102 protein-coding genes, 1 pseudogene and 4 riboswitches (2 of these 107 cut by a window edge) are annotated in these 115,343 nt (G+C 66.0%); of the genes and pseudogenes, 38 read left to right on the top strand and 65 right to left on the bottom strand.

Annotated features, from left to right (window positions below; genetic code table 11):
- The 3 genes in view from G6N27_RS04650 to G6N27_RS04640 are tightly spaced (at most 53 nt apart) and all read left to right on the top strand, a layout consistent with a single transcriptional unit that may run on beyond the window.
- Positions 1 to 249, top strand: partial view of a TfoX/Sxy family protein gene (locus tag G6N27_RS04650; RefSeq protein ID WP_163775289.1) — the 3' portion only. The gene continues 84 nt to the left of window position 1, outside the view; the window shows 249 of its 333 coding nt (coding positions 85–333); its start codon lies beyond the left edge, outside the window; the stop codon is at positions 247 to 249.
- Between the two features lie 42 nt (positions 250 to 291).
- Positions 292 to 927, top strand: coding sequence for an HhH-GDP family DNA glycosylase (locus G6N27_RS04645; protein WP_163775288.1), 636 nt, complete (start codon positions 292 to 294; stop codon positions 925 to 927).
- Between the two features lie 53 nt (positions 928 to 980).
- Positions 981 to 2,210, top strand: a complete 1,230-nt coding sequence (locus G6N27_RS04640; protein WP_163775287.1) for an NAD(P)/FAD-dependent oxidoreductase — start codon at positions 981 to 983, stop codon at positions 2,208 to 2,210.
- Here G6N27_RS04640 and G6N27_RS04635 read toward each other — a convergent pair.
- The 3 genes from G6N27_RS04635 to G6N27_RS04625 all read right to left on the bottom strand — a co-directional run bounded on the left by G6N27_RS04635 (position 2,203) and on the right by G6N27_RS04625 (position 8,337).
- Positions 2,203 to 4,296 carry an NAD-dependent epimerase/dehydratase family protein gene (locus G6N27_RS04635; RefSeq protein ID WP_163775286.1) on the bottom strand — a complete coding sequence of 698 codons (2,094 nt, stop codon included), beginning with the start codon at positions 4,294 to 4,296 and terminating at the stop codon, positions 2,203 to 2,205. The genes G6N27_RS04640 and G6N27_RS04635 overlap by 8 nt on opposite strands.
- Positions 4,297 to 4,384: 88 nt before the next feature.
- Positions 4,385 to 5,872, bottom strand: a complete 1,488-nt coding sequence (locus G6N27_RS04630; RefSeq protein WP_163775285.1) for an acetyl-CoA acetyltransferase — start codon at positions 5,870 to 5,872, stop codon at positions 4,385 to 4,387.
- A complete protein-coding gene (locus G6N27_RS04625) occupies positions 5,872 to 8,337 on the bottom strand; it encodes a CaiB/BaiF CoA transferase family protein (RefSeq protein WP_163775284.1) in 2,466 nt (821 codons plus the stop codon). The genes G6N27_RS04630 and G6N27_RS04625 overlap by 1 nt, the downstream gene beginning before the upstream one ends.
- Before the next feature lie 67 nt (positions 8,338 to 8,404).
- Between G6N27_RS04625 and G6N27_RS04620 the strand changes: the two genes are divergently transcribed.
- Positions 8,405 to 9,169 carry a CPBP family intramembrane glutamic endopeptidase gene (locus G6N27_RS04620; RefSeq protein ID WP_163775283.1) on the top strand — a complete coding sequence of 255 codons (765 nt, stop codon included), beginning with the start codon at positions 8,405 to 8,407 and terminating at the stop codon, positions 9,167 to 9,169.
- Positions 9,170 to 9,175: 6 nt separating this feature from the next.
- Here G6N27_RS04620 and G6N27_RS04615 read toward each other — a convergent pair whose 3' ends face one another.
- The 4 genes from G6N27_RS04615 to modA form a co-directional block, all read right to left on the bottom strand.
- On the bottom strand, positions 9,176 to 10,177 hold the full coding sequence (locus G6N27_RS04615; RefSeq protein WP_163781337.1) for a zinc-binding alcohol dehydrogenase family protein: 1,002 nt from the start codon (positions 10,175 to 10,177) through the stop codon (positions 9,176 to 9,178).
- 50 nt (positions 10,178 to 10,227) lie between these two features.
- The gene (locus G6N27_RS04610) at positions 10,228 to 10,536 is read right to left on the bottom strand and encodes a GlsB/YeaQ/YmgE family stress response membrane protein (RefSeq protein WP_163775282.1); all 309 of its coding nucleotides are present in this window, start codon (positions 10,534 to 10,536) and stop codon (positions 10,228 to 10,230) included.
- A 107-nt stretch (positions 10,537 to 10,643) separates the two neighbouring features.
- Positions 10,644 to 11,771, bottom strand: coding sequence for an alanine and proline-rich secreted protein Apa (locus G6N27_RS04605; RefSeq protein WP_163775281.1), 1,128 nt, complete (start codon positions 11,769 to 11,771; stop codon positions 10,644 to 10,646).
- A 201-nt stretch (positions 11,772 to 11,972) separates the two neighbouring features.
- Entirely contained in the window at positions 11,973 to 12,725 is a 753-nt protein-coding gene (modA, locus tag G6N27_RS04600; RefSeq protein ID WP_163781335.1) for a molybdate ABC transporter substrate-binding protein, read from the bottom strand.
- A gap of 278 nt (positions 12,726 to 13,003) precedes the next feature.
- On the opposite strand from modA, the gene G6N27_RS04595 reads away from it, so the two are divergent.
- The 3 genes from G6N27_RS04595 (at position 13,004) to G6N27_RS04585 (ending at position 16,160) form a co-directional block, all read left to right on the top strand.
- A complete protein-coding gene (locus tag G6N27_RS04595; protein ID WP_163781333.1) occupies positions 13,004 to 13,681 on the top strand; it encodes an SDR family oxidoreductase in 678 nt (225 codons plus the stop codon).
- Between the two features lie 57 nt (positions 13,682 to 13,738).
- Positions 13,739 to 14,644, top strand: coding sequence for an LLM class F420-dependent oxidoreductase (locus G6N27_RS04590; protein ID WP_163775280.1), 906 nt, complete (start codon positions 13,739 to 13,741; stop codon positions 14,642 to 14,644).
- Positions 14,645 to 14,774: 130 nt separating this feature from the next.
- The gene (locus G6N27_RS04585; protein WP_163775279.1) at positions 14,775 to 16,160 is read left to right on the top strand and encodes an NAD(P)/FAD-dependent oxidoreductase; all 1,386 of its coding nucleotides are present in this window, start codon (positions 14,775 to 14,777) and stop codon (positions 16,158 to 16,160) included.
- On the opposite strand, the gene G6N27_RS04580 is transcribed toward G6N27_RS04585, so the two are convergent.
- The gene (locus G6N27_RS04580; RefSeq protein WP_163775278.1) at positions 16,157 to 16,555 is read right to left on the bottom strand and encodes a PaaI family thioesterase; all 399 of its coding nucleotides are present in this window, start codon (positions 16,553 to 16,555) and stop codon (positions 16,157 to 16,159) included. The genes G6N27_RS04585 and G6N27_RS04580 overlap by 4 nt on opposite strands.
- Positions 16,556 to 16,712: 157 nt before the next feature.
- On the opposite strand from G6N27_RS04580, the gene G6N27_RS04575 reads away from it, so the two are divergent.
- The gene (locus G6N27_RS04575) at positions 16,713 to 18,092 is read left to right on the top strand and encodes a cytochrome P450 (protein ID WP_163775277.1); all 1,380 of its coding nucleotides are present in this window, start codon (positions 16,713 to 16,715) and stop codon (positions 18,090 to 18,092) included.
- A gap of 16 nt (positions 18,093 to 18,108) precedes the next feature.
- Complete coding sequence (locus tag G6N27_RS04570) at positions 18,109 to 18,921, top strand: phthiotriol/phenolphthiotriol dimycocerosates methyltransferase (protein ID WP_232064859.1); 813 nt, start codon at positions 18,109 to 18,111, stop codon at positions 18,919 to 18,921.
- 110 nt (positions 18,922 to 19,031) lie between these two features.
- Here the strand turns inward: G6N27_RS04570 and G6N27_RS04565 are convergent, their stop codons facing one another.
- Positions 19,032 to 19,817 carry an iron reductase gene (locus tag G6N27_RS04565; protein WP_163775276.1) on the bottom strand — a complete coding sequence of 262 codons (786 nt, stop codon included), beginning with the start codon at positions 19,815 to 19,817 and terminating at the stop codon, positions 19,032 to 19,034.
- 140 nt (positions 19,818 to 19,957) lie between these two features.
- Between G6N27_RS04565 and G6N27_RS04560 the strand changes: the two genes are divergently transcribed.
- The 10 genes from G6N27_RS04560 to G6N27_RS04515 all read left to right on the top strand — a co-directional run bounded on the left by G6N27_RS04560 (position 19,958) and on the right by G6N27_RS04515 (position 34,135).
- Complete coding sequence (locus G6N27_RS04560) at positions 19,958 to 20,377, top strand: BlaI/MecI/CopY family transcriptional regulator (protein ID WP_163775275.1); 420 nt, start codon at positions 19,958 to 19,960, stop codon at positions 20,375 to 20,377.
- Positions 20,378 to 20,391: 14 nt separating this feature from the next.
- The gene (locus tag G6N27_RS04555; RefSeq protein WP_163775274.1) at positions 20,392 to 21,345 is read left to right on the top strand and encodes a M56 family metallopeptidase; all 954 of its coding nucleotides are present in this window, start codon (positions 20,392 to 20,394) and stop codon (positions 21,343 to 21,345) included.
- 117 nt (positions 21,346 to 21,462) lie between these two features.
- Entirely contained in the window at positions 21,463 to 22,920 is a 1,458-nt protein-coding gene (gene gndA, locus G6N27_RS04550; protein ID WP_163775273.1) for an NADP-dependent phosphogluconate dehydrogenase, read from the top strand.
- 27 nt (positions 22,921 to 22,947) lie between these two features.
- A complete protein-coding gene (locus G6N27_RS04545) occupies positions 22,948 to 24,384 on the top strand; it encodes a GuaB1 family IMP dehydrogenase-related protein (protein WP_163775272.1) in 1,437 nt (478 codons plus the stop codon).
- A gap of 226 nt (positions 24,385 to 24,610) precedes the next feature.
- Positions 24,611 to 25,975 carry a hemolysin family protein gene (locus G6N27_RS04540; RefSeq protein ID WP_163775271.1) on the top strand — a complete coding sequence of 455 codons (1,365 nt, stop codon included), beginning with the start codon at positions 24,611 to 24,613 and terminating at the stop codon, positions 25,973 to 25,975.
- Complete coding sequence (locus G6N27_RS04535) at positions 25,975 to 27,027, top strand: hemolysin family protein (protein WP_163775270.1); 1,053 nt, start codon at positions 25,975 to 25,977, stop codon at positions 27,025 to 27,027. Before G6N27_RS04540 ends, G6N27_RS04535 begins: the two co-directional genes overlap by 1 nt.
- A 37-nt stretch (positions 27,028 to 27,064) precedes the next feature.
- Positions 27,065 to 27,919: a 3-methyladenine DNA glycosylase gene (locus G6N27_RS04530; protein ID WP_163781330.1), complete on the top strand. Its 855-nt coding sequence runs from the start codon at positions 27,065 to 27,067 to the stop codon at positions 27,917 to 27,919.
- 59 nt (positions 27,920 to 27,978) lie between these two features.
- Positions 27,979 to 30,159 (top strand): malate synthase G, encoded by a 2,181-nt coding sequence (locus tag G6N27_RS04525; protein WP_163775269.1) that lies wholly within the window; start codon positions 27,979 to 27,981, stop codon positions 30,157 to 30,159.
- A gap of 79 nt (positions 30,160 to 30,238) precedes the next feature.
- Positions 30,239 to 32,353: a VWA domain-containing protein gene (locus G6N27_RS04520; RefSeq protein ID WP_163775268.1), complete on the top strand. Its 2,115-nt coding sequence runs from the start codon at positions 30,239 to 30,241 to the stop codon at positions 32,351 to 32,353.
- A 282-nt stretch (positions 32,354 to 32,635) separates the two neighbouring features.
- Positions 32,636 to 34,135: a hypothetical protein gene (locus tag G6N27_RS04515; RefSeq protein WP_163775267.1), complete on the top strand. Its 1,500-nt coding sequence runs from the start codon at positions 32,636 to 32,638 to the stop codon at positions 34,133 to 34,135.
- A gap of 19 nt (positions 34,136 to 34,154) precedes the next feature.
- Here the strand turns inward: G6N27_RS04515 and gcvP are convergent, their stop codons facing one another.
- The 12 genes from gcvP to G6N27_RS04455 form a co-directional block, all read right to left on the bottom strand.
- The gene (gene gcvP, locus G6N27_RS04510) at positions 34,155 to 36,986 is read right to left on the bottom strand and encodes an aminomethyl-transferring glycine dehydrogenase (RefSeq protein WP_163775266.1); all 2,832 of its coding nucleotides are present in this window, start codon (positions 36,984 to 36,986) and stop codon (positions 34,155 to 34,157) included.
- A gap of 31 nt (positions 36,987 to 37,017) precedes the next feature.
- Positions 37,018 to 37,128, bottom strand: a riboswitch (glycine riboswitch).
- A riboswitch (glycine riboswitch) is annotated at positions 37,129 to 37,226 on the bottom strand.
- A gap of 63 nt (positions 37,227 to 37,289) precedes the next feature.
- The gene (locus G6N27_RS04505; RefSeq protein WP_163775265.1) at positions 37,290 to 37,934 is read right to left on the bottom strand and encodes a MerR family transcriptional regulator; all 645 of its coding nucleotides are present in this window, start codon (positions 37,932 to 37,934) and stop codon (positions 37,290 to 37,292) included.
- A gap of 254 nt (positions 37,935 to 38,188) precedes the next feature.
- Positions 38,189 to 38,683, bottom strand: a complete 495-nt coding sequence (locus tag G6N27_RS04500; RefSeq protein WP_085195536.1) for a bifunctional nuclease family protein — start codon at positions 38,681 to 38,683, stop codon at positions 38,189 to 38,191.
- A gap of 108 nt (positions 38,684 to 38,791) precedes the next feature.
- On the bottom strand, positions 38,792 to 39,544 hold the full coding sequence (gene ftsR, locus G6N27_RS04495; protein ID WP_163775264.1) for a transcriptional regulator FtsR: 753 nt from the start codon (positions 39,542 to 39,544) through the stop codon (positions 38,792 to 38,794).
- Complete coding sequence (gene garA, locus G6N27_RS04490; RefSeq protein WP_163775263.1) at positions 39,544 to 40,017, bottom strand: glycogen accumulation regulator GarA; 474 nt, start codon at positions 40,015 to 40,017, stop codon at positions 39,544 to 39,546. Before garA ends, ftsR begins: the two co-directional genes overlap by 1 nt.
- A gap of 243 nt (positions 40,018 to 40,260) precedes the next feature.
- The gene (gene gcvH, locus G6N27_RS04485) at positions 40,261 to 40,656 is read right to left on the bottom strand and encodes a glycine cleavage system protein GcvH (RefSeq protein WP_163775262.1); all 396 of its coding nucleotides are present in this window, start codon (positions 40,654 to 40,656) and stop codon (positions 40,261 to 40,263) included.
- A 23-nt stretch (positions 40,657 to 40,679) separates the two neighbouring features.
- Positions 40,680 to 41,510 carry a DUF881 domain-containing protein gene (locus G6N27_RS04480; protein WP_163775261.1) on the bottom strand — a complete coding sequence of 277 codons (831 nt, stop codon included), beginning with the start codon at positions 41,508 to 41,510 and terminating at the stop codon, positions 40,680 to 40,682.
- Between the two features lie 15 nt (positions 41,511 to 41,525).
- Positions 41,526 to 41,858, bottom strand: a complete 333-nt coding sequence (locus G6N27_RS04475; protein ID WP_163775260.1) for a small basic family protein — start codon at positions 41,856 to 41,858, stop codon at positions 41,526 to 41,528.
- A gap of 48 nt (positions 41,859 to 41,906) precedes the next feature.
- The gene (locus G6N27_RS04470; protein WP_163775259.1) at positions 41,907 to 42,830 is read right to left on the bottom strand and encodes a DUF881 domain-containing protein; all 924 of its coding nucleotides are present in this window, start codon (positions 42,828 to 42,830) and stop codon (positions 41,907 to 41,909) included.
- Complete coding sequence (locus G6N27_RS04465; RefSeq protein WP_163775258.1) at positions 42,817 to 43,443, bottom strand: CDP-alcohol phosphatidyltransferase family protein; 627 nt, start codon at positions 43,441 to 43,443, stop codon at positions 42,817 to 42,819. The genes G6N27_RS04470 and G6N27_RS04465 overlap by 14 nt, the downstream gene beginning before the upstream one ends.
- A gap of 67 nt (positions 43,444 to 43,510) precedes the next feature.
- Positions 43,511 to 45,847, bottom strand: coding sequence for an accessory Sec system translocase SecA2 (secA2, locus tag G6N27_RS04460; RefSeq protein WP_163775257.1), 2,337 nt, complete (start codon positions 45,845 to 45,847; stop codon positions 43,511 to 43,513).
- 138 nt (positions 45,848 to 45,985) lie between these two features.
- Positions 45,986 to 47,632 (bottom strand): acetolactate synthase, encoded by a 1,647-nt coding sequence (locus tag G6N27_RS04455; protein ID WP_163775256.1) that lies wholly within the window; start codon positions 47,630 to 47,632, stop codon positions 45,986 to 45,988.
- Between the two features lie 93 nt (positions 47,633 to 47,725).
- On the opposite strand from G6N27_RS04455, the gene G6N27_RS04450 reads away from it, so the two are divergent.
- A complete protein-coding gene (locus tag G6N27_RS04450) occupies positions 47,726 to 49,645 on the top strand; it encodes an ABC transporter ATP-binding protein/permease (RefSeq protein ID WP_163775255.1) in 1,920 nt (639 codons plus the stop codon).
- A 61-nt stretch (positions 49,646 to 49,706) separates the two neighbouring features.
- Here G6N27_RS04450 and G6N27_RS04445 read toward each other — a convergent pair whose 3' ends face one another.
- The 3 genes from G6N27_RS04445 to G6N27_RS04435 all read right to left on the bottom strand — a co-directional run bounded on the left by G6N27_RS04445 (position 49,707) and on the right by G6N27_RS04435 (position 52,573).
- Positions 49,707 to 51,200 carry an FAD-binding protein gene (locus G6N27_RS04445; protein WP_163775254.1) on the bottom strand — a complete coding sequence of 498 codons (1,494 nt, stop codon included), beginning with the start codon at positions 51,198 to 51,200 and terminating at the stop codon, positions 49,707 to 49,709.
- A 64-nt stretch (positions 51,201 to 51,264) separates the two neighbouring features.
- Positions 51,265 to 51,765, bottom strand: a complete 501-nt coding sequence (locus G6N27_RS04440; protein ID WP_163775253.1) for a VOC family protein — start codon at positions 51,763 to 51,765, stop codon at positions 51,265 to 51,267.
- Positions 51,766 to 51,856: 91 nt separating this feature from the next.
- On the bottom strand, positions 51,857 to 52,573 hold the full coding sequence (locus G6N27_RS04435) for a TetR/AcrR family transcriptional regulator (RefSeq protein ID WP_163775252.1): 717 nt from the start codon (positions 52,571 to 52,573) through the stop codon (positions 51,857 to 51,859).
- A gap of 111 nt (positions 52,574 to 52,684) precedes the next feature.
- Here G6N27_RS04435 and G6N27_RS04430 point away from each other — a divergent pair, with 111 nt between their 5' ends.
- Complete coding sequence (locus G6N27_RS04430) at positions 52,685 to 53,131, top strand: nitroreductase/quinone reductase family protein (protein ID WP_163775251.1); 447 nt, start codon at positions 52,685 to 52,687, stop codon at positions 53,129 to 53,131.
- Positions 53,132 to 53,134: 3 nt separating this feature from the next.
- On the opposite strand, the gene G6N27_RS04425 is transcribed toward G6N27_RS04430, so the two are convergent.
- The 17 genes from G6N27_RS04425 to G6N27_RS04345 all read right to left on the bottom strand — a co-directional run bounded on the left by G6N27_RS04425 (position 53,135) and on the right by G6N27_RS04345 (position 70,840).
- The gene (locus tag G6N27_RS04425) at positions 53,135 to 53,806 is read right to left on the bottom strand and encodes an Rv1815 family serine proteinase (RefSeq protein WP_163775250.1); all 672 of its coding nucleotides are present in this window, start codon (positions 53,804 to 53,806) and stop codon (positions 53,135 to 53,137) included.
- A 133-nt stretch (positions 53,807 to 53,939) separates the two neighbouring features.
- A complete protein-coding gene (locus G6N27_RS04420; RefSeq protein ID WP_163775249.1) occupies positions 53,940 to 54,518 on the bottom strand; it encodes a LysM peptidoglycan-binding domain-containing protein in 579 nt (192 codons plus the stop codon).
- Between the two features lie 139 nt (positions 54,519 to 54,657).
- Positions 54,658 to 55,605 carry a sterol desaturase family protein gene (locus tag G6N27_RS04415; RefSeq protein ID WP_179963346.1) on the bottom strand — a complete coding sequence of 316 codons (948 nt, stop codon included), beginning with the start codon at positions 55,603 to 55,605 and terminating at the stop codon, positions 54,658 to 54,660.
- A gap of 24 nt (positions 55,606 to 55,629) precedes the next feature.
- Positions 55,630 to 56,364, bottom strand: coding sequence for an MgtC/SapB family protein (locus G6N27_RS04410; protein ID WP_163775248.1), 735 nt, complete (start codon positions 56,362 to 56,364; stop codon positions 55,630 to 55,632).
- Between the two features lie 145 nt (positions 56,365 to 56,509).
- Positions 56,510 to 57,694 carry a PPE family protein gene (locus tag G6N27_RS04405; protein WP_163775247.1) on the bottom strand — a complete coding sequence of 395 codons (1,185 nt, stop codon included), beginning with the start codon at positions 57,692 to 57,694 and terminating at the stop codon, positions 56,510 to 56,512.
- A gap of 15 nt (positions 57,695 to 57,709) precedes the next feature.
- Entirely contained in the window at positions 57,710 to 58,009 is a 300-nt protein-coding gene (locus tag G6N27_RS04400) for a PE family protein (protein WP_163775246.1), read from the bottom strand.
- Between the two features lie 278 nt (positions 58,010 to 58,287).
- A riboswitch (M-box (ykoK) riboswitch) is annotated at positions 58,288 to 58,473 on the bottom strand.
- Positions 58,474 to 58,740: 267 nt separating this feature from the next.
- Entirely contained in the window at positions 58,741 to 60,030 is a 1,290-nt protein-coding gene (locus G6N27_RS04395) for a PPE family protein (protein ID WP_163775245.1), read from the bottom strand.
- Positions 60,031 to 60,041: 11 nt separating this feature from the next.
- Positions 60,042 to 60,170, bottom strand: a complete 129-nt coding sequence (locus G6N27_RS04390; RefSeq protein WP_163775244.1) for a PE family protein — start codon at positions 60,168 to 60,170, stop codon at positions 60,042 to 60,044.
- A gap of 242 nt (positions 60,171 to 60,412) precedes the next feature.
- Positions 60,413 to 60,599, bottom strand: a riboswitch (M-box (ykoK) riboswitch).
- 131 nt (positions 60,600 to 60,730) lie between these two features.
- Positions 60,731 to 62,563, bottom strand: coding sequence for a type VII secretion AAA-ATPase EccA (gene eccA / locus G6N27_RS04385; RefSeq protein ID WP_163775243.1), 1,833 nt, complete (start codon positions 62,561 to 62,563; stop codon positions 60,731 to 60,733).
- A 4-nt stretch (positions 62,564 to 62,567) separates the two neighbouring features.
- Positions 62,568 to 63,740, bottom strand: a complete 1,173-nt coding sequence (gene eccE / locus G6N27_RS04380; protein ID WP_163775242.1) for a type VII secretion protein EccE — start codon at positions 63,738 to 63,740, stop codon at positions 62,568 to 62,570.
- Complete coding sequence (gene mycP / locus G6N27_RS04375; RefSeq protein ID WP_163775241.1) at positions 63,737 to 65,539, bottom strand: type VII secretion-associated serine protease mycosin; 1,803 nt, start codon at positions 65,537 to 65,539, stop codon at positions 63,737 to 63,739. The genes eccE and mycP overlap by 4 nt, the downstream gene beginning before the upstream one ends.
- Positions 65,517 to 67,031 carry a type VII secretion integral membrane protein EccD gene (gene eccD, locus G6N27_RS04370; protein WP_163775240.1) on the bottom strand — a complete coding sequence of 505 codons (1,515 nt, stop codon included), beginning with the start codon at positions 67,029 to 67,031 and terminating at the stop codon, positions 65,517 to 65,519. The genes mycP and eccD overlap by 23 nt, the downstream gene beginning before the upstream one ends.
- Positions 67,032 to 67,207: 176 nt before the next feature.
- Positions 67,208 to 68,119: an ESX secretion-associated protein EspG gene (locus G6N27_RS04365; RefSeq protein ID WP_163775239.1), complete on the bottom strand. Its 912-nt coding sequence runs from the start codon at positions 68,117 to 68,119 to the stop codon at positions 67,208 to 67,210.
- Between the two features lie 81 nt (positions 68,120 to 68,200).
- Positions 68,201 to 68,485 (bottom strand): WXG100 family type VII secretion target, encoded by a 285-nt coding sequence (locus G6N27_RS04360; RefSeq protein WP_163775238.1) that lies wholly within the window; start codon positions 68,483 to 68,485, stop codon positions 68,201 to 68,203.
- Between the two features lie 43 nt (positions 68,486 to 68,528).
- Positions 68,529 to 68,825, bottom strand: coding sequence for a WXG100 family type VII secretion target (locus G6N27_RS04355; RefSeq protein ID WP_163774793.1), 297 nt, complete (start codon positions 68,823 to 68,825; stop codon positions 68,529 to 68,531).
- Positions 68,826 to 68,991: 166 nt separating this feature from the next.
- Positions 68,992 to 69,291: a PE family protein gene (locus G6N27_RS04350; RefSeq protein WP_163775237.1), complete on the bottom strand. Its 300-nt coding sequence runs from the start codon at positions 69,289 to 69,291 to the stop codon at positions 68,992 to 68,994.
- 367 nt (positions 69,292 to 69,658) lie between these two features.
- A complete protein-coding gene (locus G6N27_RS04345; RefSeq protein ID WP_163775236.1) occupies positions 69,659 to 70,840 on the bottom strand; it encodes a cytochrome P450 in 1,182 nt (393 codons plus the stop codon).
- Positions 70,841 to 70,982: 142 nt separating this feature from the next.
- Between G6N27_RS04345 and G6N27_RS04340 the strand changes: the two genes are divergently transcribed.
- Positions 70,983 to 71,177, top strand: coding sequence for a ferredoxin (locus tag G6N27_RS04340; RefSeq protein WP_163775235.1), 195 nt, complete (start codon positions 70,983 to 70,985; stop codon positions 71,175 to 71,177).
- Between the two features lie 26 nt (positions 71,178 to 71,203).
- Here G6N27_RS04340 and G6N27_RS04335 read toward each other — a convergent pair whose 3' ends face one another.
- From G6N27_RS04335 to eccB, 8 genes are all read right to left on the bottom strand, one after another.
- Positions 71,204 to 71,398 (bottom strand): hypothetical protein, encoded by a 195-nt coding sequence (locus G6N27_RS04335; RefSeq protein ID WP_163775234.1) that lies wholly within the window; start codon positions 71,396 to 71,398, stop codon positions 71,204 to 71,206.
- A 375-nt stretch (positions 71,399 to 71,773) separates the two neighbouring features.
- On the bottom strand, positions 71,774 to 73,006 hold the full coding sequence (locus tag G6N27_RS04330; protein WP_163781326.1) for a PPE family protein: 1,233 nt from the start codon (positions 73,004 to 73,006) through the stop codon (positions 71,774 to 71,776).
- Between the two features lie 14 nt (positions 73,007 to 73,020).
- Positions 73,021 to 73,320, bottom strand: coding sequence for a PE family protein (locus G6N27_RS04325; protein WP_163775233.1), 300 nt, complete (start codon positions 73,318 to 73,320; stop codon positions 73,021 to 73,023).
- A 548-nt stretch (positions 73,321 to 73,868) separates the two neighbouring features.
- A complete protein-coding gene (locus G6N27_RS04320; RefSeq protein ID WP_163775232.1) occupies positions 73,869 to 75,119 on the bottom strand; it encodes a PPE family protein in 1,251 nt (416 codons plus the stop codon).
- A 380-nt stretch (positions 75,120 to 75,499) separates the two neighbouring features.
- Positions 75,500 to 76,708, bottom strand: coding sequence for a PPE family protein (locus G6N27_RS04315; protein ID WP_163781324.1), 1,209 nt, complete (start codon positions 76,706 to 76,708; stop codon positions 75,500 to 75,502).
- Between the two features lie 14 nt (positions 76,709 to 76,722).
- Complete coding sequence (locus G6N27_RS04310; protein WP_163775231.1) at positions 76,723 to 77,022, bottom strand: PE family protein; 300 nt, start codon at positions 77,020 to 77,022, stop codon at positions 76,723 to 76,725.
- A 198-nt stretch (positions 77,023 to 77,220) separates the two neighbouring features.
- Positions 77,221 to 81,411 carry a type VII secretion protein EccCa gene (eccCa, locus tag G6N27_RS04305; RefSeq protein ID WP_163775230.1) on the bottom strand — a complete coding sequence of 1,397 codons (4,191 nt, stop codon included), beginning with the start codon at positions 81,409 to 81,411 and terminating at the stop codon, positions 77,221 to 77,223.
- Positions 81,408 to 82,916: a type VII secretion protein EccB gene (gene eccB / locus G6N27_RS04300; protein ID WP_163775229.1), complete on the bottom strand. Its 1,509-nt coding sequence runs from the start codon at positions 82,914 to 82,916 to the stop codon at positions 81,408 to 81,410. The genes eccCa and eccB overlap by 4 nt, the downstream gene beginning before the upstream one ends.
- A gap of 305 nt (positions 82,917 to 83,221) precedes the next feature.
- Between eccB and malQ the strand changes: the two genes are divergently transcribed.
- From malQ to G6N27_RS04285, 3 genes are read left to right on the top strand one after another with little or no spacing between them, the layout of a single operon-like run.
- Entirely contained in the window at positions 83,222 to 85,369 is a 2,148-nt protein-coding gene (gene malQ, locus G6N27_RS04295) for a 4-alpha-glucanotransferase (RefSeq protein ID WP_163775228.1), read from the top strand.
- A gap of 21 nt (positions 85,370 to 85,390) precedes the next feature.
- Positions 85,391 to 86,272 carry an LLM class F420-dependent oxidoreductase gene (locus tag G6N27_RS04290; protein WP_163781321.1) on the top strand — a complete coding sequence of 294 codons (882 nt, stop codon included), beginning with the start codon at positions 85,391 to 85,393 and terminating at the stop codon, positions 86,270 to 86,272.
- A complete protein-coding gene (locus G6N27_RS04285; protein ID WP_163781319.1) occupies positions 86,269 to 86,730 on the top strand; it encodes a nuclear transport factor 2 family protein in 462 nt (153 codons plus the stop codon). Before G6N27_RS04290 ends, G6N27_RS04285 begins: the two co-directional genes overlap by 4 nt.
- Here G6N27_RS04285 and G6N27_RS04280 read toward each other — a convergent pair.
- From G6N27_RS04280 to G6N27_RS04265, 4 genes are all read right to left on the bottom strand, one after another.
- A complete protein-coding gene (locus G6N27_RS04280) occupies positions 86,727 to 87,896 on the bottom strand; it encodes a glycosyltransferase (RefSeq protein ID WP_163775227.1) in 1,170 nt (389 codons plus the stop codon). The two genes, G6N27_RS04285 and G6N27_RS04280, sit on opposite strands and share 4 nt — an antisense overlap.
- A gap of 45 nt (positions 87,897 to 87,941) precedes the next feature.
- Positions 87,942 to 89,246 carry an NAD(P)/FAD-dependent oxidoreductase gene (locus G6N27_RS04275; RefSeq protein WP_163775226.1) on the bottom strand — a complete coding sequence of 435 codons (1,305 nt, stop codon included), beginning with the start codon at positions 89,244 to 89,246 and terminating at the stop codon, positions 87,942 to 87,944.
- Positions 89,247 to 89,314: 68 nt separating this feature from the next.
- Complete coding sequence (locus G6N27_RS04270) at positions 89,315 to 89,743, bottom strand: type II toxin-antitoxin system Rv0910 family toxin (protein ID WP_163775225.1); 429 nt, start codon at positions 89,741 to 89,743, stop codon at positions 89,315 to 89,317.
- Positions 89,744 to 89,838: 95 nt separating this feature from the next.
- Positions 89,839 to 90,402 (bottom strand): hypothetical protein, encoded by a 564-nt coding sequence (locus G6N27_RS04265; RefSeq protein ID WP_163775224.1) that lies wholly within the window; start codon positions 90,400 to 90,402, stop codon positions 89,839 to 89,841.
- A 127-nt stretch (positions 90,403 to 90,529) separates the two neighbouring features.
- On the opposite strand from G6N27_RS04265, the pseudogene G6N27_RS04260 reads away from it, so the two are divergent.
- The 3 genes and pseudogenes from G6N27_RS04260 (at position 90,530) to G6N27_RS04250 (ending at position 94,329) form a co-directional block, all read left to right on the top strand.
- A pseudogene (locus tag G6N27_RS04260) lies at positions 90,530 to 91,544 on the top strand (DNA topoisomerase IB).
- A 171-nt stretch (positions 91,545 to 91,715) separates the two neighbouring features.
- Positions 91,716 to 93,437 (top strand): DUF4407 domain-containing protein, encoded by a 1,722-nt coding sequence (locus G6N27_RS04255; RefSeq protein ID WP_163775223.1) that lies wholly within the window; start codon positions 91,716 to 91,718, stop codon positions 93,435 to 93,437.
- 334 nt (positions 93,438 to 93,771) lie between these two features.
- On the top strand, positions 93,772 to 94,329 hold the full coding sequence (locus tag G6N27_RS04250; protein ID WP_163775222.1) for a peptidoglycan endopeptidase: 558 nt from the start codon (positions 93,772 to 93,774) through the stop codon (positions 94,327 to 94,329).
- A gap of 7 nt (positions 94,330 to 94,336) precedes the next feature.
- Here G6N27_RS04250 and G6N27_RS04245 read toward each other — a convergent pair whose 3' ends face one another.
- Positions 94,337 to 95,584: a sulfotransferase family protein gene (locus G6N27_RS04245; protein WP_163775221.1), complete on the bottom strand. Its 1,248-nt coding sequence runs from the start codon at positions 95,582 to 95,584 to the stop codon at positions 94,337 to 94,339.
- Between the two features lie 28 nt (positions 95,585 to 95,612).
- Between G6N27_RS04245 and G6N27_RS04240 the strand changes: the two genes are divergently transcribed.
- The 4 genes from G6N27_RS04240 (at position 95,613) to G6N27_RS04225 (ending at position 99,357) form a co-directional block, all read left to right on the top strand.
- A complete protein-coding gene (locus G6N27_RS04240) occupies positions 95,613 to 96,194 on the top strand; it encodes a TetR/AcrR family transcriptional regulator (RefSeq protein ID WP_163775220.1) in 582 nt (193 codons plus the stop codon).
- Positions 96,187 to 97,311, top strand: a complete 1,125-nt coding sequence (locus G6N27_RS04235) for a DUF1214 domain-containing protein (protein ID WP_163775219.1) — start codon at positions 96,187 to 96,189, stop codon at positions 97,309 to 97,311. Before G6N27_RS04240 ends, G6N27_RS04235 begins: the two co-directional genes overlap by 8 nt.
- A 92-nt stretch (positions 97,312 to 97,403) precedes the next feature.
- Positions 97,404 to 98,168, top strand: coding sequence for a cutinase family protein (locus G6N27_RS04230; protein WP_163775218.1), 765 nt, complete (start codon positions 97,404 to 97,406; stop codon positions 98,166 to 98,168).
- A 100-nt stretch (positions 98,169 to 98,268) separates the two neighbouring features.
- Positions 98,269 to 99,357 (top strand): NAD(P)H-dependent amine dehydrogenase family protein, encoded by a 1,089-nt coding sequence (locus tag G6N27_RS04225; protein WP_163775217.1) that lies wholly within the window; start codon positions 98,269 to 98,271, stop codon positions 99,355 to 99,357.
- Positions 99,358 to 99,459: 102 nt separating this feature from the next.
- On the opposite strand, the gene mbp1 is transcribed toward G6N27_RS04225, so the two are convergent.
- On the bottom strand, positions 99,460 to 99,696 hold the full coding sequence (mbp1, locus tag G6N27_RS04220) for a microaggregate-binding protein 1 (protein WP_163775216.1): 237 nt from the start codon (positions 99,694 to 99,696) through the stop codon (positions 99,460 to 99,462).
- Between the two features lie 228 nt (positions 99,697 to 99,924).
- Here mbp1 and G6N27_RS04215 point away from each other — a divergent pair, with 228 nt between their 5' ends.
- A complete protein-coding gene (locus G6N27_RS04215) occupies positions 99,925 to 100,497 on the top strand; it encodes a hypothetical protein (protein WP_163775215.1) in 573 nt (190 codons plus the stop codon).
- A 15-nt stretch (positions 100,498 to 100,512) separates the two neighbouring features.
- On the opposite strand, the gene G6N27_RS04210 is transcribed toward G6N27_RS04215, so the two are convergent.
- The 6 genes from G6N27_RS04210 to G6N27_RS04185 all read right to left on the bottom strand — a co-directional run bounded on the left by G6N27_RS04210 (position 100,513) and on the right by G6N27_RS04185 (position 106,923).
- Positions 100,513 to 101,340 (bottom strand): sugar phosphate isomerase/epimerase family protein, encoded by an 828-nt coding sequence (locus G6N27_RS04210; RefSeq protein ID WP_163781317.1) that lies wholly within the window; start codon positions 101,338 to 101,340, stop codon positions 100,513 to 100,515.
- A 15-nt stretch (positions 101,341 to 101,355) separates the two neighbouring features.
- Positions 101,356 to 102,120, bottom strand: a complete 765-nt coding sequence (locus G6N27_RS04205; RefSeq protein ID WP_163775214.1) for an SDR family NAD(P)-dependent oxidoreductase — start codon at positions 102,118 to 102,120, stop codon at positions 101,356 to 101,358.
- Between the two features lie 91 nt (positions 102,121 to 102,211).
- The gene (locus G6N27_RS04200; protein ID WP_163775213.1) at positions 102,212 to 103,480 is read right to left on the bottom strand and encodes an amidohydrolase family protein; all 1,269 of its coding nucleotides are present in this window, start codon (positions 103,478 to 103,480) and stop codon (positions 102,212 to 102,214) included.
- Positions 103,481 to 103,490: 10 nt separating this feature from the next.
- Positions 103,491 to 104,264 carry a class II aldolase/adducin family protein gene (locus G6N27_RS04195; RefSeq protein WP_163775212.1) on the bottom strand — a complete coding sequence of 258 codons (774 nt, stop codon included), beginning with the start codon at positions 104,262 to 104,264 and terminating at the stop codon, positions 103,491 to 103,493.
- Positions 104,251 to 105,867, bottom strand: a complete 1,617-nt coding sequence (locus G6N27_RS04190) for a class I adenylate-forming enzyme family protein (protein ID WP_163775211.1) — start codon at positions 105,865 to 105,867, stop codon at positions 104,251 to 104,253. Before G6N27_RS04190 ends, G6N27_RS04195 begins: the two co-directional genes overlap by 14 nt.
- A 57-nt stretch (positions 105,868 to 105,924) precedes the next feature.
- Positions 105,925 to 106,923 (bottom strand): Gfo/Idh/MocA family protein, encoded by a 999-nt coding sequence (locus G6N27_RS04185; protein ID WP_163775210.1) that lies wholly within the window; start codon positions 106,921 to 106,923, stop codon positions 105,925 to 105,927.
- Between the two features lie 420 nt (positions 106,924 to 107,343).
- On the opposite strand from G6N27_RS04185, the gene G6N27_RS25050 reads away from it, so the two are divergent.
- Complete coding sequence (locus G6N27_RS25050; protein ID WP_170308159.1) at positions 107,344 to 107,508, top strand: hypothetical protein; 165 nt, start codon at positions 107,344 to 107,346, stop codon at positions 107,506 to 107,508.
- 4 nt (positions 107,509 to 107,512) lie between these two features.
- Here G6N27_RS25050 and G6N27_RS04180 read toward each other — a convergent pair whose 3' ends face one another.
- Positions 107,513 to 107,863: a DUF732 domain-containing protein gene (locus G6N27_RS04180; protein WP_163775209.1), complete on the bottom strand. Its 351-nt coding sequence runs from the start codon at positions 107,861 to 107,863 to the stop codon at positions 107,513 to 107,515.
- Between the two features lie 123 nt (positions 107,864 to 107,986).
- Positions 107,987 to 109,459 carry an MFS transporter gene (locus G6N27_RS04175; protein WP_163775208.1) on the bottom strand — a complete coding sequence of 491 codons (1,473 nt, stop codon included), beginning with the start codon at positions 109,457 to 109,459 and terminating at the stop codon, positions 107,987 to 107,989.
- Between the two features lie 118 nt (positions 109,460 to 109,577).
- Here G6N27_RS04175 and G6N27_RS04170 point away from each other — a divergent pair, with 118 nt between their 5' ends.
- The 4 genes from G6N27_RS04170 (at position 109,578) to G6N27_RS04155 (ending at position 113,777) form a co-directional block, all read left to right on the top strand.
- The gene (locus G6N27_RS04170; RefSeq protein WP_163775207.1) at positions 109,578 to 110,012 is read left to right on the top strand and encodes a hypothetical protein; all 435 of its coding nucleotides are present in this window, start codon (positions 109,578 to 109,580) and stop codon (positions 110,010 to 110,012) included.
- 231 nt (positions 110,013 to 110,243) lie between these two features.
- Complete coding sequence (locus G6N27_RS04165) at positions 110,244 to 110,666, top strand: MmpS family transport accessory protein (RefSeq protein WP_163775206.1); 423 nt, start codon at positions 110,244 to 110,246, stop codon at positions 110,664 to 110,666.
- Positions 110,667 to 110,716: 50 nt separating this feature from the next.
- Positions 110,717 to 113,527: an MMPL/RND family transporter gene (locus G6N27_RS04160; RefSeq protein ID WP_232064980.1), complete on the top strand. Its 2,811-nt coding sequence runs from the start codon at positions 110,717 to 110,719 to the stop codon at positions 113,525 to 113,527.
- 28 nt (positions 113,528 to 113,555) lie between these two features.
- Positions 113,556 to 113,777, top strand: coding sequence for a hypothetical protein (locus G6N27_RS04155; protein ID WP_163775204.1), 222 nt, complete (start codon positions 113,556 to 113,558; stop codon positions 113,775 to 113,777).
- A gap of 17 nt (positions 113,778 to 113,794) precedes the next feature.
- Here G6N27_RS04155 and G6N27_RS04150 read toward each other — a convergent pair whose 3' ends face one another.
- Both G6N27_RS04150 and G6N27_RS04145 read right to left on the bottom strand, forming a co-directional pair.
- The gene (locus tag G6N27_RS04150; protein WP_163775203.1) at positions 113,795 to 114,739 is read right to left on the bottom strand and encodes an aldo/keto reductase; all 945 of its coding nucleotides are present in this window, start codon (positions 114,737 to 114,739) and stop codon (positions 113,795 to 113,797) included.
- A protein-coding gene (locus G6N27_RS04145; RefSeq protein WP_163775202.1) for an ABC transporter substrate-binding protein crosses the window boundary here: on the bottom strand, positions 114,736 to 115,343 show its 3' portion. The gene runs 289 nt beyond the window's last position; the window shows 608 of its 897 coding nt (coding positions 290–897); its start codon lies beyond the right edge, outside the window; its stop codon occupies positions 114,736 to 114,738. Before G6N27_RS04145 ends, G6N27_RS04150 begins: the two co-directional genes overlap by 4 nt.

Genomic DNA, 115,343 nt, shown 5'->3' with positions numbered 1-115,343 from the left:
GGGCTGGCCTTCCTGATCAACGGCAATATGTCCGTCGCCGTGAGCGGGCAGGGCGGGCTGATGGTGCGGGTGCCGCCGGGCGACACCGAGAATCTGCTGAGCCGCAGCCACGTCAGCCCGATGGTGATGAGCGGACGCGAGGTTCGCGGGTGGATCCGCGTCGATGCCGGCGGGGTGAAAACCAAACGGCAATTGACCGACTGGGTGACTCGCGGCGCCGACTACGCGCGCAGTCTTCCGCCGAAGTAATCACGACGTTTGCGAAGCCTCGCTGCGGGTACGCCGTGCTCTGTGGATCCCGACAGGCGTCTGGTGCGGCGGTTGCTGACGACCGCCGGCACCACCTACGCCGAAGAAACGGGAATCCGTATCGACGACAAACCGATGCCGCTGTTTCAGCTGCTGGTGCTCTGCATGCTGGCGAGTAAGCCGATCGACGCCGCCACCGCGATGCGTGCTGCCCGTGAATTGTTCAAAGCCGGGCTGCGCACTCCCAAGGCCGTGCTGGCGTCCGATCGACGCAGCATGATCGCTGCGTTCGGCCGCGCCCACTATGTGCGCTACGACGAGAGTTCGGCCACGCGGCTGACGGATATCGCCAAGCATGTGCGAGACGATTACGCCGGTGATCTCCGCGCCATCTCCGAGCGCAGTCATCACGACATCGAAGCCGCGAAGCGGATGCTCAAGCAGTTCAAAGGAATCGGTGACACCGGCGCCGACATTTACCTGCGCGAAGTACAAGACGTGTGGACGTGGGCACGGCCCTTCTTCGACGAGCGCGCCAGGGCCGGCGCCACGGCACTGGGACTGCCCGGCGATGCGGACAAGCTCAGCGCCCTCGCCCCGCGCTCCAATGCGCGACTGGCCGCCGCGCTGGTGCGATCGACTCTCGACGACGACGTACGTCAACGGGTGGCCGGCTAGCCATCTGTGTGGGCTGCACGAGCAAGGTAATCCGACAGGATGGAGCAGTGATCATGGTCGACTCGAAGATATTCGTCATCGTCGGCGGCGGACTGGGCGGAGCCAAGGCTGCCGAAGCGTTGCGCGAGAAAGGGTTTGACGGCAAAGTCGTGCTGTTCGCCGACGAGGAGCACCTACCTTACGAGCGACCGCCATTGTCCAAAGAATTTCTTGCCGGCAAGAAGTCGCTCGGCGATTTCACCGTGCACGACTCACAGTGGTACCGCGACAACAAGATCGACTTGCGGGTCGGCACCGAGGTGCTGTCGATCGACCCGAATGCTCACACCGTCGCAGTCTCAGGCGAGAGCCTGAAGTACGACAAGTTGCTGCTGGCCAGTGGATCGCGTCCGCGGTGGCTGACGATCCCCGGTGCCGACTCCACCGGAGTGCATTACCTCCGGAAATACGACGACGCGTCGAACCTGAATACGGCTCTGCTCGAGGGATCGTCGCTGGCGGTGGTCGGGGCCGGGTGGATCGGCCTGGAGGTTGCGGCTAGTGCTCGCGAGCGCAAGATCGATGTCACCGTGGTCGAGACGGCCAAGGCGCCGTTGATCGGCGCGGTCGGCGAAGAAGTCGGCAACGTGTTCGCCGCGCTGCATCGCGACCATGGTGTGGACCTGCGCCTGGAGACCGAAGTCAAGGAGATCATCACGACCGACGGCAAGGCCACCGGTTTGCGATTGGGCGACGGGTCGACGGTCACCGCCGACCGCGTGCTGGTCGCCGTCGGTGCGCAGCCCAACATCGAACTCGCCGAGGATGCCGGCCTGTCGACCGGTGACGGCGGGGTGCTGGTCGACTCGTCGTTGCGCACCAGCAACCCCGACATCTATGCGGTGGGTGACATCGCCGCGGCCGAGCATCCGTTGTTCGACGAGCGCATCCGCACCGAACACTGGGCCAACGCGCTGAATCAGCCGGCCGTCGCAGTCGCGGGGATGCTCGGCGAAGACGCGAAATACAAAGAGCTGCCGTATTTTTTCACCGACCAGTACGACCTCGGCATGGAGTACGTCGGTTACGCGCCGAACTGCGATCGGGTGGTGTTCCGCGGCGACGTCGAGGGCCGCGAATTCGTGGCCTTCTGGCTGGACGGCGAAAACCGGGTGCTGGCCGGCATGAACGTCAACGTCTGGGATGTGCTCGACGACATCAAGAACCTGATCCGGTCGAAGAACAAGGTGAATCTCAACGCATTGGTCGATACCGAAAAGCCGTTGGGCGACGCCGTCAGTTGACCGTGACGACGGTGGGCGGACGCAGAGTCTGGAACCGTTCGCGTTCGTCGCGACGACGCTTGATCCGCAGTCGCGCATCCGACGGTGGGGTGACCGCCTCGTCGCAGGTGAGGTAGAACACCTCGCCGGCAACGTCGATGAGTTCTGCGTCCTCTAATCGAGAGCCCAACTCTCGCAACGTCGTTCGTAGCTCATGGGTGAATCTGATGGTCGTGTCGTAGGCGAGTTCGCGAGACGCGCGGGTGCTCGCCGCCATCCGCTCGGACAGCTTCGCCTCCGATCCGGCCGGTTTCACCGGCTGCGGCACATCGGTTGCGGCGTGTCCGGCGGCAGCCAGCAGCATCGCTGGATCGTCGCCGAACATCAGGTTCGCCAGCTCGACCTCACCGGGGCCGCGGTGCCCGATCCGGCTGACCGCGGACGTGAACGCGGCGCCGATGGTGCCCGACATGGCGGTGACGCCGTCGAGGTCGCGGTCTAATGCCAACGCGCACAACTGCGCATCGTTATGGATCAGCCCGGCCAGCGACGCGGTCTTGGCTTCGATGGCGTCGCTGTGCAGCAACGCGCCCACTCCGGCGACGCCGATGTGCACGCCGGTGCGCTCCACCGTCGCCGCGGTGACGCCATTGTCGATCAGCCACAGCCCGGTTAGCCGCCAACCCTGATGAATCCTGTCCCGCAGCAACCGAACCCGTACCTGCAATTCGGCGTCGGATTTCGACATCAGTTGCACCGCAGACAGATGTTCGGCCGCGGCCGCCGCGACGTATGCCTGGGTGTCGGCCTTGAGATGGCGTAGCAACGCCAAGGCTCGTTTGGCGACAACGGCTTTGGCGGCCGACCCGAGCACGCGGCCAGCCGACCGCGGGCGGCCGAGCGGCCACAGCGCCTCGACGTGCGAGCCGCCGAGCGATGCCCGTCTGACCTCGTCGGCGTTCCAGCCGGGCAACTGCTCCGCGGCAAGAACGTTCGCCGAAACACCGATGTAGGGCTGGTGACTGAACACGGCGATCGCCCGACTCCCCCATTCGTCGGCCAGCGCATCGCCGGGGCTCATCACCAGACTCATCGCCCTGGTAGCGGCTCGCAGACCGGAGAGCTGGACGTCAAGCGTCATCGGTGTCAGCGGGCCGGGCAGCGCCTCGGCTACCGTCGCCGCACTGAACACCGGGAAGCGCGGGTCGATGCGGTCGTCGAACTCACCCTCCTGCCCGTCGCTTCCAGCAGCCGACAACAGTGCGCCGTCCGACGGCCTGGCTCGCGGCGCAACCTCGACCGGCAGTGGCAGATGACCGGCCAGATCCGCCGCACCCCGGGTATCGACCCGGCGGCCGACCAGGCCGCGGGTGGTGTCGGCGACCGCATCGCTTGCCCGCCAGCCGAATTCAAACTGCCACGACTCCGCCGCCGCTGCATCGTCGAAGTCGGGCGTCAGGTGGTGCCAGCATGGGAGCCGAGCCAATCGGGGTCGCTGATCGGCCGAGCGCAGCAGTCGACGCGCAGCGCCGATATCGACGGTGTCCGGAGCCGCGAGGTCGACCACGCCGCTGCGGTTGGTGGCCACCGCATGCACCAGGAAGCGCAGCAGGTCGTCGAAATGCAGCAGCCGAAGCGGCTGAGCCGGATTCTTGCTCGCCAACAGGCTGCCGACTGTGCGGCAGATCATCCAGTCGAGCTGGCGGCCCATCAGCGGTGCTATCCGCACCACCACGCTGGGCGCCCACCCGGAGGCCACCAGCGTCTCGGCCTGTCCGTAGAGCGTGGGTTGACCGGCTGACTGTGACAGGCAGATCAGCCGGGAGCCGGCGCGGGCCGCCGCATGCGCGACGTGCACCAGACCGTTGATCCCCGCGCTGCCCGGCGCGGCGGCCTCGATCGGGGCAAGGTGCAGGACGACCTCGGACGCGTCGGCCAGTTGCTGCAGCACCGGGTCGACGAGTGAGCCACGAACAAAGTCGACGTCGGGATGCAGGGATTCATGCGGCTCGGCCGCGATGCCGGTGACCGTATGGCCGGCGGCGACCAGCTGCCGGGCCACGGCGCGCCCGAGCAGGCCGGTGACGCCGGTCAGCAGGATCCGCACGCCCGAGCACCTCCACGGCGTCTAGTTGACTAGTTGACAATAATCGCGCGGGCCGGTTCACAGGTAGCTTTCAGCTAACCCGGTTGGGTCACAATAAGGTTGCGGAACCGTCGGCGTGCACGGTCACCTCGGCTTCGCCGATGTCGTCGCGCACCGTGTCCGCGGCTGTCGCCTGGTCGTTGATCAACGCCAAGGTGCGACGGCCGTCGGGCGTGCGCACCGCCAGGAATGTCTTCTCCGGCTGGCCATCCCGGTCGAACGGCGTGGTCCAGGCCTCCACGGTGCCCACGCCTTCCCACTCGACCGCTGCTGTCCGGGTCGGCTCCCGGTCGACCTCGGATTGGGTGTCCTCCCAACGGAATTCCGTCGACGGTGGCTCGGTGCCGTACACGCCGAAGCTGTGCTTGGTCAGATAGCCGCCGTTGGCGGTGATCAGGCCCCGGTGGCCGGGGTTGGCCACCAGCAACTCTGCCATCGTCGCGATCGAGTGCGCGACGTAGTTGCTCCACGGGCCGCCGGCGAACGTCAGGCCGCCCGTGACGGTCAGCGGTCGGGCCGGGTCGTCCACCAGCAGTCCGAGTTCGGCCGCGGCGACCTGGACCGCGGACGGAAAGCATGAGTACAAGTCGACGTGGTCCACGTCGTCGATACCCAGCCCGGCCAACTCCAGTGCCCGCGTGCCGCCGATCCGGATTGCCGGCGAACGGTGCAGTTCGGCACGCTCGCTGATCGCGTAGGTGTCGTGCGAGTCGGTGCCGGCGTACGGGTACACCCAGCGTTCGGCGGGGATCTTCAGCCGGGTCGCGGCCTCCACCGACGTGAGGATCAACGCGGCGGACTGGTCGACCATGTTGTTGGAGTTCATCAGCTTGGTGTAGGGCCAGCTGACCATCCGGTTCGTCGGGCCCTGCTGCCAAATGTCTTCGGCAGCAACCGGTTTACGGATCCAAGCATGCGGGTTGGCGACTGCGACCTCGTTGAACCGCGCCCACAATTCGCCGATGCGCTTGCGGTGGTCGTCGCTGGACTCCCCCGTGCTGATCCGCAATGCCTGCTCGAACATCGGGTAGATGAACGACGGGCGGTCCAGGCCGATGCGGTCTTCGGCGGCCCCGGCCATCGGCACGTTCTCGTCGCTGCCTTCGGGCAGCGGAACCGACTCGTCCTGCTCGGTGTAGCCGAGCCGTCGGCCGCTGGCGCGCAATTGCATTCTGGTTCGCCACATTTCGGCGCCGGCAACCAGAACGACGTCCGCGCGTCCATGTTGAATGTCCGCACAGGCCCGGTTGACCAGCGTCTGCGGCACATTGCCTCCGATGCCGCTGTACCGGGTCGCCGGATTGTCAGCGCCGATGCGCTGCCCGAGTAGCAGGCCGGGATCGCGGTAGCGCGCCGAGAGCAGGTTGACCACCCGGACGGAGTCGACGGCTTCGAGGACGCGTGCATCGGCGGCCGCGCGGGCGGCCTCGGCCATCAGATCGACCGGTTCCGGGTTGTCGTCCTGCCCGTTCGCCTCCTGGCGGTAATTGATCTGGCCGTAGCCGACCAGCACCGGCGTTCTCGGGTTGGGGGGCATCAAGAAAACCTTCCGCGGTTGGGCGCCAGGCGAATGCTAGGGGCGGTGTCGGTGGATGCGAAGAGCACGCCGTCGGCGATCAGTTGCTCGGTCTCGTCGCTGGTCATGCCGAGAATCTTGTGACAGATCTCGCGGGTGTCCTGTCCGGGCAGCGGCGCCGGCCGTTGCGGCGCGGGCGGAATGTGGCGAAACGGCGCCGGGCCGGTTTCGGCCGGCAGTGGGTGGTCGAACAGTGGATGGCGCATGTCGGCGTACAGCTTTCGCTCGCGTATCTGCGGGTCTTCCAGAACGTCGGGTGGCCGATTCATCTGACCCGCGGGCACGCCCACCGACTGCAGGGCTCCGGCCACCTGGACCGGCGTCCGTACCGACGTCCACGCCGAGACCTGCGCCAGCATGTCGGCCCGGTTGGCCCGTCGCGCCTCGCCGGTCGCAAACCGTGCCTCGTCGGCCAGTGCGGGCAACCCGAACACCGCTGTGGCGCAGCGCCATTCGTCGTCGGTGCGGATCGAGATCGCGCACCACTCGTCGTCGCCGGCGCATGGCACGACGGCGTGAATGCTGATGTCGTCCCGTAGTTCGGGATGACCGTCGGCGCGCACGGTGTCGACGACATACCGGGCATCGAGTTGATTGACGACGGCCTCGGCCTGCGAAACCTGCACGCGGGCGGCGCTGCCGGTCCGGTCGCGGTGGATCAACGCCGCCAATGCGCCGATCGCGGTGATCCGGCCGACGACGTGGTCGGGAAAGACCGTGGTCGCGTCGTAGAACCGGTGCCGCGAACCGTCATTCGATTGGTCCGGTGGGGACTGCTCGGACTGCTCGTCCGTCCAGAGCATGCTGACGCCCGCGGTGGCGCGCACCAGCGGTCCGTAGCCCAGCCGGTTGCTCCACGGCCCGCTGTCGCCGAACGCGCTGCTTTCCGCGAGGACGATCCGGGGATTGAGCTGCCGCAACGTGTCATATGGAAAGCCAAGAGCAGCAAGCGTTCCCGGTTTGAAGTTGGCGAACACCGCGTCGGCGTCGGCGACCAGCCGGCTGAACACCCGCTTGCCCGCGTCGCTGCGCAGATCCAGGCCGAGCGCGAGGTTGTTGCGATGTGTCCAGGCGAACGATTCGCTCATCGCGTCGCCGACCCTGGCCTGCCGAAGTCCGTCGGGGTAGGCGGCGCTTTCGACTTTGATCACCTCGGCGCCGAAGTCGCCGAACAGGCGACTGAGTTCGCCGCCGGCGACGATCACGCCGAGGTCGACGATGCGCAGCCCGTCGAATGGACGCCGACCGGATGTGCCGGCGGCGTTGAGGTTGGCCGGCTCCGCCAGCCACCGCGCCGCGTGGTCACCGGCGGCCGGGGCGGCCGCTCGGAAGCCGACGTGCCGACCGTCGACTGCGTAGTAGCCCGTCGGCACGCGGCTGTGCACCCCGGGCACGATCTCGACGTCGGCGACGGCGCCGACCGCTTCGAAATGCTCGGAGGCCAGGATCTGCGTCGGAGCCAGTACGGCCGAGATCGGTACACCGTGCGCCTGACCGGCCGAGACCAACGCCTGCATGGTCTGGTCGGCGAACAACCGCTCGATCAGCACACCGATTTTGGGCCAGGCGGCGAAACGAGCGGCGATCACGTCGTACTTCGGGTCTCCGAACTCGTCGGGCTCCCCCAGCCAGCGCCGCAGCCCGTGCCACTGGCGCGGCGACATCACGCAGAGCCGGACGTAGCCGTCCCGGCAGGGATAGATCGGGTAGGCGTCCTGGTTTCTGGGCCGCCCGCGCCACCGATTGGGGTGACGGACACCCGCGGCGGCCTGCCCGTGTGCACCGAACGCGGGGTCGAGCGCCATCACGACCGCCTCGAATCGAGAGAAGTCGATATAATCGCCTGTGCCACAACGCAATCGGTGGTAGTAAGCGACCAGCGCGGTCCAGGCGGCCTGTACGGCGGCGGTAGCCGAGGCGATGCCGTCCGGTGGCGAGACCGGCGTCCCGGCGGTCGGGCCCGATCGTGACAGCGCTCCCGACAACGCGTAGAGCACCGGATCGGTTGCCCGCCAGGTTGACCGCGGCCCGGTTCTGCCGAAGTCGGTGACCGACAGTGCGACCAGTCGCGGGAACCGGTCGGCCAAGTCTTCACACGAGGTTCCGTAGGCCGCGGCCTGACCGGGAATACCGCTGTCGACGACGATGTCGGCGTCACCGGCGAGCCCGATCAACCGTTCCCGGTCGGCCGGGTCTGCAGGGTCGAGGACCGTGCTGCGCTTGTTCGCGTTGTGCAAGGCGAACCGGAGGCTGAGGCCGCGCAGCGTCGGGGCCGTGGTGCGCGACGGGCTGCCTCCCGGCGGTTCGACCTTCAGCACGTCGGCGCCGAGATCGGCAAGCAGCCGGGTCACCGCGTCGCCGTCGTCGCTGGACAAATCGAGAACCCGCAGCGACGTCAGAAGCCCGTGGGCGGCGTCGTCAGGCATCAGGTCAGCGTAGTTGGCAGGTGTCAACTCCGGACGCCTGCCTCGACGCCGCCGGTAGCCTGGAGAGATGTCTGGCTATGAGAGCGCCGCGGCGGAACCGCACCCGGTCGTCGCGCAGCTCTCGGCGCTGCACCAATTCCGGGTCCGCGTCGAGGTCGCGGTGGTCGTCGTGGTGCTGGCGTGGGCGAATCTGATCGCGCACTTCACCACCCCGTGGGCCGCCGTCGTGACGATCCCCGCCGCGGCGATCGGCCTGGTCGCGTGGCTGCGATTTACCGGTCTGGGTTGGGTCGAACTCGGCCTTGGCCGCGAGCACTGGAAATCCGGCGCCGCCTACGCGGTCGGCGCGGTGGGGCTGGTGGTCGCGGTGGTCGCGGTGGGTGCTCTGCTGCCGCTGACCCGGCCGATGTTCATGAACAGCCACTACGCGTCGATCTCCGGTGCGCTGCTGGCCTCGATGATCATCATTCCGCTGCAGACCGTCATACCCGAGGAGTTGGCGTTTCGCGGCGTGCTGCACGGCACATTGAACCGGGCGTGGGGATTTCGGGGCGTCGCCATCGCCGGTTCGCTGCTGTTCGGGCTGTGGCACATCGCGACGTCGCTGGGCTTGACGAGCAGCAATGTGGGCTTCACCCGACTGTTCGGAGGCGGCGTCTTCGGCATGCTGGCCGGGGTCACCCTGGCGGTGCTCGCGACCGCGGCGGCCGGGTTCGTGTTCAGCTGGCTACGTCGACGCAGCGGCAGCCTGCTCGCGCCGATCGCGCTGCACTGGTCGCTCAACGGCGTCGGCGCCGTGGCGGCGGCTCTGGTCTGGCACCTGTCGGGCTGATCGGCGTCAGGGCAGCAGGACCGCCGCGCCGGCGATGCGGCCGGCGCTGAGATCTGACAAGGCCCGATCGGCTTGGCTGAGCGGATATTCCGGCGTGGTCACCGAGACGTGGTGCTCGGCAACGAAGTCGAGGAAAGCGCGAGCGTCGGCGCGGTTGTTGGACGTCACCGAGCGGACCTGACGCTCCTGGAAGAGATGGCGCTGATAGTTCAGGACGGGAATGTCGCTCAGGTGAATCCCGGCGATCGCCAGCGTGCCGCCACGGTCCAGAGCCTCCAGCGCCGGCAGCACCAGATCGCCGACGGGTGCGAACAGGATCGCGGCATCGAGCGGCACCGGCGGCGGATCAGCGGCACCTTGCGCCGAGGCCGCTCCCAACCCGAGCGCCAACTCCCTGGCGTCGGCGCCACGCGTCATCACGTGCACCTCGGCGCCCTGGGCCAGCGCGACCTGGGCGGTGATGTGCGCGCTACCGCCGAACCCGTACAGACCCAGCCGGCCGCCGGGCGGAAGCGCGGCGCGCACCAGCGAGCGGTAACCGATGATGCCCGCACACAGCAACGGCGCCAACTCGGTGTCGCTGTAGCCGTCCGGCAGACGATGCGCGAACGCCGCTGGCACGGTGGCGAATTCGGCATACCCGCCGTCGGCGTCCCACCCGGTGTAGCGGGATTTCGGGCACAAATTCTCGTCGCCACGCCGGCAGTAGGTGCACTCCCCGCAGGTATGCCGCAGCCATGCGATCCCAACCCGGTCGCCGACGCTGAACGCATCGCCGGCGTCGGCGCCGACCTCGACAACCTCTCCGACCACCTCGTGTCCGGGCGTCACACGGTCCCGGTGTACCGGAAGGTCGCCCTCGGTGACGTGCAGATCGGTGCGGCAGACGCCGCACGCGCGCACTGCGACCAACAGCTCCGACGGCCCCGGCCTCGGCACCTGGGCGCTGACGTGCTCCAGCGGGTCGCTGCTCATCGGACCGGGCCGGCGCACGCGCCATGCGTTCATGGTCTTGGGTATCGCCACCGGCTCATCCAGACAGCTGCGGCCGCAACCGGTTAGCGGTGGCCGACGCCGCGTACCAACCGAACGATGAAGAGCAGGATCACGGCCCCGAGGAACGCAGTGAAGAAGGTGAACCAGTGGCGACCACTTGCCACGTCGAAGCCGAGCTTGGTGAGCAAGAATCCGCCGAGGAAGCCGCCGATGACGCCGACGACGATGTCCAGCAGAATGCCCGAGCCGGTGCCTTCAACGACTTTGCTGGCGAGCCAGCCGGCAATGCCGCCGATGATGATGTAGCCGATCCAACCGACTGCCGTCGGCGTAGCTATCGCGAGGTATTCGGTCGCTGCCATGAGATTCATCGGGACCTCCTTGGTTAGCCGGCTAAGCCCGCTGCTGAATTGTCAACCCGGTATACCCACTTCGCGTAATTACCCATGCGTCTAATTCGGGATGTCCGGCCGCGCCGTTAGGTCGAGACCGGCCCCTGCGTCGGCGCGGAACCGTTTCCGCCGGCTGGCTGTCCGGGCGGCGGTGGCGGCGGAGCAGGCGATGGGGGTGCGCCTGGAGCAGGCGCAGCCGGGCCGGGTGCACCCGGCGCCGGTGCCGGTGCCGGTGCTGGTGCGCCCGGTGCTGGAGCTGGCGCGCCTGGTGCCGGTGCGCCCGGTGGCGGTGCTGGCGCTGGTGCGCCTGGTGGCGGTGCGGGGGCCGGTGCACCCGGGGCAGGCGCCGGAGCTCCCGGCGCCAGCAGCGGAAGGACGGACTCGGCCAGCGTCTTCGCGCCTGCCTTGTCCACCGGGTCGTTCCCGGTGCCCAGCCACACCACGAACCAGCGCTGGTTCGCTGCCGCCGGCGGCACGTTCGGGCCCGACGGACCGACGACTCCGGCCCAGATCTGGCCGCTCGGTTTGGTGGCGTCGCTGAACTTCACCTCGTAGAACGACGCACCCCCGGACATGCCGTTGGCGTTGAGGGCCGTGGTCTCCTGGTTGATCCGGGTGCCCGGGTAGGGCATGAAGAATTCGCCCATGTCTGATGCCAGTCGCGTAGCGGCCTTGGTGCTGTCGGCTTCGGCGCTGGCGTACAGCTTCTGGTCCAGCTTGCCGAGCACGACGCGGGTGTCGTTGGCCACCGGCGGTGGCTGGCCCGGGCTGGGCGCCCCGGTGATCTTGCTGAGCAGCGCCGAACCGTAGTCGAGGTGGGTGGCGTCGGATTCCACCCATCCGCCGGGCACGACGTAGCTGAACCCTCCGACGGGGTTGTCGACCCGTCCGGGCTGGGGCGCGGCCGGGTCGGTCGCGGGCGGGGCCGGCGCATTGGGGTCGGCTCCTGGTGGCGCTGCGACCGGGTTGGCGGCCGGAGGTGCGGCGGCGGGACCTGACGGGCCGGGTGCGGCGTCGGGGGTTGCAGGGGCGGCAGGACCGGGTGCGACAGGAGCGGGTGCGACCGGACCGCCGGGCGGCGGGGGTGGCGGCGCAGGATCGGCGCCTGCTGTGGCCGGCACGGCGAGCGCGAAGGCGCCGACGCAGCCGATCGCGGCGATGGCGCCCAGCCAGCGGTTTCTGGGCCGTTGTGAGTTTCGGTCCACCTGGTCCATGAGCAAAAAACCTACCGTGTTACAGCCGTGACGCAAGGGTGGTTTGCTGACAAAGTGATTACTTTGCCGTCCGGGTCAGTGCACTCGCTACCGGCATCGGCGCAGTTCACCGGGTCGACGACCGCGAGTCGGCGGGCGCAATGCCGAGACGGCATCGTGACCGTCGCCGGGCGCGTCTGGAGTGCAGCCGCGAAACGGTCCTCACGGATTGGCGAATCCGGCCTGGCTGAGCACCTTCTCTCCGGTCGGACCGGTGACCAGGTCGACGAACTTCTGCGCGAGCGCCGGCTGGGACGCGTGCTTGAGGATCGCGATCGGATAGACCGTCACCGCACTCGTCGACTCCGGGAAGTTGACCGTATCGACGGCCTCGCCGGCCTTGCGAGCATCGCTGAGGTAGACCAGACCGGCATCGGCCTCGCCGCCGGTGACCTTCGTCAACACCGCAGACACCGTCGACTCCTCACTTGCCGGGTTGAGCTGCACCCCGCTGTGGTCCTCAATCAGCTGGGTCGCAACGCCGCACGGCACCGGTGATTGACACACCGCGACGCGCAGACCCGGTTTCGCGAGATCGGCGAACGAATGGATCTGCTTGGGATCACCCGGTGCGGTGACAATCACCAGCGTGTTGGTGGCGAAATTGACCGGATCGCTTCCTGTCAGACCAGCCTTGACCACGGTGTCCATCTGCGCGCTGTCCGCCGAGGCAAAGACGTCGGCGGTGGCGCCCTGGGTTAGCTTGTTCGCCAGCTGCGACGACGTCGCGAAGTTGAAATCCACTGCGGCGCCGGGGTTGTCGGTTTGGAACTTCCCGGCCAGCAGCGTGAAGGCCGCCTTCAGCGGAACCGCGGCGAATACCATGACCGACGCGGTCGGCGAATGGCTCGGGGTTTGCGGCGACGGTGCCTTGTGGGCGCAACCGCCCACGCTGGTCACCATCGTCAGCGACATCAACCCGACCGCTGCCCGTCTCCATGCTGACCCCGGTCGAGACGTCACGGTGTCCAGAGTTGTCCAAACGGTGACCACGCCGTGCCGGATTCGGAGTTTCATCTCTAGCTACTGTCCAGTAACATGGCAAAAGGTTAAGGCCATACACGCCCTGAAATCCCAGGGGCCGGCGTTGCGGTATGTCACCATCGAAGCATCGGATGATCGTTGCTCGAGACGGAAGCCGCGGTGCGAGCAAACGGCCGGAACCTGGATTCAGCGTTGAATACGAGGAGGTCATAGCGGTGGAGGTACTGATCACCGGAGGCGACACCGAATTGGGTCGCGCCGTTGCTGAGGAGTTTCACAACGACGGCCACTCGATCACCCTGGTCGGCGCGCGCCGCGACGATCTCGAAGTGGCCGCCAAGGAAATCGATGCGGACGCCATTGTCTGCGACACCACCGACCCTGCCGGTCTTGCGCAGGTCCGCCACCTATTCCCGCACCACCTCGACACCATCGTCAACATTCCGGCGCCCCGCTGGGACTCGGGTGATCCGCGCGCGTACTCGCTGTCGGATCTGGCTGCTGCGTACCGTAACTCGCTCGACGACACTCTGCTGTCGGCGGTGCTGGCGGTCGAAACGGTCGGCGACCACTTGCGCTCGGGCGGATCGATCATCAGCGTCGTGCCCGAGAACCCCCGCCCGGGAAGCGCTGAGGCCGCCGTCAAGGCCGCGCTCGCGAACTGGGTCGCCGGCCAGGCGAAGGCCTACGGCACCCGCGGCATCACCATCAACGCGATTGCCACCGGGCGCAGTGCGCAGCCAGGGTATGAGGGCCTTTCCAACACTCCGCCGTCGGTAGCGGACGAGGTCGCCAGGATGGCGCTGTTCCTGACCAGTTCCGCTGCCCGCCACATCACCGGCCAGATGCTGCACGTCAGCCACGGGGCGCTGACGCAGTTCGCATAACGCGTAAGTCGCTTCGGCTGGGTCCGCGGCTGCCATCGGGTCACTAGGGTTGATCTCGTGACCATCCGCCTTGGCTTTCAGATACCCAACTTCTCCTACGGCACCGGCGTCGAGCAGCTTTTCCCGACTGTCATCGCGCAGGCTCGCGAAGCCGAATCTGCGGGTTTCGACTCGGTTTTCGTGATGGACCACTTCTACCAACTGCCGATGCTGGGCTCCCCCGATCAACCGATGATCGAGGCCTACACCGCTCTCGGCGCACTGGCGACGGCGACCGAGCGAGTTCAGCTGGGCACCTTGGTGACCGGCAACACCTATCGCAATCCGACCCTGCTGGCCAAGGCGATCACCACGCTGGACGTCGTGAGTGCCGGCCGGGCGATCCTGGGCATCGGAGCCGGCTGGTTCGAACTCGAGCACCAACAACTCGGCTTCGAGTTCGGCACCTTCACCGAGCGATTCGAACGGCTGGAAGAAGCGCTGCAGATCCTCGACCCGATGATCAAGGGCGAACGATCGACGTTTTCCGGCAAGTGGTACACCACCGAGTCGGCGCTCGCCGAACCGCGCTTTCGCGATCGCATCCCGGTCATGATCGGTGGCGGCGGCGAAAAGAAGACCTTTGCCATCGCGGCGCGTTACGCCGACCACCTCAACATCATCGCCGGCTTGGACGAGCTGCCAGGCAAGCTCGACGCTCTCGCCAAGCGCTGCGACGAGATCGGACGCGATCGCTCCACGCTGGAGACCAGCGTGCTGTTGACCGTGATGCTCGACGAGAACGCCGATCCGGCAAAGAAGAGCGGGCGAATGGTCGCAGGGGGCGCCAAGCACATTGCCGAACAGGTGCAGGCCAGGGTGTTCGATGCGGGAATCGACGGCGTCATCATCAACATGCCGGCCTATACGCCCGGCGTCATCGCCGCGGTCGGTGACGCGCTGCGGCCGTTCGTCGGTCTCTGATCGGCTCGGCGAGACGCATCACATTCGATACTTCGAATGTGGGCGATCACACGCCCGTAACGTCAATAATTGCAGGTCCGGGCGGGTACGGTAGAAGAGAACCCAGTCGCCGCTGAGGAGCCACAAACCCATGAACGCCCAATCCGACAACACTGCACCCGTCCGCAAGCATCGGGTCGTGGTGATTGGATCCGGGTTCGGCGGGCTGAACGCGGTCAAGAAACTCAAGCGGGCCGACGTCGACATCAAGTTGATCGCCCGCACCACCCACCACCTGTTCCAGCCGCTGCTCTATCAGGTGGCCACCGGGATCATCTCCGAGGGCGAGATCGCCCCGACCACCCGCGTCATCCTGCGCAGGCAGCGCAACGTTCAGGTGCTGCTCGGTGACGTCACGCATATCGATCTAGCGCGAAGCGTCGTGGTGTCGGATCTGCTCGGCCATACCTACGACACCCCCTTCGACAGCTTGATCGTTGCGGCGGGCGCCGGCCAGTCTTACTTCGGCAACGACCAATTCGCCGAATTCGCGCCCGGCATGAAGTCCATCGACGACGCGCTGGAACTGCGCGGCCGCATTCTTAGTGCGTTCGAAGCCGCCGAACGCTCCAACGATCCGGAGCGTCGCAAAAAGTTGCTGACGTTCACCGTCGTCGGCGCCGGGCCTACCGGCGTCGAAATGGCGGGCCAGATCGCCGAACTCGCCGACTACACGTTGAAAGGCGCGTTCCGGCACATCGACTCGACCAGGGCACGGGTGATCCTGCTGGACGCCGCTCCGGCGGTACTGCCGCCATTCGGCGACAAGCTCGGCAAGAGGGCGGCAGCGCGGCTGGAGAAGATGGGCGTCGAAATCCAACTCGACGCGATGGTGACCGATGTCGATCGTGACGGCATCACGGTCAAGGACCCTGACGGCAGCATCCGTCGGATCGAATCGGCCTGCAAGGTGTGGTCGGCGGGAGTCTCCGCCAGCCCATTGGGTCGCGATCTGGCCCGGCAATCTGGCGTGGAACTCGACCGAGCGGGACGGGTGAAGGTGTTGCCCGACCTGTCGGTGCCGGGCTATCCCAACGTGTTCGTCGTCGGTGACATGGCTGCCGTCGACGGCGTGCCCGGGGTCGCGCAGGGAGCCATCCAGGGCGCCAAATATGTTGCCGGCACGATCAAAGCGGAACTCGCCGGCGCAAAACCGGCAGACCGCGAACCGTTCCAGTACTTCGACAAAGGTTCGATGGCCACGGTCTCGCGGTTTTCCGCGGTGGCCAAGATCGGGCCGTTGGAATTCAGCGGCTTCATCGCCTGGTTGGCGTGGCTGGTGCTGCACCTGGTCTATCTCGTCGGGTTCAAAACCAAAGTGAGCACGCTGCTGTCATGGATCGTGACCTTCCTCAGCACGCGGCGTGGACAGCTGACGATCACCGAACAGCAGGCCTTCGCCCGGACGCGCCTGGAACAGCTCGCGGTACTTGCCGCCGAGGCTCACGAAGGCGAGACGGCGAAAGCCGCGAGTTAGGCAGGATCCGCTTCGAGGTTCTGCAGGCGCACCTGGCCGCGAGCGACCAACCGCTCGTCGGAGTCGGTGATGGTGACCAGCCACAGCTGCTGACGTCGCCCGCGGTGTACCGGTGTGGCCACGCCATACACCGTGCCGGTGCTGATCGCACGCAGGAAATCGGTGTTGTTGTTGACGCCGACAACCGAGCCGCCGCCGTTGACGCTCAGCCACGTGTAGGCGGCGACGCTGGCCATGCTCTCGACCATCGCGCAGTACACCCCGCCGTGCACGATGCCCATCGGCTGCAACAACTTTGGTTGGACGTCGATATGAGCCAGAGTTCGGTCCGGAGTGATCTCGGTGAACGTCAGGCCCAGTTGCTCATCGAATGGCGCATCGGGCATCAGCTGCATAGCCTCAGTATCTACACTGCCCGGGAGACTGCAGTTATGTCCGGTACCCCGACGACATGTCCGAGGTAACGGACTTTCATGCGGCCCATATCGGCTACCGCTAGGGTGAGTCCGGGGCAGCGGAAACCTCTGGGTGCCGAGACGTGGAAGGGACGACATGGCGACGGCGACAACGGAGCCTGTTTGTCTGCCGCCGGGTCCCAGGACCCCCAAGGTTCTGCAGACCATCAAGTTCCTGGTGCAGAACCACGCGATGTTCGCGAATTTGGGCCGTCGGTACGGCAGCGACGTGGTCAGAGTCAACCTGCCCCGCAATAACCATGCGGTGGTGATCAGCGACCCGGTCTTGGCGAAGGATCTGTTCACCACCGGCACCGATCTGCTGGAGCGCCCGCCGTCGGGCGCCGGTTCAATCGGCGAGGCGTTCGGTCCCGGCTCGACATTCAGCCTTGCCGGCGACCAGCACCGCGAGCGCCGCAAACTGCTCGCACCGCCGTTCCACGGCAAGCGGATGCGCAGCTACGAAAGCATCATCGAAGAAGAGGCGATCCGCGAGATCGCGACGTGGCCCGAGGGTAAAGAGTTCGAAACGCTCGAGCCGATGCTGCGGATAACTGTCGGCGCGATCCTGCGGGCAGTGTTCGGTGCCGAGGGCCCGAAATTGGACGAGCTTCGCGAGACGGTGCCCGCGATGGTCACGCTGGGCTCGCTTCTGGTGGTGTGCCCGCCGATCATGCGGCGTGACCTCGGGCCGTGGAGTCCGTGGGGGCGGTACATGAAGAAGCGGCGCCGCTTCGACGCCGTCATCGCCGAGCTGATCGCAGAGGCTCGGGCCGACCCGGCGCTCGATGAGCGCAAAGATGTGCTTGCGCTGCTGTTGCAGGCGCGCTACGACGACGGCGAGCCGATTTCGGACCAGCACATCACCGACGAGCTGCTGACCTTGCTGGGCTCCGGCCACGAGACCACCGCGTCGTCGCTCGCCTGGGCATTCGAGCGGCTGCGCCGCCACCCGGGCGTGCTCTCCCGACTGACCGACGAGGTCGACGCCGGGGGATCTGAGTACCGGCAGGCCGTCATCTGGGAGGTGCAGCGCACCCGGCCGGTTCTGGACGGCACGACGCGGCGTACAAAGACGCGAATCCGGTTGGGCGACTGGGTTCTTCCCGAAGGAACCAACATCATCGTCAGCATCAAACTGGCCCACGACTCCGAAGCGGACTTCCCGGACGCGGCAGTGTTCAACCCGGACCGCTACATGGGCACCAGCGCGAAGCCGACCGCGTGGATTCCGTTCGGCGGCGGCGTGAACCGCTGCGTCGGCGCGGCGTTCGCCAACATGGAGTCCGACATCGTGCTGCGCACTGTGTTGCGCGAATTCCGTTTCGTGCCAACCGATGAGCCTGGCGAGCGCGCGTACTGGCGCGGCGTGGCGACGGTGCCCGGCAAGGGCGCACGCGCGGTGGTCTACCGGCGCGCGAACCGCGCATCAAGCAATTCCGACGCTGCGGCGCTGGCCGATTCCGGTCGGGCGTAGGGCATACTGGCCGCTTGTGACGAGCACCCTGAGGCAGTACGTCAAGCCCATCGGTAGTTATTCATGGTTCAAGAAGGCCATGAACAAATATTGGTATCCCTACGTCACCCGCAAGTGGGACGAGGACGACGTCGTCTTCCTCAACTGGGGTTACGAAGAAGACCCGCCGATGGCGCTGCCGCTTGACCCTGCCGACGAGAAAAACCGGTATTGCATCCAGCTCTATCACCGCACCGCGACGCAGGTGGATCTGAGCGGCAAGAAGGTGCTGGAACCGAGCTGCGGTCACGGCGGCGGCGGTGCGTACATCATGAAGACGCTGCACCCCGCGTCCTACACCGGGCTCGACTTCAATCCGGACGGTGTCAAATTCGCGAAAAAGCGACACAACATCCCGGGGCTGGATTTCGTACACGGCGACGCCGAAGCCCTGCCTTTTCCGGACGAGTCGTTCGACGCGGTCCTCAATGTCGAAGCGTCACATGCCTACCCGCATTTCGACCGTTTCCTCTCCGAAATGGTGCGGGTGCTGCGGCCGGGCGGACACTTCCTCTACGTCGACTTCCGCGGCTTCCTCGAATACGACGCCTGGGACGCCGCACTCGCCGGTCTGCCGTTGCGGATGGTGTCCAAGCGGGAGATCAACGCCGACGTGCTCCGCGGGCTGGACAACAACTCACACAAGTACCTCGACCTGGTCGGCCGCCGGGTGCCAAAGTTCTTGCAGCCCTTCGCTCGTCTGTTCGCCGGCGCACCGGGGACGTTGATGTACAAGGAGTTGCAGCGCGGAAGGCTGTCCTATCGGATGTACAACTTCGTCAAGGACTGACCCGAGGGACAACCCCATAGCCAGAAACAGGCGAGCCCCGTGCGTAATGCACGGGGCTCGCCGTATCGAGAAGACCGGGGGTCACTGCAGCCCTCAGGACGCCGTCGCGGTCATGTGTCGCTCGATGCCAACAGAATAGGCAAGGCTGCCCTAATATCGCAAGAGGTTGCCCGCCTGCGCGCGCGAGCGACCGACCGGCCCCGAACCGGTAGCCCGAAGCCGACCAGCGCGTCCAGCACCGCCTGACCGCGACGCATCGCCAACAATTCGTCGGCGCCGCCCAGTTGTGGCACCTGAGTCGCCGTCGCCACCACCATCGCGCCGACGATCTGCCACATCGCCGCGATCGACATCGCCCCGCCGCTGACGTCGTGCAGCTTGGCAAACAGCGCTTCCAGCGTGCGATGGCAGCGGTGGGCCACCCAGGTGGCCAGCGCGGCCTCGCTCGGCAGGCACACCGATCCGTCGCCGACGGGATCGTCGGGCAGTACCCGCACCGTTGGGTCGACGACCGCGGCCCAGTCGATGACACCGTCTGAGTCCACGTGTACCCAGAGGTTCTCCAGGCCGGTGTCCCATGCTCGTGCCTCGAGCACGAGCAGCGCGACCACCCGGCCGATCACGGTGTGCACCAGCGTTGCCACCAATTGCCTTGCGGCGCTTCGTCGGTCCATGTCGACCGTCGCGGCGTCGAACATCGCCTGCAACCGATCGGTCCGGACGGCCGATTCCAGCGGCCACCACCGGCGGATCGAGACGTCGCCCACCACCGCGACGCCGTAGACCCGGGGGCATTGCGGATACAGCTCGCGAAGCCGCCGACTCGACTCGTGCAGTGGCAGCACACGCTCGATGGACATCGCCGCGATCAGCGGATCGTCGATAAGGGTCGTCACAGGCACCTCCTTTTGTGAGGTTAGCCTAACCATATTGCCGGTCAAGTGCTGTGAGGGCGTTCACACCCAACGGGCAGCGGATACGACAGACGGTAGTAATCGCGAGTACGCTGGCGGCATTGCACAGGAGATGATCAAGCATGGCTAAGTTGACGCGCCTAGGGGACCTCGAGCGTGCGGTAATGGATCACTTGTGGTCCACTCCTCACCCGCAAACCGTGCGCCAGGTGCACGAAGCGCTGTCCGAGCACCGCGACCTGGCCTACACGACGGTGATGACCGTACTGCAGCGACTGGCCAAGAAGAACTTGGTGTCGCAAATCCGCGACGATCGCGCGCATCGCTATGCGCCGGTGCACGGACGCGACGAACTCGTCGCCGGGCTGATGGTCGACGCGCTGGATCAGGCGTCCGATTCCGGAAGCAGGCAGGCCGCGCTGGTGCACTTCGTCGAGCGAGTCGGCGCCGACGAGGCTGAGGCGCTGCGACGTGCGCTCGACGAGTTGGAATGTAGTCAGCGCAGCAGCGCGCCGCCTGGTGGCGCGCGGTCCGAGGGCTGAGAGAGACTAGGACCATGTCCGGGCTGGCCTTCACCATTCTCGCGGTGATGCTGGTCGGCCCGGTACCGGCACTGCTGGCGCGGGCGGCCTGGCCGCTGCGCGCACCCCGGGCCGCGATGGTGTTGTGGCAGGCGATCGCCGTGGCTGCGGTGTTGTCGGCGTTCAGCGCCGGCATCGCGATCGCCAGCCGACTGTTCGTCCCCGGTGCCGACGGGCGACCGACCGCCAGCCCCGCCGCAGAGATCGGCCGGCTCGGCTGGCCGCTGTGGATCCTGGACGTCGCGGTGTTGGCGCTGACGTTGCTCATCGGCGCCCGTCTGGCGGTCGCCGTGATCCGGGTGGCGGTCGCGACGCGCCGGCGACGCGCCCACCACCGCATGCTGGTCGACCTGCTGGGACTGTCGGCCGATGCGGTTTCGGTGCGAGCATGCGCCCGCGGCCGCAACCTTCGCGTGCTTGAGGTGGCGCAGCCGCTGGCCTACTGCCTGCCCGGCGTCCGTGGCCGGGTGGTGGTCAGCGAGGGCACGCTGGAATCGCTGACCGACGCCGAGGTCTCGGCGATCCTGAGCCACGAGCGCGCCCACCTGCGGGCCCGTCACGATCTGGTCCTGGAAGCGTTCACCGCCGCTCACGCGGCATTTCCCCGATTCGTCCGCAGCGCAAGCGCTTTGGACGCCGTGCAGCTACTGGCCGAGCTGTTGGCCGATGATGCCGCGGTCCGGGTGGCCGGCCGCGCTCCCCTGGCCCGGGCCCTGGTGACGTGCGCGTCGGGCCAGGCGCCGCTGGGTGCACTGGCCGCCGGCGGCGCGCACACGCTGCTGCGGGTACGCCGGCTGTCAGGCGGCGGCAACAGCTGGATGGTGTCGACGGCGGCCTACCTCGCCGCGGCGGCGGTGCTGGTGGTGCCCACCCTGGCGCTGGCGATTCCCTGGCTCACCGAACTGCACCGGTTGTTCACCGCCGTCTAACCCGGCAAACCGGCAGCCGCAGCGCTTTGGCGATACTTTGCAGATAGCCCGATCCCGCTGTGCCACAGTGTTCGGGGCAAGGCCGGCATAACAGTGACGCACGCGAGAGGCGAAGAGATGAGCTCGTCGGAATCGAAGACTGGCACCGCGCAGATCGGCGTCACGGGTTTGGCGGTGATGGGCTCGAACCTCGCTCGCAATTTCGCCCATCACGGCTACACGGTGGCATTGCACAACCGTTCCATCGCCAAGACCGATGCGCTGCTCAAAGAGCATGGCGGCGAAGGCAATTTCGTCAGGTCGGAGACCATCGCGGAATTCCTGGATGCGCTGGAGAAGCCGCGCCGGGTGATCATCATGGTCAAGGCCGGTGACCCCACCGACGCTGTCATCAACGAACTCGCCGACGCGATGGAGGACGGCGACATCATCATCGACGGCGGCAACGCGCTCTACACCGACACCATCCGCCGCGAAAAGGCGATGCGCGAGCGTGGACTGCACTTCGTCGGGGCCGGCATCTCCGGCGGCGAAGAGGGCGCGCTGAATGGACCGTCGATCATGCCGGGCGGACCGGCCGAGTCCTACAAGTCGCTCGGCCCCCTGCTGGAGGAGATCTCGGCACACGTCGACGGTGTCCCCTGCTGCACGCACATCGGTCCTGACGGCGCCGGACACTTCGTCAAAATGGTGCACAACGGCATCGAATACTCCGACATGCAGCTCATCGGTGAGGCCTACCAGCTGCTGCGTGACGGGCTCGGCAAGAGCGCACCCGAGATCGCCGACGTCTTCGCCGAATGGAACCGGGGCGACCTGGACAGCTTCCTGATCGAGATCACCGCGGAGGTGCTGCGCCAGACCGACGCCAAGACCGGCAAGCCGCTCGTAGACGTCATCGTCGACGAGGCCGAACAGAAGGGCACCGGCCGCTGGACGGTGAAGTCCGCGCTGGACCTCGGGATCCCGGTCACCGGTATCGCCGAGGCGGTGTTCGCCCGCGCGCTGTCGGGGTCGGTGGCCCAGCGCAAGGCGACCACCGGACTGGCATCCGGCCATCTAGGCGAGAAGCCAAGCGATGCAGAGCAATTCGTCGACGACGTCAGTAAGGCCCTGTACGCGTCGAAGATCATTGCCTACGCGCAGGGCTTCAACCAGATCCAGGCGGGCAGCGCCGAATACGACTGGGGCATCACGCCGGGCGACATGGCGACCATCTGGCGTGGCGGCTGCATCATCCGGGCCAAGTTCCTCAACCGGATCAAGGAAGCGTTCGACGAGAACCCCGACCTGCCCACGTTGATCGCCGCGCCGTATTTCCGCAGCGCCATCGAGTCAGCCGTCGACAGTTGGCGTCGCGTCGTGGTGACGGCCACCCAATTGGGTATCCCGATCCCGGGCTTCGCGTCGGCGCTGTCGTATTACGACGCGCTGCGCACCGAGCGATTGCCTGCCGCGCTCACCCAGGGGCTGCGGGACTTTTTCGGTGCACATACCTATGGACGGATCGATGAGGACGCAAGCAAGAAGTTCCACACACTGTGGGGTGGCGACCGTTCCGAGGTGCCGGCATAGCCGCAACCGCGCGAGGGGCGTGAAGCAATGAAGTTTCTGAACGGACACCGTCCCGCCTACGACCTGACGTACGACGACGTCTTCATCGTGCCGAACCGCTCCGATGTGGCGTCTCGTTTCGACGTCGACCTGTCCGCTGCGGACGGCTCGGGCACCACCATCCCGGTGGTGGTGGCCAACATGACCGCCGTCGCGGGCCGGCGCATGGCCGAGACGGTGGGCCGCCGGGGCGGGATAGTCGTTCTGCCGCAAGACCTTCCGATCACCGCGGTGCAGCAGACGGTGGACTTCGTCAAGAGCCGCGACCTGGTGGTCGACACCCCGGTCGTGCTGGCGCCCGACGATGCGGTGTCCGACGCCCTGGCGTTGATCTCCAAGCGCGCGCACGGGGCCGCCGTGGTCACCTTCGAGGGCCGGCCGATCGGCCTGGTGACCGAGTCGTGCTGCGAGGGCGTGGATCGGTTCGCGCGGGTGCGCGACGTCGCGATCACCGATTTCGTCAACGCCCCGGTCGGCACCGAACCGCGGAAAGTCTTCGATCTGCTCGAGCACTCCCCCGTCGACCTCGCGGTGCTCACCGGCGCCGACGGGATGCTGGCCGGTGTGCTGACCCGCACCGGCGCGATCCGCGCCGGGATCTACACGCCGGCGGTCGACGCGCAGGGCCGCCTGCGCATCGCCGCCGCGGTCGGCATCAACGGCGACGTGGTGGCCAAGGCGCAGGCGCTGGTCGAAGTCGGTGTCGACCTCGTCGTCGTGGACACCGCGCACGGACACCAGGTCAAGGCGCTGGAGGCGATCAAGGCGATCGCGTCGCTGGACATCGGTGTGCCACTGGTCGCGGGCAACGTGGTGTCGGCCGACGGCACCCGCGACCTGATCAGCGCCGGGGCGTCGATCGTCAAGGTCGGCGTCGGCCCGGGGGCGATGTGCACCACCCGCATGATGACTGGAGTCGGTCGGCCACAGTTCTCGGCTGTGCTCGAATGTGCTTCGGCGGCAGCGCAACTCGGTGCACACGTCTGGGCCGACGGCGGAGTGCGTCATCCGCGTGACGTTGCACTGGCGCTGGCGGCCGGCGCGTCCAACGTCATGATCGGTTCGTGGTTCGCCGGCACCTACGAGTCGCCCGGCGACCTGATGCGTGACCGCGACAATCGGCCGTACAAGGAGAGTTACGGCATGGCGTCCAAGCGTGCGGTGGTGGCCCGCGCCGTCGCCGACAGCGCCTTCGAGCGCGCCCGCAAAGCATTGTTCGAAGAAGGCATCTCGACGTCGCAGATGGGGTTGGACCCCGCTCGCGGGGGCGTCGAGGACCTGCTCGACCACATCACCTCGGGTGTGCGCAGCACCTGCACGTACGTCGGTGCGTCGACGCTGGCCGACCTGCATGAGCGGGTGGTGGTCGGCGTGCAGTCCGCCGCGGGCTTCGCCGAAGGCCATCCGCTGCCCTTCGGGTGGTAATCGGGCGTGTCGTCGCCGCGACGAGCACTCCGACGGGTGGCGGCTTCGCTACCATGAAAGGTCACGTCAGCAGTGAATACGTCGAGGGAAGGGATTTCGTGCCGCAGGCACCCGCGCCATCCGGCGTGTGTGACGCCGACTCCGAGGAGCCTCCTTCTCGCGGAGTGATCGCGATCGCGGGCGAAGCCCGGGTGAAGCGGGTCACGACCGTTGGACGGTGGCCTCGATGAACCTCCTCATCACCCTGCTCAGCCTGTTGGCCATCGTCGTGCTGACCCTGGGCAATGCACTGTTCACCGCAGCCGAATTCTCCCTGACCACGCTCGAACGCAGCACCGTCGACGCCAACGCCCGCGTCGGGCGCCGGCGTGACCGCTTCGTCCGCCGCGCGCACCACGACCTGTCATTCCAGCTGTCCGGGGCGCAATTGGGCATCTCGATCACCGCGCTGATCACCGGATACCTCACCGAACCGCTGGTCGCCGAACTACCGCACCCGGCATTGGATGCGCTCGGCGTGCCCAACCGGGTCGCCGACGTCGTCATCACGGTCCTGACCCTGCTGGTGGTCACCTCGGTGTCGATGATCTTCGGTGAGCTGGTCCCCAAGAACCTTGCCGTGGCCCGGCCGCTGAAAACCGCGCGCGCCGTCGCCGGCGCGCAGCTGCTGTTCTCCTGGCTGATGACGTATCCGATCCGGCTGACCAACGGTGTGGCCAACTGGATTCTGCGCAAGCTCGGCGTCGAGCCCACTCAGGAACTGCGATCGGCCCGCTCGTCCCAGGAGCTGGCGTCGCTGGTGCGTAGCTCCGCCCGCAGCGGCGCGCTGGACCAGTCCACCGCGGCATTGCTGGACCGCTCGTTGCAATTCGGCGAGCTGACCGCCGAGGAGCTGATGACTCCCCGAGCGAAAATCGTTGCGCTGCAAGTGGACAACACGGTGGCGGATCTGGTCGAAGCTGCCGCCGAGAGCGGTTTCTCGAGGTTTCCGGTGATCGACGGCGACCTCGACGAAACGGTCGGCATGGTGCACGTCAAGCAGGTCTTCGGGGTGCCGGCCGCCGATCGTCAACGCACGCTGGTGACCGCCATCGCGCGCCCGGTGGCGAAGGTGCCTTCGACGTTGGACGGCGACGCGCTGATGGGAGAGATTCGCGCCAGCGCCCTGCAGACCGCGATGGTTGTCGACGAGTACGGCGGCACCGCGGGCATGGTGACCACCGAGGATCTGATCGAAGAGATCGTCGGCGACGTCCGCGACGAGCACGACAATGCCAGTCAGGACGTGGTGGCGGTCGGCAACGGTTGGCGGGTGTCTGGCTTGCTGCGCATCGACGAGATCGCCGACGCGACGGGCTATCACGCTCCGGAGGGTGAATACGAGACGATCAGCGGGCTGGTCCTCCAACAACTAGGCCGGATTCCGGTCAACGGCGACGAGGTGCAACTGGCGGGCTACGAATCCGACGGCGTTCCGCACGGCTCGTCGTGGCGGGCCAAGGTGATCCGGATGGACGGGCGCCGCATCGACTTGCTGGAGCTGACCCAGCTGGCCGGCCACGTCGATTCTTCGGCAATACGAGGCCACTGATGAGCGACCTGCTCGGCATTCTGGCGACCTTCCTGCTGGTCGGCGCAAACGCGCTGTTCGTCGCCGCGGAATTCTCCCTGATCTCCGCGCGGCGGGACCGTCTCGAAGCCCTGGCAGAGCAGGGCAGGTCGGGCGCGGTCACGGTGATCAGGGCCGGCGAGCAGCTGCCGCTGATGTTCGCCGGCGCCCAGCTGGGTGTCACGGTGTCGTCGATCCTGCTCGGTCGAATCGGCGAGCCGGCCGTAGCCGACCTGCTGCGCCGTCCGTTCGACCTGCTCGATCAGTCCCCGGCGCTGTTGCACACCACATCGTTTGCGCTTGCGCTCGCGATTGTGGTGGTCCTGCACCTGCTGCTGGGCGAGATCGTCCCGAAGAACATCGCGATGGCCGGCCCGGAGAAGGCGGCGATGCTGCTGATGCCGCCGTATCTGATCTATGTGCGAGCGGTCCGGCCCGTCATCGCGTTCTTCAACCGGTGCAGCAACGCCACCCTGCGAGCGCTTCGGGTGCGCCCCCGCGACGAGCTCGACATCACGGTTTCCACGGTCGAGCTCAGCGAGATGATCGCCGAGTCGGTGTCGGAGGGTCTGCTGGATCCCGAGGAGCACACCAGGCTCACCCGGGCGCTGCAGATCCGCAACCGGAAAGTCGCCGACCTGGCGATACCCGCCGCCGCGATCCGTACCGTCCCGGTGGCCGCCGCGGGCTGCGGGCCGACGATCGGTGCGATCGAAAAGGCAGTGGCCGCAACCGGTTACTCCCGATTTCTGGTGGTCGACGTCGACCACCGATTCCTCGGCTATCTGCACATCAAGGATGTGCTGGCGTTGAGCGACGACCCGAACGCGGTGGTCGACGTCAGCAGGATCCGGCCACTGCTGCGTGTCGCCGAGTCGCTGAGTGTGCCCGAGGCGCTGTCGCGGATGCGACGGAGCAACAGTCACCTCGCGCTGGTCAACGGCCACGACGGCACCGCGGCGGCGATGATCGCGCTGGACGATCTGGTGCGGGACCTTGTCGGGGCGGTGCGTGAGGGGTCGCCGCGTGTCTGACAATCCAGCGACCCTCCTGCTGGATGCCGATCAGTGGATGGCCCGCGCAGACGAGCACGCCGAGCGGGTCGAGGCGTTCGTCACTCCGCACATCCAGTGGGCCCGGGTCGGCGCGTCACATCCGGTGTGGGACTTCCTGTTCAGCTATTACAGCCTGCGCCCGAGACAGCTGCGCTGCTGGCACCCGGGTTACGGCGTACGGCTCGCCGGCGCCGAGGCGCTTCGCCGCTACCGCGACCGGCGCGGCTACGTCAGCGACGCCGCCGGGGTCACGGTCAGCGCAGACCATCTGCGGACCCGGCTGGACACCGTCGCGTTCGTGGCTGATCTGCTGCGCGCCACCGCGCAGCGGCCGCCCCAGCTGAACTGCTTCGGGTTGCACGAGTGGGCGATGGTCTATCGCAGCGACGCCGTCCGCCACGATCGTGTTCCGTTGCGCCTGGGCGCGGCAGGGACCGACACTGTGGTGGAGGCCGAGGTCGCGGGGCCGCTGCGGTGCAGCCACTTCGACGCGTACCGCTTTTTCACCGCCGACGCCTTGCCGCGAAACACCGGATCGCCCAGCCGCGAGACGCAACAGGATTGGGAGCAGCCCGGGTGCTTGCACGCGAACATGGACCTGTACAAATGGTCCTACAAGTTGAGCCCGCTGATCGAATCCGAGTTGCTGCTGGACTGCTTGGATTTGGCCGCGGCGGCGCGTGAAATAGACATGCGAGCAAGCCCGTACGACCTGAGGGAGTACGGGTATACCCCGATCGCCGTCGAGGACGCCGCGGGCCGCGCCGAGTATGTGCGTTGCCAAAAAGCCATCGCGGCACGCGCTGCGCCGCTGCGGGCGGCGTTGCTGGACCGGTGTGACCTGCTGGTGCAGGCTGCCGGTTGCCGGTAGTTGGGTTGCTGGCCGGTAGGCTGGGAACGATTTATCAAGGCTTGATGCGGAGGAAAATGATGACGGATCGCGTGTCGGTTGGGAACCTGCGCGTCGCCAAGGTGCTGCATGACTTCATCAACACCGAGGCGTTGCCCGGCACCGACATCGACCCGGACAGCTTCTGGGCGGGCGTCGACAAGGTCGTCACGGACCTGCAGCCGAAAAACCAGGAGCTGCTGGAACGCCGCGACCAGCTGCAGGCACAGATCGACAAGTGGCACCGGCAGCACATCATCGAGCCGATCGACCCCGAGGCGTACCGCGCGTTCCTCACCGAAATCGGTTATCTGCAGCCCGAACCCGCCGACTTCACCATCACCACCGCCGGAGTCGACGACGAAATCACCACGACGGCCGGCCCGCAGTTGGTGGTCCCGGTGCTCAACGCCCGGTTCGCACTGAACGCCGCCAACGCTCGCTGGGGTTCGCTGTACGACGCGCTGTACGGGACCGACGTGATCCCGGAAGACGACGGCGCCGAGAAAGGCACCGGCTACAACAAGGTGCGCGGCGACAAGGTCATCGCGTACGCGCGCAAATTCCTCGACGAGGCGGTTCCGCTGGCATCCGGCTCATGGGCCGACGCCACCGGGCTCAGCGTCGACGACGGCCACCTGCAGATCGCGACCGCTGAGGACTCAGTCGGCTTGGCCGACCCCGACAAGTTCGTCGGCTACACCGGCGAGCTCGGCTCCCCCGACTGGTCGGTGCTGCTGGTCAACCACGGCCTGCACATCGAGATCCTGATCGACCCCGAATCGCCGATCGGCAAGACCGACAAGGCCGGCATCAAGGACGTCGTCCTGGAATCGGCCATCACCACGATCATGGATTTCGAGGACTCCGTCGCCGCCGTCGACGCTGATGACAAGGTGCTCGGCTACCGCAACTGGCTCGGCTTGAACAAGGGCGACCTGTCCGAGGAGGTCGACAAGGGCGGCAAGACCATCCACCGGGTGCTCAACCAGGACCGCACCTACAAGACGCCTGATGACGGCGAGTTGACCCTGCCGGGCCGCAGCCTGTTGTTCGTCCGCAACGTCGGCCATCTGATGACCAACGACGCGATTGTCGACGCCGAGGGGCATGAGGTGTTCGAGGGCATCCTCGACGCGCTGTTCACCGGCGTGACCGCGATCCACGGACTCAAGACCGGCGACCACAACGGGCCGCTGACCAACAGCCGCACCGGATCCATCTACATCGTCAAGCCGAAGATGCACGGACCCGACGAGGTGGCCTACACGTGTGAACTGTTCAGCCGCGTCGAGGACGTCCTGGGCCTGCCGCAGGGCACCTTGAAGGTCGGCATCATGGACGAGGAACGCCGCACCACGCTCAACCTGAAAGCGTGCATCAAAGCCGCCGCGGACCGGGTGGTGTTCATCAACACCGGCTTCCTGGACCGCACCGGCGACGAGATCCACACGTCGATGGAAGCCGGCCCGATGATCCGCAAGGGTGCGATGAAGAGCACCGCCTGGATCAAGGCCTACGAGGACAACAACGTGGACACCGGCCTGGCCGCCGGTTTCAAGGGCAAGGCGCAGATCGGCAAGGGCATGTGGGCCATGACCGAGCTGATGGCCGACATGATGGAGCAGAAGATCGGCCAGCCCAAGGCCGGCGCCACCACCGCGTGGGTGCCCTCGCCGACGGCAGCGACGCTGCACGCCATGCACTACCACTATGTCGATGTGGGCGCCGTCCAGGACGAACTCGAAGGCAAGAAGCGCGCCACCGTCGAGGAGTTGCTGACCGTCCCGTTGGCCAAGGAGCTGGCGTGGGCCCCGGAGGAGATTCGCGAAGAGGTCGACAACAACTGCCAGTCCATCCTGGGTTATGTGGTGCGCTGGATCGATGCCGGCGTCGGTTGCTCGAAGGTGCCGGACATCCACAACGTCGCGCTGATGGAAGACCGTGCCACACTGCGGATTTCCAGCCAATTGTTGGCCAACTGGCTCCGGCATGGCGTCATCACCGAAGAGGATGTGCGGGCTAGCCTGGAACGGATGGCTCCGCTGGTGGACGAGCAGAACGCCGGAGACTCCGGCTACCTGCCGATGGCTCCCAATTTCGACGACAGCATCGCGTTCCTGGCCGCCCAGGATCTGATCCTCAAGGGCGCCGAGCAGCCCAGCGGTTACACCGAGCCGATCCTGCATCGGCGTCGACGGGAATTCAAAGCGCGCCCATGACTGATGACCGTTCGGGGAGCCACGACCGTCCCCATGAATAGAGGCTGCAGGTACCTCCGGCGCGCAGGAGAGGACCGCCATGGGTAGGCACAGGGCTCCCGATGACGACGACGAGCCGTCGGACGAGTATCCCGAGTCTCAGCCGGAGGATTTCGGCGATGACGTCGGCCGTCCCGAGCCCGAGGACTTTCAGGCCGATCTTCCCCCGTACACCGGTGCTGCCTCCGGGCCGCCGCGGTACACGCCGCCCACGCCGGACGACTTCCCGGAAACACCTGGGTTTTTCGATTTCGGCGAGCCCAACGACGACAGCACAAGTGTCTTCGCGCGGCCGCAGTTGCCCGAGCCGGAGCCACCGCACGACGAACTCGAGACGCCCGACGACTTTCCGGGCTTCCCGCGACGCGATCCGGAGCCGCGGGTAGCGAGCGGACCGCCGACCGGCGGCCACCGAACCGTCCGCGAACGGCTCGGCGGCCACCGCAACGACGGCGGTCGGCGCGGCGTCAGCATCGGGGTGATCGCCGCTCTGATCGCGGTCGTCGTCGTGGTCGGCGTCGTCATCCTGTGGCGCTTCTTCGGCGACGCGCTGTCGGACCGCTCGAACAGCGCCGCCCGGTGTGTCGGCGAGAAGCAGCCGGTGGCCGTCATCGCCGACCCCTCGATCGCCGACCACGTGCAGCATTTCGCGGAGCGCTTCAACGCCATCGCCGCACCGGTCGGTGACCACTGCGTGGCGGTCAGCGTGAAATCCGCCGGCTCCGACGCCGTCGTCGACGGTTTCATCGGGAACTGGCCCGCCGAACTGGGTCAGCGGCCGGCACTGTGGATCCCGGGCAGCTCGGTATCCGCTGCCCGGCTCACCGCCGCGGCAGGCAAGGAAACCGTCACCGACAGCCGGTCGTTGGTCACCTCGCCGGTGGTGCTGGCGGTACGCCCCGAACTGCAACGCGCCCTCGGTGACCAGAAGTGGGCGACGCTGCCCGAGCTGCAGACCAAGCCCGACTCGTTGGCCGGCCTGAAGCTCCCGACGTGGGGGTCGCTGAGGCTGGCGCTGCCGCTCAGCGGCAACAGTGACGCCGCATTCCTGGCCGGCGAGGCGGTGGCGGCGGCGTCGGTGCCGCCCGGCGCGCCGCCGAGCGACGGTAGCGGCGCCGTGCGCTCGCTGATCGGCGGTCAGCCGAAGCTGGCCGACAACACGCTGAGCGCGGCGATGGATGCACTAATGCGGCCAGGCGATCAGGCGACCGCTCCGGTGCACGCGGTGATCACCACCGAGCAGCAGGTGTTCGCCCGGGGTCAGTCGTTGCCCGACGCCGGCAGCGCGCTCAGCGCCTGGCTGCCGCCGGGGCCGGCCGCGGTCGCCGACTATCCGACCGTGCTGATGAGCGGGTCCTGGCTCTCGCAGGAGCAGGTGACCGGGGCCAGCGAGTTCGCCCGGTTCATGCACAAGTCCGACCAGCTGTCCGAGCTGGCCAAGGCCGGCTTCCGCGCTGAGGGCACCAAGCCGCCCAGCAGCGACGTCACCAAGTTCGCGGCGCTCCCGTCGACGCTGTCGGTGGGCGACGACGCGATGCGTGCGACGCTGGCCAACAACGTGTCCGCCCCGGCAGGCGCTCCGGCGGCGATCATCATGCTGGAGCAGTCGATGATCACCGATGAGGGCGGAAAGACCCGGCTCGGTAACGTGGTCGACGCGCTGAACAGCCGGATCAAGGCGCTGCCACCCAACGCCGTGATCGGGTTGTGGACCTTCGACGGCAAGGAAGGCCGCAGCGAAGTGTCGGCCGGTCCAATCGGGGATCCCGTCGACGGCCAGCCGCGCTCCGAGGCGTTGACAGCGGCGCTGGAAAAACAACATGCCTCGTCAGGCGGCGCGGTGTCGTTCACCACGCTGCGCTTGATCTACCAGAATGCGCTGGCCAATTTCCACGCCGGGCAGACGAATTCCGTGCTGGTCATCACGGCCGGCCCGCATACCGATCAGAGTCTGGGCGGCGAGGGCCTGCAGGACTTCATCAAGCAGAGCGTCGATCCGGCCAAGCCGGTCGCGGTCAACGTCATCGACTTCGGGTCGGACTCCGACCGATCGACCTGGGAGGCCGTCGCGAAGCTGTCGGGTGGCAGCTACCAGAATCTTGCGTCCTCGGCGTCGCCTGAGTTGGCGACCGCGATAACCAACTTCTTGAGCTGACCTCGCGCCTCCGGCTCGGCAGACTCCAAGTCCGATTCTCCGGACTTTCTTAGGTTTTCCGACACCGGATTGCCCGCTCAGCGAGTTTGTGAATCGATTCACATAAGAGATTCGTCCAATTTCTCAGATGAAACTCAGGTAGGTTTAGCGGGCACTCGTGATGTGACATGCATCACTGCGCGGTGTTCACAAAGGAGACGATCCGCCATGCAAAACGCCCTTCGCCCCTACGCCACAGCCGGTGTCGCCCTCGTCGGCGCAAGCATGATTGCGGTGACCCCCATGGCTGTGGCACCGCTTCCCAGCGTCCAGACGCGGCCGGTCCAACTCGTGGACGCCTGGTCGACCTTGCTGACCGACACGACGGCGAATCTGACGAACATCGTCGGGCACGCCGACCCGACAGCGATCTCGGGCGTCTTCAGCGCGCTGCTGAGCAACCCGCTGGGCGTGATCGATGCGTTGACCAACCTCACGCCGACCGTCACCGGAGAACTGCCCGCGGGTATCACGGTGGAGCTGCCGCCCGGACTCGAGCTCGGAATCGCAAACCTGGGCGCCTGGGGCACCACGCTCAACGCGATCAGTGATGTTGTCGGGCAGCTGCAGAGCGACCCGTCTGGCGCGCTGAACACTCTGATCGAGGCACCGGCCACCATCTTGAACGGTTACCTCAACGGTGAAGACAACATCAGCCTGTTGAACGGCATCATCGACATCACCGGCTTCAACGGCATTCTGGCGCCGATGCAAGACGTCGGCATCAACCTCAACCTGACCAGCCTGATCGACGCGCTAGGCCTGGGAAACCTGAGCCTGACCAACCTCGATCTCAGCAACCTGCTGACTCAGCTGGGGCTGGGCAACCTCGACATCGGTGGTTTGTTCAGCGCATTGGGTTTGAGTAACGAGGGCCTCGGCACTCTGCTGGGCAACCCGACTCTGAGCTCGCTGCTCAGCGACCTCGGCTTGGGCAACCTGGGCCTGGGTAGCTTCAGCCTCACCGATATCTTGAGCAGCCTGGGTCTGGACTCCAGCCTCAACAACTTGAGTCTGGACTCCGTGCTGAGCGCATTCGGCATCGACCCGACCATCAACCTCGGTTTGAGCACCCTGCTGTCCGATCTCGGCTTCGGCAGCTTTGTCAACGAGGATCTCGGCACATTGCTGGCGTCACTGCCGAGCAGTCTGCTCAACGGCGTGGTCAGCAGCCTCAACACCGTGCTGGGTAGTGTGCTCAACCCGCTCCTCAGTAACCCACTCATCGGAGCCGAACTTTCCGCACTCCTGACCACGCTCGGCATCAATTTCAACGACCTGCTCAGCGTCAGCAGCCTCGAAACAGCATTGAACGGGATCACCGTCGGTGATTTGCTGGGCGGTCAGAGCATCGACGCGACCGTCAGCTCCCTGTTGGGAGACCTGGGTGTTTCCGTGCCGACCAGCGGCTTGACCATCGGTGGGATCCTCACCGACCTAGGCGTCAACCCCTCGACGGCCGACCTGACCCTGGGTGGCCTGCTGAACGATCTCGGCGTCGGCACCTCCGACATCACCAGCCTGCTCAACACGGTGGACCTGGGAACCCTGCTCAACGACCTCGGCATCTCCGACACGGCATTGAACTTGAGCAACCTGGGCGATCTCTCGAACCTGACCCTGGATGGCCTGCTCGGGGATCTGGGGCTGGGCAACCTGGGCACCATCAGCATCGACGGCTTCGGTGGACTGATCACCGAACTGGTCGACGTCATCCCGCAGCAGATCCTGGCGGCGCTTTAGTCGGCCTGCAGGGCGCCGGTCAGGCGAAGGACTCCACCGGCGGGCACGAGCACACCAGGTTGCGGTCACCGTAGGCGCCGTCGATGCGGCGCACCGGCGGCCACACCTTGGGCCGGAAGCCCTTCCCGAGTGGGTAGGCGGCGACTTCGCGGGTGTACGGGTGCTCCCACTTGTCGACCACCAGGCACTCGGCGGTGTGCGGCGCGCCGCGCAGCGGATTGTCGTCCACCGCCCACTCGCCGGCGCTGACCTTGTCGATCTCGCCTCGGATGGCGATCATCGCGTCGCAGAACGCGTCGACCTCGGCCAGGCTCTCGCTCTCGGTGGGCTCGACCATCAGCGTCCCCGCAACCGGGAAGCTCATCGTCGGTGCGTGGAAACCGTAGTCCGCCAGGCGTTTTGCGACATCGTCGACGGTCACACCGGTCGACTTGGTGATCGGCCGCAGGTCCAGGATGCATTCGTGGGCGACCATGCCGTTCTCGCCGGTGTAGAGCACCGGGTAGTACTCGTCGAGCCGGCGGGCGATGTAGTTGGCCGAGGCGATCGCCGTCAGAGAGGCGGCCCGCAGACCCGAGGCGCCCATCATCCTGATGTAGGCCCAGCTGATCGGCAGGATGGATGCCGACCCGTAGGGCGCCGACGACACCGGCCGACCGGACGGCAGTTCGGGCGCATAGGGGTGGCCGGGCAGGAACGGCGCCAGATGCGAGCGCGCCGCCACTGGCCCGACGCCGGGACCGCCGCCGCCGTGTGGGATGCAGAACGTCTTGTGCAGGTTCAGGTGGCTGACGTCGCCGCCGAACTTACCTGGTCGGGCCAGCCCGACCAGCGCGTTCAGGTTGGCGCCGTCGATGTAGACCTGGCCGCCGGCATCGTGCACGGCCGCGCAGATGTCGGCGATGTCGTGCTCGTAGACGCCGTGCGTCGACGGATAGGTGACCATCAGCGTCGAGAGTGCCTCGGCGTGCTCACCGATCTTGGCGCGCAGGTCGTCGAGGTCCACGTCGCCGTTGGCCCGGCATGCCACCACGACCACCCGCATCTTGGCCAGCGCGGCGGATGCCGCGTTGGTGCCGTGCGCGCTGGACGGGATCAGGCAGACGTCGCGCTGCGGTTCGCCTCGGCTGGTGTGGAAGGCGCGGATGGCAAGCAGACCCGCGTACTCGCCCTGCGATCCGGCGTTGGGTTGCAGCGACACCGCGTCGTAGCCGGTCATCTGCACCAGCCAGGTTTCCAGATCGGCGATCAATCGCCGCAGACCCTCGCTGTCAGACGCAGGTGCGAACGGGTGCTGTCGGGCGAACTCCGGCCAGGTGATCGACTCCATCTCGGCTGCGGCGTTCAGCTTCATCGTGCACGAGCCGAGCGGAATCATGCTGCGGTCCAACGCAAGATCCTTGTCGGCCAGCGCGCGCAGGTAGCGCATCATCGACGTCTCGGTCCGGTAGTTGACGAACGCCGGGTGGGTCAGAAACCGGGACGAGCGCGTCGCGATGTCGGCGGAAGCGGCGTCACCGGACGTCACACCGAACGCGTCGAGCACCGCAGCGACGTGCGTGTCCGTCGTCACCTCGTCGCAGGTCACCGAGACATGGTCGGCGTCGACCCGCCACAGGTTGATGTTGTGGGCCTTGGCCGCGGCGACCACCTCGTCGGCGCGGCCCGGCACCCGGGCCAGGACGGTGTCAAAGTACTTGTCGTGCACCAGCGCATCGCCGAGCGCGGCGGCGATGGCCTCGGCGTGACCGTGTACGCGCCGGGCGATGCCGATCAGCCCGTCGGCGCCGTGGTAGCTCGCGTACATCGCCGCCATCACCGACAGCAGCACCTGGGCGGTGCAGATGTTGCTGGTCGCCTTGTCGCGGCGGATGTGCTGTTCGCGGGTCTGCAGCGCCAGCCGGTAGGCCGGTGACCCGTCTGCGTCGACGGAGACACCGACCAGTCGGCCGGGCAACTGGCGGGCGTGTTGCGTATGCACCACCAGGTATCCGGCATGCGGGCCGCCGAATCCCATTGGCACACCGAATCTTTGAGTATTCCCGAAGGCCACGTCGGCGCCGATCTCGCCCGGCGGCGTGATCAACGTCAGACCCAGCAGGTCAGCGCCGATCGCGACCAGCGCGCCGCGGTCGTGGGCCTCGGCCACCAGCGGCGACCAGTCGGTGACCCGGCCGCTGGCACCGGGTAGCTGGGCGATCACACCGAAGAAGTCGCCGTCGGGCAGTCCGTCACGCAGGTCGGCGGTGACGATCTCGATGCCCAGCGGCTCGGCGCGGGTGGCGAGCACCGCAGCGGTCTGGGCGAAGACGTCCACGTCGACGGCCAGCTTGTGGGCATTACCTTTCACGGCGCGGTGCATCAGCGTCATCGCCTCGGCGGCGGCGGTGCCCTCGTCGAGCATCGATGCGTTCGCCACCTCGAGGCCGGTCAGGTCGGCGACCATGGTCTGGAAGTTCAGCAGCGCCTCCAGTCGGCCCTGGCTGATTTCCGGCTGATACGGCGTGTAGGCGGTGTACCAGGCCGGGTTCTCCAAGATGTTGCGGAGCAGCACCGGCGGTGTGTACGTGTCGTAGTAACCCTGGCCGATCATCGACACCGCGACGGTGTTCTCGTCGGCCAGCGCCCGCAGTTCAGCGAGTGCTTCGGCTTCGCTGGCCGCCGGTGGCAGCTCATCCAGACCGGGCGCGGACCCCGAATCGGTCAACCCGTCGAGGATTCCGGCGGGTAGAGCGCGGCGGGCCAACTCGTCCAGGGAATCGACGCCGATGACGTCGAGCATCGTTGCGATGGCGTCGCTGTCCGGGCCGATGTGCCGGTCGGCGAAAAGCGGATTGGTGTGGTCGGACACTGGCGAACTCCTGACAGAGGCAAGGAACAGGTCCTCCCCCTCTGTCGTCTACCCGAACCGGGCGCCTGAGAGATTCGACATCCGCATGTCTTTCCCCATGGGCGGGTGACCCGAGTCGGGCCACCGCTTTCCAGAGGCATCGGGGTCCGGCGCGGTCCGGGTGCCTGAGAGGTTGACGGAGAGGTATTGCTCCTTCGGCGTCCGTGGCTGGCCGCCACGAAACTCTCCCGCGCTAGAACGATGCGGTGTCGAGTTTACCCACTTGCCGCTGCCAGCGGGGCCGGCGGCGCAGAAGTTCTCCGGTCAGCCGATTTTGCGGTCGCGGTGCTTGCGCCGGGACGCCAGCTCGTCCTCCGGCGCCGCGATCGACTCGCCGCCGTCGGCCCGCTCGCCCGGAAAGTCGGCGATAGCGCCGGTCAGCTCACGCATCGCGCCGGACACCGCGATACCGAACACGCCCTGGCCGCCCTGCAGCAGGTCGACGACCTCTTCGGCGGACGTGCACTCGTACACCGTGGTCCCGTCGGAGAACAGCGTGATGTTGGCCAGATCCTGTACGCCGCGCTGGCGCAGATGATCGACGGCAACGCGGATGTTGTGCAACGAGATTCCGGTGTCGAGCAGTCGCTTGACGATCTTGAGGACGAGGATGTCTTTGAACGAGTACAGCCGCTGGCTGCCCGAGCCTGCCGCGCTGCGGATCGACGGCACGACCAGCGACGTGCGTGCCCAGTAGTCCAGCTGGCGGTAGGTGATGCCGGCGATTTGGCACGCGCTCGGCCCGCGGTAACCGACCAGTTCGTCAGGCACGGAGTCGTCCGGGAACAAACCGCCTTGCACAGGTTCGCTCGCTGCGTGGATGGCCTGATCGGCGTGGGTTGCTGCACTGTCGTCGAGCGCGGTTACCGACTCGAGATCCAGTTGATCCTCACGTGGTTGATCTCCCACGGTGCTTCCTCTCGCCGATCGCGCTCGTGACGGGCTGCCGGTTTTCCGCGTTTGCTCAATCGAGTGCTTGTGAGCATACGCTTTTCGACACGTTGTGGTGTTTCTCAAACGAACTAGAACTAATCAGTCGAAATCAAAGTATGGCGGTAGCGGCGGTGACTCAACGCTATCCAACGGGCGTGTCGAGGTCGAACTCCCAGATGAGACGTATCCGTGATGTTTGCGGCACGGCGCTGATCACGGTGTTACCGGCGTCAGGTTGCCTTGAAATCGTCGGGTGAGACGCTGTCCAGAAACTCTTTGAATTTCTCGACTTCGTCCTCGCGTACGGCGGTGGAAGGCTCTTCATCGCTCTCGTCGGGGATCAGCAGTCCAGCCTCGGCGAGCACCGCTTCCTCGACGTAAATGGGCACGCCCACCCGCAACGCGATGGCCACCGAGTCCGACGGCCGCGCCGAGACAGTGATATTGCGGTCGAAAATCAGGTCGGCGTAGAAGGTGCCTTCCTGCAGATCGACGATCCGCACCTCTTTGAGCGAATGACCAAGTGCGGCAATCAAATCCCGAATCAGGTCGTGCGTCAACGGCCGCGGCGGCTCGACTCCCTGCTGCTCGAGGGCGATCGCTGCGGCTTCGGACTGGCCGATCCAGATCGGCAGATACCGGTCACCGTTGGCCTCACGCAGCAACAGCACCGGCTGGTTCTGCGGCTGCTCGACGCGAATGCCGACGACGCGAACTTCACCCATCTGTGTCTGCCCTCCGCACCTGCTGCCATATCCAAATCACCGCCTGCTCCGACGCCGCGGCGCAAAGGTCAAGCCGCCGAACACAAGCTGTTTCCGAAGTCTAGTCCTTCAGCGATGCAGAACGTCGCGCACGGCGGACTTGATCAGCGAGGTGTGCAGCGTGATGGCGAGTGCGGCGACCTCGCGTGCGAGGTCGTCGGCGCGGTCGCGGGCACCGGTCTTCCCGGCCTTGCCGGCGTTGACGAGGGGCGCTGCGATCTGCGCGATCAGGTCGGATTGCCGGTCGGCGGCCGAGCGGAATGCGCGCAGGTGACGCGGTTCGACGCCGTAGTCGGCGAGCGCTCGCGCGCATTGCAGGATCGCGGGCGCGTGTTCGTCGAAAAAGCCGCCCGGTCCGGTGGTGATCACGCCGGCCTTGAGCAGCGCCGTCAGCAGCTCGCCGTCGACCCCCGAGCGCTGCAGCAGGTCTTCTCGACTCAGCCGGACGCGGGTTGAGGACACCGCCCCCGGGTCCACAGTCGGCTCCGACAGATCGCTGTTGCCGACCGACACCAATCGCGTTACGGCGTAAGGAGATCCGGCCAGTGGCAGCTCGCCGTCAGGCTGGGCGTCGAGCTGCGCCTTGATCACCTTGAGCGGCAGATACTGGTCGCGCTGGGCGGTCAGGATGAACCGCAGGCGCGCGCAGTCGTAGGCGGTGAACCGGCGATAGCCCGACGCCGCACGCTGCGGCGTGACGAGACCCTCGGCCTCCAAGAATCGGATCTTGGAGATCGTCACATCCGGGAAGTCCGGCCGTAGCAGGTCGAGGACCGCTCCGATAGACATCCCGCTCAGTGCGGGGGTCTCGGGCGCGGTCACTAGCTTCCGGGCCCTCCGTTATCGTCACCGACCTTGGGTCCGGTCAGGAACACCAGGCGGAATTTGCCGATCTGCACCTCGTCGCCGTTCGCCAGCACCGCAGAATCGACCGGCTCGCGGTTGACGTAGGTGCCGTTGAGGCTGCCGACATCGACGACGTGGAACTCGTCGTTGTCCAAGCGGAATTCGGCGTGCCGGCGGCTGACGGTGACGTCGTCGAGGAAGATGTCGCTGTCGGGGTGGCGACCGGCCGACGTGGTCGGCTGGTCGAGCAGGAAGCGAGAACCGGCGTTGGGTCCCCGTTTGACGACCAGCAACGCCGAACCGACCGGCAGCCCTTCGACTCCGGACACCGAGGTCTCGGCGCCCGTCTGTGCGGGAGCGTCCAGCTCATTGAGGAAGTCGGCGCGGAAGACCGATGTCGTTTCCACGGTGACTTCATCAGAGGTCTGGTCGTTGTCCTTGTCCGTCACCCGCTGCTCCTCACTGGCCGCTGCTGCGTCGTCTGGTTGGGTCTACTCGACCGGCTTCCCACCCGCTGCGACCGTCGATGTGACGACCGTACCGCGCACGGGGGCCCAATGTGCCGTCCCCCGCCGGATCGGCCGCGACATCTGATCGGGCCGGTGTTACGCCGAGCGGAGCCGATTGCCCGGCTCGCCCCCTCGCCGCGTCGCGACGCGAATCCTCGCCGAGCGAAGGAACCATAACAAGGGTCATTCGGCCAGCGTGCCGCGGTAGGTCTCCGCGTCCAGCAACTCGTCGAACGCTTTTTGCAGTGCGTCACCCTCGACCTCGAGGTCGATCAGCCAGCCACCGCCGTAGGGGTCGGAGTTGACCAGCTCCGGGCTGGAATCCAGATCGTCGTTCACAGCAACGACTTTCGCCGATACCGGTGCGTACAAGTCCGACACCGACTTGGTCGACTCCACCTCGCCGAACGCCTCGCCCGCGGTCAGGTCATCACCCACGTCAGGCAGGCGGACGAACACCACATCGCCGAGGGCCGCCTGGGCGAAGTCCGTGATCCCGACCCGGACGGTGGCGTCGCCGGTTCGCCGAATCCACTCGTGCTCGGCGGTGTAGTGCAAATCGGGTGGGGTTTCGCTCACGGTCTTCCTGTTCTGCTCGGTGTTTATTTGACGGGCTGAGCGTATTGGCGCGGTTTTGGTTGTCGCAAGGCGGTGATGTCGACCTTGTCTGCTTGCTGCACACTCATGGTGCCGCCGACGCGTTTGACGCTGTCGACCGCGCCGCCGGGGATGTTCATCGCCGCTGCCAACGTCGGTGGATCGCCAATGGCCACAATCGAATACGGCGGCATCAGGGTTTTACCGTCGACGGTCAACGAACCAGGGGTGCCCACGATCCAGGTGTCGACCCCGGCGCGCACCGCCTGGTGCACGTCGCTGATCTGGATCGCCTCGGCTCCGGCGGCTCTCAACTCGTCCAGCACGTCGAGCATCGCCTGCGGTGCCACGCCCGGCCCCGGGTCGGTGATGTGCACCGTGACACCGGGCCCAGTGGCGCCGACCGTCCCGATCAGGATCGACAGAGCAGCGAGCCGGGACTGGGCGTTCTGGATCGCCGCCTGGTCGCTGCTGCCCGAGGCCTGTAGGGCGTTCAACGACCGCTGCAGTTCGGCGACTTCGGTGTTCAGCGTGGCTTCGCGTTGGCGCAGCGAGTCCAGCAGCACGAGTAGATCGGCGGGACGGGCGGTATCCAGCGAGTCACCGGTGCTGGTCTGGCGGACCTGGGTTGCGATGGCGACGCCGAGCAGCAGGCACAGCATCACCGCCAGGGTGACGAAGACGGTGCGGCCGCGGCGCGGGGCCCCGAGGAATCCGCGGGGCTGTAATTCGCCGATCGCGGGTTGAGGCTGGTGCGGCGCCAGTTCGTGCCGGCCGTGCTGGGCCGTCTCGTGGGCGTCGTCGGGCTGTGCGGGGGTGTCGTCGGTGTCGCTCATGTCGGCGTCATCCCGTCACGCCCCGAACAGCCGGCGCCGCAGCGCTGCCGCGTTACCGAAGATGCGGATGCCGAGGACGACGATGATCGCGGTCGACAGCTGGGTGCCAACACCCAACTGGTCACCCACGTAGACCACCAGCGCCGCGACGAGAACGTTGAACACGAACGACACGACGAAGACCTTCGGGTCGAAAATGCGCTCGAGGTAAGCCCGTAACCCGCCGAACACCGCGTCGAGCGCCGCGACCACCGCGATCGGCAGGTAAGGCTGGACGACCTCCGGCACGCTGGGGTGAAACACCAGTCCCAGCACGATACCGACGACCAGCGCTGCGATACCGATCATCGGTTTTCCGCTCCCATCATGTCGACTCGCCGCATGTGCATGTCTGTACTAAGGCCCAATCTGCTTGGCGAACTTGACATCTCGGACCGTGCCCGCCGGAATCGTGAGCTGGTCTCCGGCACTCACCCTGACGCCGACACCGTACGACGCCTCCAACAGCCGCAGCCGGCGCAGGCCGGGACTGTTGTCGAACAAATCTTGCATGGAATGCGGTGGGCCGACGGCGAGAACCGCGTACGGACTGCTGATCGGGTTGTTGTCGACCAGGATCGCACCGCCTGCTTGCCGGATCGTCACGTTCGGCCCGATCCGGACCCCGCCGACGGAGATGGCCTCAGCGCCGCTGGCCCACAACGAATTCACCACCAGCTGTAGATCCCGGTCGAGGATGATCTGCCGACTGCCGGCGACCCGCTGCTTGGACACATCGGACAGGTTCGGTCCGACGCCCGGGTCGGTGACCGTCAAGCTGAGACCGGGACCGGTGACCGGGGTGCTCGCGGCTGCCAGGCTCAGCCGGTCGAGCTGGGTCAGCAGCTGCCGGCCCGCGGAGTCTTCGGCCAATGCCCGCCGCTGCACGTCGTCGCGCTGCGTCGTGAGCGCGTTGCGCCGCGCGGTGAGCTGACCCGTCGCTGCCTCCTCCGAGCGCACCCCGGCTGCCAAGACCCGTTGGGCCGCACTGACGCCCGGCGCGACGAGCCGTGCCTGCGCGACTGCCGCGGCGAACACCGTGGCCACCAGCAACGCAGCCAGCGCCTGCCAGACCCAGCCCGCTGCCCGGGCGCGACCGTTCTGCGGACCGTCGGCGTTCTCGCGCTTCGCGGCCGCGGCCGCATACCCCGGGTCCAGGTGTTCGGAGAGCAAGGCCCGCAGCAGTGAGGGCACCGGGATGCGCTGTGGTTGCCCGGCATCGTGCGCGCTCAGACCCGCATAGGGGTCGTAGCCGCCGAGCGCCTGGTCAGCCATCGGCATCCGCCTTTGTCTGCGAACGCTTTTCGCGGGGATTCGCCGGTGGCATGCTGCGCAGGACCAGCACCACCTGTATCGCGTACACCACGAAGGACCACAAGTACATGTACAGGCCCCAGATCAAAAACGCCCAGCCGCAAGCCAATACGATCCGACTCCACAGCGCGTCGAACTGGCCCAGCAGGATCAGCGGGAAGGCGGACATCAGCGCGAACGTCGCAGCCTTGCCGACGTAGATCACCGGCAGTGCGGTGATGCCGCGCGTACGCAGCAACGGAAGTTCGGCCGCCAGCAACACATCACGCACCAGCAGGATCGCGATGATCCACCAGGGCACGATGCCGCGCAGCCCGAAGGCGATCGGCGTCGTCACCATGTAGAGCCGGTCGACCGCGGGATCCAGGTACTCCCCCAGCCGCGAGCCCTGGTTCATCAACCGGGCGATCTTGCCGTCCGCCCAGTCCGACGCACCGCTGAACATCAGGATGGCCACCGCCCACCCGTCGGCATGCGCGACCAGCAAGAGGTAGAGGAAGACCGGGATCAGCGCCAGACGGATCGCGCTCAGCACGTTCGGCACGGTGAGGAGCCGGTCGTGTGCGTGCGGCCGGTTCATGGGCGGTGAGCTTACGCCCGGCGACGATGCAGGCCGTGTAACGGCCTGAGGAGGAGACGGGCAATCATCATCTGAAGATGCCCGGCAGGCTCAGTGCGGAAAGCGAGTCGTCGGACAGTGGGTTGTCGTGGACCATGTAAGTCCACGTCGATGTCGGACGGGCCAACTTGGACAGATCAACGCCGGGCTCGTCTTCGATCGCCGGCGACGTTTCGAACGTCTGCTGGGCGGCCTCGATCGCGTCGGCGGCCAGCGATGCGAACGCGTCCACGGCCATCCGGTGGAACTCGTCCAGCGGATTCTGGCGTCCCAGCGCACGCAGATGGATGCTTTCCCGGATATCGGCCAGGTAGGCGAGGTGATCGGCCCAGCCCCGGTCGAGGTGGTACAGCATGATCAACCGGCAGATCTTCTCCAGGCGCTCTTCGGAGATGTTCTCAGACAGCTCCGCGTAGCGCTCGGGTGCCAGCTCGGCAAGCTCTTCGCGGGCCGCGGCCGTGCTCAGCAGTGTGTTGCGGCGGTCGACCAGGATCGCGCGTTGCTGAGCGGTCAACTGGTTGTAGCGCCACGTGTTCGCGTGCACATCCAGCAGCCGGCCCTCGGCGACGCGCTGCGCATGCTCGAGCAGTCCGGCGACCTTGGAGCTGACGACCCGGCCGTCGTCGTCGGTCTGCGTCGGCAACTTGTTGGGTTCGAGGTTCGACGCGGCGACGTCGTCCTCCCAGCTGGAGAAGAACACCGACGAACCCGGGTCGCCCTGCCGACCGGCACGACCACGCAGCTGATTGTCCAGTCGTTCGGTGTGGTGGCGGCCGGTGCCGACCACATGCAGCCCGCCGAGCTCAACGACCTCTTTTTTCTCAGCGTCGTTGTCCCCTACGTCGGAGCCGCCGAGCCGGATGTCGGTGCCGCGCCCGGCCATCTGCGTCGAGACCGTGACGGCCCCGAGCTTGCCGGCCTCGGCGATCACCGCGGCCTCCTCGGCGTCGTTCTTGGCGTTGAGCACCACCGCCGGCACGCCACGACGCTGGAGCCGCTCGTGCAGCTCTTCGGACTCGGCGACGTCGTGGGTGCCGACCAGGACCGGTTGTCCGGTCTCATGCACCTCGATGATGTGCGCCAGGATCGCGTCGATCTTCGCGGCCGCGGTGATGTAGACGCGGTCGGTCTCATCCTCGCGGATGTTCGGGGTGTTCGGCGGAATCGGGGACACGCCGAGCTTGTAGAACTGGCGTAGCTGCTCGCCGGCGGCGAGCGCGGTGCCGGTCATCCCGCACACCGTCGGATAACGGTTGACCAGCGCCTGCACCGTGATGGTGTCGAGCACCTCGCCGGTTTCGGTGGTCTCAATGCCTTCTTTTGCCTCCACGGCTGCCTGCAGGCCGTCCGGCCAGCGTTGCAGCTGGGCGATCCGGCCACGCGAAGCATTGATCAAATGCACCGCGTCATCGCGCACGATGTAGTGCACGTCGCGGTGCAGCAGGACGTGCGCGTGCAGCGCGACATTGATCTCGGTGAGCGTGGTACCGACGTGCTCCTCGGAGTAGAGATCGATTCCGCCGAGCCGCTTTTCCAGTTTGTGCGCCCCTGCCTCGGTCAGGTGGACGTTGCGGCTGTCGGAGTCGGTGTCGTAATCCGTGCCGGCCTGCAATTCGCCGACGAGCCGAATGATCTCCAGCCGCGGCTGCTCGCGGTGGCTGGTCCCGGCCAGCACCAGCGGTACCAACGCCTCGTCGACGAGCACCGAGTCGGCCTCGTCGATCAGGGCGACGTCCGGGTTGGGCGACACCAGGTCGGCCTCGTCGGTCACCAGCTGATCGCGTAGCACATCGAAGCCGATCTCGTTGATCGACGCGTAGGTGACGTTGCACTTGTATGCCGTGCGACGCTCGTCGGCGCTCGATTCGCCGGTCACCCAGCCGACCGAGACGCCGAGCGCCTCCAGCAGCGGGCTCATCCATTCGGCGTCGCGGCGCGCCAAATAGTCGTTGATGGTCACGACGTGAACGTGCCGGCCCGCCAACGCGTAGCCCGCGGCGGCGATCGCTCCGGCCAGGGTTTTGCCTTCGCCCGTTGCCATTTCGATCACGTCGCCGGCCAGCATGCGCAGTGCGCCGAGCAGCTGCACGTCGAACGGCCGCAGCTCGGTGGTCCGTTCGGCGGCTTCCCGGGCGATCGCGAGGAACTGCGGGATGTCGTCGGATTCGGCAAGGTCATCGAGCTTGAGCAGGCCGGCGGCCTTGCGTAGCTGCTCGTCGTCGAGTCCGGCGGCTTTCTTGTCGTACTCCGCCGAGGCTTTCACCTGGGCCAGGGAACGGCTCTGATTCTTCTCAGTGCTGGCGCCGAGCAGCCGCCAGAAGCGGTTGCCCAATCGGTCCGACGAAGCGCGGGTGGTCTTTGACACAGGTCAACGGTACCGGCCGACGACGATGCAGGGCGGGACGCCCTGAGGAGAAGTCGGCCGATCAAGCCGGAGCCGACGACGATGCAGGGCGGGACGCCCTGAGGAGAAGTCGGCCGATCAAGCCGGAGCCCAGGCTGCTCACGCGAGATTGGATCGGCGTGGATAGGCGACGTCGGGGTCGGTGAGCACGTTCACAACGGCGGGTTGGCCGCTGTCGAAGGCACGCTTGAGGGCGGGCTTCAGTTCGGCGGGCGTTCTTACCAGCTCGCCGTGCCCACCCAACGCTCGTACCACGTCGTCGTAGCGGGTCTCGGGCCGCAGTTCGGCCACCACCGAGTAGCCGTACAGGGCCTCCATGGGGTGTTTTTCGAGCGCCCAGATCCCGTTGTTGCCGATCACCGAGACGACGGGGACGTCGTGCCGGGCCAGGGTGTCCCACTCCATGCCGCTGAAGCCGAACGCGCCGTCGCCCTGCAGGAGTACGACCTGTCGCTCCGGCCGGGCCAGCTTGGCGGCCAGCGCGTAGCCGGGACCCGAGCCCAGGCAGCCGAACGGGCCGCTGTCCAGCCACGCGCCAGGGACGTAACTGTCGATCACCCGGCCGGCGTAGGAGCCGAAGTCGCCGGCGTCGACGACGACGATCGCGTCGCGGTCCAGCAGCGGCGCCAGTTCGGCGTACACCCGCATCGGGTGCAGCGGGCTGCGGTCGTCGGTCAACTCGGCGTGCTCACGCTCGCGGGCTGTGGTCTCGGTGGCACGCAGGCCGGCGATCCAGTCTTCATGGCCGGCCGGCTCGGCGCGGGGTGTCTCGCTCAGCACGGTCAGGGTCGCCGAAAGATCGCCGTAGAGTCCGGCCGCGATCGGCCGGGGATGTTGGCGGTCGGGTTGGGCGCGGTCGGCGACGACGAGCTGGGTGTCTGGCCCGAACACCGCGCCGAATCCGAGCCGGAAGTCCATCGGTACCCCGACGACGACCGCAACGTCGGCTTCGCCCAACGCTTTTGAGCGTGCTCGGGAGAACGCCAGCGGATGGTCGGCGGGCACCACGCCACGGGCCATGCCGTTCATCAGTACCGGGATGCGTCGTTCCTCGGCGAGTCGCAGCAGCGCCGCCTCGGCGTGACCCCACCAGACGTTGGTGCCGGCCATGATCACCGGACGCTGCGCGGTGGCCAGCAGACTCACTGCCCGATCCAGGGCGTCGCCGTCGGCCAGCGACGGCGCCCGCGGTGCCGTGAGCGCACCCGGCCGGCCGTCGTCGGCGGCGACGGAAAAGACGTGATCCATCGGGAAGTCGATGAACGCCACACCGGACGGCGCGCCGACGGTGGCGCGCAGCGCCTCGTCGATCAGCCCACAGACAGCGTCGGCCGACGGCGCAGTGGCGGCGAATCTGGTCAGCGGCGCCACGAACGGGACGTGGTCGATCTCCTGCAGCGACCCCATCCCCCATCGCCCTGCCGGCGCCCGGCCGCCGAGTACCAGCAACGGCGACGAGTTCTGCTGTGCGGCAGCCATCGCGCTCATCCCGTTGGTCACGCCCGGGCCCGCGGTCAGCGCGGCGACCCCCGGTTGCCGGGTCACCTTCGACCAGCCTTCGGCCGCGAACGCCGCGGTCTGCTCATGGCGGGTATCGATCAGCCGGATGCCCTCGCTGCGACAGCCGTCATAGATCGAGAACAGATGGCCGCCCGACAAGGTGAAGACGGTGTCGATTCCGCTGGCCTTGAGCCGGCGGGCGATGAGCCGGCCGGCGTGGAAGGTGTTGTCGGCGTCGTTGCCCATGGGCGCAGCCTATCGGCTGTCCTACGGTACTTTCGCGGAGAAGCATCCACTGTGACGTTGCGCTGACAGCTGCGTCGGCAAGGAGACGCGACCTTGGAACATAAGACCTTCAAGCCGTCCATCGATTGGTCCGCGGCGGCCCTGGATTCGGTGTGGTGGCTGGCCAAAGGCTGGCTGATCGCCGCGGTCTGTGTCCTCGTGGTGTTGGTCGTCTTGAGGTTCGTCACCGAGTGGGGACGGCAGTACTGGCGGATCACCGGCGGCTACTTCACCGGGCCGCAGGCGGTGCGGGTCTGGGTGATGCTGGCGGTCCTGCTGGCGTTGGTGCTGTTGTCGGTACGGCTGACGGTGCTGCTGAGCTTCCAGAGCAACGACATGTTCAGCGCACTGCAGACAGCGTTCGAGGGCGCGGCGACGGGTAATGATCGGGCCAGAGAGTCTGGGGTACACGGCTTTTGGATGTCGCTGGTGCACTTCGGTGTGCTCGCGACGCTGTTCATCGCCCGGCTGTTGCTCGACATCTACCTGACCCAGCGGTTCATCATCGCGTGGCGCATGTGGCTGACCGGCCACCTCACCGACGACTGGCTGGCGGGCAGGGCGTACTACCGCGACCTGTTCATCGACCACACCATCGACAACCCGGACCAGCGCATCCAGCAGGACATCGACATCTTCACCACCGGCGCGGGCGGCACCCCGAACATCCCGTCCAACGAGACCGCCAACACGTTGTTGTTCGGGGCCGTCAAGGCCGTCGTGTCCGTGGTGTCGTTCGCCGCGATCCTGTGGAACCTGTCCGGGCGGTTGGACGTCATGGGCGTCGACATTCCTCGCGCGATGTTCTGGATCGTGGTGGTCTACGTGTCGATCGCGACCGGCGTCGCGTTCTGGCTCGGTCGTCCGCTGATCGGGCTCAGCTTCAACAACGAGAAACTCAACGCCGCGTTTCGTTACGCGTTGGTCCGGTTGCGCGACGCGGCCGAAGCGGTCGGCTTCTACCGGGGTGAGCAGGTCGAGCGGCTCACGCTGTGGGGACGCTTCACCCCGATCATCGACAACTACCGCCGGTTCGTCCGCCGAACGATTCTGTTCAACGGCTGGAACTGGTCGGTGACGCAGGCAATTGTCCCGCTGCCGTGGATCATTCAGGCGCCCAGGCTGTTCGCCGGTGCGATCGCGTTCGGTGACGTCACGCAGACGGCCACCGCGTTCGGCGAGATCAACGAATCACTGTCGTTCTTCCGCAACAACTACGACTACTTCGCCGCCTTCCGTGCGGCCATCATCCGGTTGCACGGATTGGTCGACGCCAACGACAAGGGCCGGGACCTGCCGGCGGTGCTGACCTGGCCGACGGACGACGGGTCAGTCGAATTCGACGGTGTGGAGGTCCGGACCCCCGACGGCGACCCGTTGGTCGACCCGCTGGATGTGCGGCTGGAATCCGGTCAGTCACTGGTGATCACGGGGCAGTCGGGTGCCGGCAAGACCACGCTGCTGCGCAGCCTTGCCGAGTTGTGGCCGTACGCGTCGGGGACGCTGCGCTGCCCGGACGGCGACAACGCCACGATGTTCTTGTCGCAGTTGCCCTATGTGCCGCTGGGGACGCTGCGCACCGTGGTGTGCTACCCGAAGGAGCCCACCGACGTCTCCGACCAGACACTGCAGGAGACGTTGACACGGGTCGCTCTCGCGCCGCTGAGCGACCGACTCGACGAAGTCCGGGACTGGGCCAAGGTGCTGTCGCCCGGGGAGCAGCAGCGGGTGGCCTTCGCCCGCATCCTATTGGCCAAGCCCAGGGCGGTATTCCTCGACGAGAGCACGTCGGCGCTCGACGAAGGGCTGGAGCACGCGTTGTATCAGTTGCTGCGCAACGAATTACCGGAGACCGTCGTGGTCAGCGTCAGCCACCGACCGGCGGTCGAGCGGTTCCACGACCAGCAGCTCGAACTACTCGGCGGCGGCCCCTGGCGGCTGGGGCCGGCGAGCAGGGAACCCGCGGCGGTCTAGCCGGCCGCCTTCGCCCCGGCCTTGGCGGCCGCGTGCGCTCCGGCGCTGGGTTTCAACGCGCCTATGCGCCCCCGGCCTTGGCGGCCGCGTGCGCTCCGGCGCGGCGCCCGAAGAACGAGCCTTCACCGAGCTGGGTGCCGCTGGCGTAACCCTTGCCATCTTGCGCGATGTTGGACGCGCAGGCACCCACGGCGTACAAGCCGGGGATCACGCTGTCGTCGGCACGTCGCACCTCGCCGTCGACGGTGACCGCCAGACCGCCCATGGTGAAACCGGAATACATCGCCCGTCCGAGTGACAGATCGAACACGGCCCATGGGCCATTATCCTGCGGCGCAAGGTAATCCGGCTGCTTGTGGAAATCTGGATCCTCGCCTTTGGCAGCGAATTCGTTGTAGCGCTTCAACGTTGCCGCAACGTTGCCCGCGGGAATGCCCAGGGCGTTCTCCAATTCGGCGATCGTCTCGTAGCCGTCGAGGAACTTGATCAACGGCATCGCGGGCATCTCGGTGTGCGCTTCGTCGACGATCAGGTAGGCGGTCTGCTCCGGCTGCTCGAGCACGAAAGCCGATGTGCGCGAATGGTAGGAGTCTTCGGCGACGAAGCGCTTGCCCTCCTTGTTGACGATCACGCCGGTCAGCAACACTTCCGGCGGGTATGCCGCTGCGGTGATGAACTGCTCGTGCATGTTCTCGGCGACGCCGCCCGCCGAGATACCCATCCGCAGGCCGAGCCCGTCGTCGTTGGGGTTGCCCAGGATGTAGGGCGCCACCAGCCCGTGGTGTTTGGTGCGACGCGGCTGACCTAATGCGGGGGTGTATTCGGCGACCATCTCCGGATTCATCGCGAAACCGCCCGCTGCGATGATGACCGATTTCGCTTTCACCGCACCGGTTTCGGAGAAGTGCTTCCACGCCACACCGACCACGGCGCCGTCCTCGTTCACCACCAGGTTGGTTGCGCCGGTCTCGTAGCGGAACTGCACGCCCAGATCATCGGCGCGCTTGACCAGTAGGTCGATCACCATGGCCGCGCCGCCGAGTTCGCCCGGTACCGGCACCGAGTGGCCACGCGGCGCAGGTACCGCCTCTTCGCAGAACGGCCAGACCTTTTCATTACCGGTGTAACTCAGGCCCTCGGTGCCCGGCGGAACGACGACCTTGCCCGGGTAGAAGCTGCGCTCGAACTGAAAACCCAAGTCCTCCAACCAATTGAAGTGTTCGACGCTGCCGTCGCTGTAGGCGCGGATCTTCTCGAGGTCGGGTTCACGCGACGCTGCGACCAGATATTTGTACATCTCCTCGGCGGTATCGCTGTGCCCGGTCGCCTGCTGGACCGCGGTGCCGCCACCGAGGTAGAAGTGCCCGCCGGCCATCGACGTCGTGCCGCCCGCCGCGGCCGCGCGCTCGAGCACCAGCACCCGCGAGCCGGCGGCCGCCGCGGTCACCGCCGCGCATCCGCCTCCGATGCCGAAGCCGATCACCACGACGTCCACCTCGTCCGACCATGACGGCACGTCGTCAACGCTGAGCGTTGCTGGTATCGGGCTTTTCATTGGCGCCACTCCTCCTCATCGCGGTGCTCTGCATCGTCGTCGGCGCAGTTCATTGGCGCCACTCCTACTCCTGCTCCTGCTTGATGTAGTCGAAGAACTGTCGCATCTCGGCCGAAAAGTGCGCGATCTCCAGAAACGGGATGCCGGATTGCGGCGCGGAGATATAGGCGAATCGCAGGCCGCCCGGCATCACGCCATACTGCGGCACCGTCGCACCCCGATCGACCGCAGCGGTCAAGCTGGCGTCGAAATCCTCCAGGCTGTCGGCCTCCACGCAGACGTGGTGCAGACCCGGTCCGCTGTCCCGCAAGAAGTCACTATAGATATTAGGCCCGCGGACCGGCTCGATCAGCTCCAACTGGGTGTCACCGAGATAGCTCAGCGAGATGTGGGCGACGAAGTCGGCCGGTGCGCCGAGATAACTGCAACTGTCCGGCGCGAAGTGGATGTCAGGCAGTCGCACCCACTTCTTGACACCCAACAGGCCGGTCAGAGCGGTTTCCGTGGCGGTCACGTCACGAGTCACCCAGGCGACCTGGACCGGTGACCCGAAGGAGAAACTCATCGCATCGCAGAATAACGCAGCGCCTGCCTCGGTAGAAACCCGTTGCCGATGCCGAACGATCGGCGTGCCCGAGAGGATCGCTGAACGTGTTCTAATTCGGTATCCAGAACGGCCGCGAGTCGACGTCGGATTGGGTCAAGACGCCGACCAGTAGTCGGATCTGGGTGTCGAACACCATGTGGGGGTCGCTCACGGTGTCCGCGCCGTACTGGCCGAAGACCTCCAAGCTGATCGCTCCCACCACGCCGGCCCAGATCGCGAAACACTTGGCAACGACCGAATCGTCACCCGGAAAACCGAACTCTTGGCGCAGCCGCTCGAAGTCGGCCGATAGCGGTTGTGGCGCAGCGTAATTGGACAACATGATGTCACCGGTCGCGATTCCGGCGGCGACGGCGTCGAACAAGGCGCCGACCACCCGCGTTCCGGGGCCGACTGTCTGCTCGGCTGGCGCGTGGTAGCCGGGCACCGGGCTGCCGTACAACAGTGCCCAGCTGGCCGGGTGCTCGATGGCCCAACTGCGTGCCGCGTGCGCGATGGCGATCACGTCGTCGCTCCAGATCTCGGGTATCGCGTCGCGAGCGCGGTCCACCGAGTCCGCGAGTTCGGAATACGCGTCGACCAGCAGCAACGTCAGCAGCTCGTCGCGGCTGGCCACATAGCGATAAACCGCCGAGGACACCATGCCCAGATCGCGCGCGATGGCCCGCAGCGACAGCCCCGCCGCGCCGTGCTCGATCAGATGGCGGCGGCCGAGCTCGATGATCTGCGCCTCGATGCGTTCACGCGAGTCTCGCCGCTTGGCCATCGTCCCATCCTGACACGAATGAGAACAGTGCTCTTGCTTTTCGCCACACGATATGCCATGGTCAAGCCCATGAGAGCAGTGCTCTCGTTTGATACTCGGAGAGGACGAACCATGACAGTGCGCTACGACGAGCCCCATCGGGCGGCGATCGCCGCTAACGCGGTGATCCGCTGGCTGGCTGAGATGGGCATCAGCATCGCCGGGACCACGGCGCTGCATGTGCGCGGGCGCGCGACGGGCAAGCGGCGCTCGGTGGTGATCAACCTGCTGGCCGTCGACGGCGTCGACTATCTCGTGTCGCCGCGCGGCAACACGCAGTGGGCCCGCAACGTTCGGGCGGCCGGAGAAGTCGAGGTAGGACCGCGCTGGCGTCGTCGCCGACGTCGCGCGGCCGAGCTTGAAGACTCAGCGAAACCAGAGTTGCTGCGGGGGTATCTGGACCGGTGGTACTGGGAGGTCAAAGGCCACATCGCGGGGCTGACGCCTGACTCCGACGAAGACGAGTTGCGCGCCGCGGCATCGTCGATCCCGGTGTTCGCGCTGGCAGCTGTGGGCTGACAGCTACATCGCCGGTCCGTGGACACCCACGTCCTCGCGGACCTGCTGGGTGGTGGACTGCCACGATACGGCGGCCGGCAGAGTGCCCCAGACGCTGTTGAAGATCCCGACGATGCGGGCCGACCCGGCGGGGTTGGTGATGTACACCGGCCCACCCGAATCGCCCTGCTGGCTGACGGCGCCGTGACCCATGGTGAACCAGCCGTTGTTGACGTTTTCGACGGTGCCGCAGCTTTCGCCGGTGATCACCCCGAAGTGGCAGACGGGCTCCCCCGGCGTCACGACCAGACCAGGATCCGATTGCAGCACCCGCCCGCCCGGCAGGACGTTGTTCACGACGACGTCGGGGGTCAGCACGATCGACTCGTAGTCGGAAATCTGCTGGTCGGTGTGGACGAAAGTGCCGTTGGGGGTGTTGTCGCGGAACGTGGCGACACTGCCGATGACCCTGTTGTCCTTGTCCATCACCGGTCCATCGGCCCGGCAGTGCCCCGCGGTGAACGCCACCCGCAGGCCCGGGTCGACATAGCCCAAGGTGCACAGGTGCTGGCCCTGGTGTATTTCCATCCCCGGGAAGACGGGAACCGGATCGGCCTTGGCGTCCGGGGGAAAGTAGCCGGCCGCGGCAGCGGCGGCAATTATCGCGCCGAACGCGCGAATTGAGGGATGGCGCATCTTTCGACTCCCCCCAGCCGTGACCGACACGATGCCGACCTGTTACCAGGGTAGCGACCCGATCGCATGCGTACAGGCGAATTGGTTGCGAGCGCGGCGACCCGCTTCCGGATCGCCGCGCTGCCCCGCTCGATCAAGGAATGGTCAGAACCTGTCCCGGGTGGATCAGATCCGGGTTGGAGATGCCGCTGGCGTCGGCGATGACCTGGTATTTGCTGCCGTCGCCGTAGAACCGCTCAGAGATGGCCCACAACGTGTCGCCGGACTCGACCGTGTACGTCCGCGCTGGCTCCGGCTCCGGCTCGTGCTCAGCCGCGGGCTCGGCGTGTGCTTCTTCGGCGGCCGGTGCAGCTGCCTCCGGCTCCGCCGGCGGCGGAGCGTCGGTCTCCGTCTTCGTCGACCATGCCGCTCCGTCGGCGGCGTACAACACGAGGTTGCGGTCGTCTTGCAGCACGAGCCGCACATTCTTCTTGCCCTTCGTGTGGGTGTGCCACACGGGCTTGTCGCCGGTGTACAGAACGAAGTTGCCGTCGCTCTGGACCTCCGCGCGAACTACGTCTTCTCCGTTGGTTCCCGACGCCCAGATCGCGTGGCCGCGCGATGCCAGGACCAGGTTCCCGTCGTCTTGCAACGTCAGCGTGTAAGCCCCGTTGCTCGAGGTAAGCGATTCACCCTTGACAAGTTTTTGTCCCTCGGTGAGCGTGTCTCCCACTGCAGTTCTCCTCGCTATCGCGGCCGAGGCGGATGCCGGCCTCGATGTCGAACTTACTGATCTTGTCTTGGCTGCGGGGGCGTTCGGCTCGCCGAAATAAAAACGGTAAATGAACAAGGCCTTATCGCCGGCCCGGCGCTCACCGCGACGGCGTCAACGGGGCCGGCGCCTCGGACCGGACCACTGTTGCGGGCTGCCAACCCGGCGGCCCGAAGACGTAGCCCAGCCGGTCACGCAGACGGTTGGCCGACCGGAAATCGCGTGCTATGGCTAAGTATTCGTGCGTCTGCAACTTCCAGACGTTGAAAGTGTTGACCTGCTTGGTGAGTCCGTAGTGCGGGCGAAAGGTCTCTTCCCGGAAGCTGCCGAACAGCCGGTCCCAGATGATGAAGACCCCGCCGTAGTTTTTGTCGAGGTATTCGGGGTCCATACCGTGGTGCACTCGGTGATGCGACGGTGTGTTGAAAACGAATTCGAAGGGCGTCCACATTCGGCCGATGCGCTCGGTGTGCACCCAGAACTGATAGATGAGATTGAACGAGAAACTGACGAATACCAGCCACGGCGGAATACCCAACAGCGGCAACGGAATCCACATCACGATCTCGCCGCTGTTGTTCCATTTCTGGCGCAGCGCGGTGGCGAAATTGAAGTACTGACTGGAGTGATGGGCTTGGTGGGTGGCCCAGATCAGCCGAATCCGGTGGGCGAAGCGGTGATACCAGTAGTACAGCAGGTCGACGCCGACGATTGCGATGACCCAGGTGTACCACCGCGTCGGGGACAGATGCCAGGGAGCGACATAGGCATAGAGCGCGGCGTAGCCGATCAACGCGATGAATTTCCAGCCGGCCGTTGTCGCCACCGAAACGAGGCCCATGGAAATGCTCGCCCAGGAATCGGCGGTCAGATATGCACCCGAGCCCGGCCGCGCCGATCGCGCTTCGGCTGCCCGCTCGATGCGGTCGAGTTTGCGTGCCGCCGTCCACTCCAGAATCAGCAGCAGCAGGAAGAACGGGATCGCGAACAGCACCGGGTCCCGCATTTGCTCGGGCAGAACGGTCAAGAAACCCGCAATCCAACTCACGTCCAAAATCCTACGACGCCGTGATCAGTCCGTGTGACGCCATCGCGGCATGGGCTCATCCTGCTCGCCGGCGTACCAATGCACCGCCTGCACACCCTCCTGCAGCGACAATTCGGCCACCAGCTTCTCGAGTCGGGTCGGGGCATGCCCGTCGCTGAGTAGGTACGCGGTCAACGCCACGCTGTCGTCGCTGGTCCGGCCGGTGTGGATGCCGCGGAGCACCAGCCGGTCTCCGCCGCCGCCGGTGCGCTGGACGATCTGCGCACGGGCGTATTTCGCCGATTTGGGCCGGCAGACCAGCTGCAGTTGGTACGGCTGGTCGTCCTCGTCCTCTTCGACGACGCTGTCATGGTCGATGAGGTGGCCCAGCGGTCGGCCGAGCAGGTGGATGGCGATGACGGTTCCGGTCGCGATCAGCGCGAACAGTGGATGCCCGCCCCCGGCAAGGACGCCGACCGCCGCCGAACACCACAGGGTCGCGGCGGTGTTGAGCCCGCGCACGTTGAATCCCTCGCGCAGGATCACGCCCCCGCCGAGGAAGCCGACGCCGGACACCACGTACGACGCGACCCTCGTCGGGCTGCTGTCATTGGTCACGACCGCGTACAGCACGAACAGCGTCGCACCGGTGGCCACCAGCGCATTGGTGCGCAGTCCGGCCCGGCGTGCCTGCCATTGCCGTTCGATGCCGATCAGGGCGCCGCATCCGAGCCCGACTGCCAGCCGCAGCGTGAATTCAGCAATGCTCAGTGTCTGCATGATGCGCCCTCCTTCCCTCTGAGACGAGTTGTTCACCAGTGTGGACGAATTCGGGCAGAATTCGCCGGTAGCCGCGCCGGTTGAGGCCGGGGTAACCCGAGCAACCGTGATTCTTCTGCTCGAAATTGTTCGCTGACAACACTTTTCATCCAGCCAGCGGCGACTGCATGACGACGGTCGGCCGGAAGCCGTACTTCGGCGCGGTCGCGGCCGCCGTGTTCGCGGTAGGTGTTCCGGCGGGCACTGGCATCCCGGGCATGCCGGGCGGCGCGGACCTCGGCGCGCTGAGCGGTGTGGCTCCCAATGCCGACGCCAGCGGGCTGTTAGGGGTGGCGATGCTGGTCCACGCCGGGGGCACCGACAGCGTTCCCAGCGTGGCGGCTCTACCAACACCGGCCGAGACGGAACTGCCCGCACCACCGAACTCCGAGAAACCCGACACCGCCGGTACCACCGCTGTAGCCGGGCTGTAACCCGTGACCACAGCCGGCGGCACCGCGTTCTGGACGCCGGCCATCCCGGTACCCAGGAACGACGAACCGGTCACCGCCTGCACGATCTGGGCCGGGCTGAACGCACCCGTCGAGCTCACGGTGTTCCAGAAGTTGTTGTTCAGTCCCAGGCCGCTGGAGCTGAATATGCCCGAACTCGACCCGTCGCCGGTCACGCTGCTCAGCAGGCTCGAGAGCCCAGCGGATCCCGATGTCGTCGAGGTGCTCGATCCAGATGCCAAGCCCTGCAGAGCAGTCGGCATACCGGTGGTCAGCTGGGTCAGCGCCGACTGGGCAGCGATCCCGCCGCTGCTGGTGGTCTGGGCCGGGACCACGAACGGCGCGAGCTGGCTGGCCGTCGCGGACTGGCCGGCGTAGCCGTACATCGCCCCGGCATCCTGAGCCCACATGCCGGCGTATTCGGCTTCGTTGGCCGCGATCGCCGGGGTGTTCTGCCCCAAGACGTTGGTCGCTACCAGCGCGGCCAGCTGCGTCCGGTTCGCGGTGACAATCGATGGCGGCACCGTCATCGAAAATGCCGACTCATAAGCGGACGCTGCCGCTTTGGCCTGCGCCGCAGTCTCTTCCGCCTGGGCGGCCGTGCTGTTCATCCACGCCGCATAGGGCGCGGCCGCGGCCGCCATCGACATGGACGCCGGTCCGCGCCATCCCTCTGTGGTCAAAGCCGAGACCACCGACATGTAATTGGTTGCCTGCGAACGTAAATCGCTGGCCAGCCCATCCCAACCGGCCGCGGCAGCGAGCATCGAGCCCACGCCTGGGCCGGCATACATCCGAGCCGAGTTGATTTCCGGTGGGAACATTCCGTAGTCGAGCATTGGTTCACTCCCGTCCTAGCCCGCCGCGATCGCGTTGGCGGCTTCAGTGCCGGCGTACGACGTGCCGCTGGCCCGCAAGATCTGTACGAAAACGGCGTGAATGGCTGCCGCTTGGGCGCCGACCTCCTGATACAGCGCTGCGTGAGCGGCGAATTGCATTGCGGTCAGAGCGGATACCTCGTCGGCTGCCGCCGGAACCACTGCGAGCGTCGGAGCCGCGGCCGCGGCGTTCTGTGCCGCGACGGCGCTGCCGATACCTTGCAGCTGATTCGCCGCAGCGGTCATGAGTTCTGGTTGGGTGGTCACGAAAGTCATCGGACGCTCCTTACGCAAAGCAGGCTGAAGCCGCGCTCATGTCGATGCACGACGAAGTGACAGACGCACGGCGAAATCGCGCGTGCGCGTGAAGTGAAGCGGCGCAGGCCGATTCAGATGATGGGGATGAGGCCGGGGCCGGATCCGAACGAAATGGTCACCGGTCTCGGATACGGACTGTCACTGGGACTCACTTCGCCTCACCTCCTCGCGGCCAAGGCACACGGGGGTGCCGACACGGTGCACGCGGGACGAAGCGGAACCGGCAGATGCCGACCGCTGCACCCCTCTCGTCAGAGCTTTGGCACTGCACGGCGTATCCGGGCCTTCACAAGAATGCAAGGCCGGAAGCCACTTGGGCTCAACCCTTAAGCCGGGAGGAGCTGTCCTGACCCTGGGCGTCTTTCGACGTTCGAGGTCAGTGGCCTGTATCCGTGCAGACGCCTCACCTAGCGAGGTGCTTGCACGGGCAATAGTTCCACCGAGATGCAAGGTAGTCAACTCAACTCACGAAGATGATTGCCGGAGTCAGGCACAGTGGCGACATCTTCGGCGCCACACGCGAGCCGAGATCGACTGTGGTAATTGAGAATAACGTCTCGCCGTGACACCGGCGATCGGGAGGCTCGGACTCCCGAAATGCTGAGTGCGCATGTCGAGGCCGGTGCCGTCGCTGATGTCGTCGCGTGGGAACGGCAGGTTCGATGATCACGGCCGGCTTCTCCCTTCCGCTATCCGGCCGCCGGTGGATGTGCGACAACGGTGGGCTTAAACCCGTATCGGGGTGCAGCAAAGCCCCACCCGCGTCCGCCGGCGCCACCTCCCATCGGCATTCCCGGCATACCGGGAACTCCTGGCCTTGCGGATGCCTCTTCGATTCCCGGGGGGTTGTACCAGCCTTCGGCCGCCGTTGCGGTCGCCGCTTGGCTCGTCGCAGGAACTGCCGCCGTCCAACTCGGCGGAACCGACACTGTCCCAACCAGGGTCGCGCGTCCCACGCCGGCTGAAACGGCCGAGCCGCCCAGGCCGGACGAACCGATCGCCGAACCGGCATGGCTCAGACCCGCCGCGCCGATCGCCGACGGTGCAGCCGTCGAACCCATCAACAAGGCCGGGTTCAGACCGGAACCGGCTTGTCCGGCCACCGCCAAGAACCCGATATCGCCGAACGCTGTTGTCACAGCGGGGCTGATGCTCGCCGGGTTGAGCCAGTTACCGGACAGGACTCCGTTGGAAAGTCCCGAGGCCAAGAACGAGCCGATGGACGAGCCGGTCTGCCCGTCGAGCATGTTCAAGAACCCGGCGATCCCGGTGGTTGCCGTATTCGATCCTGGCGCAAAGGGACTCACCCCGCTCGCTGACATCGGCGATGCGAGTCCCTGCAATGTGTTGGGGACCGAGGAGATCACCTGCGACAGCGCCGACTGCGTGCCCGCGCTCGACGATGTGCCGGCGGCCTGCGCCACCGCGTCGCCTTGGCTCGCCGCACCCGCCGCGTTGGTGGTCTCCGGCGGCGACTTGAACGGAGCCACTGCAGAGGCCGCCGCCGACGAGCCCGCGTAGCCGTACATCGCCGCGGCGTCCTGGGCCCACATTTCGCCGTACTGAACCTCGTTAGCCGCAATCGCCGCGGTGTTCTGGCCCAGAACGTTGGTCGCCACCAGTGCGGCCAACTGAGTGCGGTTGGCTGCGACCACCGCGGGTGGCACCGTCATCGCGAACGCGGCCTCATAGGCCCCCGCGGCGGCCTTGGCTTGGTAACCCGTTTGCTCGGCTTGCGCGGCGGCCTCGGTCATCCATTGCACATACGGCGCGGCGGCCGTCGCCATGGCCGCCGAAGCCGTTCCGCGCCAAGGCCCTTCGGCAAGACTGCCGACGACCGAGGCGTATGAGGATGCCGCTGAACCGAGTTCGGCGGCCAGCGCGTCCCAGGCTGACGCGGCCGCCAGCATCGGTGTGGAACCGGGACCGGCGTACATCCGGCCGGAGTTGATCTCTGGTGGTAATGCTCCGAAATCCATTGCCGTGCTCCTTATCCCGCAGTGGCCGCGCTGGCAGCTTGGGTGGCCGAATACGACTCGGCACCGGCGCTGAGGGTGGGTATGAAGGTCTGATGGATTGCGGTGGATTTTGTCTCGGGCTTGATTGTCGGAAATGACATGGACTTCTCCTCGGTGAGGTGCCCGACCTTGGACCTGGTCTCGGCCGCTGCGCGACGGGTGTGGTGTCCGCGTTGGCAGAGCGCTTGCCAGGACCGGATCGGAGCGAAGATGGCTGTAGATCTCGGAAAGTTCTGGCTGGACCATCAATGGAAGTGACTCGCGGCTCACCTCCTCGCGGCTACGACGTGCACCGCGCGACGGAACGCCAACGAGAGGAGAATTTCCCGACGCATAGGTCGGGTCCGCACCCCTCTCGTCAGAGCTTTGGCACTGCACGGCGTATCCGGGCCTACACAAAAAATGCAAGACCGGAAGCCACTTGGGCTCAACCCTTAAGCCGGGAAGAGCTGTCCTGACCCTGGGCGTCTTTCGACGTTCGAGGTCAGTGGCCTATATCCGTACAGACGCCTCACCTAGCGAGGTGCATGTAACTTGTGCGTAACAATGATGGCAGCGCTATCGGCGCTGGTCAAGGCACTCCACCGCCAGGAAATCGTAAGGAAAATTACCGAGGGACTGGACTTCGCCCAGCAGATGTGCCCCTGGCGGAGGCGAAGGATTAGTCGGCTTTCTTCTCCGCTACCGCTGCGCTCAATCCCTCGGCGAGGTCGTCGCGGGTCAACTCCTTGAACCGGCGCAACTGGTCCTCGCTGAATTCGTCGAAGTCGCTGGACAACACGGCATCCAGGTCTTCGTCGTCCAACCGGAAGCTGCGATGATCGCGGGCCTTCTCCACGACGTTGCGTACGAACCCGGCGTTACCCAGCGTGTCGATCCCGCGGATCAGGTCGCCGTCCTGCGATAGCGTCTCGTCGTCGTAGAACCGGGTGTACGACGGCAGCAAGACGTCGACGGCATCGTCGGTGATCACGTCCTCGTTCTCCCGGCCCATCAGCTGGGTCAGCGCGATCAACTCTTTCGGGTTGTAACTGAAAAACTCGATGACGGTGGAGAACCGACGCCGTAGACCCTGGTTGACCTCCAGCATCTTCTCCATTGCCTTGGCGTACCCGGCACCGAAGACCACCAGCTCGTCGCGGTGGTTCTCCATGTAGAGCAGCAACGTGTTGATGATCGCGTTGCCGTACGCGTCGCCCTGTGAGTAGCCGCTCTCATGGAGGTTGTGCATCTCATCGAAGAAGACGGCGCCGCCGCGGGCTTCTTCGAGCATCTCCTCGGTGTTCTTCTCGGCGTCGGCCATGTAGCGGCCCAGCAGCTTCGACCGGCTGGTCTCGACCACCAACGGCTTACGCAGCACGGTCAGGCCGCACAGTTGCTTGCTGAATGCGCGGGCCACCGATGTCTTGCCAGTGCCGGGAGGCCCTAACAACAGGGTGTGCCGAGAGGTAATCGGCACGGGCAGACCCATTTTCGCGCGAGCCAGGTTGACCTTGGTCGTCGACTTGATCAGCTTGATCTCACGTTTGGCCTGTTCCATGCCGAGCATTGCGTTGAGTTCGGCGTCGCCTTCGTCCAAGTACTTCTTGGCCATCTCGGCGTGTCGCGCGGCCTCGGCTTGCTCGCGGGTGGGAGCGCTGTCCGCATCCCACCAATCTGTCCGTGCCTCAATGGTTTCCGGGTCGGTCAGCACCAACCGGTAACTGGGGTTGTCCAAGGCTTCGCGTGCCGGGGTGAACTTGGCGTCGCGGGAGTAGACCCGGCGCAAAGCCTCCACCGCCTCCTCTTCGCGCCCCAGGTGCCGGAAGCACATGCCCTGGGTGTACATGGCGACGTTGGCGGCGCTGGGTACCCGATCGCCCTCGATCGCCTCCTGCGCGCGCCGCGCCGCTTCCTCGAACACCCCGAGGGAGGCCAGCGCGGTGGTGGCCATCGCCGCCCCGGCGGCCTTCAGTTCGGGGTGCCGCCACCCGGCACCGGGCGGGAATTGCGCCAGCACGTCCGGCCAGCGGCCGGTGCGGAAGTGCAGCAACCCGCGCACATACTTGACCAACTCCTCGTCGGAGGCGTGCCGCGGGGTGATCGAATCCAGCACCTCCGCGGCTTCCTCGTACCGCTTGGCTTCGGTCAGCGCGGCTGCATAGCCGGCGGCGAGCGACTCCACGCTGGTGACCGCCAGCTTCAAGAACATTCCATCGGAGATCTCGGGGCGGAACTCCAACTCGGTGAGACCGCAGCGACGGATTTCCCAACCGTAGGTCTTGACGGATCGCCAAGCGCCGCTGAGGACCTCGATGCTCTGGTCGCCGGCCAGCACCCGCGCCAGCCACGCGTCACACATGTCCGGGTCGAGTCTGGTGGCCGTCGTGAACATCTGCAGGGCAACCTGCGGATTGTGGCTCGGCTGCAGCCCGTTGACCGAAATGCCAGACGCCAGGAGGCCTGCGACCATCGCGTTGCGGGAATCCGACGCGGTGGTCTGCGGACGAGTCATCTTATCATCGTAAGGCGTCGGCGGCGCCTGCCTGTTGCCCCATCGCTGCGCCAACCGGGACCAGGATCTCGTCGGCGGTCGTCAACGTGCGGCTCGGCATCGGCAGCGGGCGACGCGACGTCGGCGCCGGGAGGCTGGCGGCCACCGCACCCAGCTGACGCCCCGTCAGCCGGTTCAGCCCACTGAACGCTTCCTTCCGCAACCGCTTGTCGCTGTGGTAGCGAACCCAGACCGACACGTCGGCCTCGCGACCCTCGGCGATGATCCGGATTGTCATCACGGTGACGTCGGCGTCGGTCAGCCACAGCTCCTCGAGCGTTTCGCTGGTGATGTCGCCAGGCGACACCCAGAAGCTGGTGACGAAGCCGTCAGGGGTCTTCAGGTATCGCCAGAACGGCCGAACGTTAGCCGGCTGCAGTCCAGCCAACACCGCGTCATCCACGTCGGCGATCTCGTCGGCGCTCAGCGGCCTCGCTGCGCAACTGCGGCCGTCCAAATCGTGCGCGAGCCGCTCAGCGGCCGCGGCCAGGGTGCAGGCCACTGAATCACGGGCAGCGACGGCACTGACGTTGTGCTGCGGGTCCATTCGCAACACCAGCCAGGTGTTGCGCTCCTCGATCGGGCGCCGGCCACCGTCGACGTCGTCGGCAACGGCAGACTGGACGCCGCTGGCGGCACTGCGGGTTCCCACTGAGATGATGTCGACGCTGTCCAACCGGACATCGAACTGTCGCAACGACGTGATCACGGCTTCCAGTGGTATCGACGTGGTCAGTGCGTCGCGGTGACGATGCCGACCCGCCTCGCCCGCGCCGTCGACCGCGATCACAGCGATCAATTGACCGTCGTACTCGCGGATTCCGACTGTTTCGCGGCTGAATTGGCGACGATGATCGATCGCCGGAGTGCAGCCGACGGTCAGGGCTTCGGGGTCGGCGTACCAGTTGCGGATCCGGGCGATCGGCGCCGACGCCACCGGCACTCCCCCGTTGGTCAGCAGGGCAGCGACCGTCACGATCACCGCCAGACCGACGCCGATCCAGAACGTCAGGTTGCGATCGGCCTGCCAGTTGTCGGGCAGATGACTCGCGATCACCAGCAGCGCAACGTCAATGAGGAACACCGTCGTCACTCGCGCCCACGACAGGCTCAGCCCGTATTCGCGTTGTGCCTTCATTCCTGTCTCCCTGTCTTACGCATGAGGACAGCTCCACCGAAGACCAAACCGGCAAGCAGTAACGCACCACCCAGACCGGCGGCGGCTACCCACACCGGTGTCATGTTGCGCGGAGCGGGCATCGGCGGCAGCTTCAGCGGCGACGCCGAATCCTTCGGCAGGACAGACCCGTCGGGCACATCCCACGTCAGTGCGGCGACCGGGTCGACGACCCCGTAGCCCACCTGATTGTCGACGCCCCGAGCAGGCGCCCTGGCAGTGTGGATCAACCGGTTGATGATCTGGTGCGACGACAGTTGCGGGTATTTGGCCCGCACCAGCGCGGCCACACCCGAGACGATCGCCGTGGAGAAGCTGGTGCCGGACGGCACCAGCAAGGTGTTGTCCGGACCGTCAATCGCGTTGATCAGACTGTCATCTCGCGGCGAGAGCCCGACGACGTCGTTGCCGGGCGCTGCGATGCCCACCCACGGACCGGCCACGCTCGTCTTGTCCATCGGTGCGCCCGAGGCATCCACTGCGCCGACCGTCAGGACGTAGTCGCTGAACCATGACGGAGTCACCACGGTGGTCACGCCGCCCCAGTCACGAGAATCGTTGGGGTGCAACGGGTCGACCAACGGATTCGCTTTGCAGTCCTTCTGGCCGGTGTCGCCGGCGGCGGCCACGATGACCGCGTCCTTGTCGACGGCTGCGTAGCGGACCGCCGCTCCCAGGTCGGGCTGGTCGATGATGCTGCGCGCACTCATGCACAACACCTGCGAGATGTTGATCACCTGCGCGCCCATGTCGGCCGCGTGCACGATCGCGCGCGCCATGGTCCGAATGCTGTCGGACTTTTGCCGGGTCTGCGGGTCCTGGTCGCCGGTGTAGGCGTCCTTGAGTCCAAATGCCCCGCTGGCCTGACGAATCGAGATCAGCTCGACATCTGGGGCGATGCCGGTGTAGGCGTCAGACGGCGCCGGCAGAGGCGGCGGATCCAATGGCGCCGGCGGCGCGGCCGGCCGCGGGTAATCGACCGACACCACACGCCCGTGGTAATCACCCCGGTAGCCGGGCAGCTCTGCGGTGCCGTGGCCGTGGTTGGCAGCTCCGGGCGCCTTGGGCTCCTGAGCACCACCTTGTTGAGCGCCACCCTGCGACTTCGGCTCCGGCGGACACCACGGACATGCCTGTGTGGCGGGCTCTTCCGCCGGTGGCGGTGCCGGCACCATGGTGATGGTCTGTGGCGGCGGAGGCGCCACGCTGATCGTCTGTGGCGGTGGTGCCGGCGGGGGTGGTTCCTTGGTCGGAACCGGCGGCGGACGCCGCGGCGCAGGTGCTCCGGGGAGTTCGCCGATGCCCGGTGCGGCGGCGATCATCGAGGCCACCAGCGTGCCGTGTGCGTCGCAGTCGGTGAGGCCGTCGCCGCCGCCCATCACGTAGTCGCCGCCGGGAATCAGGTGCGGTAGCCGCGGGTGCGGGGTTACCCCGGTGTCGATGACGGCGACCCGTACGCCGGCACCGCGACCGAAGCGCCACGCCTCCTGCAGGTTGAGCATGTCCATGTACTTCGGCTGCACACGAAAGTCGCTGCCCGGTAACACGCCGACCTCAGTGCAGTACGACGTCTGCTTCATCGGTTGGGGTGGTCCGGGCGGGCTGTCGGGCGGCGTCGCGGCCGGGTCGATCCCAGGCGGGTTGATCGCGTAGGCCGGTGACCCGGACAGCGCGATAGTGGCAACGATCAGTGTGGTGGCAGTGACTGCGGCCGCACGAAGCGGCCGCAGTCGCTTCCTACCGATAGCGGATCGCGGCATAGACATTCATCAGCCACAGCGCCAACGGGAAGATGGGCATCAGGCAGAGGTATTCGACCCACTCCACGAGCTTGCGGAACAGCGGGCTGTAGATGGTGTTGGGCACTGTCGCCGCGGCCGTCAGGCCGGCCGCGGGGATCAGCACCGCGAGACCGGCGGTAACCGACACCGCAGCAGCCGAGGACAGCACGACCGAGTAGCGCACCAGGACTGTGCCCACGATGAGCACCGACGTGACGGCCAGGATGATCGCCTGCCAGCGGTCGACGTAGGAGCGGCCGCGCAGCATCAGGAAGCCGGCCGTCGTCGCGACCAGCAGCAGCGGCAACCAGCGGTTCTGGGTGCGGGGGTCGGAGACACCCGCCAGCGACACCACGGTCAGAACGCCGAGGCCGACCAGCAGACCGGTCAGGAAAGACCGGGCCCGCTCGGCCCGCAGCACCACGTCCTGGATCGACGCGGGGCCTTCCAGCGTGGGCCGACCGCCGTCGGCGGGGTGCACCACGGTGGTCGGCAGGTCGGGCCGGGCCTCGAACACCCAGCGGCTGGTGGCAGACGGGAAGACCGGCAACCGGATTCCGGACAGCCAGCGGGACATCGCCGGAGCGGCGTGGTACCCGAACACGCAGACCAGCAGAATCGAGGTCAGCAGCGTCACAGCACCGGTGTTGAACGCCATCCGGGCCAGGCTCGCGACGGTCGCCGCCAGCGCAATCGTGACGATCGCCGTGCCGGTAGCGAGGCGGCGACCAGTGAAGCGCATGATCAGCATCGCGGCGACACCGGCGACAGCAAAGCCCATCACCGCGTGCGGCGAGCCGACCGGGCCCGGGGGCGCAGATGCCGCGCTGATCGCCAGCGGCGGGATCGCGCCCCACAGCAGGATGTCACCTGCGCGACGGTTCTGCGGGGTGTGCGCCCGTCCCAGGATCAGCAGCGCGACCGTTGCGGTGAGCACGGCGATCACCGCGGCGAACGGCGCCGGGACCCAGGACGCATGCTGGTAGCGGAACCAACCGAGCAGGCCTGACGCCAGCAGCACGCCGGAGCCGACCATCGCGGCACCGACCTGGATCGCAATCGTCGGGTTGACGGCGGTGAACCGTTTGCTGAGATTGACTGACACGGCCGTCGAGATGTGCTCGATGACCTGAGAGCGGTGTTCGGTGTCCTCGACGAAGCGCAGCCACAGGCGGTCACCGTCGTAGACATCCTGCTCGGTCAGCGACTGGGTGGCCCGCAGCGGCGTCCCGTCAACCAGGCACAGCGCCCAGCGACCGCGCTGCTTGGCTTCCAGCGGCGTGAGGCCCAGCTCCCGAAGTCGGACGTTGACCACCTTGAGCAGCGGGTCGATCATCACCGAGACCGGGGCGTTGGCGTCCAGCAGAACGCCGATCTGCACGCCTTCGCCGGCGATGATGCCGATCACGGCCGATTGTGGGGACGCGATTGCCTCTGTGCCTGGCTGCTGCGCCTCAGCTACTGCGGTCATCCCTGCACCCCTTTGTCGACGGTTCGTGGGTCCATGTGTGTCTTGCCTCGCTATGTGTAATTGAGACGTAGCGTCCCAACTGTTGAGCAGATTCTAGTGCATTTGGCCGCATCCGCACCTTTGCTGAATGCTGCACGGAAAATCCTTGCCGTGCGCCGGATTCCCGTAACAATTGGTTAAACTCTGCTGTGCGTTTTCCACTCGCCGTAAGGGAGTGTTTCCAACACCGTCTTGACACCGACTTGGACGAGTTGTGGAGTGGCGGGGCAGATCGCCAGCCACGCTTCGTTCGAGCCGGCGGTCCGGGCTTGCTGATACATCGCGATCCGGCCGCCTGACCCATCCTTCAACGACAACACCGAGGCGCTGGGCGCTTTGTCGTCGTCGCGGTACTGCCGGGCGTAGACCGCCGCTTCGGCGGCCGGGTCCGAGAGCGCCTGGCCGAGCGCGGCCACGGTCGCCGCGCTGATGCCCAGCCGGCGCAGGTCGCCACCAGAGAAGACATTGAAGCCCGAGCTCTGCCAGGCTTTGGTGATCTCGAGCATCTCCTCGAGAGGCACGTTGACCGCGTTGATCGCGGCGGGTTCGGCGTGGTGGATCGACTCGAGCGCATCGAACACCAAAGCCGCAATAGAGGTGGTGTCCGCTATCGCGACATCGTCGACGGTGATTTCGTCGCCGACTCGGACCGCCGACACCCAGTGCTGGCCGCGGCGGGCCAACAGAACGCGGAATTCGTTGTCCGGGATGTCGCGGGAGCCCACCGGCTCCTCGGCGCCATCCTCATCTTTTTCTTTGATGCCGTAGAGCAATTTGCCCCGGGACAGCAACGCGACGACTTCGAGATCGGGCGCCGCCAGAACGCGCATTCGCGCGGCGACCGCTTCGTTGACCGTCTCGCCGTCGACGATGCCCTGCTCGCGCATGACTGTCATGCCCGGATGCTGATTCAGCCAGTCCATGGAATCGGTCGACACGAATGGTCGGCAGCGCAATTCCGGTGCGACGTGGCGAATATCGAGCAACGCTTGCAACATCCAGAAACCCTCGACGTTGACTGTGATGTCCGTGCGCGTGCTCTGATCCATCGCTACCTCGCTAGTTGTGGGGTTATCGCACGACGCGGCAGCACACCTGAATCGGTGTGCTGCCGCGCCCTGTGCTGATTGTCAGGCCCAGCTGGAGCCAACAGCCGAGTCAGTGCTCGACATGTTGTTTCCTGCGGTCTGAACCTTCTGGCCGTGGGAGTTGGCCTGCTCGTAGATCACCTGGAAGTTGCGACCCAACTGGGTGATGAACTCCTGGCAAGCCACCGAACCCGAGCCACCCCAGAAATCACCGGCAGCCAGCACATCGCGCACGATGCTCTGGTGCTCGGCCTCCAGGGAGGCGGCCTGGGAACGGATCAACGCGCCGTGGGCGTCGACATCACCGAACTGGTAACTAATCGACATCTATCTGTCCTCCTGATTGTGAAAGTTTACGCTGACAGCCGAGTTAGCTGCTCAGAATCTGCTGAGAGGCCTGCTCTTGGCTCTCGTAGTTGTTCGCGTCGCGGATCAGTCCGTCCCGGACACCGTGCAGCATGTTGACGATGTTGCGGAACGCGGTGTTCATCTGGCCCATGGTGTCGTAGGAGGTGGCCTGAGCGGTGCCGCTCCAGCCGGCCCCGGCGATGTTCTGGCTCGATGCCCACATCTTGCGGGCCTCGTCCTCGACAGTCTGCGCGTGCACGTCGAAACGGCCCGCCATCGACCGCATCTCGTGCGGGTCAGTCATAAAACGTGTAGGCACTTACATATCTCCTTGCTGGTGTAGTGATGGAATCCTGTGAATCTGGCAGTCGGACCGGTTACCAGCGGTAACCGCCGACTTGGTACACACGGCTGTTCCCCCCTTTCCCGCTAACTGGTAACCACGGTGCGTGGCACCACAGTGGGACGGTCTTCATCGGCAACACTCAGCCAGCAGCGGCTGCGTTGGCAGCCTCGGTGGCTGCGTAGGAACCGGCGCTGGTGCCCAACGTGTTGACGAACATTTCATGGATGGCCGCGGCCTGCTGGCTGACCGACTGGTACAGCTGGGCGTGTGCGGCGAACTGAGCGGCCGTCAGCGCCGAAACCTCGTCGGCGGCAGCGGGAACCACTCCCGTGGTCGGGCCCGCGGCGGACGCATTCTGAGCGTTCAATGCCGAACCGATCCCTTGGAGGCTGGTGGCAGCCGCCGACAGGGCCTCCGGTTGGGTGGTCACGAACGACATGTCGGCGTCCTTTCGGGTTCGGTTCGCCAATCTTTCCGTGCATGAGAATAGACGTGCGTTCCGCTCTGCGCTGGGGCCAAAGCTGGGTGTTTGCAACTGTTCACCCGAGAGCAACAACTGTTCATCTCCGGTAACAGCCGAGTAACAGAGGTCGCTCTGTCAACATGGGTTTTTGGCTCAAATGTGGCCGTGAGCTGACGATATACAGTCGTGCCGATTCGGCGGCGGGATTGTCCGCCAGTAGCGGCGACTCGGTCCGTTTACGGGTGCCGGCCGAAGGTGAGGGTTGCGAAGCGGAATAAATCTCGCCGCGGATAACGTCAGGATCGGGTCTGCTCGCGCTGGCGTGCCTCTGACGCGCCGTGGCTCAACCCAAACGCAGCGGCAAGTTCTTGAGCGCGAAAGTCTTGCTGGGGAATTTGATCTCGGGGCGGTAGTCAGGCTCCAGTTCGAAGTCAGGGATTCTCTTAAGCCATTCGTCGACGATCACGGTCAGCTCCATGCGCGCCAGATGAGAACCTAGGCAGCGGTGCGGTCCGCCGCCAAATCCCCAGTGCCGGTGCACCTTTCCGTCCATGGTGAGTTCGTCGGTGGAGGTCGAGTCGCTGCCGTCCCGGTTGATCAAGGCCATGCACAAGAACACCGATGAGCCGGCGGGCAACGTCATGCCACCGACGACGACGTTCTCGGTAAGTACCCGCGGCGCCACCGGCGCTGACGGCTCCAACCGCACAATCTCCTCGATGAAGACCCTGATCTGCCGTGGGTTATCGCGTAGCTGCGCACGCAGCGCGGGTCTGCGCGCCAACTCCAGAATGGCGAAGCCGATCGCGGCGGTCACGGTGTCCAGCCCCGCCAGGATCAGCAGGTGGCTCATGCCCAGCAGTTCGAGATCGGTGAAGTTGCCTTTGCTTTGCATCACCCGAGACAACATGTCCGACCCGGGGTTCTCCCGGCGCTGTCGGATCGCATCCGTCAGGTATTGGTACATCGCCTGCGCCGCTGGGGCGATGTCTTCCATGGAGGCATACGGGCTGTCGGAGAGCACGGCCTCTTTCCAGGCGATCACGCGGTCGCGGTCCTCCAGCGGCAGACCGTAAAGGTCCATGAACACCTGGTAGGGATAGGTCTTCGCCAGGTCTTTCATCACCTCGCACTCACCGCGGCTGGCGATGGCGTCGATCATGTCGGCGGCATGACGAACCAGCACCGGTCGCGACTTACTCAATCCGTGTGGACTGAAAAACGGCTGCAGGATTCTGCGGTACCGAGTGTGCTCGGGCGGGTCGAATCCCAACGGAATCACCGGAATTGGGCTTCCGGGTGGTTGAAGCGCCAGTCGAGCCGAGAAAACGTTGGGACTGCGCAACGCTGCCAGCACGTCCTCGCGGCGGGTGAGGTAGTAGTAGCCGTTCATGAACACGACCGGTCCGGCGTCGCGCAGAACTTTCCACCCGGCGCCACGGTCAGCCGCCATCGGCAGGCTGACGTAATCCAGCCGCGGAAGGTGAAAGCCGGTGCCGTACAGGCTTTCATCAGTGGTGCTCATGTGTGTGATCTCTCGTTCGTTTGCGCTGGCACTGTGGCGTCCTGGCGACAGTAGACATGCTATGCGGCCCGCCAGGTTTCGGTCGCGTCGTCCCCACGCTCACGTGTGCCGGATCGAGCTAATGTCTTTTAGACTCGGAGTTGTGAAGGTTCGTGTCGAGCAGTCGAGGTGCGTTGGTCACGCCCAGTGCTATGCCGTTGACCCCGAGATCTTTCCGATCGATGATTCCGGCTACTCCATTTTGAAAGAACACGAGGTTGCGCCGGAGGACGAGCAGATAACTCGTGACGGGGTGGCGTCCTGCCCGGAGATGGCGCTGATCCTGGAAGAGGACTGAACCGGCGCCAATCTGATTCGCGCCGGCTAACGGTCGTTGTTCGGCACGGAATGTGGGAACCGCCCTTGCAATGCCCGCAGCAGACCACGGACTTCGTCGATGCGAGCACGTATCTGGGTCAACTCTCCGGAATCGCCAGAGTTTCGGTTCTCGTCGCGGGCCATCCGGCGCGCAAGCTCCTGAAGTTCGGCGCACTCGGCCTGCAGAAGCCGCTCAAACACTCGCGCCTGAGCTTCCTCGGCAGGCTGAGCGGGGCGGCGGGTCAAAACGCTTGCTGCACTTAATGCCGGCGTCCCGGTAGTGGTCCTGGGGAGCATTCGTGCGGCGTCGCGGGGTCTCCGTGAGAGAGCCAGGGCACCGGATGCCTCCGCATGTCGCGCCACGTGTCCCTCCTGCCCGAGACCTGATTGTTCACCAACCGGAAACCTACGCCACTGCTCTCGCGTGCTTCCGGAACGATGCCAATTGTTCATATTAGAGCCATGATTGCGACATCTGCGATTTACCTCGGGGGTCGCCTCGTTCTTGACGGCAGGACACTCCTGGGGTGCCACGTCGAGACGTGACACCCCAGGAGTTGTGAAGCTGATCGGCTGTTAGCCGGCTGACGGCGGCCGGGGCATCACCGTGGGTTTGAACCCGTAGCGGGGGCCCGAGCCGAAGCCACTACCAGCTCTCGTACCGGCCAGCGGCATACCGCCCATGAGGTTTCCGCTACCCGCGGCCTCCGGGGCGGCGCTGACGCTGCTGACGAGCTGCACCTGCGGCGTCGCCGCGGGAGTTCCGCCGCCGATCCACGACGCGGGCACCGCGAGTTTGCCGACCGAACCGGCGCCACCGGAAATGGCGGACACCGAATGCGCGGCCCCGCCGGCAGCGCCGCCGCCGAGCCCGGCTCCGAGGCCACTCAAGCCGTGGAGTGCTGGGGCAGCAGCAGCCGGGGCTGCCCCGCCCAACATTCCGGCGCTCTTCGCGATCTGGACGCCGAAGTTGCCCATACCAACGCTGAAGTAAGGCAGACCCTCAGTGTTGTAGAACAAGCTCGCGTAAGGCGAGTAGTTGCTCACGAGTGCCGAAAGGTTCGTGGGCAGCACGCTCGTCCCGAATATGAACGCGTAGAGCTCCTGCAGCGGCGTCAACGGGGTGGCCGCCGCGGAGGACGCCGCAGAAGTAGGCGACGCCAGGCTTTGCAGCGAGTTAGGCAGCGACGAGGTCAGCTTCGACAAGATGCTCTGGGAGTTCGTCGCCGCCGAACTGCCGGTGGCGGCAGCGACCGCGGCGTTTTGACTCGCAGTGCCGGACGGGTTGGTCGTCTGAGCCGGCGTGGCAAACGGAGTCACCTTGCTGGCCGCCGCCGATTGGCCCGCGTAGCCGTACATGGCCGCGGCGTCCTGCGCCCACATCTGCGCGTACTGTGCCTCGAGTTGCGCAATCACCCCGGTGTACTGACCGAACACGTTGGCTGCCGTATACGCCTGAGTCTCAGCGCGATTGGCGGCAATGACCGGCGGTGCCACCGTTTGCGCGAAAGCCTGCTCGTACGCGGCGGCTGCGGACTGAGCTTGTGCCGCGGCCTGTTCAGCCTGGGCGGCCGTCTCCTGCATCCAGTTGATGTACGGCTGGGCGGCACTGGCCATGCTCGCTGACGCCGGCCCCGTCCATCCGTCGCTGGACAGCTGCGTGATCACCGTCTCGTAGCCCTGAGCAGCTTGCTGAAGCTCAGCCGCGAGGCCGTTCCACGCTGATGCGGCAGTCTGCAGTGACGACGACCCCGGACCCGTGTACATGCGGGCCGAGTTGACTTCAGGCGGTAACGCCCCGAAATCGATCATGAAAAAGCCTCCTAGCCGGCCGCAGCCGCGTTGGCGGCCTCGGTGGCTGCGTAGGAACCGGCGCTGGTGCCCAACGTGTTGACGAACATCTCGTGGATGGCTGCAGCCTGCTGACTCACGGCCTGGTACATCTGCGCGTGAGCAACGAACTGGGCCGCCGTCAGAGCCGAAACCTCGTCCGCGGCAGCGGGAACCACTCCTGTGGTGGGACCCGCCGCAGCGGCGTTCTGGGCGTTGAGCCCTGAGCCAATCCCCTGCAGGCTGGTGGCCGCTGCCGATAGTGCTTCCGGCTGTGTGGTCACGAACGACATCCGGTCTCCTCCTAAATAACCGAGCGCATCTACGACCTCGGGCAAGGTCGTTCGGTTGAAAGATTAGATGGTCACGCTCGGATAAAGGCCCTCCCGACCAAACTGTTCACGCCTGGACGACCAGTATTCACCCCTCGATATCGGCCGTTCATCCCGCGTTCGACAAACCTTCCACCTGCGGTAACGTTTCAATCCGACCGGCTACTGAAACGTGCCGTGGTTCAGGCCCGTCGCGGGTGTCGCGACTGCAGCTGGGCATCGTGCAGATCGTGGTAGCGGGCCTCAGCCACAAGGACTTTCAGTACATCGCGCGGAGCTGGCTGCCCCTCGGTTGGGCGTAAGCACGCCGAGCCGCCCAAGGACCTCGAGCGTGAAATCGCTACGCCTAAAAGGCTTTTGACACGCGAGCCACCCACCGCAAGCGCTGGGGCGGGGCCGTGAATCGGAAGACAGGGCAATTCCGTTGGCGGGTGGTGCGGTGCGCACAGGGGACCTGAAATGCCTTGCCGCGCAATGTCTGAGTCGGGTCGATCGACTCTCGCTCGCCGTCAGCCGCCTGCGGGCGGCTTGGTCATCACGGCGTGCCGGACCCCGTATTTGACGGTGTAGGCGGCGGTGCCCTGGCGACCCATACCGGCGCCGGCCCCCGACATCGGAACACCGTTGAGGATTCCATTCGCCGACGGCGCGACAGGCCGCGCGGAGCTGACCAGCCGGGCCTCCACCGTCTCCGTGGGCATCGATCCTTGCCAACTCGCGGGCACCGACAGCCGACCGAGAGCGTTCGCCTCGCCCAAACTGGCCGACACGCTGCTGGCCGTAAACGGTGCGCCGCTGACGCCTGCGGTGCCGCCGATGGGGGGAAGTGCTGCCACAGGCTTAGGCATCAAGCCAAGCCCTTGCTCTAGTGCCGTTGCCTGGGCGGGGGTAATCGTCTGCTGGCCGATGCCGTAGCCGAAGTTTGCGAGACCGACCGCGAAGTAGGCCTGGAGGATCTGCCGCATCGTGTTCAGGTTGCCCGACGTTCCGCCCGTCAGGCCCACGCCCCAACCGCCGGTCGGGAAGTTCGTGATGGTGTTTTGCCACAGTGTCTCGAGCCAGGCGCCCAGCGTCGTTGGGGGGGTCGCCACGGGCGCCGCGGTGGACGCGGCCGTCTGAGTGGTCGCGGACGGCGCTATCGAGGCCGCGTTCTGCGCCACCGTCGCCGCTTGGCCGGCCGGCGTGGCAGCGGCATTGGCCGCCGCGCTGGCCTGGCTGCTCGCCCCCTCGGGGTTGGTCGTCTGGGGCGGCGCGGTGAACGGCGTCACGGTCGAGGCGACCTGCGAGGCGCCGGCGTAGCCGTACATGGCGGCGGCGTCCTGTGCCCACATCTCGATGTACAGGGCCTCGGTGGCCATGATCGCGGGAGTGTTCTGACCGAGAAAGTTGGTTGCCACCAAAGCGGCCAGCAGCGCACGGTTGGCCGCGATCACCGGCGGCGGCACCGTCATCGCGAACGCCGCCTCGTATGCGGCGACTGCCGCGCGAGCTTGGTTGGCCGTCTCTTCGGCCTGCGCGCCCGTCGTGGTCATCCAATCGATGTAGGGAGTGACCGCGGCCGTCATCGCCACCGATGTCGGGCCTACCCACGCGTTGCTCGTCAGCTCCGTAACAGCTGAGGTGTAGCCGGCGGCGGCGAAACCCAACTCCGCGGCCAGGCTGTCCCAAGCCTCGGAGGCCGCCAGCATCGGCCCAGGACCGGGACCGGAATACATCCGACCTGAATTGACCTCCGGCGGCAACAGCCCGAAATCAAGCACTAGAAACCCTCCGTAAACAAGCCAAAGTTGCGTCGCCCCGTCAGCCGTCGCGCGGGGGCGGCGGTGCGCGGCGTTGTCATGAGCTGGTCAGCAGTCGGCGGGCGCTGGTGGTCGACCGCCCGATCGATAGCGTTGCGCAGAGCGCGGTATGTGGCCACAGACGACGTGTGCTTTCTGTACTCGGTAACCCTGAGCGTCAACAACATTGAGCGCCGATGCTCATCGCTGAACAGTCGCTGGTTGAGAACTTAGATGGCGGCGCGGGCGATCGGCCACGACGATGCCGACTATTCATTCCTCTACAAAGAAAGTTCATCCGCGATCAACTGTTGTTCGTTCAATGTTTGGTTCTGCGCTACCGGGTAGCCGCAGTACGGCCGTTAGCCGGCAGCCGGCGTGAACGGGATCACAGTCGAGCGGAGCTCGAATCGGGTCGGTGTTCCGGCGCCCTTTTGTCCGCCCATGTTGGCCACCGGCATCATCGGCGGCAAGGCCGAATGCGCAGCCGCCGGCGCCGCAGGGATGGCGGAAGTGGCGCCGAGGTGCATCGCCGTCCCGGCGGGAAACGCCGACGGCGCCGCACCGGTCCAGGCGGACGGCACCGACAACGGACCGATCGACGTGGCCCGGCCCATACCCGCCGAGAGGGCCGGCGCGCCGGCGCCGAAGCCCGTCGAACCCAGCGCGGCGGGACTCGACGCGAGGCCGACGGCGTGGGCCGCCCCCAACTCGTTGGCGGCCGTGGTCGCGGCTTTGGCGGCGGTGGCCGTGCTGCCCGCCGTGAACAATTTCGACAGCATGCTCATCGGCATCGATGCCAGTCTCAGCGGCGTGCTGAGTTCATTCAGCATCGACATCGCCGATGTCGACGACGATGAGGTACCGGTCGCGGTGGCGGTCGATGCGACGCTGTCCAGGCTCTGCGGGGACGCCAGGCTTTGCAGGGCCTGAGGCATTCCGGAAATCGCTTGCGGGCCAGACGACATCAGCGTCTCGACATCGGTGCCGCTGGCGGTGCCCACGGATTGGGCGGCCGCGGCGGACTGGCTCAACGGACCGCTGGAATTGGTGGTCTTCGGCGGTGTTGTGAACGGTGTGACTTGCGAAGCCGTCGACGAGGCGCCGGCGTAGCCGTACATGGCGGCGGCGTCCTGGGCCCACATCTCGCCATAAAGCGCCTCCGCCGCAGCAATCGCCGGGGTGTTCTGCCCGAGGACGTTGGTCGCCACGAGCGCCGCCAGCAGGCTCCGGTTCGCTTCGATGAGCGGCGGCGGAACCGTCGCGGCAAAGGCGGTTTCGTAGGCGCTGGCCGCGGCGGCGGCTTGCGCGGCGGTCTGCTGTGCCTGATCTCCGGTGGCGCTGAGCCAAGTCACGTAGGGGGCGGCGGCCGCGGCCATCGCCGTCGAACTGGGGCCGGTCCACGCCCCGCCGGACAGCGTCGAGACGATCGAGCGGTAGCCGGCCGCCGCGGACGTCAGCTCATCGGCCAACGATTGCCAGGCCGTAGCCGCGGCGAGCATCGAGCCCGGCCCCGGGCCGGCATACATGCGTCCGGAGTTGATCTCCGGTGGTAGAGCTCCGAAATCCAGCACGAGACAACGCCTTAGCCCGCCGCGGCCGCGTTGGCGGCCTCGACGGCTGCGTAGGAGCCGGCGCTGACGCCGAGCGTGTCGACGAACATGTCGTGGATGGCCGCTGCCTGGGCGCTGATCGCCTGATACATCTCGGCGTGTGTGGCGAACTGGGCAGCGGTCAGCGCGGATACCTCGTCGGCCGCCGCGGGCAGCACGCCCGTCGTCGGAGCCGCGGCGGCGGCATTCTGCGCGGTCAGGGTCGCACCGATGCCCTGCAGATTCTCTGCGGCCGCGGTCAATTCGTCTGGTCGGGTGCTGACAAATGACATCCGGCGCTCCCTTCGCATCAGCCCACACCTGTCACTAGTTAGAGACGTTAACTAGGCAAGATGGGCGGCAAACATGGCGAAGCTATGCGCCGGCTATGAAACGTCCGGCTGGACCGTCGGGCCGCAGAGCGCGCACTCCCCCGCCAACAACGAAGGTCCCCCCGCCCGACCGGGCGGAGGGACCTTCGTCAGAGACGCCTACCGGCGCAAGTCGGTGGCTGCCACCTGAACGAAGACACCAGTGTCTTCGGCCATCAGCAGACCACGGCCGCGCGGCAGCGGCCCACCCTTCATCTTTCCGCGGATGAAGCCCTCGTCGGGGTCGGCGTCCATCACCAGCAACGGTGCGTTGGCCTGAGCCAGTGCCCGCAGCATCGGGTCGCTACCGGCCGACGACCATCCACCGAAGGTCCGGGTGACGATCACGTGCAGGCCGACGTCGGCTGCCCGTGTGACCCACGGCGCGGCCCGCTGCAGCGGTGAATCGAAGCCGGGCGGCAGCTGCTGGACGTCGTCGATGATCAGGAAGATCTCCGGACCGCTCCACCACGCGCGGGACAACAGCTCTTCCGCGGACAGGCCCGGCGGCGGCTCACGACGGGCCAGCACCTCGCCTAGTTCGTTCATCATGGCCGAGACGCCGTCGAGGTTGTAGGCGAACTTCTCGACGTAGTCGGTGCCCAGCGTGGTCAGCAGTTGACGACGCGGGTCGACCAGCCACACCTGCGCCGACGGTTTTGTCGTCGGGGCAGCGATGCTGGCTCCCGGCGCGTAGACCCGGCCGATCTCGGCCATGATCGTCGCGAGCGTGGTGGTGCGGCCACATTCGCGTCGACCCGTCACCATCAGGTGGGCGTTCTCGGCGAAGTTGAGGTACACCGGCTGCAGGTCCAGTTCGTTGATGGCCCAGGCGATTCCACCGACGCCGACGTTCTGGCGCTTGTCGTTTTGAGCCAGCGCGCGGACCTGGTCCAGCCCGAACTTCGCGGGCAGCCTGCGAACCGGAGGTGCCTGGGTGACCGCCACCTGGCTGACCGCCGCGGCGACGCTGTCGGACGCGAAGTCATTGTCCGGAGTGTCGGCGAGCGCCGGCCGGGCCACCAGGGTGTGCAGACCGGATTGCGGGTCGCTGTCCAGTCGGACGTAGTTCACCGCGACCATGCCGCGACCCGGCTTGACCGGAACATCCTTGGCGAACCGCGACCGCACCAGCTTGGCGTCCTCGACCGCGGCCAGACGCAGCTCGATCCGGGATCCGAACCCACTGCGCACCGGCGGCCGCAGCTCGGATTCGCGGTCGGCCGTGACCACCACGTGGATACCGAACGACGGTCCCTGGTTGATGATCTGGTTGACCTGCTCGATCAACACCTCGTTCTCCTCGGCGAGCGCCCGGTAGTTGTCGATCACCAGGAAGACGTCACCGAAGCCGTCGTTCGGAACGCGTCCCGCCTCACCGCCGAACTTGCGGCGCCGGAACACCTCCATCGACGGAACGTCGAACTCGAGGAAGGTGTGCTTGCGGGTGCGCAGCAGCGCCAGCAGCTCGGCGACGGTGCGGCGGACGCCGTACGGGTCGGTCGGCCCGACCACCTCGCCGACGTGCGGCAGCCTGGCCACCGTTGTCAGCGCGGTGCTGCTGTACGCCAGGACGTAGAACTGCACCTGCTCGGGAGTGTGGGTCAGCGCGGCCGAGGTGATCAGCGTCTGCAACGCGGTGGTCTTGCCCGATCCACCGGCACCGAGGATCAACACGTTGGAACCGGGCCCGGACACATCGACCGTCCACGGCGGCTGGTCGTGTTTGAACGGCCGGTCGATGATGCCGACCGGGAACACCAGGTTGCGCGCTGTCCCGTACTCCTCTTGCCATGGGTGATCGAGGAAGCGGTTGACCAGTGTCTCGATCGAGATCGGCTGGTCCAGCGGCGGCTGCCACAACCGGTAGGGCTGGAAGTCGATCCGGCGAAGTTGATCGATGATCACGGTACCGACCTTGGGCGTCCGGATCGCTTCTTGCTCTTCGTCCTCTTCGGGCGCACTCGCTCCGTTGGTGCCGAACACCTCACCATTGCCGCTGTGGCCGTCGCCGTTGGTGAGTGCGTCGAAGTCGTCAGGTCCGGTGACGCTGACCTCGATCGGCGTGAAGCCGGTCGTGAACAGTTGCGGCCGAATGTAATCCACGGTGTGGGTCAACATCGCCGGACCATCGTCGTCGTAGGAGATGCCGCGGCGGTAGTCGCGCCACAAGAACTCGGCCTGGAAGCGGATGATCTCGTCGAGGCTCTTCCGGAAGTAACCCAGACCGGCTTGTGCAGGCAGGTTGACGGCGTTGGGAACACCGGCCGCCTGGGCCGCACCGGCGGTGCGCGCTTTCAGCACCAACCGGTAACCCATGTTCTCCATGAGTTTTTCGGCCCGGCTCTCGATGGTCTGCGACGCCATCATCAGGTGGATCCAGTAGGCACGACCCTGCCGGCCGATCGAGTCGAGCACGTCGACGGCGGTCGGCATGATCCGGAACCACTCGTAGAACTCGTCGATCACGACCACCAGCATCGGCAGCGGCGGGATGTCCTGTCCGCGAGCGCGCATCCGGGAGCGCATTTCGTTGTATTCCTTGGCGTCGTCGACACCGGCGTTGTCACAGACCGCCTTTCGCCGGGCGATCTCACCCCACAGCGCGTCCAGGAAGCGCTCCATGAGCGCCTGGTCTTCCTCGAGGTCGGTGATGATGCGCGACACGTGCGGCACACCGGCGAACGGCTTGACCGCCGAACCACCCTTGAGGTCGGCCAGCACGAACTGCAGCTCGTCCGGCGGATGCGACAGCATCAGCGACTCGAGCACGGTACGCACCAGAGTCGACTTACCCGAACCGGTGGTTCCTGACATGACGCCGTGCGGGCCGTCACCGCCCTCGTCGAGGGACTTCATGTCCAAGAACAGCAACTCGCCGTTGTCTGAACGGTTTCCGAACGGCACCCGCAGCCGCGAGCGGCTGGTGAGCGCATCGCGCCGGCTGGCCCACAGTGAATCGAAGTCGATCTCCGACGGATCGTCGATGCCGTAGTAGGACAGGATGTCGCGGGCGCCGATCTGCGCGACTCGCTGCCCGATCTCCTCGTAGGCCTCGGCCAGCCGCCAGCGGGCAACCCGCTGTGCGAACTGCTCAGCCTCGGACTCGGTGACGTAGTCGGCAAGGGCGAAGAACCACCGGTTGTCGTCGATCACCATCCAGGTATCGCGGTCACGAGGCAATGCCTCGATCACGCCGATGTCGTTGGTGAAGTGCAGCACTCGCTCCGGGTTGCCCGTCCACAGCGCCGAACCGGTCAAGTCGAAGAACGTCACACCGTCGACACCGTCGACGCTGATCACGTACTCCCACTGCGGGTCGTCGACATCGGCGATGATCACGTGGTGCGGCGTCGGGGTCTCGGCCGACGAGCTGGCGTGCCGCGGCGTGAAAGATCCACGGCCGGCGAACAATTCGGCTTGGTCAGCGGCGAATTCGCGCACTGATCCGTACACCATGCGAGCGTTGCCGGCCGCGTCGCGGCGGCGCGGGTCGCCGAAGTGCGGCAGCCACTTGACCCAGTCCCACTTGCTCATGTCGGAGGTGACCACGATCATCTGCAGGTGGTCGGGGCCGTGCGAGAACGCCAGCTGCAAGATGATGGCCCGCATGAGGCCCAGGGCCTGGTCGCGATTGCCTTCCAGCGCGTACCACGGCTCGACGAGCAGCGACACCATCTTGGGCAGGTTGTAGACGACGCTCTGGTAGCGGCCGAACTCCTGCAGCGCCTTACCGGTCACCGGCTCCAGCTCGATGTCGGTCGGCATGTTCTGCGGCTCCCCCCAGGTCACCTCGGGACGGGTCATGCCGACACCGATCCGGGCGACGCCGAAGTTGAGGTCCTTGCCGTCAGGCTTGCGCTCCCACATCCGCTGCGATCCGACCGCGGCCGCCAGCGTCGTCGGCTCCGGGTGGAACCACCGGTAGTTGGCGTCCATGCTGTCGGCGGACTCGTTCGCGGTCTCGCGCAGCATGTCGAGCATCAGCATGAACTGGGCACGCATCGCGTCCAGCTTGGGCCGGCTCATCTGCTGCTGGCCGCCGAAGCGTCCGCCGAACATCATCATCGCGACGCCGCCGATCATGAAGATCGGGAAGATCGAGCCGGCGCCCAGGAACATCCGCGAGCCGTTGGCGACGGTCATGCCGACCATGCCGACGAGCAAGCCGACGACCAGCACGCCGACCACGATCAGCCACCACGGCTTGCCTTCGGGCGGCGGAACACTCAGCGGTGTCGGTAGGACGATGTTTTCCGGCTTGACGGCCGGAGCCCGTTCCGGTGTCGGGCGTGCGAAACCTTGCTTCACTTCGGTACCACCAACTCTGCGGGGCTCATATCGGACGGGAGGGTGTCATGGCGCACCAGCGCATCGGCGCGGGATAGAGCGGGTCCAGGTGCCAACAGCCGCAACGCAACCCACGGCGCCGGACTGGGCTTGGCGTTCAGCCCCAGTGCCGCACGGGCGTCGCGGGTGTTGTCGACGCCGAAGCGCACACCAGAACTCGACAGCCACCACAGTGATTCGGAGGTGCTCGAACCCGGGTCGTTTCCGGTCACCTCGACCCAGTTGCCGTAGTCAGGGCCGAAGTACACGCGATCGGCTTCGCGACCGGACGAGTCCGCCTTGACCAGCGACACAACTTGGTCGGTCGAGCCGGCACTCACCGGGATGGTCGGGCCGGAGATCACCTGGATGCGCGCACGCTCTTCGCCGGCGGTCTTCTGCCACCACCAGCACGTCGCGGGGTTTTCCTTCATATCCACCGGGTTCAGCGGACCGTCGGGGTAGGCCGACAAATCCAGACCGTTGACCACCGGCATCTTGGCCAGCGACGCGGGCGCCACCACCATCGGCGTGTTACCGGCCGGTGTCCCTGCGTTCTGCAGGATTTGGGCGACCACCGGGTTGACCGTCTGGACCCCTTCGCTCAGCACCAGTGAATACTGTTGCGGCCCACTGATTTGCGGCGTCACGATCACGGTGCCCACCGGGCCGGGTGCTCCGGCGAAAGCCGCGGGCTGGCCGGCGTTGGGCACCTTGGGCACCGACAGTTCCGGACCCACGGGCAGGGCGTCATACAGCGCCCGGCTCATCGGCTTCGCCTGGCTGACGTTCTCCGGCGTCAAACCGAGTGGCAGCAGCACCGCCCGGTTCATCGACTCGATCCGTGACCGCCGACCCTGGCGGATCACCCAGGTGTCTTTCTCGTAGTGCAAAACGACGGCGTCCGAGCCGTTCACCACGTGCCGGCGACTGGACAGGTCGGGCGTCCCGTCGATCACCGTGACGGTGACCGGCGATGTGGCCACGCCCGCGGTCGGTGCCACCGAGTCGCACACCAGCCACGACGAGGTAGCCGGGGTGGTCGGGGAGAACTCGGACGGCGCACCGGGGATACCGACCAGCGGCCCGTGCGGCTGCTGGGCGATCTGGCTGGCGCGCACCTTGTGCGGGTTGTCCGCGCGTCCGGCGATGAGCCTGGCCGACGCGAGGTTGAGCGCGGGATACAGCTTGTCGCCGACGCGGACGTAAAGCGCCCCGGAATCACGGTCGGCAATGATCGGTGTGTCGTTCAGCTGCCCGGACGGGCTGATGAAGGAGTACAGCAGGGCACCCAGGCAGATCACCAGTGCAGCCGAGATAGACGCGACCACAGCCAATGTCTGGCGCCGGCCGGGCTCGATCTCCATCCGGACCCGCCAGCGGGTCAACGCCATCGCGGTTCGACGCGCCAGGAACTGGTATCCGGTTACCTGAGTTCGGGTGGACAGCCCGAGGCCATAACCCGATCCTCGCTGGTCACCTGCCATTTTTGTTCACGCTCCAAGCCGACCGGGCACCTGAATGCCGTCTAGTCCCACGATTCACACGGATAACGGTAGGGCACCCTAGGCGACCTCGCCAGGCGAATGTCTGGACGCACCCGCCATTGGCGTACCCCCCGGTAGTGCTTTGCGCCACGTGCCGTCACCTGCCATTGATTGGGTTAGAAGGAATCGAAGAGGTCCCCGCTGCGCATCGTACGGCTCGGAGCAAACCCAACTCACCTCAGAGGCGACGCCGAGGTGAACACTCGGGTCGCTTCGACGTCATCTCGGCAAGGAAGATGTGCTGTATGACCGAGCTGCCGCCGTCGTTGACCGAACTCGCAAGCCGGTTCGGGATCGCCACCGACTACGAGGACTGGAGCGGCCGACGAATTGACGTCCCGGAAAGCACGCTGGTAGCCGTGCTTGCCGCGTGCGGTGTCCGCGCGGCGACCGAGCTGGACCGGGCCGCGGCGCTGACCGCTCAGGACCGTGCGTACTGGTCGCGCCCGCTGCCGCCGACCATCCTCGGGCGGGCCGGCGCGCCGACGTCGTTCTGGGTCCACGTCACCCATGGCAACCCCGCCGAGGTGTGGGTGCAGCTGGAGGACGGCACCGTCCGCACCGGCATCCGCCAGGTCGACAACTTCGCCGCGCCCTTCGACCTCGATGGACGCTCGATCGGCGAGGCCAGCTTCGTGCTGCCCGACGATCTCCCGCTGGGCTATCACCGAGTGTTCCTGCGTTCCGGGGCGGACGAGACCAGCGCTGCGCTGATCGTGACGCCGGCGTGGCTGGGACTGCCGGAGCGGTTGGGCGCTCGCCGAACCTGGGGGCTGGCGACACAGATATATAGCGTGCGGTCCCGGCAGTCCTGGGGCGTCGGAGACCTCACGGACCTGACCGACCTTGCGGTGTGGTCGGCGTCGGTGCACGGGGCCGGGTACGTGCTGGTCAATCCCCTACACGCGGCCAACCCCATCAAGCCGATGGAGCCGTCGCCGTATCTGCCGACCTCGCGCCGCTTCGTCAACCCGCTGTATCTCCGGGTCGAGGCCATCCCGGAATTCGCCGACCTGCGCAAACGCAGCCGGGTGCGGCGGCTGCGCAAAGACGTGCAGCACCGCGCCGGCGCGCTGGACTCCATCGACCGCGACGCCTCGTGGAAGGCAAAGCGAGCGGCGCTGAAACTGGTCTACCGGGTTCCCCGCACCGCCGGTCGCGAATTGGCGTACGCGGCGTACTGCGACCGCGAAGGTCCTGCGCTCGACGACTTCGCCACCTGGTGCGCGCTGGCCGAGAAGTACGGCGGCGACTGGCATCAATGGCCCGACTCGGTGCGCCACCCCAGCGCCGACGGCGTCGCCGAATTCGTCGTCAAGCATCAAACAGCGGTCGACTTCCACCGTTGGATGCAGTGGCAACTCGACGAGCAACTGTCCACCGCGCAGTCGCGCGCACTGTCGGCCGGGATGCCGCTGGGCATCGTGCACGACCTCGCCGTCGGTGTGCACCCGGACGGGGCCGACTCCTGGGCACTGCAGGAGGCATTGGCACTGGGGGTCTCGGCCGGCGCGCCGCCCGATGAGTTCAATCAGTTGGGCCAGGACTGGTCGCAGCCGCCGTGGCGCCCCGACCGGCTCGAAGAGCTGGAATACCAGCCATTTCGGGCGCTGATCCGCGGCGTGCTGCGGCACGCCGGCGGGGTGCGCATCGACCACATCATCGGTTTGTTCCGGCTGTGGTGGATTCCGCAGGGCGAAGCGCCCACTCAAGGGACCTACGTGCGCTACGACCACGAGGCGATGATCGGCATCGTCGCTTTGGAAGCCCATCGTGCCGCGGCGCTCGTGGTCGGTGAGGACCTCGGCACGGTCGAGCCGTGGGTCCGCGATTATCTGCGGGCACGCGGCGTGCTGGGCACCTCGATCCTGTGGTTCGAACAGGACCGCGACGGTGCCGGCGGTCCCCTGCGGGCCGAGCGTTGGCGCGAATACTGCCTGTCGTCGGTGACGACTCACGACCTGCCGCCGACGGCCGGCTATCTGGCCGGTGACCATGTGCGCCTTCGGGATTCGCTGGGATTACTGACCCGGCCGGTCGACGAGGAGTTCGCCGCGACCGAGGCCGAGCGAGCGGCCTGGATCGCCGAGCTGCGTCGGGTCGGGCTGCTGTCCAAGCACGCCGATGTCGAGGAGACGGTGCTCGCCCTGCACAAGTATCTGGGCCGCACACCGTCGCGCTTGCTGGGATTGGCGCTGACCGACGCCGTCGGCGACCGGCGGACCCAGAATCAGCCGGGCACCACCGACGAATACCCCAACTGGCGGGTGCCGCTCAGCGGTCCCGATGGTCGCCCGGTGCTGCTCGAAGACGTGTTCAGCGATCCCCGCGCGATCACATTGGCCGAGGCCATGCGTGCACAGACGGCGGTCCAGCCGACCGCGACCTGTTAGCGTCGAATTGCCATGAAGACGTTGAAGTTCGGCGTGGTCGCGCCCGTCGCCGCCGGCGTGACCGCAGACCCGCGGTGGATGGCCGCCTTCGCGCGACACCTCGAAGAGTGCGGCTTCGAATCGATTGTCGTGGTCGAGCACACCGTGCTGGCCACCCGCTATGACAGCGTCTACCCCTACGACCCGTCCGGGCGGGTGGAATTGGCGGCCGACTGCCCCGTACCCGACCCGCTGGATCTGTTGTCGTTCTTGGCCGCTCACACCGACCGGCTCGGCTTGGCGACCGGCGTTCTGGTACTGCCCAATCACCATCCGGTGGTATTGGCCAAGCGCGCGGCGACGGTGGACGCGCTGTCGAACGGCCGGCTTCGGCTCTGCGTCGGTGTGGGCTGGCTGCGCGAGGAGATCGAGGCCTGTGGCACGGTGTTCGAAAGCCGGGGACGCCGCGCCGACGAGCAGTTGGCCGTCCTACGGGCGCTATGGGACGTCAGCACGGCGGGTGCCAGTCACCACGGCGAGTTCTTTCATTTCGACAACGCCGTATGCAGCCCGAAACCGGTTGCCGGCAAACATCTTCCCGTGCACATTGGCGGGCACAGCAAGGCGGCCGCCCGACGGGCCGGACGCTACGGCGACGGGTTCCAGCCGTTAGGCGTGGCCGGGTCGCAGTTGGAGGTCCTGCTGACGTTGATGCGCGACGAGGCGGCCGCCGCCGGCCGGGATCCATCGGAAATCGAAGTGTCGCTGGGTCATTCGGTCGCCAAGATCGACGCTGAACGTGCGCAGCGGCTGGCCGCTCAGGGCGCCGACCGACTGGTACTGGCCATGCCGTCGATCACTGATCTCGACCAGGCCAGGGACGAATTGTCGGCTTGCGCCCAACGGCTCCGTTTGGTTGCCTGATGCTGGACGCCGCCGACCGGGCTGCTCTCGGCGACCTGGTGCACTGCTACGCAGCCCTCGTCGACGATCGGCATTTCAGTTCTGCTGCAGAGCTGTTCACCGACGACGCTGAGCTGACGCTGCCCGATCCCCCATCGACTTTGGAGCCGGTTGTCCATCATCGCGGACGCGCCGCCATCGGCGACGCGTTGGCAACCGTCGCCGCCACCATTCGCACTCAGCACGCGATCGTGGGCGAAGTCTATGACGCCAACCCGCGATCCGGCACTGCTCGCGGGCGCATCGCGTGTATCGCCCACCACTGGATTGCGCACGACGACGAGATTCGTGATGTGGTGTGGCATCTGCGCTACGACGACGAGTATCGGCGCGCCAAGTCCGGTTCGTGGCGGATCCAGCGCCGGGCTTTGACGATCGACGCTATCGAGACACGCCCGGCGCGCCAGGTACGGCCCTAGAGCCGTTGGCCCGCAGCCCGTTCCAGCAGATCGACGGTCCGGGTGAGGCTTTCGGCAGGAGTGACCATCAGACGCGCGATCTCACGGGCCCGCGCGGCGTACTGCTCGGCGAGGATCAGTCTCAGGTCTGCCGTCAGCGAGTCCAGCGTCGATTCGGAAAAGCCCCGTCTCAAACCAACTCCCATGTGGGTGACGGCGGCTGCCCACATCGGCTGGTCGAGTCCGTTCCACAGGATCAGTGCCGGCACTGCGGCGCGTAGGCCGGCCGCCGTCGTGCCGGCGCCACCGTGATGCACGACCGCACGGCACGCGGGAAACACCGCCGCGTGATTGACCTCGTGCACAATCTTGACGTGCTCAGAATGCCCGATCGCGCTCGAATCATCTGAGCCCAGGCAGATCAACGCTCTGACACCTACTCGGCTGCAGGCCGCCTCGATCACGGCGACCATATCGGCCGGGGCCGTGACCGGCGTGCTGCCGAAGCCGAAGTAGACAGGTGGTGACCCGGCTGCCATCCACGAGAGCACGGCGTCGTCGGTAGCCGTTGGCAACTCCAGTGTCAGCGCCCCGACGAAGGGGTGCAGCTCGTCACCTGCCCACTCGTCCGCGAGGCGTGGCGCGCAGAGTCTGTCGTAGGCCTGAATTTCCAGCGGCCGCGCAACTTCAGCGACCTCGGGCAGTCCCAGCGCGTGGCGCTGAGCCCGTTGCGCCTGCGAATACACGCCGGATTCGGGCGATCCCTCGTGGAGAATCTGCGACGGGAAGAAGTGCAGCGCTGCCAAGGGAATGTGTTGGAGCTCAGCGATATTGGCCGCCGGCGTCTGTTCGGTCATCCCCGCCACGATCAGGTCTGCGCCCTCGGCCAACGGCGCCAGCGTCGTGGACTTCTCGGCAAGCGTCTGGTGCACATATTCGATTGCTTGCGGGATCGCGCTCATCGGGTTGTCCACCATGCTGGTGAAACCATTGTCGCTCAAGAGATCCTGCCAATGCCGGCCGTAGGGCACAGCGACCAGACCCGCCGATGCGACGTACGCCTGCATCTCCGGTGGAACTGTGACGGCCATGCGCACGTCGTGACCCCGGCGCGCCAGCTCAGCGGCGACGGCGATGCAGGGTTCCACATCGCCGCGGCTGCCGTAGCCGGCCACCACACATTTCATCGGCGAACCCTATCGCTCGACGAGCGCGCCGGGCGGACCGCCGTGTCAGCCGGCTTGCGGCAGCGGGATGCCTTCACTGCTGGAGAATTGGGCGTCGCTCTGGGTGGACAGTCCCAGCGACACCACCGACCGCGCGAAGAGGGCGTCGGTCAGATACGCGAGCGCCACCGCCCAGCGGTTGACGCCTCGCGGGATGGCGTAGAGGTGATAGCCGCGGGTCACGCACTTGGCCGGGAAGCCGGACAGCGGGATTTTCAGGGGGTTCGCCACTGCCTGGTGCGGTCCCAGGTCGACGACCAACCCCATGTCGTGGTGTTTGTAGTCGCGCTTCTTGCCGCGACCCAGGCTGGCGGCGACGTTCTTGGCCAAGGTCTTTCCCTGGCGGGTCGCGTGCTGCGCCGTCGGCGGGGTGATCATGCCGGGCCGGGTCACGTCGGGCACCGCGGCGGCATCGCCGGCGGCGAAGACGTCGGGATGCCCGGGAACCGACAGATCGGTCTGCACCGTCAACCGGCCGTTCTCGGTCGGCAGGTTCAGCGTCTCGATCAGCGGAGCCGCGGTCACCCCGGTCACCCACGCGACGGTGTGCGCGGCCACCCGCGAATCGTCGCTGAGGACGACGTGATCCGGATGGACTTCGTTGAGCGTCATACCCAGTCGCACGTCAATCCCACGCCGCCGCAGAACCCGTTGCGCGCGGTTGCCCAGCTTCTCGCCGACCTCGGGCATCACTTGTTCGGCAACGTCGAGCAGCAGGAACTTCACCGCGGCCGGGTCGAAATTCATCTGCTTGGCGGCGGCGTTGGCCAGCGCGCGGAGCTGCAACACGAGTTCGGTGCCGGAGTACGACGCGCCGACCACGACGATCGTCCGGCGAGCCTGCGCGAGCTCGGCGTCGTCTTCCAGGCAGGACAGTTCCAGTTGCTGCAGAACGTGATCGCGGAGGTAAAGCGCCTCGGCGGTCGACTTCAAACCCCTTGCGTATTGGGCCAATCCAGGAATATCGAACAGCCGGGTCACCGAACCAGGGGTCAACACCAACCGATCCCAGGACAGTTCGCGGGTGCGCTGTTCGAGATCGGTGTACTGCAGCCGGTGCGCCTGCAGATCGACGTGGTCCACCCGGCCGCGTATCGCGCGCACACGCTTCAGGCTGCCCGCCAGCGGTATGGCGACAAACCGGGCATCCACCACACCGCCGGCCACGTCCGGCAGTAGCGGCGTGTAGAGCATGTAGTCGACCGGGGAGATGATCGTCACCTCGACGTCGTCTTTGCGCAGCAGCCGGGCCAGCCGCCGCGCACACTCGAACCCGGTGAAACCGCTGCCTACGATTACTACTGACGTCACCATCTGCCTGTAGCCACCCACCCGCGATCACAAACCAGCATCGCCGCGGCCAGTTTAGCGGTCCGACGTCATTCCAAGGCGGCCAGATTGCACACCGATTTACGTACATCCGATTTGATGATTCGGGCTACGAGCTTTCCCACCGGCCCTCCGAGCACGCCACCACTCAGATCGGCGGTCAAGTCGAACGTCGAGCCGGGCTCGTTGTCGGTGACCCCCATGGCGACAGTGATGCGAACCCCGCCGCGCCCGCGACCGCTCAGTTCGATCGCGTCGGGTTCGTCGTATTGGGTCACTTCCCAGTGGATGACGTTCCGGAATCCCTTGACCTTGATGAGCGACGAGACGCGGGTGCCCTTGTCAATCGTCGCGGGCACGTTGCTGCGCCAGCCGCCGAAAATCGTCATCCAGTCGCCGAATCGCCCCAGATCCGACGCCAGCTTCCACGCCGCCTCCGGCGAAAGATCCGACGTCGTCGAGACATCCACTCGTGCCACGTCGTCTCGCTTTCTGCTGAGGTGCAACACCGACCGCGGTGTCGGGCGGGAATACCCTGACAGCGCCACCCGATAAACCGCGCAGCTGATGATCGTCAGATACCGGTCCAGGTCTGATCGAGTTGCTCGGCCACGTCGATGATTTGCGCCGCTTGCGATTGCGGAGAATCAATTTCCTCGTTGACATACAGCGCGATGAATCGACGGATTTCTCCGTCCACGCCCGCGACGATCCGCAACAACTCTCCCCGGATACTTTTCGACGTCACGTGCACGGTGATATCCGTCGGCCGGGGTTTCGCGACGTCGACGATCAACAGCAACGGCTCGGCGGCGCGTGCGGTGGCGCTCAACGCGATATCGCCGTCGACCTGAAATCGCTGCTTGTCGATTCGCAGGTCGATCAGTAAATCGATCAGCAGCGGGATGTGGATGTCGAAAGTGATGCTGTCGCCGACGTTCCGAGTGACCTTCGGCTCTTTGATCGTGACATTGGCGCTGACTTTGGCGATTTTGCCCGGGCCCTGAACCATCGGGGGCATGTCGAATTGATTGCCCGCGATCGCGGCGAATGCGGCGCCGACGCGCTCTTCGGTCACCGCCACTTCGAAGAAGTGCCGCCCAAAAGACTCGTAACTGATGTACTCGTGGCCCTGCATAAGTGAATACCGTCTCACGTCGTCTTCCAAGTCGGCGACTGATCGCGTCGTGTCGATGCAACGGTTAGGCAAAGGCTGCCCGGGGGTAACCGGTGCCGATGATCACTGGTCGGAGGGCCCTGACGGCATGAGGCTGCGCAGGAGCGTGGTTGACGGCCCCGGGCTGGGCCGCATCCGCCGCGGCCGCGGTTTTTCCTATGTCGATGCCCACCGTGACTGTCTCGACGACCCGGAGGTGTTGGCGCGAATCGAGTCGCTGGTGATCCCGCCTGCCTGGAAGAACGTGTGGATTTCCCCGCATCCCAACGGTCACATTCAGGCCGTCGGCACCGACGCCGCAGGCCGTCGCCAGTACGTGTATCACGAGCGATGGCAAGCCGAAAGATCCGAGGAGAAGTACGACCGGACGATGAATCTGGCCAAGCAGTTGCCGGATTGGCGCCTGCATCTGCTCACCGATCTACGTGGCCGCGGCGTGGGGCGACCGCGTGCTGGCGCTGGCGCAGCATTTGATCGACCAGGGCTATTTCCGGGCCGGCGGTGAGGAATACGTCGAGGAGAACGGCAGCTATGGACTGTCGACGTTGCTGCGCGACCACGTCCGGCTGCGGCGGGACCGCGTCGATTTCGACTACCCCGCCAAAAGCGGTGTGCGCCGCACGGTTTCGCTGGACGATCCGCTGGTGCTGAGCGCGGTCCGCTCGTTGTTGCGTGCCGACACGACGACTCCGCGGCTGCTGGCCTATCGAACCTCGGGCGGCTGGTCCGAGGTGCATGCCGATGACCTCAACGTGCGGTTCCGCGAGCTGGTGGGCGAGGAATTCAGCGTCAAGGATCTGCGGACATGGCACGGCACGGTGCTGGCCGCCGAAGCGTTCGCGATCGCGCGCGAGCCGACCTCGAAGACAGCTCGCCGTCGAGAAGAAGCTGCCGTGATGCGAGCGGTCTCCGGGCAATTGGGCAACACACCCGCCGTCGCGCGGCGCTCGTACGTGGATCCGCGGGTGGTGTCGGCCTATGAGCAGGGCCTCACGATCGCTTCTGCGCTGCGCCGGGCGAAGCGCCAACGAACACCGGAGACGCGGCGTGAAACCATCGAGCGTGCCACCGCGCGAATGATCAGACGTGTGCGGCACAGCTGAGGACGACCGCGTTGCCGGGTGGCGACCGGCGGGTGTGAGAGAATTCAGCATCGCACCGGCGCGATCTGGGCTGGCGATTCTTGAGGTTGTTCACCGCACCGCACAGCCGGCCATTGACTCGATGTACCAGGCCGTGTCCCGACATGGCATTACTCGGAGGTGTCCGATCCAATGTGCGCCTACCACGTCACCGCACCGCGCGCCGTCGGCTCTCCAGTCGCGGCGTGGCTCACCTGGGTCGGCGGCGGCGAGCGCCACGAACTGCACGAGCGTCACGAGCGTTCTGCGCATGCCGTCACCGGCGTGGTGGTTCTTGCCGATGTCGCGTTGACCTGGCTGGTGACGACCCTCGCCGTCGTGCAGGCAACGCACCTCTCGGTGTTCGCCGTCGCGCCGTTCACGCTGGCATTCGCACTTTTGGTGGGTGCGATCAGCCGGATGGCCGCCACCGGCCGAGTCCACGGAGCCGCACAACGCGGGGTGGTGGCCGTCGGCGTGATCCTTGGTGCGATGGCGGGCGAATTCGCCTCGCTTGCAATGCTTTCCAGCCCAATTGATCAACACCTGCAACGACAGGCCACCCGCAACGCCGCTTTGTCGCCGGCTGTCGTACAAGCGTCGGGCAGCCTGCAGCAGATGCGCGACGCGCGTGCCGCGCTCGACCGGACAGTTGACGTGGCACGCACACGTCGCGACGAGGCTCTGATCGTCGCGCGTTGTGAATACCACCCCACTGTGTCCTGTCCGCAGACCCGCATCACGGGTGTGCCGGGTTCGGGGCCCGAAACCCGAACGGCCAACCAGATTCTCGCGGACTCGCAGCGCGAGCTGGATGAAGCCGATGCTGCTCGTGACCGCCGAGCTCCCGATTTGGATGCTCGTATTGTCGACGACGAACGACTGCTCAGCGAAACCCGGCAAGGTGCGATTGCCGACGCGGATCACGGTCTGGGTGCCCGGTGGGTTGCCATGCAGCAGTTGACCTCGAGCAGCACGAGCTTGGTGATGCTGCGCCTGCTGAGCATTGCATTTTTCGCATTTCTGGCGTTATTGCCCACGATTCTGCGGCTGTGGCGAGGCGAGACGACCCACGATCGACACGCTCGAGCCCGCGCAGAACGGGAACGCGCCGAACTGAGTGCCGACACCGCGATCGCAGTGAAACAAGCTGAGGTGCGCGCAGCCACCGAAACCATGTGGGCCGAAGGCCAACTGGCCCAAGCCCGGCTCGCGGTCGAAGCGCAGATCGAGATCGACCGAGCGCAGCTCCGGCAGCAGGTGACCGCCGCGATCGAGGCGACGACACCGGAGCCGGCGCCGGTGGTCGAGGATATGTATTTGCCGATCGCCGCCGAGGCGGAGGCTGCGAGCCTGGCCGCGACACAGTCGATCGAAGCGGGGGCGACGCCTGCTGCCGTCGAGGCGGAGAATCTGCCCGCGGTGGTCGAGCGGTCGGATACACCTGCTACGCCGACGATTCCGACCATCCCCGATGTCACCCGGGCTGCTGCCCGCTGGATCCGCCCACTGGTTCCCGGCTTCGTCGCCCGCGCCATCGATACGACAACCCATCCATTGCGCACCGCGCGCCAGGTGATCGAAGAGGTTGAAGAGATCACCTTCTCGCTCAAGCGCACGCACAGGGTCACCGTGCACTCCCAAGAAAGCACCGGTACCGCGTCCACGGCTGACGCCCCAGACGACACTCACCACGCCGACTTCGGTGCGCCTGCGGCCGAACCATTCTCGCCGCGTCGCCTGTCGCCGGAGCGGGCAGAAGTCAGAACATTGGTGTCCAATCCGGGTGAACCGCTCCGCGAATTGGTGGAGCGCGACGGACCTCGCGAGTTGCGTGCAACTGACGGTCCAAAACAGCTGCCGCCCGCTGAATAGCCAACGCACAGAACACCGTCGGATGGTGTGTGCCGAGGTCCCGAGACGGGGGCGAAAAGCGTCTAAAGATCACCGCGATAAATAACTCTTTGCTAAAGCCCCTTTTTGGGCCTAAAGTTGCTGCATCTGGGCTTGAAGATGCATAATTTGAGGCATAGATCACGAAAAGTCAAGAACGGGTTACTCTTCCACGCAAGTAGAATGACGTTGTGTAAACCCTTATCTACCAGGCCTTTTTGTTCGCAAATGAGACGTAGGTCATCTTTCCTGCGCAAAAGTGATGGCCTGCACAAAGTTTGGTTGTCTATTGACCTTGTAAGTACCGTCCCGGCTCATGTTTGTCTTAGCAACACTGATGGGCCTTCTCGAGCAGATGTCCGGCACGCCGTATATCACCGGTGGACATTCCCCCGCAGGGACCGACTGCTCGGGTCTGGCCTCCGTGGTATCGAACGTGGCAACGGACCGGCCCGCCTTCGGAGAGCGGTTCAACACCGGCAATGAAGAGTCGGCGCTGCTGGCCCGCGGCTTCAAGTACGGAACGGCCCCCGGCGCGCTCGTGATCGGCTGGAACGGTGGCCACACGGCGGTAACGCTGCCCGACGGCACCCCGGTGTCCAGCGGTGAGGGCGGTGGCGTCCGAATCGGTGGCGGTGGCGCCTACCAGCCGCAGTTCACCCACCACATGTACTTGCCTGTCGACCCGGAAGGCCCCGGGGACGCCCCGCCGCCCCCGGCACCGATGCTGGTGAACGCCGTCACCCCGGATGCTCCCCCGCCGCCGGCCCCCGACGCTCCCCCGCCGCCGGCCCCCGATGCTCCTCCGCCGCCCGCCCCGGACGCGCCGCCTCCGCCCGCAGATGCGCCGCCTCCGCCTGGAGAAGCCGCCTGATCCGGCGTCAGGCCAGAAACCGCTCGCTGTAGCGGTTGAACCGGGCGGGCAGGTCGTGCTCGTCGAGTCCGAACATTTCGGCCGACGTGGCGATGCTGCCCAGCCGTCCACGCTGGTGGTTGTCGAGATAACCGGTCACCGCCGCGAGCGCCGCCTCAGTCAGCGGCTCGCCGGCCAGATCGTAGATTCGCTCGGCGACGCCGAGTTCGTCGGCCATGAAGTCCTCGAAGCGGACGTCGATTGAACGCTCCGGTGGAATGCGGTCCCGGTCGCGCACCAGCGCGTCCAGCATCAGCTGGAGGCGGCCGGACCAGGACGACGCGATCTCGTGCACCGGCACGGGCGAGCGGTGCATGCGTGCGGTGTAGGTGAGCATCGCGAGCATCGACAGCACCACGGGTACCGGGTCGCGGTGGGTGAACACCACGACGACGTCGGGAAACACGGCGTCCAGCACCGCCAGCTGCTCGAGATGCTGAGGTGACTTGAGCAGCCATCGACGGCCACCCCGAAGGAACTGCAGGGCCTTGAGCTGCAGGCCCAGGTATTGGTATGACGACGTCTGGTCGTGGGCCAGGTAGTAGTCACGCCACCGCGGCACGTGGGCGAGCGTCTCGAACAGCATCGTGGACACGTCGTTGGCCAGTAGCTGGATTTCTTCATGCACGTGCTCGGTGGTCATCTCGTGCATCAGCGGAAAGTGCGGCATCGCCGCATTCATGAATTCGACGGCGGCGTCCATGCGCGCCTTACGCGGATCGGGCTCGACCCCCAGCTCGGCCGGCAACGGAAAAGGTTCGACGCTCTCCCAGTACGGAAGGGTGCGAAAGCTCGGGCCCGCCGCGAGCAGGTTGTGGAGGTGGGTGGTGCCCGTCCGCGGCAGGCCGGCGATGACCACCGGCGGCAGCAACTCGATGTCACGAATCTCGGGATGACGTGCGAGCAGGTCGTTCAGTAGCAGCCGATTCTTGAGTATCTGCAGCAGCTGCATATGGAAGTTGACGATGCCGGCCCCGTTGAGACCGTCGATGTCACGCAGCGCGGCCAGGTAGACGTCCAGACGCTCCCGGTAGTCATCGGGCCCGAAATCCGTCAGCCCGGCCTCGGCGGCCGCTCTGGCGTGCAGTATCTCGGCATCCAGCGGACATTCGGGGGCCATCTGCGCCATGAGGTCGCGGAGTTGGTCGATCTCGGGACTGAATCGTGGCTCGGCCAAGTCGTCGAGCTGCACAGGAGCTGGAGCGGCCTGAGTCATGGGTATTTATGTTACTCTGAGTTCCGTAATGATGACAGAGCTTGGCCGCCCCCGGGATGGCCGCATCGACAGCGACGTGCTGCGCGCGACAGCCGAGCTGATCGGCGAAACCGGCTACGCGGACCTGTCGGTCGATGCGATCGCCCGCCGGGCCGGCACCAGCAAACCGGCGATCTACCGGCGCTGGCCGAGCAAGGCGCATCTGGTCCACGAGGCGGTCTTCCCGATCAGCGACGCCACCGCCCTCCCCGACACCGGGTCGCTGGCCGGTGACGTGCGCGAGATGGTCCGCCGCACGGCGGCAGTGCTGAGTACACCGGCCGCGCGGGCCGCGTTGCCCGGCCTCGTCGGCGAGATGGCGGCGGATCTCACGCTGCACGCGGCTCTGCTGGAACGCTTCGGCGACATCCTGTCCCGCGGACTGACGCAGCGGCTCACCGACGCTGTCGCCCGCCGGGAGGTACGGCCCGACGTCACCGCCGCCGATGTGGTGGAGGTCGTCGCCGGCACCTCATTCCTGGCTCTGCTCACGCGCGCCGACGCACTCGACGACATCTGGGTCGAGCGGACCGCCGCGCTCATCACGAGAGGAATCAGCGCTGATGACTGATGCAACGACGCACGAGTCCAGTGCCGCATGGCACGAACTACTGGAGACACTCGGCGGCCTCGATCGCGGGTTCCTCGAGGGCGACCGCGCCGTCACCGATGACCGGCACGTCGCGGACGGCTACCGGATGATCGCGACGACGCTGGGCGTGGCTTTTGACACCTACCTGTTCGGCGAACCGGGCCGTCCAATGTTCGTCGAGGTCACCACTCCCTTTCGGCGCGACCGGCGTTGGGGCGGTGACAACACCGACGCCTACTACTGCATTTGTCCGGTCGACCCCGCCCGCCGCTACCGGATCAGCGGCAACCGGGGTGACAGCGTCTACTTTTCGCTGACGGCCTACAACGAACCGTCGCCGGGCGCCTGGTCAGATCGCATCGTGGCGATCGTTCGCGACGACGACCTCGAGATCGATGCGGCCGGCAACTTTTCGTTCGAGCTGGGGCCGACGCCGGGCGCGGCGGTGCTGATGACTCGCGACTACCAGGCCGATCCCCTGACCGGACGGCCGATCGCCTGGCAGATCGAGGCGCTCGAGCCGCCCGACGCGATCCGCCACGGCGACGCCGAAACGGCCGCGCGCCTCCGGGCGACGGCCGCCTGGATGCGCACGATGTTTGCCATCGTCCCCTTGACGGTTGGCGCGCGCGTTGATGAGGCGCACGCGCTCGGCCACGAGATCGCCCACGCAGCAAACCAATTCGCTGACCCATACCAGGTGCCCGATGCAAATTTCGGCTGGTCGGCCCGCGACGCCTGCTATTCGTACGGCAGCTTCGTGCTCGATGAGGACGAGGCGCTCGTCATCACCCACCGACCGCCACGATGCAGATTCTGGAACTTGGTGGTGTGGAACCAGTTCATGGCGACCCACGGTGCCGCCGATGCGCGCTGCTCAATCAACGGCCACAGCGCCGTGGCCAACTCCGACGGCTCGGTGACGATCGTCGTCTCCCGGAGCGGCACGTCACACCCGAATTCGTTGACGACAGTGGACTATCCCCGCGGCAACCTGGCTTTTCGGTGGTTCCTCGCCGACGAAGTGCCGCAGCGGCCGGAGGTGCGGCTAATCACACTATCCGAGGCGCCGACCAGCGTCGACGTGTCGGCCTGACTGCCGCCGCGCTGGTCAACGCTCCGTCTGCGGCGCGACACGCCAGTACTCAGGGTTTGCGCAGGCTTTTCTTAGTTTGGACAATCATTCGTATGGGAATCTTTGGCCTCATGAATGCGCATCATGTCTCTCGTCTATTCGGTGCGGTGGTGGCGACGACGTGGGGACTCGGGGTCTCCGTTGTCTCCGCCGACGCCCTGCCTTCGGCGTCGGCCGCGTCGTGCCCCGACACCCAGGTGGTGTTCGCTCGCGGTACCGGTGAGGATCCGGGCGTCGGTCCGACGGGTCAGGCGTTCGTGGACGCCCTCCGCGGGCGCCTGGGCGGAAAATCGATGGACGTCTATCCGGTGAATTACCCCGCCAGCGACCAATGGTCGACCGGTCTGGACGGCATCAGGGATGCCGGTTCGCACGTGGTGAATGAGGCCGCTGCCTGCCCCAACACCAAGATTGTGCTCGGCGGGTTCTCGCAGGGCGCCGCCGTCGCGGGCTTCGTCACCTCGCCGGCCGTTCCGGACTCGGTACCGCAGGACGTCGACCCGGCGACCATCCCCAAGCCGCTAGACCCCGCAATTGCCAACCACGTCGCGGCGGTGGTGCTGTTCGGGACACCCAATGTCCGGGCGATGAACTTCCTCGGTCAGCCGCAACTGGTCATCGGCCCGCTGTATCAGTCCAAGACCATTCAGGTGTGCGCCGTCGAAGACCCGGTCTGCTCGGACGGAATGAATTTCTCCGCCCACAACAGCTATGTGGAAGACGGGAACGTCATCGCCCAGGGTGCGGACTTCGCGGCCGCCCGACTCCAAGGCGGTACCGCACCGGCCCCCACCGGGCACCAAGGTTTCGGGAACTGATCTTCCGGAGTTCGTGACCTCAGGATTCGTCACGCCGGCTTCCGGCGTGGACTAGCGTCGAGTGCGGTCTGTCGTTGGAATCCTGAGACGGAGGACATCTATGGCGATCCGGGTCGCCCACGTCGGCACTGGCAACGTCGGTCGGTTGGCGCTGATCGAGTTGATCAGCAATCCGCAGTTCGAGCTGACCGGAGTGTGTGTCTCGTCGCAGGAGAAGGTCGGAAAGGACGCCGCCGCGCTAGCCGGATTGGAGACCCACACCGGCATCGTGGCGGTCAACGACCTCGAGGCTGCGATCGCCACCCAGCCGGACTGCGTGGTGTACTGCGCGATGGGTGACACTCGTCTGCCCGACGCGATGAAGGACGTCATGCGCATCCTCGCCGCCGGCGTCAACGTTGTCGGGTCGTCGCCGGGGTTGCTGCAGTATCCGTGGGGTGTGTTGCCGGACAAGTACATCGCACGTGTGGAAGATGCTGCGCGGCAAGGAAATGCGAGCATCTTCATCAGCGGGGTCGATCCCGGGTTTGCTAACGATTTGATCCCGTTTGCACTTGCCGGCACCTGTCAGCGCATCGAGCAGGTGCGCTGCATGGAGATCCACGACTACGCGTCCTACGACGGTGCGGAGGTCATGCACTACATGGGCTTCGCCCGGTCGCTGGACGAGACCCCGATGCTGCTGCAGCCGGGCGTCCTGAGCATCGCCTGGGGTACGGCCATCCGGCAGCTCGCGGCCGGTCTCGGCATCGAGGTCGACGAGATCACCGAGTCCTACCAGCGCGAGCCGGCGCCAGAGGACTTCGACATTGCGGTGGGTCACGTGGCCAAGGGCACGCTGGCCGCGCTGCAATTCGAGATCCGCGGCATGGTCGCAGGGCATCCGGCGATTGTCATCGAGCACATCACCCGCCTGCGGCCCGATCTGCGACCAGACTGGCAGCAACCCGCCGCGGGCGGCGGTTCGTATCGCGTCGAGATCACCGGCGAGCCGTCCTACGCCGTGGACATCGTCCCGAGCAGCCGCTACGGCGACCACAATCAAGCCGCGATCTGCGGCGCCGCCGGGCGGATCGTCAACGCCATCCCGGCGGTGGTCGCGGCCCCACCGGGAATCAGGACGACCCTAGACCTGCCGTTCGTGACCGGACGCGGGTTGTTTGCGCGCGAGCACGTGGCGGCGAGCTAGCCGAGTCCGAAAGCATTGGTGCGCAGCTAATCAGCCGCTGATTAGCTGCGACACAAAACGGTCCGGCCCGCGGATCGGACCGGACCGTTCGTTCGCGCTGGCTTACTGGTGTTCCTTCTGACGCTTTTCGGCAGCGTCTGCGCCGGCCCGCGCCGACTCGGCTTCGGCTTCCTTCTTCGCGGCATCGCGCTCGGCATCGGCCTTGTCCTGCTGGGCTTTACCTTCTTTGACGATGTCGTCGCGACCAGCGATCGTCCCGCCGACCTCTTTGGCCTTGCCCTTGATGCCTTCGACGGCACCCTTTACGGCTTCCTCGGGCCCACTGTTCTGCTCGCCCATAAGTCAGTCCTCCTAATTCACCTCGATTAAACGGACCGCCGGCCCTCTCATGTCCCGCCGATCCAGACAGGCCGGCACGTCCGCCGTGTTCGCCTTCCCGTCGTGACAGCCGGTCAAACACGTCCACTCGAGGGATCTGCGCGCCGAGGTGCGACGGGCACAACGTGAGCGGGCAATTTGCGGCTGGGTTACCGTATTCCGTTACCCGATGTGAAGGAGCACGACGCGATGAGGACTTCCCTGTCTGCGGTGGCGGCGCTGGCTACCGTGGCGTCACTGGCCGCCGGTTGCGGCGGCCACCCCACGTCGTCGACACCGTCCTCGGGGGCCGCCACCTCGGCAGGCGCGCCGATCACTGACTACACCACGCTCCTGATCAAGGCCGGCGACATCAAGGCCCCCGATACTTTCACCGCCGGGCCCGCAACGAAGAATCCGAACGGCCAGACCGGTGCGACGACGACGTTCACCGACCAAGACCACAGCCATACGATCATCGACACCATCGAGATCCTGCTCAATCCGGAGGCTGCCGCGAATGCGCTGGATTCGGCCAAAGCGGTGCACCGTGAAGCGCTGCGCACAAAAGCGCTGAACGCCGACGTAGGAGTTGGCGGCGTCACCATCGAGGGGCTGAGCGAGGATCGTTCCAAGGGTGTGACGATCTTGCTGTTCACTGAGGGCAAGGCCTTTGTGACGCTGGAGTTCGACGGTCCCCCAGAGATGCTGGCGCCGATGGACTTCGTGACCGACGTCGGGCAACGGCAGGACGCCGCGATCAAGAAAGCGTTCGGTGGCTGACCGATAGCTTGAGGCTCAATCGATTTCGTGCGTATCGGCCAGTAATGCCCGCGCGCTCTCAACGCACGGCCGCAACCGGTCGTAGGCGCTGACGCCGGCCTCGGCGCGGGATCGCATCGGAATCTCCAAACCGACGACGCGATCAGCCGGTAGGGCCGCGAGCATGTCGGCCAGCGGCAGTTCGCCTTCGCCGGGCGGCAGTCGTTCGAACATGGCCTCTTCGGCGTAATGGGCGATTCTCGGCTGCAGCGTGGTATCGCTCAGCTGGATGTAACCGATCCGCTCTGCGGGCAGCGCTCGCAGGTCGTCGGCGCGCGCGCCGAAACGAGCTACGTGCATGGTGTCGATCAGCACGCTGACGTCGTCCCGACCGACATACTCGACGGCGGCGACGGCCATGGGTAAGTCCGCGATGCTCAGGCCCAGAACGGGTTCGATACACGTCGCGATACCCCGCTCGGCCGCCAGGGCGGTGAGCGCAGCAAGTTGATCGAACGTGCGAGCACGGTCCGGCTCCAGGCTGACGGTGTTGATCCGCGGGATCCGCAATTCGGCCATGACGTCGAGATCGGCGGCGTAGCAGCGAACGTCGACGCCCGGCGCGATCAGCAAACCTTCGCCCAGCGAGATCGAGACCCCGCGGTCGGTCATGGCTGCGAGCAGATCGCGGCGCAACGCCGGGTCGTCGCGAAGCGAAAACGGTGGATAACCAAGGGAATTCAGCGGTGCAAAGCCGACCAAACCGGCTGTGATGTAGCGGCAGCCCAGGTCGGCGACGAGGCCGACGTATTCGACCGGCGGCATGCCGAACACGCTGAGCATCTCGATGCCGAGGCGGTCCATTCCCACGTGCGCTTCTCAGCCGCCGACCATGGCAAGGCCACCGTCGACGGGGATCAGCTGGCCGGTGATGAAAGCCGCACCCGTGCCGGCCAGAAACACCAAGACCGGTCCCAGATCGCCGGCGGGATCGCCGAGCTTGCCGCCCAAGGGTATGGACAGCTTCATCTGCTGGTCGATAAACGCCGCGGCACCAGGGCCCAGGAAGGCCCGCAGCCGATCGGCCCCTTGCGTCTGGACGGCCGGTGCGAGCGCGTTGACGGTCACCCGCTCGGCGCCCCACGCCTTGGCCGCCGAGCGAGTCCAGGCCTGGACGGCGCCCTTGGTGGCGGCGTACACCGCGGCGATAGGACTGCCCATCACCGCCTCGGCAGACCCGAAATTGATAATCTGGCCACCGTTTTCGCGCATGGCCGCGTGCGCGGCCTGATTCGTGAGAATCGTGGCTTTGACGTTGGTGTCGAGCAGGAAGTCGATGTCCTCGCCGCTGATCTGCCCGGGCACTCCCGCCTGCCACGATCCGGCGGCGTTGACCAGGACGTCGAGGCCGCCGAGTTCGCGGACCGCGTCGCCGAATGCCGCCTCGACTGCCGCGGCATCGCGCACGTCGCACTGCAGCCACGTCACCGCCGGCGCGTCGTCCGGCGGTGCGGTGCGGTGATATGTCGCGACCACCCGGGCGCCCGCAGCGCACAGGACGTGCACCGCCGCCGCCCCGATTCCGGTGGCGCCACCGGTGACCAGGATCCGGCGCCCGTCCAGCGGTCTGTGCGGTACCGTCATGGCCGCGGAGTCTATCCGTCCGGCGACATCGGAGTTAGGTAACGGGCCAGGTATCCGAGCGACGTCTTTCCTGGTAGTGAGTGAATCGTCGTCAGAACGCCTCGGGATCGCGCTGGATCTCGACCGGAACCGGATGACGGTACAGCCGAGATGCGTTCTCCCAGGTGAATTTCCGGATCAGATCCGGTGGCAGGTCGCCGATCTGCTGGTGGACGGTTTCCTGGGTGTGCGGCCACGTCGAGTCGCAGTGCGGGTAGTCGGCTTCCAACATGATGTTGTCCGCGCCGATGCGGTCGTGCTGCATGAACGAGGACTTGTCTTCCACGGCACAGAACCAGAAGTTGCGGCTGAACACCTCCGCGGGGGTCAAGCTCTCCCCCAGCTCCGCCCAGGTGCCATACATCGCGTGGTAGCTGAGCATGTGGTCGAGGCGGTCCAAAAGCCCGGCAACCCAACCGATTCCACCCTCGGACAGGCAGATCTGCAAATCCGGGAATCTGCTGGGCAACCCGGAGTACAGCCAGTCGACCGCGGCGGATATGGCATAGGCGAAGAACAAGACGCCCTGCACGTCCGGCGGCGCATCCTCGGTGGTCGACGGCGACGATCCGGACGAGCCGATGTGCAGATTGACGACGGTGCCGGTCTCGGCGCACGCGGCCATCATCGGGTCCCAGTGGCCGGAGTGGATACTCGGCAACCCGAGCATCGCGGGATTCTCGCTGAATGTGACGGCGTGGAAACCCCGTTCGGCGTTTTCGCGAATCATCGCCGCACCGAGCTCGGGATCGAGCAGCCACGATAACTGGCACGGAATGATCCGGCCGGGGTGTGCGCCGGCCCAGACGTCGTGGTGCCAGTCATTCCACGCCCGCACCGACGCCAGGGCGAGCTCGGGGTCGGTGGTCACCTGCTGCAGTCGCTGGCCGGCGAAACCTGGCAGGAAGGACGGAAAGTTCAGCGACGCATAGATGCCATTCAGGTCCATGTCCTTGACGCGCGCGTCGATATCCCAGGCGCCCCGGCGCATTTCGTCGAATCGGACCGGTTCGAAGCCGTACTCCGACACCGGCCGGCCGACCACCGCGTTGAAACCGACATTGGGCAACTCGCGGCCGTCGTAGACCCACGTCTGTCCGCCGTCGGCGGTGTCGACGACTTTCGGGGCGCGTTCGGCGAACTTGCGCGGCAGACGTCCGGTGAACGTGTCCGGTGGTTCGACGATGTGGTCGTCCACGGAGATGAGTGTGTAGCGGCGTCGCGCCCTGGGCGGGTCGGGAAGGAAGGTGACCGAACGGCTTTCACCGGTCTTGGCGGTGGTGAAGCTCAGGTTCGCGGCCAACTCGTCGATTGATTTCATGACACTCCGCTCAGCTCAGGACGGCCGGGTCGGCTTTGATCGTCATGCGGGCAGCGCCTGCCCAGTACACGTCGGCGGCCCGCTCGATCAGCGACCGCTGCATGCCCGCCATATCCGGCCAGCTCATCTGCACTGGCTCCCTGCCGGTCAGCATGACGTCGTAGGCCAGTTTGCAGACCCGCTCGATCGAGGCCGCGCGATACACCGCCTCGGCCAGATTGCGGCCGGTCGCGATGACGCCGTGGTTGGCCAGGATCGTCAGATTTGCGCCCGCGATGCGGGCAGCGAGATCGGCTGCGCGCGTGGCGCTGTCGATCTCGCCGTCGTAGGACTCCACCAGACACAGGTCGTCGAGGAACAACGAACCGGTCTGATGCACCAACTCGGGCAACCTGCCCAGCGCGGCGAGCACACAGGCGTAGTAGGGGTGGTTGTGGATGACCACCCGCGCGTCTTCACGGACGCGATGCAGTTCGGTGTGGATGTGGATGGCCGGAGTGACGTCCCACCGGCCGCGGACCACCCGCGCGTCGGCGTCGACCACGCAGATGTCCGAGGCGGCGACCTCCTGCCACCAGAGGCCCCACGGGTTGACGAACATGTCGGTCTGTCCGTCGGGTTGCCAGGTGATGTGCCCGGCCATGTTCTCCGCGAAGCCGATGGCGGCGAGGTGGCGGAATGCCACGGCGAGCGCCTGCTCGCTGGACAGGTCGACGCCGATCGGCGGAACCACCGCCGGCGCCCACACCTCCAGCCCGCCGCGCCGAGCGTCACGAGCGTCCATGACCGGCCTCCATCCTGGCTCGAATATCTTCTCGAAGAACGCCTTTGGCGACCTTGCCGCCCGACGATCGCGGTAGTTCGTCGAGCACGACGAGCCGTTCGGGCAGCAGCTCTTTGGACACCCCCACCGCCAGTAGATGCTGAACCAGTGCGGGCAGGTCGAGCGCCTGCGAATCGACCAGTTCGGTGTAGAGGCAGACCTTTTCGCCGAAGACCGGATCAGGCATCGCCACGGCCGCCGCAACGGCGATCGCGGGATGTGTCGCGGCGGCGTCCTCGACCTGAGCGGCGCTGATGTTCTTACCGCCGCGCAGGATGAAATCGGACGTCCGGCCGGTGACGGTCAGGTAGCCGTCGGCATCGATTTCGGCGATGTCGCCCATCCGCATCCAGCCGTCGCGGGTGAACAGCTGATCATGGTCGGTGCCGTCGAGATAGCCGAGGCTGGTCGCCGGACCCCGGCATGCGGGCTGTCCCCGTCCCGCGTCGGTGACGTCTCGATCTCCGTCGAAGAGTCTTACCGACATCTCGGGAACGATGCGGCCCGCGGTCCGCAGTCGGCGTGGCTGCGGGTCGCTCAGCGTGGTGGCACTCAGGATGCCGGTCTCATTCGAGCCGTAAAACTGCAGAATCGTTGCGCCGGTGAGCGTCTCGAAGTCCGCTGCCGGCCGGTACGGCAACGCCTCTCCGCCGGTGAACACAACTCGCAATGAACTCAGGTCGTACTCACGTGAGGCGCGGTCCGCCATCAGCATCGTCAATTGCGTGCTGACACAGCACAACACGGTCGCGCGGTGCGCGGCTATCGCTTGACACGTGGCCCTGGCGTTGAACCGCTCCTGGATCACCGCGGTCGCGCCCAGATAGATCGGGGTGGTGTGGCTGGTCCAGATCCCGAAGCCGTACGGGGTGGGGATGACGGGAAGGACGACGTCGTCCGGTGTCAGGTGCCCGTTGGCGACGGCTTTCTGGTGGAAGTAATACCAACGGTTCTGGGTGTGCACGACGCACTTGGGCATCCCGGTTGTCCCAGAGGTCGAATTGATCAAGAACACATCGTCGGCGCCGAGTCGCCGCTCGGATGTCAACGCAGCGCCAGCCGCCTCGACGTCGAGTCGCGGCGCCCCGTCGGTGTCCGTGAGTTCCAGGATCGGCAATCCAAATGCGGCCCGGGTCGCAGCGTCGCTGCGGACCGGGTCGCTGATCAACAACGTCGACCGCGAACCGCGCAAGATGGCCGCGACCTCACGACTGCCGGCGCGCGCGCCGATGCCGACGACGACGGCGCCGCATCGTTCGATCGCGGCGAACAGCACGTGGATGGCGGCCGAGTCGCCGTGCCACACCGCGATCCGATCACCGCGGACGACACCGACACCGACCAACTGTTCAGCCAGAGCCGTTGCCGCACTATCGAATTCGCGCCAGGTAAGCGATCCGCCGAGATGGTCGACGTAGGCCACCCGGTCCGCATGGTGTTGTGCGTTGGCTGATACCGCGTCGGACAACGTCACATCGGACCACCAACCGGCGGCGCGGTAGCGGGCGGACTCCTCGTCAGTGAAGGCCGGCGAGTCCGCCATATCCAGGCCACCGGCGCTCATCACCCGATGATATGGCCAGACCCGCGCCCGGCGGCCCAGTTTCCGGCGTCGGACCAGTCAGCTCGGTTCGCGCAGCGGCAGGCCTGCCGCGCGGTAGATCGCATCGATGACCGTCATGTTCTCGACGGCGTCCTCGGGCGTGGTCGTCACCGGCTGGCCGCGCAACACTGCGCCGGCGAACGCGTCGAGCTGATACGCGTAGGTCGGGCGGCGCGAGAATCGCTCGACACGTTTGCCCTCGGATGAGCGCACCGACATGCGGTGGACAAGGTGCGGTGTCACCGGGTTGAGCAGCTTGATCTCACCGCGGTCACCGACGATGCGAGCGCTGGTCTCCAGCAATCGCGTCGACCACATCGAGCAGCGGACCCGCCCGGTGTGGCCCTCGGCGAACCGCAGCTCGGCCGTCATTGCCCGGTCGACGCGAGGATCATGCAGCTTGGCCTGCGCCGACACGACGTCCGGGGTCGAACCGCCGAATGTCCGCACCATGTGGACGGCATAGCAGCCGGCGTCCATCAGGGCGCCACCGGCGAGCGCGTAGTCATAGCGGATATCGGAGAACACCGGCAGCGGGAAACACAGGGCAGCTTCCACCCGCGTCAGCTTCCCCAGTTCGCCCGAGGCGATGATCTCCAAGGCGCGCAACGCCAGCGGGTGGTAGCGGTAGTGGAATGCTTCCATCACGACGCGGTCCGACTTCGCCGCCAATTCCGCGATCTCCCGGGCTTCGGCGGCGTTCGCGGTGAAAGGCTTTTCGCACAGCACATGCTTGCCGGCGGCCAGTGCGGCGCGAGTCCATCTGCCGTGCAGCCCGTTCGGCAGGGGGTTGTAGATCGCATCGATGTCCGGGTCGTCGATCAGCGCCTCGTAGGTGTCGTGCACCCGCGCGATGCTGTGTTTGGCAGCAAACGCCTGCGCGCGTGAGCGGTCGCGCGCCGCCACCGCCGCGACGACGACATCGTCGTTGCTCTGGGCCGGTTTGATGAGCGCCGACGGAGCGATTCGCGCCGCACCGAGCACACCGATTCGCAGCGGAACTCCGAGTCCAGGCACGGACCGAAGTTAGCACCTGGATGTGCAGGAGATACATGAAAATTGTTAATGCCCTGTTTGTTTCGCTAGGCGCAGCAAAGATGACCGCGAGTCACCGCTGAATTTTTCTCAGCGAGTCCACTCGGTTTATTAATGTCGCGCGCAGGGACGCCGCATACCGTCCCCCTATGCCTGCGGTTGGCGAACTGGTGCGGTTCCCATCGGCGCGCGGGGCCACCGCCCCGCCGTTGCGCTGTCCACGCGGTCACCTGATGCGGCCTGAACGGGTCGTGGTCAACAGCGCGGCGTGCGCGTGCGGGCGCCATCAGACCTGGCGATGTCATTGCGGCGCGGTGCTGGCCGAAGCTTGCGAAGCGACACGTGCATTGTCAACGTTCGACGCAACGGACATCGAGTCCGTCACGACCAAGGGGGAAGGTCATGATCACCGCTGAGTCGCGGCTCCTTGACGAACTGCGTGACTGCGCAGTTGAGTTGCGGCAACTGGCCTACACGCTGCAGAACGGCGTCGGCGAGCACGACTTGCTCCGGTTGTCGGAGCGAATGCGTGCAGCAGCCGACGAGGTTGTCCGCGCTCGGGTGTAATCCCCTATTGCCCTGGCGCTTTCGGAGCCGGGCTCTCGTCTGGTTCCAACTGCTTGGGGCAGTACGATTTGGCCGCGAGCATGATGAACTTCTTCGCGCCGTTCCCGGAGAAGGAGTTGACGTCCTGCAGCTTTTTCTCGATCTCGGATTCGGAAGTCCCTTTGTTGGCCATGTCGCAGACGTTTTTGGCCGCCGCGACCGCTTGAGACCCATCGTGGTAGGTGAGCCCCGCGTCGGACATTTCCTTGAGAAAGCTCGCGTCGTTGGTGGGGCTGGGGTCCGGGTCGTCGGCGTACACGGGCGCCGCCGTACCGATCATGGCGGCGACGCTGAGCAGCATCAGCAGACGTTTCATGGTGTCTGAGTGTTCCAAAATTGCGACCGGTGCGCAGCCACCCCCCGCAACATCTCAGCTGGCGTTCAACCAAGTTCAACCGGTGTTCACGTAACCGTAGCTCGCAGGACGGCTGGCGCCGCACTACTGCGCCTCGTCGTGGGCCTCAGCGTCGGCCACCGTCAACGGCAACGCGAGCTCTTCCAGCGGGCGCTGTTCGGCCGCGACGCCCAGCCAGAGTTCGACGCCGCCGGCCAGGGCCATCACCACAGCGCCGATGAGGAACGACCACATCACCTGGACCCGTTCGCCGGACTCGATCAGTTGACCGAATAGCAGCGGTCCGCTGATACCGCCGATCGCGGTGCCCAGCGCGTAGAAGAACGCGATCGCCAGCGCCCGGGTCTCCATCGGGAAGATCTCGCTGACGGTCAGGTAGGCGGCGCTCGCACCGGCCGACGCCAAGAAGAACGTCGCGGCGAGCACCCCGATGAACCCCCACACTCCGCCGGCTTGCGTCACGAACAGAATTGCCAGGACGACCGCCACGACCGCCGAGCCGATGTAGGACAGCGCGATCATCGGTTTGCGGCCGACGGTGTCGAAGAGTCGCCCGAGGACCAGCGGCCCGAAGAAGTTGCTCAGCGCCCACATGACGTAGAACAGCGGGACTGTTCCGGCGCCGACGTCGTAGAACCCACTCAACAACGTGCCCAGATTGAACGTCACGCCGTTGTACAGGAAAGCCTGACCGACGAACAGGGCCAGTCCGAGGATCGCGCGCCGCGGATACAGCGTGAACGCCACCCTCGCGATCTCGAGAAATGAAATCGTCTGGCGCTGGCGAACTTTCAGTGGACGCCCGCGTGGTGCAGGCAACGGGCGACCAGTTTCGCGCTCCACGCTGGCTTCGATGTCATGGACGATCTGCTCGGCCTCACGGTCGCGTCCGTGGATGAACAACCAGCGCGGGCTCTCCGGGACGTTGCGTCGTACCAGAAGAACGAAAATGCCAAAGATGGCGCCGATGCCGAAGGACAGTCGCCACCCTATGTCGGCGGGAAAATTCGACGTGTCGAGCAGGACGAGCGCACCGCCCGCCCCCGCCGCCGATCCCAACCAATAGGTGCCGTTGATCACCAGGTCCACCCGGCCCCGGACCCGGGCGGGAATCAACTCGTCGATCGCCGAATTGATGGCTGCGTATTCGCCGCCGATTCCCGACCCGGTGAGGAAGCGTGCGATGAAGAAATACCACGGTGCGAACGCGAATGCCGTTGCGACAGTTGCGGTCAGGTAGACCGCGAGGGTCAGGATGAACAGGTTGCGTCGCCCGAATCGATCAGTCAGGTGGCCAAAGAACAGCGCGCCCAGGCACGCTCCCGCGATGTAGAACGCCGCGGCCACGCCGATGTCAGCGGGAGTGAGGTGGATCCCGCTGCCCTTCTCGGTGAGACGCGATGAGACGTTGCCGACCATCGTGACCTCGAGCCCGTCGAGCACCCACACTCCGCCGAGGCCGATGACCACGCGCCAGTGAAACCGCGACCACGGCAACCGATCCAGCCGTGCCGGAACACGGGTTGAGATGGTTCCGGTCTGCGCGCCTGCGCTCATGGTTCTCCGTTCCGGCCAGACCCGGGTAGTGCTCGCCAGCGTGCTTCAGTCTTGCAGTCGACTCGGCGAACGGCCCGATCCGGATGTAGGTTCGAACGGCGGAGCAAAGGAGTGGGATGTGAGTACGTATTTCTGGGGTCTGCTCGCGTTGATCGCCTTGGCTGTGACATTTGTGATGTTGTCGATCGGAACCTTCTACACCCGGCGGTTGGAGGCGGAACCCACGCTTCCGTTCAGCGAGGAAATCCGAGCAGCGCCGCGAGTCATCAAGAAGTTGCGTAAGCGCGAAACCATGACGCGAGAAGAGTTCGAGTACGCGCAGCGTATTGTCGCCATCCGCGGCAATCCCATGGCCCTATGCATCCCGCTTACCTTGTTCGCGATGTCGACCTACTACGTCTTCGCGTGTCTGGAATACCTCCAGGGAGCCACCCCGTCCGAGCGGCATTTCATTGGGGTGATTCCCATGCTCACCTCGACGAACCTCGCCATTCAGCTGCTACGCGCCAGGCGACTCAAGGGTCGTTTGCGAACGACGGAAGTGGTGGGCTGAGTCCCCAGTTGTCCGCGCTGCCGAGTGCATGGGCAAGTGATAACGTTCCGCACGTTGTAGTCGTTCCCGTTCTGTACTGGTAACGTCATAACGAGCGCATATCAACCAGGTTGATATGCGCTCGTCGACGACAGAGTTTGGTCAAGAGCACGAGGTGTGGGGAAACGTGTTCCGAGAGGTGAGCGAGTGAGCCCGCGTCCAAGCGGGCGGGCGGTCCTGTCAAGGTTCTGGATGCCGCTGGTCGCGGTGATTGTCGTAAGCGTCGGCCTGGTGTGCATGTACAAGGTGCACCAATTCTCCGAGCCGGAGCCGGTTATCACCGTCAACGGGCCCCAGGCGCCGGAGCAATTCAATATCAAGAAGCTGACGTACGAGGTGTACGGCCCCGTCGGGAAGGCGGGGAAGATCGTCTACGTCGACATCGAAGGGCATCCGCATCCGGTCGATGTCACCTTCACGAACGAGCCCTGGACCCACGACGAGACCACCACGCTGACGGTGGCATCCGGCGCCATTTCAGTGCATGTCCACGGCGGTCCGCTGCGCTGCCGCATGCTGGTGGATGGCATGCCGCCACCTCCGGAGTCAGGCGTCCCCGAGGCCTCGGATAATCATCCGGACGCTGACGTCGAGTGCAGGGTGAAGTCCGCGTGAGCGAACACCGACTGGATGAGCCACAGGTCAAACGCCCGTTCCTGGCCAGGATGGTGCGTAGATTCGCATTACCACTCATCTTCTTCTGGGGTTTTTCTGCGGTCACGATGACTGCGTTCACGCCCAAGGTGGAGGACGTCGCAGAAGAACTCGCCGGCCCGATGGTCCCGCACTATGCGCCGTCGCAGCGGGCGCTGCTGCACATCGGCGAAAAGTTTCACGAATCGAATTCGACGAACCTGACCATGGTGGTGTTCGAGGCGCAAAACCGGCAACTCGGCGACCAGGATCACGCTTACTACGACGATTTGATGAAGCGGTTCCAGCGCGACACCAAGCACGTGCAGTACGTGATGGACCTCTGGGGCCAACCGTTCACGGCGGCCGGCGCGCAAAGCGTGGACGGCAAATGCACCTACACGCTGCTGCGGCTGGCCGGCGATATCGGCCAGATGCAGGCCAATGACTCGGTGAATGCGGTCCGCGACATAATCGCCAAGGACCCACCACCGCCGGGACTGAAGGCTTTTGTGAGCGGCGCGGCGCCACTGGCCTCGGACACGTTGAGCATCGCCAACTCGAGCTTGAACAACGTCACGATCATCACGATCATCCTCATCCTGGTGATGTTGATGTTCGTCTACCGCTCACCACCCACGTTGCTACCCGTTTTGCTTGGCGTCCTCATCGAAATGCTGTTCGCCAAGGGGCTCATCTCATTCCTCGGGCATCACGGATTGCTCGAGTTGTCCTCGTTCGCAGTAAACATCGTCATCGCACTGACCTTGGGAGCCGGGACGGACTACGGCATCTTCCTGATGGGGCGCTATCACGAAGCTCGGCAAGCCGGAGAGAGCCGAGAAGACAGCTTCTACATCGCCTACAAGAACGTCACGCCGATCATCCTCGGTTCGGGCCTGACCATCGCCGGCGCGTGTTACTGCCTGACGTTTGCGCGCTTGAATTACTTCCACACCATGGGTCCCGCTGTCGCGATCACCATGCTGTTCACCATCGCTGCTGCGTTGACGCTCGGTCCGGCGATGTTGACGGTCGGCAGCCTGTTCGGGATGTTCGATCCGCGACAGGCCGCCAAGGCGCACGTGTATCGGCGGATCGGCGCGAGCGTGGTGCGCTGGCCGGTGCCGATCCTGGTCGCCAGTTCGGCCATCGTCATGCTCGGGGCGGTCTTCGTGCCGACCTACCGGCAGAATTACGACGACCGGCAGTACCAACCGCACAATTCGAAGTCGAATCTGGGTTTCCAAGCCGCTGATCGACATTTCCCCAAGAGCAAATTGTTCTCCGAAATGCTGATGGTGGAAACCGATCACGATATGCGCAACTCGGCCGACTTCATCTCGCTGGACCGGGTCGCTCGAGCGCTGATCCGCCTGCATGGTGTGGCGATGGTGCAAGGAATGACCAGACCCTTGGGCCGGCCGCTCGAACACGCCAGCATTCCCTATTTGTTCACTACTCAGGGCAGCGGCAACGGTCAACAACTGCCGTTCAACCGGGAGCAGAACATGAACACGGATCAGCAGGCACAGATCCAAGCGGACTCGGTTGCCGTGCTACGCAAAGAGATCACCTTTTTCCAACGGGTCTCCGATGAACTGCACAAGACGGTGCTCACCATCGAGGATCTGGAGCATGTCAGCAACGAGATCAACGACGATGTCTCGAATCTCGACGATTTCTTCCGTCCGATCAAAAGCTATTTCTTCTGGGAGAAGCACTGTTTCGACATTCCCATCTGCTGGACGTTCAGATCGGTGTTCGCGACCATTGATCAGATCGACCATCTGGCCGAAGACATCAAGTACGCCAGGATTTCTCTCGCGGTGGTGGACGAGACCTTTCCCAAGATCATTGCCGAGCTGAAGGCCACGGCTGACGACACCGAGGCTTTGAGGACGAAGTTAGTCAACTCGTACGGTTCTGCCGACCTTCAATCCCTCGCGACCGAGCAGACATTCGATGACTCGATCAACGTCGGAAACGACTGGGACAAGTCCCGCAGCGATGACTTCTTCTATATACCGCACGAGGGTTTCGACAATGCAGACGTCAAAACCGGCGAGAAACTGATGATGTCGCCGGACGGCAAGGCAGCCCGCTTCATCGTGACCCACGAGGGTGACGCAATGGGCCCCGAAGGGGTCGAGCATGTCGAAATGTTCCCCGAGGCCATCAAGACGATTCTGAAGGAGACCTCGCTGGCGGGCGCCCGGGTGTACATCGGCGGTTCGGGAGCCACCGATAAGGACATCAAGGGATTTGCCGCATCGGATCTGCTGATCGCTGCGATCGCCGCCTTCGTGCTGATCTTTTTGATCATGATGTTCATCACGCGAAGTCTGGTGGCGGCCTTGGTGATTCCCGCCACCGTCGCGTTCTCCTATGCCGGCGCGTTCGGGTTGTCGATCCTGCTCTGGCAGCACCTGATCGGGCTGCCGCTGCACTGGCTGATATTGCCGCTGACGTTCATCATCCTGGTGGCGGTCGGATCGGACTACAACCTGCTGCTGATCAACCGGGTCAAGGAAGAACTTCACGGTGGAATACACACCGGTCTGATCCGCGCACTCGGCAGCACGGGCGGCGTGGTGACATCGGCCGGTCTGGTGTTCGCGTTCACCATGCTGGCCATGCTCACCAGTGGTCTCCGGACCATCGGTCAGATGGGTTCAACGGTGTGCATCGGCCTGCTGCTCGACACGCTGATCGTGCGTTCGTTCGTCGTCCCGTCCATCCTCGCCATCTTGGGGCCGTGGTTCTGGTGGCCGACAATCGTGCCCCGCAGGCCGCGTCGAGAGCGGGAACCGGTCACCGAACCGGTGCCGGTGCAGAACTAGTCCTTGCGCCTCAGGGCAAGATGTAGCGGTGAGTTGGTCGAGGTACGAGGGTCGGGCGCCGGCGGAGGCGACGCTCACTGGCGCTGCGCGGGACGCCGAGCTCGAAGGCTTTCTCCGCCTGCAGAATCCGCAGCTGACCGATGTTCGCTTGGAACGCGCGACGGCGGTGGATGGTGACGACGCGGGCAACCGGCCCGACCTGCGGTGGTACAGCGTCGTCTATCTGGCCGACGACGGTCAGGGGGCGTGACTATCGGCCGGTGGCGGTCATCGGTCTGAAGGCACCTCGGCAAATCCTGGTTCTCCTCCGTCGGCAACGGAATTGAATCGGATCCGAGTTTCGTGCTCGCTGATCTCCTCTACGACACTTTCGGGAAGTGCGGTGATATCGAAGTTCTCCCGGATGCGTGACGGCGTGACAGATCCCGTCAGAACGGCGGTGCCGCGTTGAATCCCCCAGGCCAAAAGTACTTGGGCAGGGGTCTTTTCAAGTCGCTGAGCGATCGAGACGATGAGGGGGTCGTCAAGTAGTCTCGGCTCCAGAGCATGTCCCAGCGATGCGAACGCCAGCAGGATGATCCCATGTGTCGCGCACAACTCATGGAGTTCCCACTGCGGGTGGTATGGGTGCGACTCGACCTCGACGACCGCCGGCTTGATCCGGGCGGCCTCGACGATGTCCCGGGCGCGGTCGACGCCGATGTCGGAGAGGCCGATGGCGTGTGAAAGTCCTTCGTCGACAGAGGCTTCCATGGCCGTCCAGGTTTCGCCGAGGGTGACCCCGTCGTCGTAGACGACCGACCCATCGGGATAGCGGGGATCTTGATCATCCCCGGGCTTGAATGCGAACGGGGTGTGCACGAGATACAGATCGACGGCATCGAGCCCGAGTCGGTCCAGGCTGGCCTGCAGTGCGGGCTTGACCCGTTCGGGGCGGTGGTTGTTGTTCCACAGCTTCGTGGTCACGAACAGGTCCTCGCGACGCACAGTGCCGTCGGCAAACAACTCCTTGAGTGCAACGCCGACGTCCGCTTCGTTGCGGTATCGCTCGGCGGCGTCGAGATGCCGGAATCCCACCTCGACGGCGGTCTTGACGGACTGTCGGGTCTTGGTGTTGTCGGACAGCGAGGTACCGAACCCGAGCGCGGGGATCGCACCGCTGCCGTTGTTCAAGGGAAATCTGCGCTGCGTTAGATCCTCGTTCGGTGTCACGGGTTTCGGCTTTCTCGTTCGTATTTCGCGGATGAGTTCATATAAATCGTGTCGGCGGCCACCGACGCCACGCCTAGTTCGGCAGCGACGGTGTCGACTGCGTGCTGCACGGCGGTGAGGTCCAGCACGCGTCCGGGGAGAAAATACGGCTCAACGTAGCGTTCGTAGTACCGCTGCGCCTCCTCGCGAGTGAGTCGGTCGAGAAATCCAGCGACGTAATCCACTGCGCGACTGCGATTTTCGAAAAGTAATTCCAGTGCGCGCTGGTTCGCCCGCACCAGGCCCTGCAGAGCGGGGCTGTCCAGCGAAATGTGCGCGGGGTCCACGACTACGCCCACGGTGGGAATTTGGAAGTGGTCGCCGACCCAGGCCAGCAGGTGGAACCCCTCTTCGTCGGCGACTTGTTCGGGCGACAACGTGCTGCCGACGTAAGCGGCGTCGATCGAGCCGTCCCGAAGGTGCCGTAGGTCCATCTGGTAGTCACCGGGATGTCGTTCGACGCATTCGACGTCACGGTCGGGATCCAAGCCGTGCTTGCGCAGCACGATTCGGGCGAACGCGCCTGGCGGGCTGTGGGCGGCGTGGACAGCCAGGCGTCGCCCGC

This window comes from Mycobacterium cookii, from assembly GCF_010727945.1.
Classification (GTDB): Bacteria; Actinomycetota; Actinomycetes; order Mycobacteriales; family Mycobacteriaceae; genus Mycobacterium; species Mycobacterium cookii.
Note: the sequence above shows the minus strand (reverse complement) of the source record. Positions and strands in the feature narration are given on the sequence as shown.

What these genes read in the sequence shown, in the direction of transcription:
- G6N27_RS04640 (WP_163775287.1), top strand. Translation starts at nt 981, where the DNA reads ATGGTCGACTCGAAGATATTCGTCATCGTCGGCGGCGGACTGGGCGGA.
- G6N27_RS04630 (WP_163775285.1), bottom strand. Translation starts at nt 5,872, where the DNA reads ATGCCCCCCAACCCGAGAACGCCGGTGCTGGTCGGCTACGGCCAGATC.
- G6N27_RS04625 (WP_163775284.1), bottom strand. Translation starts at nt 8,337, where the DNA reads ATGCCTGACGACGCCGCCCACGGGCTTCTGACGTCGCTGCGGGTTCTC.
- G6N27_RS04620 (WP_163775283.1), top strand. Translation starts at nt 8,405, where the DNA reads ATGTCTGGCTATGAGAGCGCCGCGGCGGAACCGCACCCGGTCGTCGCG.
- G6N27_RS04615 (WP_163781337.1), bottom strand. Translation starts at nt 10,177, where the DNA reads ATGAACGCATGGCGCGTGCGCCGGCCCGGTCCGATGAGCAGCGACCCG.
- G6N27_RS04610 (WP_163775282.1), bottom strand. Translation starts at nt 10,536, where the DNA reads ATGAATCTCATGGCAGCGACCGAATACCTCGCGATAGCTACGCCGACG.
- G6N27_RS04605 (WP_163775281.1), bottom strand. Translation starts at nt 11,771, where the DNA reads ATGGACCAGGTGGACCGAAACTCACAACGGCCCAGAAACCGCTGGCTG.
- modA (WP_163781335.1), bottom strand. Translation starts at nt 12,725, where the DNA reads ATGTCGCTGACGATGGTGACCAGCGTGGGCGGTTGCGCCCACAAGGCA.
- G6N27_RS04585 (WP_163775279.1), top strand. Translation starts at nt 14,775, where the DNA reads ATGAACGCCCAATCCGACAACACTGCACCCGTCCGCAAGCATCGGGTC.
- G6N27_RS04580 (WP_163775278.1), bottom strand. Translation starts at nt 16,555, where the DNA reads ATGCAGCTGATGCCCGATGCGCCATTCGATGAGCAACTGGGCCTGACG.
- G6N27_RS04575 (WP_163775277.1), top strand. Translation starts at nt 16,713, where the DNA reads ATGGCGACGGCGACAACGGAGCCTGTTTGTCTGCCGCCGGGTCCCAGG.
- G6N27_RS04560 (WP_163775275.1), top strand. Translation starts at nt 19,958, where the DNA reads ATGGCTAAGTTGACGCGCCTAGGGGACCTCGAGCGTGCGGTAATGGAT.
- G6N27_RS04555 (WP_163775274.1), top strand. Translation starts at nt 20,392, where the DNA reads ATGTCCGGGCTGGCCTTCACCATTCTCGCGGTGATGCTGGTCGGCCCG.
- gndA (WP_163775273.1), top strand. Translation starts at nt 21,463, where the DNA reads ATGAGCTCGTCGGAATCGAAGACTGGCACCGCGCAGATCGGCGTCACG.
- G6N27_RS04545 (WP_163775272.1), top strand. Translation starts at nt 22,948, where the DNA reads ATGAAGTTTCTGAACGGACACCGTCCCGCCTACGACCTGACGTACGAC.
- G6N27_RS04540 (WP_163775271.1), top strand. Translation starts at nt 24,611, where the DNA reads ATGAACCTCCTCATCACCCTGCTCAGCCTGTTGGCCATCGTCGTGCTG.
- G6N27_RS04535 (WP_163775270.1), top strand. Translation starts at nt 25,975, where the DNA reads ATGAGCGACCTGCTCGGCATTCTGGCGACCTTCCTGCTGGTCGGCGCA.
- G6N27_RS04530 (WP_163781330.1), top strand. Translation starts at nt 27,065, where the DNA reads ATGGCCCGCGCAGACGAGCACGCCGAGCGGGTCGAGGCGTTCGTCACT.
- G6N27_RS04525 (WP_163775269.1), top strand. Translation starts at nt 27,979, where the DNA reads ATGACGGATCGCGTGTCGGTTGGGAACCTGCGCGTCGCCAAGGTGCTG.
- G6N27_RS04520 (WP_163775268.1), top strand. Translation starts at nt 30,239, where the DNA reads ATGGGTAGGCACAGGGCTCCCGATGACGACGACGAGCCGTCGGACGAG.
- G6N27_RS04515 (WP_163775267.1), top strand. Translation starts at nt 32,636, where the DNA reads ATGGCTGTGGCACCGCTTCCCAGCGTCCAGACGCGGCCGGTCCAACTC.
- G6N27_RS04500 (WP_085195536.1), bottom strand. Translation starts at nt 38,683, where the DNA reads ATGGGTGAAGTTCGCGTCGTCGGCATTCGCGTCGAGCAGCCGCAGAAC.
- G6N27_RS04480 (WP_163775261.1), bottom strand. Translation starts at nt 41,510, where the DNA reads ATGAGCGACACCGACGACACCCCCGCACAGCCCGACGACGCCCACGAG.
- G6N27_RS04475 (WP_163775260.1), bottom strand. Translation starts at nt 41,858, where the DNA reads ATGATCGGTATCGCAGCGCTGGTCGTCGGTATCGTGCTGGGACTGGTG.
- G6N27_RS04470 (WP_163775259.1), bottom strand. Translation starts at nt 42,830, where the DNA reads ATGCCGATGGCTGACCAGGCGCTCGGCGGCTACGACCCCTATGCGGGT.
- G6N27_RS04465 (WP_163775258.1), bottom strand. Translation starts at nt 43,443, where the DNA reads ATGAACCGGCCGCACGCACACGACCGGCTCCTCACCGTGCCGAACGTG.
- G6N27_RS04455 (WP_163775256.1), bottom strand. Translation starts at nt 47,632, where the DNA reads ATGGGCAACGACGCCGACAACACCTTCCACGCCGGCCGGCTCATCGCC.
- G6N27_RS04445 (WP_163775254.1), bottom strand. Translation starts at nt 51,200, where the DNA reads ATGAAAAGCCCGATACCAGCAACGCTCAGCGTTGACGACGTGCCGTCA.
- G6N27_RS04440 (WP_163775253.1), bottom strand. Translation starts at nt 51,765, where the DNA reads ATGAGTTTCTCCTTCGGGTCACCGGTCCAGGTCGCCTGGGTGACTCGT.
- G6N27_RS04435 (WP_163775252.1), bottom strand. Translation starts at nt 52,573, where the DNA reads ATGGCCAAGCGGCGAGACTCGCGTGAACGCATCGAGGCGCAGATCATC.
- G6N27_RS04430 (WP_163775251.1), top strand. Translation starts at nt 52,685, where the DNA reads ATGACAGTGCGCTACGACGAGCCCCATCGGGCGGCGATCGCCGCTAAC.
- G6N27_RS04425 (WP_163775250.1), bottom strand. Translation starts at nt 53,806, where the DNA reads ATGCGCCATCCCTCAATTCGCGCGTTCGGCGCGATAATTGCCGCCGCT.
- G6N27_RS04410 (WP_163775248.1), bottom strand. Translation starts at nt 56,364, where the DNA reads ATGCAGACACTGAGCATTGCTGAATTCACGCTGCGGCTGGCAGTCGGG.
- G6N27_RS04405 (WP_163775247.1), bottom strand. Translation starts at nt 57,694, where the DNA reads ATGCTCGACTACGGAATGTTCCCACCGGAAATCAACTCGGCTCGGATG.
- G6N27_RS04400 (WP_163775246.1), bottom strand. Translation starts at nt 58,009, where the DNA reads ATGACTTTCGTGACCACCCAACCAGAACTCATGACCGCTGCGGCGAAT.
- G6N27_RS04395 (WP_163775245.1), bottom strand. Translation starts at nt 60,030, where the DNA reads ATGGATTTCGGAGCATTACCACCAGAGATCAACTCCGGCCGGATGTAC.
- G6N27_RS04390 (WP_163775244.1), bottom strand. Translation starts at nt 60,170, where the DNA reads ATGTCATTTCCGACAATCAAGCCCGAGACAAAATCCACCGCAATCCAT.
- eccA (WP_163775243.1), bottom strand. Translation starts at nt 62,563, where the DNA reads ATGACTCGTCCGCAGACCACCGCGTCGGATTCCCGCAACGCGATGGTC.
- eccE (WP_163775242.1), bottom strand. Translation starts at nt 63,740, where the DNA reads ATGAAGGCACAACGCGAATACGGGCTGAGCCTGTCGTGGGCGCGAGTG.
- mycP (WP_163775241.1), bottom strand. Translation starts at nt 65,539, where the DNA reads ATGCCGCGATCCGCTATCGGTAGGAAGCGACTGCGGCCGCTTCGTGCG.
- eccD (WP_163775240.1), bottom strand. Translation starts at nt 67,031, where the DNA reads ATGACCGCAGTAGCTGAGGCGCAGCAGCCAGGCACAGAGGCAATCGCG.
- G6N27_RS04365 (WP_163775239.1), bottom strand. Translation starts at nt 68,119, where the DNA reads ATGGATCAGAGCACGCGCACGGACATCACAGTCAACGTCGAGGGTTTC.
- G6N27_RS04360 (WP_163775238.1), bottom strand. Translation starts at nt 68,485, where the DNA reads ATGTCGATTAGTTACCAGTTCGGTGATGTCGACGCCCACGGCGCGTTG.
- G6N27_RS04350 (WP_163775237.1), bottom strand. Translation starts at nt 69,291, where the DNA reads ATGTCGTTCGTGACCACCCAACCGGAGGCCCTGTCGGCGGCTGCCACC.
- G6N27_RS04345 (WP_163775236.1), bottom strand. Translation starts at nt 70,840, where the DNA reads ATGAGCACCACTGATGAAAGCCTGTACGGCACCGGCTTTCACCTTCCG.
- G6N27_RS04325 (WP_163775233.1), bottom strand. Translation starts at nt 73,320, where the DNA reads ATGTCGTTCGTGACCACACAGCCGGAAGCACTATCGGCAGCGGCCACC.
- G6N27_RS04310 (WP_163775231.1), bottom strand. Translation starts at nt 77,022, where the DNA reads ATGTCATTTGTCAGCACCCGACCAGACGAATTGACCGCGGCCGCAGAG.
- eccB (WP_163775229.1), bottom strand. Translation starts at nt 82,916, where the DNA reads ATGGCAGGTGACCAGCGAGGATCGGGTTATGGCCTCGGGCTGTCCACC.
- malQ (WP_163775228.1), top strand. Translation starts at nt 83,222, where the DNA reads ATGACCGAGCTGCCGCCGTCGTTGACCGAACTCGCAAGCCGGTTCGGG.
- G6N27_RS04280 (WP_163775227.1), bottom strand. Translation starts at nt 87,896, where the DNA reads ATGAAATGTGTGGTGGCCGGCTACGGCAGCCGCGGCGATGTGGAACCC.
- G6N27_RS04265 (WP_163775224.1), bottom strand. Translation starts at nt 90,402, where the DNA reads ATGCAGGGCCACGAGTACATCAGTTACGAGTCTTTTGGGCGGCACTTC.
- G6N27_RS04255 (WP_163775223.1), top strand. Translation starts at nt 91,716, where the DNA reads ATGTGCGCCTACCACGTCACCGCACCGCGCGCCGTCGGCTCTCCAGTC.
- G6N27_RS04250 (WP_163775222.1), top strand. Translation starts at nt 93,772, where the DNA reads ATGTTTGTCTTAGCAACACTGATGGGCCTTCTCGAGCAGATGTCCGGC.
- G6N27_RS04245 (WP_163775221.1), bottom strand. Translation starts at nt 95,584, where the DNA reads ATGACTCAGGCCGCTCCAGCTCCTGTGCAGCTCGACGACTTGGCCGAG.
- G6N27_RS04240 (WP_163775220.1), top strand. Translation starts at nt 95,613, where the DNA reads ATGATGACAGAGCTTGGCCGCCCCCGGGATGGCCGCATCGACAGCGAC.
- G6N27_RS04235 (WP_163775219.1), top strand. Translation starts at nt 96,187, where the DNA reads ATGACTGATGCAACGACGCACGAGTCCAGTGCCGCATGGCACGAACTA.
- G6N27_RS04230 (WP_163775218.1), top strand. Translation starts at nt 97,404, where the DNA reads ATGGGAATCTTTGGCCTCATGAATGCGCATCATGTCTCTCGTCTATTC.
- G6N27_RS04225 (WP_163775217.1), top strand. Translation starts at nt 98,269, where the DNA reads ATGGCGATCCGGGTCGCCCACGTCGGCACTGGCAACGTCGGTCGGTTG.
- mbp1 (WP_163775216.1), bottom strand. Translation starts at nt 99,696, where the DNA reads ATGGGCGAGCAGAACAGTGGGCCCGAGGAAGCCGTAAAGGGTGCCGTC.
- G6N27_RS04215 (WP_163775215.1), top strand. Translation starts at nt 99,925, where the DNA reads ATGAGGACTTCCCTGTCTGCGGTGGCGGCGCTGGCTACCGTGGCGTCA.
- G6N27_RS04210 (WP_163781317.1), bottom strand. Translation starts at nt 101,340, where the DNA reads ATGGACCGCCTCGGCATCGAGATGCTCAGCGTGTTCGGCATGCCGCCG.
- G6N27_RS04205 (WP_163775214.1), bottom strand. Translation starts at nt 102,120, where the DNA reads ATGACGGTACCGCACAGACCGCTGGACGGGCGCCGGATCCTGGTCACC.
- G6N27_RS04200 (WP_163775213.1), bottom strand. Translation starts at nt 103,480, where the DNA reads ATGAAATCAATCGACGAGTTGGCCGCGAACCTGAGCTTCACCACCGCC.
- G6N27_RS04195 (WP_163775212.1), bottom strand. Translation starts at nt 104,264, where the DNA reads ATGGACGCTCGTGACGCTCGGCGCGGCGGGCTGGAGGTGTGGGCGCCG.
- G6N27_RS04190 (WP_163775211.1), bottom strand. Translation starts at nt 105,867, where the DNA reads ATGAGCGCCGGTGGCCTGGATATGGCGGACTCGCCGGCCTTCACTGAC.
- G6N27_RS25050 (WP_170308159.1), top strand. Translation starts at nt 107,344, where the DNA reads ATGATCACCGCTGAGTCGCGGCTCCTTGACGAACTGCGTGACTGCGCA.
- G6N27_RS04180 (WP_163775209.1), bottom strand. Translation starts at nt 107,863, where the DNA reads ATGAAACGTCTGCTGATGCTGCTCAGCGTCGCCGCCATGATCGGTACG.
- G6N27_RS04175 (WP_163775208.1), bottom strand. Translation starts at nt 109,459, where the DNA reads ATGAGCGCAGGCGCGCAGACCGGAACCATCTCAACCCGTGTTCCGGCA.
- G6N27_RS04165 (WP_163775206.1), top strand. Translation starts at nt 110,244, where the DNA reads ATGCCGCTGGTCGCGGTGATTGTCGTAAGCGTCGGCCTGGTGTGCATG.
- G6N27_RS04160 (WP_232064980.1), top strand. Translation starts at nt 110,717, where the DNA reads ATGGTGCGTAGATTCGCATTACCACTCATCTTCTTCTGGGGTTTTTCT.